This is a genomic window from Natrialba swarupiae (assembly GCF_008245225.1).
Lineage (GTDB): Archaea > Halobacteriota > Halobacteria > Halobacteriales > Natrialbaceae > Natrarchaeobius > Natrarchaeobius swarupiae.
In genome coordinates this window covers 167335-265484 of the sequence record NZ_VTAW01000003.1, presented here as the reverse complement: position 1 = coordinate 265484, position 98150 = coordinate 167335, and the positions used below count along the sequence as shown (strand labels likewise).

Here is a 98150-nt window from a genome sequence, read left to right as displayed (position 1 = left end):
TGTTTGCTGTTCACAACATCGAAAGCCTCAGTGAAACGCTCTAATTCCAGTGCCGTATGGCGTTTTCAATAGAGCAGATTGTTCTGCCATACTGAATTGTGGTTACCATCCCTCGAGTCAGTTCGTCCCTCGAGTGTCAGCGTCTCGGTACGTAAACGAGTCGAACGTGGCCGGTTTCGGGGCGGGTTCACCGTTTCCGGTAGCGTAGAGGCCGACGTAGGTACCCGTGAACCCGCCCGCGACCTCCGTCGAGAGATACTTCGTCGGCATCGTCGCGAGTACGTGTTCCGATCGCTCGACCGGGTCGACGGCGAATCGGTACTCGTCGGCGGTCGCATCGATCGAGAGCGTAACTGGTCCCTCCGGTACGGCGGTTTCGGCGAGAACGTCGCTGACGCCGCCAACGGTCGCTCGAACGATCGCACGCCGATCCTCGCCCCGGCGAACGACGCCGAGCTCGTAGTGGTGAGATTCGTCGTAGAGCGCCGTCAATCCGGCCTCCCCCTTACCTTTGGGGGAGAATTTCGTTTCGGTCTCCACGCGGCACTCAAGCTGGTGCTGGCGGCGACCGACGAACGTCGACTCCCGGTCGTCGAGCGTCGCCGGGCCGCCCGAAAGTGCGAGCGTACCGTCCTCGAGAACGATCCGATCGTCGCCGACGCTGAAGCGATAGTTCCACTTCGGCCCGAGGCGGTCGCCGTCGAACGGCTCCTGTGTCGTCCACTCGGCCCGGTCGTCGCGCTCGAGGTCGGTGTCGGTGACGGACATCGTTTCTTCGATGGGGTCGCCACCGTTGACGACCGGCCAACCGTCGATCCACTCGACCGGTGCGAGGAACGTCTCGCGCCCGAGATGGTGCCAGCCAGGGTGACCGCCGCGTTTTCGGATGCCGAGGAAGACGAGCCACCACGAGCCGTCGTGGGCCTCCACGAGGTCGCCGTGACCCGTCGCCTGGATCGGGTTGTACGCCCCGCTGACGGAGCGGTGGCTCAGTATCGGGTTGCCGGGACAGGGGTCGAACGGCCCGGTCGGATCGTCCGCCCTGGCTGCACAGACCATGTGGCGGGTGTGGGTACCGCCTTCCGCGACCAGGAGGTAATAGGTTCCGTCGACCTCGTACAGATGTGGCGCTTCCGTGTAGTCGGCTACCAGCCGCCGACAGAGGTGACGTGACTCGCCGATCTCGCCGGTCTCGAGGTCGATATCCGCCTGCTCGATCCCGTCTGGACCGCTCCGGTACGTAAAGTAGACTGTCCCGTCGTCCCAGAACAGGTCCGGATCGATCCCCGGCGCGTCGACCCACGTCGGCTCCGACCACTCGCCGCGCGGATCGTCCGCAGTGACGAAGAAGTGCCCGCCCGCGGAGACGTTCGTCGTCACCATGTAGAAGGTCCCGTCGTGATACCGCAGCGTCGGCGCGTAGATCCCATTAGAAGGGGCGACGTCTTCGAGATCGAGCTGGTCTTCGCGCGTGAGACAGTGACCGATCGGCTCCCAGTCGACGAGGTTTCGGCTGTGATACAGCGGGACGCCGGGCGCGTACTCGAACGAACTCGTCGCCAGGTAGTAGTCCTCGCCGACGCGACATACCGTCGGATCCGGATGAAACCCCGGAATGACAGGATTTTCGTACTCCATGATCGAGCGTAACTCAACCGAACGATATAGTTCTACGGTCTCGCGAACGTCGAACGCGACAGTAGTCCCCCCAAACCTGACCGTCGCGTCCCGCTTGGGATGGAAGGCGGTCGTACGGTTCTCCCCAACCACGAGTTTTATGCGGATCTGTCTCACAGAAGTGGACGATGGTTCACGCGACTGCCTCGAGCGAAGCGATCGATCCGGACGACGTCACGGTCGCCTACGTCGGCGGCGGCAGCCGGCAGTGGGCACCGAACCTCATTCAGGATCTCGCCCAGTCGGGGCTTGACGGGCGGGTTCGACTCTACGACGAATACGAGGAGAGTGCGAAACGCAACGCCCGCTTTGGAAACTGGGTACAGTCCCGCGAGGGTGCCGTCGCCGACTGGACGTACGAGGCGGCGGAGTCACTCGCCGGGGCACTCGCCGGCGCAGATATCGTCGTCCTGTCGACACAGTACGATCCGGCGGAGACGTTCGTCCACGATTTGGACGTCCCCAGACGATACGGCATCTACGGCGCAGTCTCGGCGACGATCGGCCCCGGCGGCATCATGCGCGCGATGCGGACGGTGCCGCTGTACCGCGAGTTCGCGGCCGCAATCGCCGAACGCTGTCCCGACGCCTGGGTGTTCAACTACACCAACCCCGTCCACTTCGTGACGCGGGCACTCTACGACGAGTATCCCGATATCAACGCGCTCGGGCTCTGTCACGAGGTGCTTGGGACGCGCCACCGCCTCGCACGGTACGCCCGTGAACACCTCGGAATGGCCGACGCGACGCGTGAAGACGTCTCGGTCAACGTCAAGGGGATCAACCACTTCACCTGGGTCGACGAGGCTCGATGCAAGGGCGTCGACCTCTGGCCGACGCTCGAGGAACTTCGTGACGGCGAGGAGGGTCACCAGGAGTTTACCGCATCGGATCTCGCCGACGAGAGCGTCTTCGTCGACAACTGGCAGGTGACCTGGGAGCTGTTCCGCCAGTTCGGGATCCTCCCTGCGGCGGGCGATCGCCACCTCGTCGAGTACGCGACCTGGTTCATCCAGGACGGCAAGGAGGGGCTCAACCGGTGGGGCGTCAAGCGAACCGGAAGCGACTACCGCGCCAAACACTGGACGCCCGCGGAGTCAGAGCAGACGACCGACGTCGACGCCTGGATGGCGGGCGATCGGGAGTTCGAACTGACGGAGTCGAACGAGGTCTTCGTCGATATCGCCGAAACCCTCGCCGGTGACGGTTCCTACGTGACCAACCTCAACCTTCCGAACGTCGGGCAGGTTTCGGACCTCCAGGACGACGCCATCGTCGAGACGAACGCCGTCGTCCGTGCCGGCGAGGTGAAACCGGTCGCAGCCGGCGGCTTCCCGCGTCCGGTCCGGGCGCTCGTCCGGGGCCACGTCGAGACCATTGAAACGGTGATCGAGGCCTCGGCGGACGGGGACCTCGACGCCGCGTTCGAAGGCTTTCTCATCGATCAACAGGTGCGAACTCTCCAGACGGAGGCGGCTCGAGAGCTGTTCGCCGAACTCGTCGACATCCAACGGGAGTACCTCGAGTCGTGGGACCTCGAGGAGTCGACCGTGCTCGCGGGGTCGTCGGCGTGTTCGGTCGACTGATCGTCGGCCGCAGGTCGATTTCTGTCCGGATATATTCGGCGGGAATTCGGGATTGAAAGGCAAGTAGTGCGAATGAAGATCCTCCGACCGTGAGCGAGAATCACACCAGAGGGGCGGAGAACAGACGTGACCCGTGAGAAACGGCGTGAGTGAGAACCGGACTGTGCGATGGGTGTAACTCGTTTCAGCTGTGACGGTACGCCTGCCGATGACGTTGCTTCGACAGTTCGAGACAGATTGAGAGGAGAGAGGCCGGTGATCCGATTACCGCTAGACCGGTTCGTCGTTGTCGACGGATTTCGCGTGGCGGGCACGAATCCGCGGGTTGCTGATCCGGTCGAGCGACTGGGCTAAGAGGATGAGTCCCATCGAAAGCATGATGATGAACACCGTCGGCGCCATGATGTAGTGGACCTGACTCAGTGTGAACAACGCGTTCGCCTGCTCGGCGTTTCTGAGGACGACACCCCAGTTCCGGCTACTGACCGGCAGGAAGCCCAGGTAGTAGAGGGCGACCGAAGAGAAGATGATGTTTCTGGCGTGGTTCGCGAGGTTGATGAGGACGTACGGCCAGATGTTCGGGAGGATATCCTTCAGGATCGTCGAAACCGTTCCGACGCCCATCGCGCGGGCGGCTTCGACGTACTCCTGACTCCTGACCTTCAGCACTTCCGAACGGATCGACCGGCCGAGACCACCCCAGGCTGCAACCGAGAGCACGAGGCCGACCACCGCGGGGTGGCGGGGTTCGACGATCGCAGCGATGACGATGACCAAGGGGAGCCCCGGGATCGAGACGACGGTGTCACAGATCGTCATCAGGAATCGGTCGGTGCCGCCCCCGCGGAAACCGGCGACCGCTCCGACGCTGACGCCGAGAATGACCGTCGCCAGCGCGCCCGCGGTGATCATGATCAGGACAGGTGTCGTTCCAGTGACCATCAGCGAGAGAAGGTCGACACCCGTGTCCGTCGTTCCGAGCGGGTGTGCGAGGGTTCCGGGCGATTCCCAGCTCTCGAACGTCGCAGTCGAGCTGTGGACGAACCGCGGACCGATCGTCCCGAGGGCGACGAACGAGAGGATGATGATGATCCCCGCAGCACCGCGCCAGTCGTTCAACACGATCTTTGCCGGCGCGTAGATGGAGCGATCGAACTTTCGATACAACGCATCCTTCCGACTGACGTCGCTTGCGGCCTCCTCTCCGAAGAAGGCGTGAGTCGTCGACCCACCGTCGGCGCGTTTCTCGTTTCCGTTCGTGAACCGTTTGAAGGTGCGTTTGAGCTGCGTTCTGAGCGGGACGCCGGTCGAACTACCGTACACCTCCATCCCATCACCGCCCGTCTTCGCACGCGGGTCGACGCGGCTGTACGTGAGGTCCGCGATGAACATGGAGATAACGACAGTGATACAGATGACCGTAAACCCACCGACCATGAGCGGGTAGTCACGAGCCTCGACACCCTCGAACATGTACCACCCCATCCCACGGTACTGGAAAATCTCCTCTAAGATGATCGTCCCACCGAACATGAAGCCAACGGTGAGCAAGAGTCCGGTGTAAAGCGGGAGCAACGCGTTTCGCATGACGTACCGGAGTGCGATCCGCGTCGGCGGCAGCCCCCGGAGACGAGCGACGCGTATGTGATCCGCTCCGAGGACGCTTATCGAGTTTCCGCGCATCGCGAGCGACGCGGCCGCACCCGTGACGATCAACGAGATGATCGGTAACGCGGCGTGGTGTAACGCCCCCAGGACGAACTCCGGATTGAGGCCGATCTCCGCGGTGCCGGGATATCGCGAACTGGTCGGGAACCAGCCGAGCTGGTAGGAAAAGACGAACAGGAGTACCAGTGCAGCGACGTAGTACGGCGTCGAGCTTTCGATGACCGCAACGGCGGTCATGGCCGTATCGAACTTCGATCCTTCGTAGTAGGCCATAATCGCGCCGATACAGATACTCGTCACGAAGGTGATGGCCATCGCGATGGACATGTAAAAGATCGTCCACGGAATCGCTTCGGCGAGGATCTGATTGACCGTGTCGTTCTGTGAGAGCGAGTAGCCCAGATCGCCCTGTAATAACGCCGACATGTACTCGACGTACTGGACGTGCATCGGGGCCTCGGGGTTGATGTTTATCTGTAACTCGACGAGTCGCCGAGCAGCGTCCGGATTGTTCGGATTGTCCGCCAACATCTGGGCGTACATCGCCTCGAACGGATTTCCGGGCATGAGCCGGACCAGTACAAACGTCAGATGGAAGACCACGAGTACGGTCAACACGCTTTGGCCGACTCGCTTGATAAGCCAATTGGTCATCGATTAATACTGATGAACTGCGTCCCTGCCCTAATAAAATTACTGTTCCAACCTGTAGTCGAACTGGATAGTCGCGGATCGAACCGCCGCCCATCGAATGCAGCATGTGACCAACTCACGATGAATATTCTTACATAGCGAAAGAGATTCTGTATAATTGGAGTAGCGTTTCCACTCAGGATAAACATGCCCATCCCCGAAGAACTGCGTTTTCGCCAGGCGGCTTACGGATCAAATTACACCCGTATGGCTGTAATACGCTGGAGGAAGCTCTGGTACCAAGGTGGTCTCGAGGACTCAAATGGCGATTCCCACCGGAAAACATAATTCTGTATTAGAGAACTTAGTTCTCCCATAACATATTCTCGTTTTAATTGGCTTATACAGAATCACGTAACAACCCGGGCGGTCGTCGTGTCCGACCTCGCTCACTGTCAGAAATACTAAGACGGTCGGATACCTCGGTCCGACTGTGACGCCAGAACTGTCATCTCCCAACTATCTGGATGCATCGGAACCCGTCTCGGCTCGAGTCGAGGACCTCCTCGAGCGGATGACGCTCGAAGAGAAAGCCGCACAGCTCGGCTCGGTCAACGCGGACCGACTGCTCGAGGACGGCGAGATCGACGACGACGCCGTCGAGGAATGGCTCGGCGAGGGAATCGGCCACTTCACCAGACTGGGCGGCGAAGGCGGGCTCTCGCCGTCCGAGGCCGCACGGGTCACGGACGAACTCCAGTCGTACCTGCGCGAGGAGACGCGACTCGGCGTTCCAGCGATTCCACACGAGGAGTGTCTCAGCGGCTACATGGGGCCCGAAGCGACGACGTTTCCGCAGATGCTCGGGATGGCGAGTGCGTGGAATCCAGACCTGCTGGAGACGGTTACCGGGACGATCCGGGGAGAACTCGAGGGGATCGGCACGGTACACGCACTCTCGCCGGTACTCGACGTGGCTCGCGACCTTCGGTGGGGTCGCGTCGAAGAGACGTTCGGTGAGGACCCGTATATGGTCGCGAGAATGGCGTGTGCGTACGTCTCGGGGCTTCAGGGCGACGGTCGGGACGACGGAATCACGGCGACGCTGAAACACTTCGTCGGCCACGGCGCGACCGACGGCGGGAAGAACCGCTCGTCGCTGAACGTCGGGCCGCGGGAGCTTCGTGAAGTCCACCTCTTCCCGTACGAGGCGACGATCAGCGAGGCGAACGCCGAATCGGTGATGAACGCCTATCACGACATAGACGGCGTTCCGTGTGCGAGCTCGGAGTGGTTGCTCACCGACGTCCTCAGGGGCGAGTTCGGCTTCGACGGCACTGTCGTCTCCGACTACTACAGCGTCCGTCACCTGGTGACCGAACACAACACTGCGAACACCAAACTCGAGGCGGCCGTTCAGGCGCTCGAGGCGGGTATCGACGTCGAGTTGCCGTACACGGAGTACTACGGCGAACACCTGGTCGAGGCCGTCGAATCCGGCGAACTCGCCGAGGAGACACTCGACGAGTCCGTCCGACGCGTCCTCCGCGAGAAGTTCCGCAAGGGCGTCTTCGACGAGTGGTCCGTCGACGAAGACGCCGCTGCCGACGCCTTCCACACCGAGGGTGCGCGTTCGGTCGCACGGGACGCTGCCCGCGAGTCGATGACTCTGCTGAAAAACGACGACGACCTCCTGCCACTCGAGGCCGACTCCGTCGCCGTAATCGGCCCGAAAGCCGACGATCGAAAGGAACTGATGGGCGACTACGCCTACGCCGCCCACTACCCCGAAGAGGAGTACGAGTCGGACGCGATTACACCGCTCGCAGCGCTCGAATCCCGCGACGGCGTCTCGGTCAACTACGAGCAGGGATGTACGATCTCCGGCCCCTCGACCGACGGGCTCGATGCGGCGGCCGACGCCGCTGTGGAGTCCGACGTGGCGCTCGCGTTCGTCGGTGCCCGTTCTGCAGTCGACTTCTCCGACGTCGACGCCGACAAGGCGGAGAGACCGAGCGTCCCAACGAGCGGCGAGGGGTGTGACGTCACCGATCTCGGCCTGCCTGGCGTCCAGTCGGAACTCGTCGACCGACTGCTCGAGACCGACACCCCGGTCGTCGTCGTTCTCGTCAGCGGCAAGCCACACGCGATTCCGGAGATCGCCGAACAAGCGCCGGCGATCCTCGCCGCGTGGCTACCCGGCGACGAGGGCGGCTCCGCCATTGCCGACGTCCTCTTCGGCGAGTACAACCCCGGTGGGAAACTGCCCGTCTCCCTCCCGAAATCGGTCGGCCAGCTTCCGGTCTACTACAATCGCAAGGAAAACACCGCGAACAAGACCTACGTCTACACAGACAGCGACCCCGTCTATCCCTTCGGCCACGGGTTGAGTTACACCGAGTTCGAGTACGATGACCTCTCGCTCTCCGCGGAGAGTGTCACGCCGCTCGGAACCGTCACCGCGAGCGTCACCGTCACCAACGTCGGCGAGCGAGCGGGCGACGAGGTCGTCCAGCTCTACACCCGCGCGACGAACCCGAGTCAGGCCCGCCCCGTCACGGAGCTTCGGGGATTCGAGCGCGTCTCGCTCGAGCCCGGCGAGTCCAAACGCGTCAGCTTCGAGCTGTCGGCGACCCAGCTCGCCTACCACGACCTCGAGATGACCCTCACCGTCGAGGAAGGCCCCTACGAGGTCCAGATCGGTCGGTCGTCGACTGACGTCGTCGCAACGGCGGAACTCGAGGTGACGGGAACCAAACGCGTTCCGAAGACCGCCCGGACGTACTTCACCGAGACGGACGTCGAGCCCGAAGCGGAGTAATCGAGGCGGCTCGTCGACTTTCGATCAGATACTCGCCGGTATCCGGTCAGAAGCCGTACAGTTCCTTCGGCCGATCGTACGCGAGGTGGGAAACGACGTCGTGAGCGACGTCCATCGGCATCTGACCGCGCTCGACCTGTCGACCGACGACGTTCGCAAGCGAGCGTCGGAACATCTCGAAGCGCGAGCCGTACGACAGTAGCTTTCGCGAGTCGCTGACCATCCCGGCGTGTTCGTAGAGGAGTTCGACGGTTCCCGCGTACTCGAGTTGGCGTTCCATCCCGAACGGGCTGTCGTTGAACCACCAGGCGGGACCGATGGAGACGTTCGGAAACACCCGCGCCATCGTCGCCATCGTCGGGTAGTGGGTCGGATCGAGCGCGTAGAGGATGACCTCGGTCTCGCCGTCGAGCCGGTTGAGCAGGTACCCGAGCGAATCCGTGAGTTCGACCTCGCCCGTCGACACGTCGCCGCCCGCCGCTGGCCCTATCCGCTCGTACAGCGTCGAACGGTAGTTTCGAACCGGGCCGATATGAAGCTGGGTGACCCACCCTTTCTCGGCGTTTAGCTCGCCGACGTACTCGAGGAGAAACGCCTGGAAGTCCTCGATGTCGCGGTCAGTGACCGATCCGCCCGCGAGCGCTCTCTCGTAGACCGCACGGGCTCGTGATTCGTCGACCGGGCGGGAAACCGGTTGGCGGACGCTTACGTCGCTCGCTCGACAGCCCCGTTTCGCGAAGTAGTCGTGACTCGCCGACAGCGCCTCGAGAAAGCCGGCGAATCCGTCGGTTTCGATCCCGGTCGCATCCTCGAGGTCCGCGACGAAATCGCCGAACGCCGCGCAGTCGACTGTCAGCGCGCGGTCAGCCCGCCACGTCGGGACGACGTCGACGCCGGAGACCTCGTCGACGGCGCGCTCGTGGTACTCGAGGGAGGACGTGGGGTCGTCGGTGCTGGCGACGACCTCGACGCCCATCTCGCGAAGCAGGGGTTGTGGTCGCATCTCCGGATCCGACAGCTGTGCGCTCGTCTCGACCCATATCTCGTCGGCCGTCTCCGCCGAGATCGGCGTCTCGATCCCGAACCGCCGTTTCAGATCGAGGTGGACCCACTCGTAGGTCGGGTTGCCGGCGAACGTCGGGAACGCCTCGGCGAGTGCGTTCCACTTCTCCCGGTTCGACGCGTCGCCGGTGATCAACTCCTCGTCGATTCCGCGATTGCGCATCAGCGCCCAGACGTAGTGATCCGTCGACGCCTCGGCCTCCCAGATGTCACTCCACCCGTCGTTTTCGACGATCTCGGCGACGTCCGCGTGGGTGTGTGGATCGACGATCGGCCGATCCGCGATCGCCTCGTACAGCGTCCGTGCGGCGTCCGTCTCGAGCAGGTAGCCGTCGTCGAGAAATCCCATATACAGGTGTCTTCAGCGAGACGAGCATAAAACTACGGATACACCCGGGGGTGGACGCCACGAGTCGTTCGTCCTCGAGGCGGTCGCGAATCTCGGCCTCGAGACAGTCGCGGATCTCGACCACGCCTCGAGATCGATACGGGCCGCGTCGACCCGTTCTCCGGGGCCGTCTGGGGGTGTCGAAACGATCAACTATTTAGTTTGGTTTTCCTATATACGAACCGATGACCGAATCCGATTCGACCGACCTGACGTTCGGGTGTCAGGTGGTCACGTACGGCGACGTCGAGCGGACGATCGAACAGGCCGTCCAGGCGGAGACCGCCGGCTTCGATCTGCTCACCGTTCCCGACCACCTGTTTCACCCGACGGGATCCGAGGAGTTTCTCGTCGATCCACCCTGGGAGGGGTTTACCGTCCTGGGGGCGATCGCACAGCGAACCGAGAACGCGACGTTGATGCCCGGTGTCACCGACTCGGTTCGACGCCACCCTACCGAACTGGCCCACGCGATCGCGACGCTCGACCGAATGAGCGGCGGCCGTGCAGGACTGGGCATCGGCGCGGGCGAGGCGTTCAACTTCGTCCCGATCGAGGACATCGACTGGGACGATCCGTTCACCCGGTTCGTCGAGGCCGTCAAGATCGTCGACGGCCTCTGGACATCCGAGGCGGAGTCGCCGTTTTCCTTCGACGGCGATCACTTCAGTCTCGAGAACGCCCACATGGGACTGAAGCCGGCTCAAAAACCCCGCCCGCCGCTGTGGGTCGGCGGCTACGGTCGAAGCATGCGCGGGTTCGCCGGTGCGTTCGCCGACGGCTGGATCCCGTGGATCTACTCGCCGGATCAGTACGAGGCGGACCTCGAGCGGGTCCTCTCCGTCGCCGAGGATCGTGGTCGGGATCCGGACTCGCTCGATCGTGCGGTGATGGTTCCGACGACCGTCACCGAGGACGCGGACGAAGCCCGCGAACTCGCAATCGAACGCAATCGGACGAGTCTGGCCCTTCGCCCGCCGTTGCTCGCCGAGATGGGCTACGGGGAGATCGCCGAGGAGACGCCGATCATGTGGGAGATGGCATTCGACGACAAACAGGAACGACAGTTGCTCTCGGCGGCCGAACGCATTCCCGACGAGGCCGTCGACGAGGTATGCGTCTCCGGCGACCCCGAGCGGGCGATCGAACGGATCGAGGCGTTCACTGACGCCGGCGTCGACACCCTGATCCTCATCCCCGTCGGCGACTTCGAGGAAACCATCTCACACTACGAAGAAACCATTATTCCGCACTTTCAGGGGGAATAAACCGATCGGCCCGGCGAAGTCGGTTCACGATTCCCACACACTCGAGCACGAACGACCAGCCGCCGTCGAACCGGTTCAGAGACACCGGTCTGCAACCACCCGTCACTCGCCGCGCGTCTCGGCGCGACGGGCACGGAGCATTCCACGGAGGTAGCCGACGGTGTACGCCCGACCGCGGTGTTCCCAGTCGGTGTCGTCCTCGAGGTGAGGCGTGTGATCGGGGATCATCATGCCGTCGAAGCCGACCGAATCGAGTGTGGAGAGCAGTTCGTACTCGTCGTAGTTGCCCTCGTCGACGAACGTCTCGTGAAACGCCGGCACTGTCCCCTCGACGTCCCGGAAGTGGACGTAGCCGATCTCGTCGCGCTCGCCGAAGTACCGGATCACCTCGGGGAGGTCCTCGCCCATCTGGGACCAACAGCCCAGACAGAGGTCGAGTTTGTGATTGTCACTCGGGACGAGATCCATCGCCCGCTTGAAGTTCTCGAAGTTTCGAAACAGCTGTGGGACGCCACCGAGCCGCTCCATCGGCGGATCGCTGGGGTGAAGACAGAGGTCGACACCGGCCTCCTCGGCGACCGGGAGCACCGCCTCGAGGAAGTACTCGTAGTTCTCCCAGAGTTCCGCCTCGGTGTACTCGCGGTCGTGGGTGAGCGTCGAGTCGAGTTCGCCGGCGTCGAACGCGGAGACGAAGGCACCACCGCGAACCGACGTCGATCCGGTTCGCCAGACGCCGGCCGGTGCCCAGTGGTAACCGAAGATGGGAATCCCCGCCTCGCCGATGTTCCGGATCGTCCGTTTCAGTTTCTCGAGTTGTTCGTCGCGTTCTGGCCCGCCGAGCATGACGTCCTCGTAAAACGAGATGGGGACGTTCTCGATAGCGTTGAGCCGGATTCCGGCGTCCTCGACGCGTTCGCGTAACGCGATCAGGTTCTCCACCGACCACTCGTCGTCGCCCTCGAGGGGCATCCGCTCGTCGTCGGGCATGTGCTCGTAGTCGGGATCGTACTGGTACATGTTCAGCAGGATATCGTCGACCCCGAGCTGTTTGACGTATCGCAGCCGTTTCTCGGTCGGATCCATGAACTGTCCGAGGCCGACCCGCATCGGTAACTCCTCGAATCGACTCACCGATCCCTCCACGTCACTGTCCGAACTCATCGACCGTAGATACCGAGTCGGCCGGGTTAAGTGATGTGGTCGCCCGTACGTCGGTGTTCGACTCCCGAGGTACTCCGGCCGATCAGGACTCGAGATTCCCTTTCGAGTCCCAGATCGCCGTCACCAGATCGACGAACACGGACGTTCTGATCGGATTGCCGTCCTCGTCGGTCGCCTCGAGCGGGCTGTCCCTGACGCTGGCGACGAACTCCTCGGTGTAGGCCCACTCCAGGAGCGATTCGCGGACGTCGAACGTGACCGTGTCGTCCTCGTCGGTGTCGAGCCAGGCGACGGCGCTCTGTCGCGGTTCGTACTCGATCGTGTACGTCTCGCCGCCGAACAGGTCGACGATCGTCTCCATCGAGCCGACCTCGAGTCGCTCCTGCTCGCCGACGAGAACGAGGGTCCCGTCGTCCACGTCGGCCCCGTACCGGATCGGTTCTGTCATCGGACGAGAATTACGTGGTCCAGACGGATATAGTTGGCTTCACGAACGGTCCGCCCCAGGCATTCGCCCGCCCGCGGATCACCGTCGCCGTTCTCGCTCCTCGAACGGGTCTCTCGAGGGGTCCCCCTCCGCAACGTCCAGATCCCGGATTCGGCGTTTGTACTCCCAGTAGCCGCCACCTCCCAACAGCGCACCGAGGACGAGTCCCATGATCGGCTCCCCGCGAACGGCAAAGAACCAGAAGCCGAGGATTCCGAGCAGGACGGATGCCCACATCGCCCGGCGGGCAAACCGGCGTTGTCGTTCCGTCGAGGTCATGCAGCTACGTTGTGCAAGCTGGCATACAACCCTTGCGGCGCGGCCCCCTTGCCAACGGGAGATGGCACCTGGTTCCCCTGTGGCCGCGGGTCGTTCGGAGGTCGCCGTGGCCGTGGGATTTATTTGCTGGCGCTCGTCTAATCGGACGATGTCGAACGAGCTAACGCTACGAGACGTTGCCGACGAACGAGGGGTCTCTCTGGGTGCGGCGATCGACCCCGATACGCTTCGTCGCGACCCGAGCTACTGGAAGACCGCCTCGAGCGAGTTCAACGTCCTCACGCCCGAGAACGCGCTGAAAATGGGGCCGCTTCGCCCGTCACGATACGCGTACGACTTCCGGGACGCCGACGCGGTCGTCGAGTTCGGAGAGAACCACGACGCAACCGTCCGCGGACACACCCTCGTCTGGCACAACCAGAAACCCGACTGGTTCCAGGCCTGGGAGTACACCCCCGACCAGCTTCGAGCGTTCCTGCGCGATCACATTCACACCGTCGTCGGGCGCTATCACGGACGGATCGACGCCTGGGACGTCGTCAACGAGGCCGTCGCGGACGACGGCTCGATGCGCAAAACGGTGTGGTACGACGCGCTCGGCGAGGAGTACCTCGCGGACGCGTTCCGGTGGGCCCGTGAGGTCGACCCGAACGTCGACCTCTACTACAACGATTACGGCGCAGACGAGGTAAACGAGAAGTCGGACGCGATCTACGACCTCCTCGAGCGACTCCTCGAACGCGACGTGCCGGTAGACGGCGTCGGGCTCCAGTTACACGCGTTAGGCGACTGGCCCGACCCCGATTCGATCGCCGAAAACGTTCGGCGATTCAACGATCTCGGTCTCGAGGTTCAGATCACCGAGATGGATGTCGCCTTTCACCAGGGCGAGGAGCCGGAAGATCCCCTCGAGGCCCAGGCGGAGTACTACAGCGAGGTCGTCGAGGCCTGTCTCGAGGCGGGCTGTGAGACGATCGTCACGTGGGGCGTCGGCGACGGAACCAGCTGGCTTCGGGGTTTCAAGGACTTCGGCGAGCGATACACCGGTGATCCGCTCCTGTTCGACGACCGCTACGAGCCGAAGCCGGCGTATCACGCCGTCAAAGACGCTCTGCAGGATTAGTAACGCAAGTGCTGTGGGGCGACCGCGCTATTCGTTTTCGTCCGCCTCGAGTTCGAGGTCGACGGTGTCGCCGCCGTCGGAGAGCGTCGCGTCGGCCGTCGCCGTGGCCTCCCCGAGCGCCGCGGTGATCTCGTACATCCCTTTGAACCCGCGAGTCTCGTAGACGCCGTCGTCGGTTTCGCCACGCTCGTCGGTCCACCACTGCTCGAAGACGAGTTCGGTGTAGGCGTCGTAAGCGGGTTTGGGCTCCCAGTCGTCGTCGAACAGCGGTGCCTCGTCGTGCCAATGCCTGCCGTCCCAAAAGCCCCACATCAGAAAGTCCGTCGTCGCCGGATGGCTGAAGACGGTCTTCAGGAACGTATAGAGGTACTCGCCTTTCTCCTCGTCGTCCCAGGTGGCTCCGTCGGTGTCGTACTCCGTAATGCGAAGGTCGGCACCGTAGTCGGCGTACGAATCCAATCCCGCCATGATTTCGTCGGGCTCGAGCGTCTCCCCGCCGCTGAAGTGACACTGCATCCCGATACCGTCGATCTCGACGCCCTCCTCGAGGAGGAACTCGATTTGATCGCGATAGCGGCTCCTCGTGGCGTTGTGCGGGCCGGCGAGGACGTTGTAGTCGTTGACGTCGACGCCGACGCCGGTGTCGGCAGCCTCGTGGTACCACTCCGCCAGAACCGGCGCCTCGACCGGGTCGACGTCGTTGCCGTCGATCGTGGTGGCGAGTTCGGGTTCGTGAATCGCCTCGTTGACCACGTCCCACTCCGCCATCTCGTCGCCGTAGTGTTCGACGATCGTCTCGAGGTGGTCGAACGTCCGCTCGCGGACGTGTTCGGGATCCTCGTCGGGATCGGTCACACCGCCTTCTTCCCACTCGATTCCCATCGCCTCGACGACGTCCGGCGGGACCGCCCAGCCGTCGACGTTCGCCCACAGGCAGGCGTGTCCGCGCATCCGCAACCCCTGTTCTAAGAGCCACTCCGTCGCCCCGTCCGCGAGTTCTCGTTCGTCCTCCCAGAAGCGCCACTTGTGGCCGTTCTCGAGGACGGCCTTGTTGAACAACTCCGGGATATACTCGCGGTACTCGTCGCCCTCCTCGGTCTCCTCGAGAAGCGTCGTCGCGTTCACCGCGGTGCCGAAACCGAACTCGTGTTCGCGCATCTCGACTGCGACTTCCGCGCCGTCGACCGGGTCGCCGTCGCCGTCGACCACCCGCACCTCGAGTTGCGCGGTCCGGTGGTCTCGGATCCGTTCGTCGGCCGCGGGTTCCCAGTTCGCACCGTCTACGGACTCACTCGCGTCGTCGTCGCCCGCGTCGGTCTCGTCGCCGGAACTGTCGTTTTCCCCGCCCTCTCCCTCGAGGCCGGCACAGCCGGCGACGGCACCCATGGCACCGATCGAGTACAACAGCGGTCGTCGACGAACACGTCTCGAGCGCTCCGGGCGGTCACCGCTCCCGGGATCATCCTCCGACATGCGAACACGTCTCGAGCGAATCGGCTTAACGTTTTTCGGCGATTCGACGACCGGGAACGCTTTTACCCCTGCTCACACACGTCCCCGTACGAATGGTCGAGACGACATACGACGACTGTTGGCTCCGGTACGACCGGGTCGAGGAGACGTTGCGTGCGGCCTACCGGGAACGGCTCTCCCACGCCTACGTCTCCGAGGGCGCGCCCGAACTCGGCGCCGTTCGGGCCGAACTTCGCCGAGGGCTCGAGGGGATGCTCGGTCGCGAACCCCACCTCTGGCAACACCCCCCGCGGTCGGTCGACTCGTTTCTGGTGATCGGCCACCCCGAGGAGATGCGACCGATCAGCGAGACGATCGACCCCGAGGAGGCGTGGGATCTCGCCGACGGCGGCTTCCTGCTCCGGACCGTCGAGTGGGAAGGCCAGGAGTGTACGGTGCTTACGGCCTCGAGCGACCGCGGGCTGGTGTACGGGACCTTCCATCTACTCCGGCTCGTCGCGACGGGCGAACCGATCGACGACCTCGACGTGTGCGAAGAGCCCGCGAACGCGAATCGTATCGTGAACCACTGGGACAACCCGTTCCGTCGATCGGTCGAGCGCGGCTACGCGGGTCAGTCGATCTTCGACTGGGAGCGTCTACCCGACCTGCGGGAGCGCTATTTCGACTACGCCCGCCTGCTCGCCTCCGTCGGCATCGACGGCATCGTCCCGAACAACGTCAACACCGGCATCCCCCCGCGCTCGACCGCCAACGACGCCGTCGCCGAACGCGCCGGCTGGCAACTTCTGAAACGGGAGAACCTCGAGAAACTCGAGGCGCTCGCATCGGTCTTTCGCCGGTACGGCATTCGAACGTACCTCTCGATCAACTACGCCGCGCCGATCCGGCTGGGCGGCCTCGACACCGCCGACCCACACGACCCCGAGGTCCAGCAGTGGTGGCAGGACAAGGTCGACGAGATCTACGAGATCGTCCCCGACTTCGGCGGCTTTCTCGTCAAGGCCGACTCCGAGGGCCAGCCCGGCCCCTACGACTACGATCGCTCTCACGCCGAAGGCGCGAACGTCCTCGGCGAAGCCTTCGAGGGCCACGACGGCCGCGTCTGGTGGCGTGCGTTCGTCTACTCCGAGCACGACGATCGCGCCGTCCAGGCCTACGAAGCGTTCGCCCATCTCGACGGCGAGTTCCACGAGAAGGTCACCGTCCAGATCAAAAACGGCCCCATCGACTTTCAGCAGCGCGAGCCCGTCTCGACGCTGTTCGGCGCGATGCCCGAAACCGACCTCGGCTGTGAACTCCAGATCACCGGCGAGTACACCGGCCAGGGCGTCCACCCCACCTCCCACGTCCCGATGTGGAAAGAAGTACTGGGGTTCGACACCCACGCCGACGGTGAGGGGACGCCCGTCAAGGACGTACTGACCGAACGCGATGGCCAGGGGATCGCCGGCGTCGGCATCGTCGGCGAAGATCCCAACTGGACCGGCAACTACCTCCTCCAGTCGAACCTCTATGGCTTCGGCCGACTCTGCTGGAACCCCGACCTCAGTACTGAAGAAATCACCGACGAGTGGGTCCGCCAGACGTTCGGCCACGACGAGGCCGTCGTCGACGCGGTCAGCGAAATCCTGCTCGACTCCTGGCAGGCCTGTATCGACTACCACACCGGCGGCATCGGCCTGATGCACATGATGTACAACGGCGAGAAAACCCTCGAGAACCACTACGACCCCGCCCCCTGGGAGTGGCCGGAGTACCACGGAGCGACCGCCGACGGGATCGGCGTCGACCGAACCACCGACGGAAGCGGCTACGCCGCCCAGTATCGCGAGCCGTTGACCGACTTCTACGACGACCCCGAGACCTGTCCCGAGGAGTTGCTGCTGTTTTTCCATCATCTCCCCTGGGAGTACGAACTCGAGGACGGAACGACGGTGATCCAGCGACTCTACGACGACCTGTACGCGGGCGCCGCGGCCGTCGACGAGCTTCGCGAGCGCTGGCTCGCACTCGAGGGGCAGGTCGACGAGCGGCGTCACCGTCACGTCGCCGAACGCTTCGACGAACACGCGCTCCAGGCGAAACGCTGGCGGGATACGCTCTGTGAGTACTTCTACGAGAAATCGGAGATTCCCGACGAACACGGTCGGGTTCCGGCGGGGTAACGGGAAGTCCTTCTGGCGGACGTCTCGTCTCCGCGCCACCGGCGGCGATCGGGGCGGATCGGTGGAGTCGAAATCGGTGGTCGTCTCATACGGATTGCTGTCCCCGTATACGGCCGGAGACGGAGAACGGGTCCCGGGTGTGGCGGTGCTGACGTACAGCGATCCGTCTCAATCCAGTTCAGAGCGATCGATTCGCCACTGACGAAGCGCTTCGGTCGTAAACGAAATCGAGTACAGCGCGGCGTATCCGAGGGCACAAATAATCAGCGCGACGACCGCGTACAGCCCCAGAAAGCCCGCGACGAAGTCGGTGTAGCGTGGCCCGGCGACCCCGGTCAGGTCGACGATCACCCCGAGGACGAACAAGAGACCGGCGACGGGAACGAGCGTGAACAGGTACGGATGCTCGAGTCGGTCCATGTACGTATCGATCATATGCTGTCTGTGGATCGCTCGGCATATCAATCATGCGGTCTCCTCCCAAACGGCGATCGACGGTGGGCGCGTCGCCCGTACGTTTATCCGTACCGGAACGCTACCCACGCGTACCGATGCCGAACCGTCCGTCGTCTCGGCCGTCAAGTTTCAGTCACCAGATCTGGATCGGGCTGTTTACCATGTCGGTCGTCCTCCTGTTGTTGCTCGGCTGGTCGTTTCTTCACCTCGAGCAGGGGACGCCGTCGTACGTGATCGGCCAGGTGAGCCTGATCGTGCTCTCGATTACGCTGATCGGAACGCTTCTCGCGATGTTCTCCGGGTGGCAACCGTTCTGACGGACCGGCGTCCTCGCCGGGAGAACGGTGTGGCACTCGAGTTCAGAAGAGCGGCCGTGTGCTGACCGATCAGGAAGAGGCTTCGTCGGCGTTCGGCGGTTCTTCGGGGGATGTCCCCCCGTAGGTCTCTTCGTCCGTGACCTCCTCGCTGTGCCAGTACTCGTGGTCGTCGACCTCGCGGAAACACTTCGTGCGGTGGTACTCCTCGCCGTCGCTCTCGTAGAGGTCGGGCGACTGGGCCCGGCAGGCCTCTCGTGCCTCCGGACAGCGGGTGTGGAACCGACAGCCAGACGGCGGGTTGGTCGCATCGGGAATGTCGATCTTTCGCACCGGCGGCGACTCGCGCATCGCCTGGGCAGCCTGCTCGGGGTCGAGTTTCGGCGTCGCCCACTGTAACACCTTGGTGTAGGGATGTTGTGGGTCGTTGATGATCTCGTCTGCCGTGCCGATCTCGACGACCTCGCCGAGGTACATGACGGCGATCTTCCCGCCAGATTTTCCGGCCAGGTAGCGGGCGTTCGCGAGGTCGTGGCTGATGAACACGAAGGAGGTGTCGAACAGCTCCTGCATCTCGAGGAAGAGATCCATCACGCCGATTCGAAGCGAGACGTCGAGGGCACTGACCGCCTCGTCGGCGAGGATGACCTCGGGTTCGACGAGCAACGCGCGGATGAGCGCGACCCGCTGTTGTTCGCCCCCGGAGAGCTGGTGGACGTACCGCTGGGAGTAATCCTCCGGCGGGCTGATCCCCGTCCGCTTTAGCATCTTGAGGATGCGTGCTCGGCGCTGGGCGTAATCGAGGTGGGGATGCCACCGTTTCAGCGGCACTGCCAGGTTCTCGAGGACCGTCCGGTAGGGGTTGAGCGCGGAGCCGGGGTCCTGATGGATGATCTGGAGGGATCGGCGGATCTCCTCGAACGTGATGTCGTCGTCCTCTCCCTCGCGTACCTCCCAGATGTCGTGGCCGCGATATTCTACCGAGCCACCTGTCGGGCGGGTGAGGCCGACCATCGTCTTCCCGAGCGTGGTCTTCCCGCAGCCGCTCTCGCCGACCAGTGCGAGCACGTCGTTCTCGCCGAGGTCGAGGTCGACGTCGTCGACGGCCCGGACGGGCGGATCTTCGGTCAACCCGAGACGGTCGCCGAGCCACGACGGTGCCATCGAACTCGTCATCGAGTTGTCCTCGAAGTGCACCTCGAGGTCGCGAATCGAGATCACCGGCTCGTCACGGGACGTCATCGATCGTCACCTCCGAACGCGAGCGGGACCGCTTCGTCCGCCCGCTCCCAGTAGTGACAGCGGACTTCGTGGCTGGCACTGACCTCGCTGAACTCGGGGTCGTCCACCGTACAGCGATCGTCGCCGAGCGGACAGCGAGGGTGATACGAACACCCCCTCGGGTGGCTGACCGGGTCGGGACTCTCGCCCTCGATCGGCCGCATCTCCTCGAGTGAGATCTCGAGATTCGGGGTCGACTTCAACAGTGCACGCGTGTATGGGTGTGATGCGTCGCCGAGGATCTCGTTCGCTTCCCCGACTTCGACGAACTCGAAGGCGTAGAGAACCGCGAGGCGGTCGGCGAATCCGGAGACGATCGGCAGGTCGTGGCTGATGAACACGAGCGTGAGGTCGTACTTGTCCCGGATGTCGTACAGCAGGTTGAGGATCGACCGTTGCATCAACAGATCGAGCGCCGCGGTCGGCTCGTCCATCACGAGCACCTCCGGCTCGAGAATCAGGCTCAACGCGATCAGCGCGCGCTGTTTCTGTCCGCCGCTCAGTTCGTGGGGAAACGACGAGAGCATCCGCTCGGGGTCGAGGTGGAGATCGGAGAACAGCTGTTTGGCACGCTCGAGCCCCTCCACTTTGTCCCAGTTGTGTGCGTCGAGGGTCTCCTCGAAGTGTTCCCCGATCGTCATCGTCGGGTTGAACGCGCTCATTGCACCCTGGAACACCATCGAGATGTGCTCCCAGCGGACCTCGCGAAGCTCCCACGGCTCGAGGTCGAGGACGTTGATCGGGTCGCCCTCTTTGGGGTAGTACGTGATTTCGCCGGTCAGAATACCGGGATCGACGACGGCGTCGAGGAGAGCGTCGGCGAACATCGACTTTCCGCTGCCGCTCTCGCCGACGACGCCGAGCGTCTCGCCGCGCTCGATGTCGATCGTGACGTCGTTCAGGACCTTCGAGACGCCCTTATCCATTTCGAACCGGACGCTGGCGTTTCGGACCGTAAGGATCGGATCGTTCGCGGATCGGCTGGTCGACTCGCGTGTATTTACGACGTTATTTGCCATCTTCGTTCACCATCCCCCCAACTCGTTCGGTCCGCCGGAGCCGTTGGCGTTCGGATTCCACGCACCAAAGCCACATGACATTGCATATCACGTTTGCGCTTGCATCATATATATCATTCCATCGGTCGACCGTCGCGTTTGCCGGCTCGACTGGAGGCCGGCGTGTTCCCGACGACAGACTGTCAAAGCAAGACGTACCGGGACGATTTATTATACCTCGTTCGAAACGAATCGACATGGAATCGGATGACCTCCGAAACTACCTGGAATCGTTTACGCGCAGCGACTGGCAGGAATCGCCGACGGACGCCGGACCCGTCCGGTTCGCCCTGATCGGGCTCGGCTGGTGGACCGTCGACGAGGCGATGCCGGCGATCGAGGACTCGACGTTCTGTGAGACGACGGCTGTCGTCAGCGGCTCGAGCGGGAAGGCGGAGTCGGTCGCCGACGAGCACGAATCGGTCGAGGCCGGGCTCACCTACGAGGAGTTTCACGACGGCGTCGCGAGCGATACCTACGACGCCGTCTACGTCTGTACGCCCAACGCTCGCCACCTCGAGTTCGTCGAGACGGCGACGTCCCAGGGGAAGGCGATCCTCTGTGAGAAACCGATGGAGGCCACCCTCGAGCGGGCCGAAGCGGTCGCCGACGCCTGCGAGGACGCCGACGCACCGGCGATGATCGCCTATCGAATGCACACCGAACCGGCCGTCAGACGTGCGCGGGAGCTGGTCCGATCGGGTGCGATCGGCGACCCAGTTTCCGTCCACGGCACGATGTCCCAGTCGATCGTCGACTGGGGGCCGGACCAGTGGCGACTCGACAGCGACCTCGTCGGCTACGGTGCGAGCGTCTCCGATCTCGGAATTTATCCGATCAACACGAGCCGATTCGTTCTCGACCGCGATCCGGTCGCCGTCCAGTCGACGATGGACTCGACCCACGAGTACTTCGAGGACGTGCCGGACGAAGTCGCCGCGTTCACCGTCTCCTACGAAGGCGGTATTTACGCGGCGTGTACGGCCAGCCAACACTCCCAACTCGAGAGTTTCCTGCGGATCGTCGGAACCGAGGGGTCGATCACGATCGAGCCCGCCTTTCACATGGAGAGCAGCCTCAGCGTCAGTGTCGGGGAGGCGACGGTCGACATCGAGACCCCGCAGGTCAACCAGATGGAAGAGGAGTTCGACTACTTTGCCGATTGCGTCCTCTCCGGGCGAGAGCCGTACGCGGATCCACAACACGGTCTCGTCGATATGCGAACGCTCGAGGCGATCTACGACGCAGCCGAACGGGGCCGGACGGTTTCCGTCGATGCTGACCGCTGAGATCCCATCATCGGTGAGTACACCCGATTGGTTCCCGATCGGTATCTGATACGGATTGTTGTCCCTGTGTACCGCCGCGCCTGGAGAACGGGTCCCGAGCGCGGCGGTACCGACGGACAGTAAACTGTACGAGATGGGGACGACGGCCGGGAGCCGCTCGGTCACGAATGTACCGACGACCGGACTCTCGAGACGGGCGACACCATGAGGGGTGGTACCTCGAAACATTTATAATGGACTATTGTACATATTTAGCCGATGCCAGCAAGGAGATACCGCCATGACTACCTGTCGCGACGACGGGTACTGGCGCTGACCGGTGTGGCAGGTGCAACGGCACTCGCAGGTTGTTCCGGAGACGAAAACGGAGACGCAGACGATCTGCTCGGTGGGGACCACGACGAAGTCGAGGTCGACTACCCGGAGAACTACGACGACGAGATGAATCAGGTGGTTCCCTCCGGAGCCGTCAACCCGTTCGACGACGAGCACATCTTCAACCCGTACCACCACGCGTGGAACCCGGGAGACGCACAGGAAACCTTGTTCGAGTATCTCACGATCTTCCACACGGGAGAAGGTGAGTTTATCCCCCGCGTCGCGGAGAACTGGGAAATCGACGACGACCTCCACACGCGAGTCGAAATCAGCGACGAGTACGGCTGGTCCGACGGCACCCCGGTAACGGCTGCCGACTTCGTAACGGCGCTCAGACTGGAGGGATATATGCAGATGGGGATCCAAGAGTACGTCGATCCCGACACCGGCATTCGAACCGACGGCGACTACGCGTTCGAAATCGAGCCCCGTGACGAGTACACCGACCTCGAGGAAGAGCTGTGGCTCAACCAGTGGATCGAGGCACTGCTCGACGTTTCCGAGGCACAGTACGGCCGGTTCATCGAGGAGTTCGAGGATGCGGACTCGGAGGAAGAACGCGAAGCAATACAGGAGGACGTCATCGGGTTCGAACCCAGCTGGAACGAGGCCCTGTTCTCCGGACCGTTCGCCTTCGTCGAGGCGAACGAAGAGTTCGCGGATCAGATTCCGAATCCGCACCATCCGATCGCTCAGGACTGGAACTTTTACCTTCGCCACGGGGAGTACGAAGGCGAAGAGGGTCTCCACGCCGGGGAGGTCGACTGGGAACACAACGATCCGACCATCGAGGACCTCCCGGACAAATACGACGAACCGCCGGTGTCGTTCTCGGGACAGTCGTTGGCGATCATCTTCGGCAGGGACGACGAGTACATCCGCGACTATCCGGAGGTCCGTCAGGCCATCGCCTACGCCGTCGACATGCCGACCCTCGTCGACGTCGCCTCCCCGGGAACGCCGGTCGACACGTACTCCACCGGGATCGACTACGGGTACGCCGAACACTTCGTCCACGACGACGTCCTCGATGCGATGCCAAACTACGCGCCGGAGGACACCGACACCGCCCAGGTGCTGCTCGAAGACGTCGGCTTTACCCTCGAAGACGACGAGTGGCACACGCCGGACGGCGACCTGTGGACGCTCAACTTCCCGGTCGGCGACTGGTTCGACACGCAGTCGGAGATGATCTTCAACAATCTCGCCGAGTTCGGCATCGACGTCGATTACTTCCTCGACGAGATGCCGACCTGGCAGTCGGAAGTCGAACCCGATCTGGACTTCGACCTGACCGTCCACCTGGACTACGGGATGGCACGGCAGTACCACGCCCACGCCGACATCTACGAGGAGATGTACAACCCAGATCGAGGGGTTCTCACCGAGCGAACCCTCTTCGACGAGGTCGTCGAGGTCCCCGAAGTCGGCAACCCGGACGGTGATACGGTCGAGATCGATATCCCCGACGCGCTCGACGGGCTCGCAACGGCACAGAGCGACGAGGAGGCGATGGATCACGCGACCGACCTCGCCTGGATGCACAACCAGTTGCTCCCGGCCGCCGTGATCCATCCGTGGAGCGAACACTACTGGGTCAACGCCGGCGAGTGGAACTTCGACCTCGACTCCGACGCCTGGCTCACCTCGAACCGGATCACCCACTACCTCCTCGAGCACGGTCTCTCTCCGGAGTAGGTAACTACCGGAAATAATTTTCGCCACAGTCGTTTTGAATAGCTGCCACAAACTGGTAGTAGATGGGTCGTCTACGGAACAGTCAGTGAGAGTCTCCCCATTCGACGTTCCCACGATCGATGTCATGCCATTCGGGGCGACCCTGCGGGGGAGGCCGATCGTCGCTCAACGAGGTGTCGCGAACGGAGGTCACCTCACCTGTCGTCAACCAGTCGCCCGATCGGCCACGATCGATCGGGCCCGTTCGTCGTGACAGTGGTCACGTGGCCACCGATTACAGTACGTGACGGCTACTCCCCTGCAACCGCACGCGACGACAACTGTCGCAGTCCGTGTCGTTGTTCCACTGGTGTCAATTAGGTCGTCTGTAAAATCGCATCGACGACCGTTGACTGAACGACGAACAGCCCGTTCTTACCGACGTGTTACACTTCAACGACCGTGTTCGTAAGCGTTCCAATCCCCTCGAGACCGATCTCGATGACGTCTCCTTCCTCGAGGGTGAACCCCTCGTCGGGGACCAGCGACGTGCCGGTGAGCAGGACGGAGACGTCGGGGACGGCGTTGTGGGCGACGTAGCAGTCGACGAGTTCCTCGACGGATCGAACCATCTTGCCGGTGTTGGTCGCCTCGTCGTAGCGGATCTCGCCGTCGCGGCTGATGGTCATCCACATCTCGAGGTCGTGTGGGTCGTCGATCGAATCGGCGGATCGGATGCAGGGGCCGATCGAACAACACCGATCGTACACTTTCGCCTGGGGGAGATAGAGCGGGTTTTTCCCCTCGATCGATCGGCTACTCATGTCGTTGCCGATGGTGTAGCCGACGATTTCCTCGCCCGAGAGAACGACGCCGAGTTCGGGTTCGGGAACGTCCCACTCCGAATCGGCGCGGATGCCGACCCCCTCGCCGGGGCCGACGGTGCGATCCGGGGTCGCCTTGAAGAAGACTTCGGGTCGATCGTTCTCGTAGACGTCGAGATACATCTCCGGCATCGAACTCTCCGATTTCCGGGCCTCCTCGCTGATACGATACGTCACCCCTGCGGCCCAGACTTCTCCCAAGACGGGTGCTGATACCGAGCCGTTCTCGAGGGCGTCGCTCGGAAGCGTCGCTGCCTTCTCGAGAAGGTCGTTTGCAACCGTATCGGCTGAACTGTCGGTGATCGTAGCGGCACACAGGAGATCGTCGAACGTCCGCAATCGGGGGGTTGCCGCAGTGATATCGTATACGCCACCCGCCGCTTCGACTGCGAGACGAGGTGTTCCCTCCTCACGGAGCTGATAGTAACGCATGTGGGTATCTCCATCATTAGGCTCTTGCATTATAGCTCTACTGCTCGTTCGCTCACGTGAGCCACACCAGGTCGATGGTGTGAGTGTAAAATCACAAGAATCGTATACCTGCACACCGTCGATTCGATCGTGACTGAACGCTACCAGAACTACGTTAACGGAGAGTGGATCGACACCCGAACGAACGAGACGTTCGAGACGACGGATCCGGCGACACCGGCGGAGGTCGTCGCCGAGTACCAGCTGTCGGACGGATCGGATGCCGAAGCCGCCGTCGAGGCTGCGGCGACGGCCCAAGACGAGTGGGGTCAGACACCCGCACCCGAACGCGGCGCTCTCCTTCGTGAGGCGGGATCGATCCTGGCCGATCGGAAGGAGGAACTCACCGAGTTGCTCACCCGCGAGGAGGGGAAGACCCACGCCGAAGCAGGCGGCGAGGTACAGCGTGCGATCGACATCTTCTACTATTACGCGGAGAAGACCCGCGACCTCGGCGGCACCGTCAAGTCCGCCAGCGGTCCGCGGACGAACCTCTATACGGTCGACGAACCGGTCGGCGTCGCCGGACTGATCACGCCGTGGAACTACCCGATCGCGATCCCGGCGTGGAAGCTCGCACCCGCGCTTGCGACCGGTAACACGGTCGTCCTCAAGCCCGCGAAGGTGGCACCCGGCGTCGCCGTCGCGCTGTTCGAGGCGCTCGACGAGGCCGGCCTCCCCGACGGCGTCGCGAACGTCGTCACGGGCCCCGGTAGCACCGTCGGAAACACGCTCGTCACCCACGAGGACGTCGACGCCGTCTCCTTTACCGGCTCCGGCGAGGTCGGCCACATGGTGTACGATCAGGCCACCGACGACGGCAAACGCGTCCAGACCGAACTCGGCGGGAAGAACCCCACCGTGGTATCCGACAGCGCCGACGTCGAGGATGCCGCGGAGATAGTCGCCAACGGCGCCTTCGGCGTCACGGGCCAGGCCTGTACCGCTTGCTCACGCGCAATCGTCCACACGGACCTCTACGACGAGTTCGTCGATGCCGTCGTCGCGCAAGCCGAATCCATCGAGATCGGCCCCGGCGACGAGTACGACATGGGCCCACAGGTCACCGAAAGCGAACTCGAGGGAACCCTCGACTACATCGAGGTCGCCGAACGCGAGGGTGCGACCCTCGAGACCGGCGGCGGCCAACCCGAGGGCGACCGCTTCGGCGACGGCTACTACGTCGAGCCGACGGTGTTCTCGGGCGTCGACAACGACTTCCGAATCGCCCAGGAGGAGGTGTTCGGCCCCGTCCTCGCCGTGATCGAAGTCGAGGACTTCGAGGCCGGCCTCGCGGCCGCAAACGACGTCCAGTACGGTCTCTCTGCGAGTATCGTCACCGACGATCACACCGAGGCCGAGCGGTTCGTCCGTGAGGTCGAAGCCGGCGTCGCGAAGGTGAACGCGAAGACCACCGGTCTCGAACTCCACGTCCCCTTCGGCGGGTTCAAGCAGTCCTCGAGCGAGACCTGGCGCGAGCAGGGTGACGCAGGGATCGACTTCTACACGATCGAGAAGACGGTCTACGACGGCTTCTAACCGACCGACCCGCTCCGACGATTTCTCGTCACCCGAACCGAGCCTCCATTTCGGAACTGACCCCAAAGAATATTAGGGACTGATTTCGAATTGTGCGACCATGAGTTCGATCGAGTTCGATAGCGTGACGAAGGTGTACGACGGCGATATCGTCGCCGTCGAGGATTTCAACCTGACGATCGAGGGTGGCGAGTTTCTCACGCTGGTCGGCCCCAGCGGATCCGGCAAATCGACGCTGTTACGGATGGTCGCTGGCCTCGAGGAGATTACGGAGGGGACGATCTCTATCGGCGAGGAGCGCGTCAACAAACTGCCGCCGCGCCACCGCGACATCGCGATGGTGTTTCAGAGCTATGCGCTGTATCCACATCTCTCCGTTCGCGAAAACATGGCGTTCGGGCTCAAACGCTCGACGAACCTCCCCGACGAGGCGATCTACGACCGCGTCGAGGACGCCGCCGAGTTGATGGGTATACCGGAACTGCTCGACGACCTGCCCAAACAGCTCTCGGGTGGCCAACAACAGCGCGTCGCGACCGGCCGCGCGATCGTTCGCGAGCCCGCCGTCTTCCTGTTCGACGAACCGCTCTCGAATCTGGACGCCAAGCTTCGAAAACACATGCGGACCGAACTCCAGCGGATTCAACAGGAACTCGAGACGACGGCGATCTACGTCACCCACGACCAGGAGGAGGCGATGACGATGTCGGACCGCATCGCGATTTTGAACCACGGGAAGCTCCAGCAGGTCGGACCCCCCCGGGAGGTGTACAACGACCCGAAGAACCTGTTCGTCGCGCAGTTCATCGGCAGCCCGTCGATGAACCTCTTCGAGGTGAGCTACGAGTCGACCGGCGACGACGGCGGGCGACTCGTCGGCGACGTCGACATCGAGGTCGGTCCCGAACGGGCCAGACGGATCGAAGCCGCCGGCGCCGAGCGGTTGAAGTTGGGAATCCGACCGGAGCACGTCGGCGTCAGCCAGCGTCGCGACGACAGCCACGTCGCGGCGTCCGTCGACATCATCGAACCACTCGGCGCTCGTGACCTGCTGTACTTCGAACTGGGTGAGGAGGCCGACGATGGGAGTCTCGTCACCGGAGACGCCGCCGCCCTCGAGGACGAACAGACGGCACCCGAGGCCGAAGTCGACGAGCGAAAGGCGTTCATCGAACCCGAGTCGATCTCGGAAGACGCCACCGACGTGTTCCTGAGCCTCGACCTCGAGCAGGCGGATATTTTCGATGCAGAGACGGGAACCAACGTCGCGCATCTCACTCGTGAGGAGACGCCGCCGACTGCGTGAGATGGATGCTGTCCCGACCGCCCGGCGCATCCGACCCACGGTCGCGGGTGCGGCGGTACACGGGGACAGCAATCCGTATGAGGGGAACGCCAGCTTTTTTATTGGGTGGAGACAGGACCGAGTATGAGTCGTAGCGTCGATCCGGACCACCGAGCGTCGGGCTGGACGGTTCTCCGGCCGTGGCGGAAGCTGCTGGGGGCGAACGATATCGACGGCGTGATCGCCGTCGTTCGCCGGTACGGGTGGTTTCCGGCGCTGTGCGGACTCGCCGTTCACTCGCTCGCTCGAGGCGCGTTCGAGTACGTAAGCGAGCCGTTCGTCGTCGCAGAGGGGTACGTCTTCCCCGCCTGGCCGGCCGCACTCGTCGTCAATCTCCTGTTCGGGGCGTTCGTCGTCGTCTTCTCCTGGTTTCTGTACTTCGGCCTGATCGGTGTCGTCGCCGGAACGCTCTCGGACGACCACGTCATGGAGACGGACGTGTTCAAGATCGGCGGGTATCTGTTGACGTTGTTTGCCCCGGTCTTTTTTCTCGCCACGATCCTGATGGCGACGGTCGGTGCCCCTGACGGCCTGCACACGGAGGGAGTCTCCGGAAACGGAGCGGAGGCGGCCGAGTTCGCGATGACGTCGTACTCGTTCGTCTACGACACCCCACAGATGCACGCGGTTCGTACCCTCAAGGCGATCGCCTGGATCGTGGTCGGGTTCCTGATGTTGCCAGTCGTCGGGCGACTGTACGAGATCGACGAAAAACGAAGCGTTCTGAGCGTTCTGCCAGTAACGCTCGCAGGCGTGATCTCCGCGTTTCTCCTCTAGTACCGTTCCAAACGTCTCTCCGGTCCTGGAAATGCTTCGGGATCGACCGGGGGCGAGGTGTCGAATATCACGCTGTCGACGGTCAGAAGCGAGTTCGCGAACTCGACGCTCCGGGCGAGACTGCTGGTTCGAACGAGCTGTGCGTCGAGGGCGTCGCCAGTCGAGACCACGTCGTCTACGACTGCACCCGTGGCGTCGATTCCGGCACGGCGCTTCCCGTCGTCGTGGCGAGCTCGCAGATCCGTCACGGCGTCGATCGGGTCCTGGCCCGCGTTGCGCGCCAACGTCCGCGGAATCGACTCGAGTACGTCGGCGAACCGATCGACGGCGAGCTGTTCGCGGCCGTCGAACCGCGGGGAAAGCTCTCGGACGGCCCGTGCAGCGGCAACGTCGGCCGCCCCGCCGCCGGGAACGGCGACGGGTCGTTTGACCGCGGCGCGAACGGCGTTGAGTCCGACCTTGATACGTCGTCTCGCTTCGTCGGCCGCGCGTTCGGTCCCGCCGCGAACGACGAGTCCAACGCTCCGGGGGTCGACGCCGTCAGGGGCGGCAACCTCGAGCCACGTCCTGTTCTCGCCGGCCTCGCGGAGTCGGATCTTCCCCCGGCCGAACTCGGCCGGCGACGCGGGTGCAGTCGGCGTGACGGGGCCGCGAACGGAGGCACCGGTGATCCGCGAGAGGCGGTCGACGTCGGATCGCTTGACGTTTCGGAAACAGGCGACGTTCCGGTGTGCGAGTGCCGTTCCGATCGCATCGGTGACGTCGCCAGTGACGAACACTGCCGCGGCGTTCGAACGCGCGATGGCGTCGGCGATTCGCTCGCGCTCGGGTTCGCGCTCGTCGACGGCGGCGACGTCGTCGGCGTCGATCGTCACGGAACCGGCGCGGATCTCGCGAGGCTCGAGCGAGCCTTCGACGAGGAGGACACCGCCGTCAGAGGGGAGGACACGATCGGCGACCATCGGTTCGTACGGAAGGAACGCTCCCGGAAACAGTTCGGAGGAGGCGACGTCCCCGCCGGGAATCGTCTCGACGGAGACGTAGCCCAGGTGAACGGTCCCTCGCTGAGGCTCCCAGGCGTGGAAGACGGCGTCGACGACGGCGGCGGCGAGGTGCTCGAGCGACCAGGCTCCCGCCCGCCCGTTGGTCATGCCGCCGATAGCGATGCGTTCGAGCTTCGACACGTCGAACGCACCCCGGTGTTGTGGCCGATCGTCGTCGGCGACGGGTATTCCGATCTCGTTCCAGACCTCGAGTGTGCGTTGGGCACCGATCGAGAAGCCGTCGACGACGGCGGTCGGCGGGACGCCGGCGTCGATCAGATCGACGCCAGCGGAAAGCAGTTCACTCGCCAACAGGGTCGTCGTGGTCGTTCCGTCGCCGACGTCGTCTTCGTGTTCCTCGGCGAGCGTGATGAACTGGTTCGCGATCGGGTTCTCCGTCTCCCCCTCGAACTCCTCTAGGATCGCGACGCCGTCGTTGCTGACGAACGTCCGGACGCTATCGTCTTGCATTCGCCGGACGACCATCTTGTCGACACCCATCGGCCCGAGGGTACTCCGGACGAGATCCCCCATCTGTCGAGACGCACGTTGGATCCCGCGTCGCGTCTCCGTCGACGAGAGCCGTTCCACACTACCGACTGTGCTCGAGCGTGATTCTGGCATCTTCCTGTGAGATCAGCCGTGGCGGTAGTAAACTCTTTGGTGGTGACGGGTTCCGCGATCACCGAATGAGCAATCGATCGGCGACGATCGCGAACACGATCAACAGGACGATGACGTACGCGAGTTCGAAGACGAGTCCCCATGCCTGCGTGTAAATGTAGTAGATGCCGAGGGACGCGAGCGTTACGAAACCGATGCCGAGTGCACTGGAGATGCCGATCGTCCGGGACGAGACGGTGCCTACGACCATGTTCGTTCGGGAGATACGTCCGATCCCTAATAAGTGAATCCCCCGTCGGCTTACGTCCACGTGTCCGCCGGGTCTCGTCCGTTACGTTCGGCTAACTCGCGTTGTTTGATACCACTGTGTACTATACTGTTGAGGATCGTGCGCTTAATTCACAAAGATATAAATGGTATTATGCTCATTTATTGGTTGGTACAATGTCAGGGACGAATACGTCCGGTGCTACCAGTGCAAACAGTGTAGAGTCCGACTCGCCCACTGCGAGTTCCGAGTTCGATACCGACGAACGAACGGACGACGAGTACTCCCGGCGCGGCTTTCTCGAGACGGCAGGCGCGATGGGTGCCACAGGGGCGGCCGTCGGGGTATCGGGCTGTCTCGGCGAAGACGAGACCGAGACGACCAGCGAGCAGGACTTCGTCTGGTGGACGATGCGGGGGTACATCCCCGAGGAGACCGAAGCGATCGAGGAGACTGCGGCGGCGTTCGAAGAGTGGACCGACGAGGAGATCAACCTGACGACGAACGTTATCACCTGGGATCAGGTCTTCGAACAGTGGCAGGCCGCGATTCAGGGCCAGAATACGCCGAACGTCAGCGAGATGGCGAACGAGCACGCCGTCGACTACGGCTCATCCGGCGTCGTCCGGCCGAACACGGAACTGTTCGAGCAATACGACGACTGGTACGATACGCCCTCGTTCTGGGGGAACTACGAGGGCGACGTCTGGGGCTTCCCGTGGTTCGTCGAGGTTCGCAACTTCTACGCCAACATGGACCTCCTCGACGACGCCGGGCACAACGACGTTCCCGAGACGTGGGAGGAGATGATCGAGATGGCGATGGACGTCGAATCGGAGACCGACGAGACCGGGTTCACCTCCTCGGGTGCGCAGGCGACGGGAACCGGCCAGGTCGTGTACGGCGCGACCGCTCAGTCCGGTGGATCGTTCTACGATCACGACGGCGAGGAGTGGTCCGTCGAAATCGACTCCCCGACGTCGCTGTTCGCTCACCTCTGGATGGCGAGTTTCCAGGAGGAGTGGGATATCGCACCCGGCGGCTGGGCGGGTATGGACGGCACCGACGCCGAACAGCTTTACCGGGAGGGCAACGCCGCGTTCATGATCAACAGCGGCGACGCCGCAAACGAGATGATCGACGACGGTGACGACGTCGCCGACGTAACCGAACTCTCGACGATCCCGGAGGGGCCAATGGGGACCAACTCGGCGTTCATGGGCGGAAGCTGTCTCTCCGTGTTCGACTCCGACTACACCGAACACGACGCCGACGACGACCTCTCGCTGTCGTTCGTCGAGTACATGACCCTCCCCGACACGATGGAAGGCTACTTCCCACAGGCAACGCCGAACTTCCTCCCCGTTCGCGAAGCACAGGAGGAGATTCCGCCGTTTACCGAAAACACGACCGACATCCCCGACGAGTGGATCCAGACCCGCCTGGATCAGGCCGAACAGAGCGTCCGGTACGGCATCTCCGGCCCCGAGCGGAACGCGCCGTTCCTCGGCGATCTCGAGGGATCGACGGACGCCTACTCGGTCGCGATCTCCGGCATTCTGGGCGCGGACGACGATCCCAAGGAAGCGGTCGTCGATATGGCCAACCAGGTCAGAGAGAGCGTCGACGACGAAGTGGACTACGACGTCGAGGAGAACACCGACGAACCGGAACTCGAGGACGTCCCGGACGAACTGCAGGACTGGATCAGCGGCGACAACGGGACGCCCCAGATCTGGAACCCCTACGAGTAGGTGGCCGACCGATAGCTCTCACTATATTTAGCACGAATGTCAACACGAATACAATCGATACGTAACGCCGAACTCCCTCGGGAGTACTACCACTGGCTTTCGAAGGAGAGTTTCTGGGGGTGGCTCTTTCTCCTGCCCTCGCTGCTCGTACTCGGGCTGGTAAGCGTCTATCCGCTGTTCAGGGGAATCTACCTCAGCTTCTTCGAGTACGACGGTATCGCCGACCCGCAGTGGGTCGGCCTCGACCACTACGCCTACATTCTCGGCTGGACGGAGTTTTGGATCATCATGCGAAACACGCTCGTGTGGGCGTTCGCAGCGGTCGTGATCATGGCGCTGATCGGGCTCGGTTTTGCGATCTTGCTCAACCGCGAGTTCACCGGGCGATCGGTCGCGACGACGTTGCTCTTGCTCCCGTGGGCGATCCCGTTCATCTCGATCGCGTTGAACTGGCGACTGCTGTACAACTTCGAACTCGGGCCGCTCAACGGCTTCCTTCGGCTCGCCGGAATCAGCGAGGGGCTTCCCTGGATCGCAAGCTCCCGCTATGCGCTGTTCTCGGTGATGCTCGCGTGGGTCTGGCGGAACTTCCCGTTTTTCATGCTCACGTTCCTCGCCGGGATGAAGGGGATCCCCAATGACCTCTACGAAGCGGCACACGTCGACGGCTCGTCGAAACTGGATTCGTTCCGCCACATCACGCTGCCGTTCCTCCAGCCGGTCGCGATCGTGATGACGTTGCTGATGAGTCTCTGGTCACTCAACCACTTTACGCTCATCTACGTGATGACGAGTGGCGGACCTGGGAACTCGTCGATGGTGTTACCCGTCTACATCTATCGGCGTGCGTTCCATCTGGGTGAGATGGGCCTTGCAAGCGCCATCGCCGTCGTCATGCTGATGGTGATGCTTACGTACGGGCTGATCTATCTCAGACTGTATCGAGAGGAGGTCGGAGGGAAGTAACGATGGCTACCGATACACCACCCGTCACGGACGACGAACCGGGCGGCCGATTTTCGAGGTTCAGCGACCGACAGGTCGAACTCGGGAAAGCGGTCGGCTTTCACGCGATCCTGTGGTCGCTGATCGGGACCGTCCTGTTCCCGGTGCTCTGGATGGTCGTCGTCTCGGTCAACCAGACTGCCTTCGAACCGCTCGTCGCCGACCCACTCGGATGGGCGTCGAACGCGAACCTCTCCGGCTACCGCGACGTCTGGTACGAGTCTGACTTCCCCTACTGGCTTCGAAACAGCCTCATCGTCAGCGTCGGCGCGACGATTCTGAGCGTCGCCGTCTGTACGCTGGGTGCCTACAGTATCGGCCGACTTCGGTACCGCGGTCGAACTGCTGTGGCGACGTTCCTGCTGGTCACGCAGATGTTCCCAGCGATCCTGATCGCGATTCCGCTGTTTCTGGTCTTCCGGGACTTCGGGTTGTTCAACACACTTACCGGTCTCGTGATCGCGTACGTCGCGTTTACGCTCCCCTTCGCGATCTGGATGCTTCGCGGATTCTACGAGAACCTCCCCGAGTCGCTCGAGGAGGCGGCGATGATCGACGGGAGCACCAGATTCGGTGCCGTCGTGCGGGTAATTCTTCCGCTGTCGGCACCGGCGATCGCGACGACGGCGATCTTCAACTGGGTGCTCGCCTGGAACGAGTTCGTCTTCGCGCTCGTGTTGATCAACGACTCCGAGAAGCAGACGCTCCCACCGGGAATGGGGGAGTGGATCGGTCGGCAGACGCTCAACTGGGATATGATGATGGCCGGGGCGATCGGCGCGACGATACCGCTTCTGGTGGTCTTTATCTTCCTCCAGAAGTACATCGTCAAGGGACTGGCCGAAGGCGCGGTCAAGTCGTAATCGCCTCGAGAGGCTCTATCTTCGGGCCCATCGCTCGTTCGCGCGTTCGGTCGGGTCACCTCGAGTCACGTCGTCGGCTTCCGAACCGACGACCGTCGCGATACTCGTCGTGGGAGACGGCGACATGCCAAACGTGATATACCTGGCCGCGTATACGTCGGTCGTATGCCGAACTACCGGACGCTACGCGATCCGAACGCAGAGTATACCATGCGCGACCTCTCGTCAGAGACGATGAATCTGAACGCCGACCGCGGCCCGCGCGACGTCGAGATCACCGACGTCCAGACGACGATGGTCGACGGCAACTACCCGTGGATCCTCGTACGAGTCTACACCGACGCCGGACTGGTCGGAACGGGCGAATCCTACTGGGGTGGCGGTGACGACGCGATCATCGAGCGGATGGCACCGTTTCTCGTCGGCGAGAATCCGCTGGACATCGACCGACTCTACGAACATCTCGTCCAGAAGATGTCCGGCGAGGGCTCGGTCTCCGGAAAAGTCATCTCGGCGATCTCCGGGATCGAGATCGCACTCCACGACGTCGCCGGCAAGATCCTCGACGTTCCGGCCTACCAGCTGGTCGGCGGCAAGTACCGCGACGAGGTTCGCATCTACTGTGACTTACACACCGAAGACGAGGCCAATCCGATCGCGTGCGCCGACGAAGGCGAACGGGTCGTCTCCGAACTCGGCTACGACGCCATCAAGTTCGACCTCGACGTCCCCTCGGGCCACGAGAAAGATCGGGCGAATCGCCACCTTCGCGGCCCGGAGATCGATCACAAAGTCGAGATCGTCCGCGAGGTCACCGAACGCGTCGGCGACCGCGCCGACGTCGCCTTCGACTGTCACTGGTCGTTTTCGGCCGGCTCCGCGAAACGTCTCGCACGCGAACTCGAGCCCTACGACGTCTGGTGGCTCGAAGACCCCGTGCCGCCGGAGAACCACGACGTCCAGCGAGAGGTCACCCAGTCGACGACGACGCCGATCACGGTCGGCGAGAACGTCTACCGGACTCACGGTCAGCGGCGTCTGCTCGAAGAGCAGGCCGTCGACATCATCGCGCCGGACCTGCCCCGCGTCGGCGGCATGCGCGAGACGCGAAAGGTCGCCGACCTCGCGGATCTGTACTACGTTCCGGTGGCGATGCACAACGTTTCCTCACCAATCGGGACGATGGCGAGCGCCCAGGTCGCCGCGGCGATCCCGAACTCCCTGGCCGTCGAGTATCACTCCTACCAGCTCGGCTGGTGGGAGGATCTGGTCGAAGAGGACGGACTCATCGAGGACGGCTACATGGAGATTCCCGAACGACCTGGCCTCGGACTCACACTCGATCTCGACGCGGTCGCCGAGTACATGGTCGAGGGCGAGGAACTCTTCGACGAAGCGTAATCCGACGCCGTCGACCCCGTCTCGAGTTCGAGCCCGAATTTTCGAGATCGTCTCCTCTGAGTTTCGACTATCGACCCCGATCGAGGGCGACGATCGCAAGGCGGGACACCAGTACTCGAGTGGCTACACCGTCTCTCGGCTGACTTCGAATCATCAAGGAGCATGATCTATTCTACCCAAGAGAACCCTATTCTCTTGTAGAAAACTCCCATGGCAAAGGATGTCATTCGTCGTTCTCCCACTGGCCTCGAGATGCTGGTAAAACCGATGAGAGGGCCGGCTGGAGATTGAATTACGGTAGTACTTCTGTAAAATTCGACATGGCCGTTTACTGACTATCCTTCTTTCATAGGTGGACAATTGTTCTACTTTACAGAAATAGATTCCTCTCTGGTGAATCGGCCGTAACAGCCACACGGACCGACGAGTTGACAACGACCGATCGAAGCGGGCAGGGGAACCAACAGAACGATACGTTCACTGGCACCTGATACGGACGACTTTGCCGGCTAGGGAACATCCTTTGAGGGTGCCCCGAAACGACGGCATGTCTTCCGGTGTCTCGGTTTCCGAACCCCCTCAAGGCAGTCGTCCTGGTAATCGGTCTCGGCCTCGCGCGCCTCGGCGTGATCGACCGTGAGCGTGCCGTTCGCACGACCGAACTCGCGTGGCCTCGCATCGTCACCGGTCTCGCTCGGATGTCCAAAAGCGTCGTCGACGTCGCGATGGTCGGTGTGGCCGTGGGAACGTCGGCTATCGCGGGCGTCGGTTTCGCCGGTCCGTTCTGGGGACTCGCGTTCGCACTCGGCGGTGGCGTCGCTGGCGGGACGCTTGCACTCGTCTCCCAGCGCTACGGTGCGGACGCGTTCGACCAGCTGGGAGTCGCGGTTCGGGCGAGCACCGTGTTGGTCGTCGTGATCAGCGTTCCGGTGACGGTCGCGTTCTGGCTGTATCCCGCCGAACTCGTTTCGCTGTTGAGTGACAATCGACGAGCGGTCGAACACGGGGCTACCTACCTTCAGATTGTCGGACTCGGCATTCCGCTGGCCGGGTTGAATCTCGTTGGAAGCCGAACGCTCGTCGGCGTCGACGACGCCTACACTGCGATGCAGGTTCGCGCCGGCGGCGCAGTCGCCAACATCGGCCTGAACGCCGTATTCATCTTCGGCCTCGAGTGGGGCGTCGCCGGCGCGGCGGTTGGAACTGTCCTCGCGAACGTCGCCGTCACCGCCGTCTTCGTCGTCGGACTCGTCTCCGGATCCGTGCCGGGTATCGGCCGATTTCCGGTCCAGATCTCGCCGGTCGGAACCTACGTCGATGGCGAGACGATCCGCGACCTCTGTCGTATCGGCCTCCCGATCGGTGCGCGAAACCTCGTCTGGACCGTCGCCGAGTTCCCCATGTTCGCCATCCTCGACGTCTTCGGCGAGAGCACCGTCGCTGCGTTCGTCATCGCCCGTCGTATCTGGGCGCTCATGAACGCACCCGGCTGGGGGTTCGGCCTCGCATCCTCGAGTCTCGTCGGTCAAGCGCTCGGTCGAGACGACGAGCGGACCGCGACGCTCTACGGGCGAGATATTATTCGGTTTTCAGTCGCGACGTACGTCGTTTCGGCGGTGCTCGTGGCGATCTTCGCCGAACAGGTCGTCGTCCTGTTCGCCGAGGACCCAACCAGCCCGGCGATCCCGATTGCCGTCGACCTGGTCTACGCCGCCTGCGTCGCCGTCGTCTTTCAGGGCGTCGGTGGCGCCGCAGCGGGTCCACTCGACGCAAGCGGTGATACTCGAGTGCCGTTCGTGAGCCAGTTTCTCGGCGTCTTTTTCGGAGCGATCCCGCTAGCGTATCTCGGAGCGACGACGGCACTCGGCTACTGGGGGCTGTACCTCGCGTTTTTCGCGGAAGCGGGCGTTCCGGCGGCGGTCAACTACTGGCGGTTTCGACTCGGAAAGTGGAAGACGATTAGCGAAGCGTATCGTCCGGATTCAGCGATCGCAGACGATTGATACGGATGTCCGCTCGGCATCTTGAATCCTCGCCTGGGTACAGGCCCGTCGCCGGGCAGCTGTTCGGATCGGCCGGCAATCAGTCATCACAGATCGTATGAAAGAGTGAGGCGGTGGAGTTCACAGTCACAATGCCCGAATTCAACGGTTTCGATCCACCCCTCGCCAACGTCCGAATGTATTGGTAACGAGCAAACATCACGCGAGCTAATAGCGATAACTCTATTACCGTTCTAATATGTCTATTTTATATACTGTTTATTCTGTGGAGTTTTTGGTAGTATCCACGCTCGAGATACCACCCACAGCGGAGTTTAAAACGCGAAGTTACAGTTCGGAGGCGACAACTCATCGGGTCTCGTTCCGGTTAACGAAACTCACATTCAGCGTAATGACGGCCGACACTGGCTGTTTACGGCAGTTACTTTCAAAGCGGACGCTGTATGCCCGAGTGTTTCCGGCCAAAAATACGGACCTCACGGAATCTCCCGCGATGAACCAACCGAGAAACACGATATGGACGACGTCGTGTTTCCTGGTGGTGGTATCGATTGGTTGAGCGTCGCGCCCTACTGTCGGGGCCCGAGTTCCAGTACAAATCTACCGATCGGCACACAAGCGTGGAAAACATCACTCAAGAATTAACTCCCACAATATACCAAATTAGAAACTGTTATAGAAACGCTGGTCTACAAACGGCCAAAAATTGATTACAACCGTTTCGTGACCGAGGTTACGACGATTGTCGTAGTAATATTTTAGTGTTTGACGATAGTAGCGAGCGTATGGAGTTTGACTGTCCGTACTGTCCTGCCCGGATTCAGCTGTACAACCGGTCTGTTCGGTGTCGTCGCTGTGGATACACCCCAAAGCACGGTGCTGATTAATTCGATTGCGGGACGAACGATATTTGTGGGATCTCATGTGATAGACCATCTGTATCAGTCGACAGACACTCTGGAAATAGAGGAGCGGTATAAATATGGGCGTGAAATGATTCTCCAACACACCCGTAATATATAATATCATCTGAACTGATAGTATTGGGAAACACCGACCCTGGCCCAGCCTCGAGCGAACGGATAAACACGTATGGTTCGGGAGTGTATCGCCCTACGTATGTTCGAGAAATCGAAGTGGATACGACTGCCGCGAAACGTCGTCGTCGGCCACGGCGTTCGGTCGGCGGTCGTCGACACGGTCGACGATCTCCACCTGCAGGGGCGACCGTTGTTCGTGACGAGTCCGACGCCGCGAAACGTGGTGACGGATTCGGTCGCCAGCGACTTCGAAGCGGCGGGAATGGATCCGGTGACCGTGACGGTCGAGTCGGCGACGTTCGACTCCGTCGAAACCGTCATCGAGACCGCAGAGCGCGAGGATGTTTCCTACCTCGTCGGCGTCGGCGGCGGAAAGGCGATCGACATCGCGAAGATGGCGAGTGAACACCTCGGAATAGGGTTTCTCTCGGTGCCGACCGCAGCGAGCCACGACGGCATCGTCAGCAATCGCGGCTCCGTCCCCGACGGTAACACCCGCCACAGCGTCGCGGCGGAGCCTCCACTGGGCGTCGTCGCCGATACCGAAATCCTAGCCGACGCACCGTGGGAGTTGACGACCGCGGGCTGTGCCGACATTATTTCGAACTACACCGCCGTGATGGACTGGCGACTGGCCAGACGGCTCAAAGACGTCGAGTACTCCGAGTACGCCGCCGCGCTCTCGGAGATGACCGCCGAGATTCTCGTCGACAACGCCGACCTCGTCCGTCCCGGTCTCGAGGAGTCGGCCTGGATCGTCACCAAAGCGCTCGTCTCCTCGGGCGTCGCGATGAGCATCGCCGGCTCCTCCCGACCCGCAAGCGGGGCGGAACACCTCTTTTCCCACCAGCTCGATCGGCTCGCACCCGACGCCGCGTTACACGGTCACCAGGTCGGCGTCGGCTCGATCATGACTGCGTACCTCCACGGCGGCGAACGCGGTTTCTGGCGGGATATCCGGGATGCGCTCTCGAGTATCGACGCGCCGACGACCGCCGCCGAACTCGGGATCGACGACGACACGGTGATCGAGGCGTTGACCTCGTGTCACGAGATCCGCGATCGGTACACGATCCTCGGCGACGGGATGAACGAACACGCGGCTCGAGAGGTCGCGACGAAAACTGGCGTCATCGGCTGAGACAGACCGCGTTTCAGATGGTCGAGCGAGACCCCTTTCGGAACGGACTGACGGCAGGTCAGGCTCACACGCGCTGGGTCCCCGCGACGGACGCAACGGCGGCCCCACAGCCGGCGATCGCGAGGTGTGTCCAGTACGTCGTCAGTCGGTAGAGGATCGCCGCTGCGGTTGCGACGCCACCCGAGACGCCCGCAGTCGCGACGAGCAGGCTCGCGAGGACGACTTCGATGCCGCCGCTTCCACCCGGGAAGGGGAACAACCCCGCCGAAGGATGCAAGCGGCGCACAGACGAGCACCAGCGCGAACGGGACGTCGACGCCGAGCGCGAGCAGACTGAAGTAAAGCGGCAACGCGTTGAACACCCAGCCGACCGTCGTAATCCCGAACGCGACCGCCAGCGTCCGATGGGACGCCTGAATCGTCTCGAGCGTGGCGAAAAAGCCCTCGATCCGACCGGTGAGCGTTCCGCGTACGTCCCCGAGTTTGGGAACGCGGCCGATCGCCGCCTCGAGGGTCCGCGCGGTGTGAAGGGAAACGGTTCGTGCGACACCCTGATGGAAGACGACGACGATCACGCCAGCGACGACAAGTCCACCACCGCCCGCGATTGCGACGCTCTGGGTGACTGGGTTCGCCGTCGTGCCGGTCATCGCCGCGTACGCGACGAATCCGAACACGGCGACGATCAAGCTTCCGAGGACGTTGAACCCTTCCGTGGCCGCGACGGCCGCGAGGTTGTCCTCGAACTCCGAGTCGGAGTTCGCCGAGAGCAGATACGCCGTGATCGGCGTTCCCGTCGACCGACCCCACGGGAGGGCGCTCCTGGCGAAGTATCCCGAGAGGAACGACGATCCGAACGCGATGCCGCGGGCGCTCCCCGAAACCGGCTCGAGCAACTGCCTGAGCAACAACCCGCGAAGCGCGAGCATCACGAGCCCGGCGACGACCGCGAGCGTGAGCGCGATCGGATGGGCCGTACGGACGTTCGCGACGACCTCGTTCCAGCCGACGCTGTAGACAAAGAGTGCGACGACGACCACCGCGATTGCCAGTCCTCCGACCGCTCGCCGCCAACGCATACTGACTGGTAAGACAGTCCTCGAGTTAAACGTGTCCGTCCCTCCCGCACGATCGATAGCCGCGGGCCGGGTCGGCCGGAGATCGAAAACCGATAGCAGTGACGGGACGTCCCGTCGATTCATACGGTCTGCGATGACTGATTGTCGGTCGATCGCTCGCCGGTCTGCGACCGGCCGGAACCGACGCATCGCGGCCCGTATCAGACGTGTTCGTCGAGGAAGTCGGCGATCGCCGAGTAGGCTTCGATGCGGTTTTCGAGTTTCGAGAAGCCGTGGCCCTCGTCGTCGAAGATCAGCTTCCGGACGGGCACGCCCTGCTCGTTCGCCTGTTCGGCGATCTGTTCGGCCTCGCCGACCGGCACTCGGGGGTCGTTCTCGCCGTGGAGGACGAACAGCGGCGCTTCGATGTGCTCGATGTTGTTCGTCGGCGAGATTTCTTCGAGGAATTCGCGGTCGTCCTCGAGCGAGCCGTACTCCGCCTCGCGGAGTTCGCGCCGCCAGTCGCCGGTGTTCTCGAGGAACGTGACGAAGTTCGCGATGCCGACGACGTCGATGCCCGCAGCCCAGAGGTCGGGGTACTCGGTCAGCGCGGCCAGCACCATGAACCCGCCGTAAGAGCCGCCCTTGGCAGCGATGCGGTCGGGATCGATCGCGGGGTGGTCCTGGAGCCACTCGACGCAGGCCTCGATATCGGCGACGGAGTCCATTCGCTTCTCGACGTCGTCCAAGGCGGCGTAGTCGGCGCCGTATCCTGCGGAGCCGCGGACGTTCGGCTCGAAGTAGGCGTAGCCCCGATCGAGGAAGTACTGCTTGACACTCGAGAACGACGGTCGGCGCTGGCTCTCGGGGCCACCGTGGATGTCGACGACGACGGGTGTTTCGCCCGTTTCAGCGTCGTCTGGGAGGGAGAAAAATCCGGGCACCTCGAGGCCGTCGAAGCTCTCGACGTGGACGAGTTCGGACTCGTCGAACGTCTCGCGCGGAATACCCGCCGTCGGCGCGTCGGTCCACCGCTCGGCCTCGGCGGTCTCGACGTCGTGTGACTCTGTCTCACCGTCCGAACCACGTCGTTGCCCGATGTCGACGACGAAGACGTTCGTGTTCACCGTATCGCCGCTCGTCGACAGCGCGAAGCGTTCGGCGTCGGGTCCGAAGCTCACGCCGCCGGCGACGCCGCCCGGGAGGTCGGGTTGGGCGAACGTCTCGAACTCGGTCGGATCCGCGTCGTCGAACTCGCCGACGGTCAACTCGGTGTATCCCTCGACGTTCTGGGAGTAGACGAACCGACCGGTTTCGTCGTCCAGCGCGATGCCGTCGACGTTCCACCCTTCTCCCTCGGTAACCGTCTCGAGGTCGCGGGTCTCGACGTCGAGATAAGCCAGATAGAGGGTATCCGCGTCCCCGTGGTCGGTGACGAGGTAGATCCCCTCGCCGTCTGGCGCCCAGTTCGCGCTCTGGTAGCGGACGTCGCCCTCGTGGGGGGTGAGGTGGTCGAGTTCCTCCGTTTCGAGGTCGAGCACGTACAGGTCCTGGTCGAAGTTCGAGTACGCCTGTGAGACGAGCAGCCGGGTGTCGTCCGGGCACCACCCCGAGACCGAGAGCCAGCCGTCGCCTTCGTGGACGAGCCGGGCGTCCTCGGTCTCGTCGCGGCCCTGGACGTAGACGTCGAAGACGGACTCCTCGCGTCGGTTCGACGCGAACGCGAACCGTTCGCCGTCGTGGCTGAAGCCGCCCCACCGGTGTTTAGCGTCGGGCATCGCCGTCAGATTCTCGATCGCGCCGGTTTCGGCCTCGAGTCGGAACAGCTGTGCTCGTTCGTTCCCTCCCTCGTCCATCCCGAAGATCAGTTCGGGACGTTCGGGCGACCACGTCGCGAACGTCACCCGCTCGTCGGAGAACGTTCGCTGCTCGGGCCACTCCTGTGGACCCTCGAGGGTCCAGACCTGGGACGTTCCGGTCGTATCCATCAGAAACGAGAGTCGTTCGCCGTCGGGGCCGAACGACGCACCGTACGCGCTTCGAATGTTGAGATAGCGTTCGATGTCGTACGTAACCATACCGAGAACACGCGGGCGGAATCAGTAGTCGTTTGGATTTCGTCCCATCGATTCACACTAGATACCGCGGATTCCCGTAGTAACGATCCATATCACGGTCTCGTGAATATCGTGTGCAGTCAGTTTATCGGTGAATCGTTCGTTGATCCGTGTTACCAGGTGATTTCGGCCTTCGTTCGCCTCTGGAAACGGTCTCCGTCGATCGGAGGTACCGTTACACGGCCGCCAATAGAAGCTTAGACACCACTTCCGTTCGTCTCTCGGGGCTGGAAATTTTCACCACGAAATCGGCCCGTCGTCGTCGGGAATACATCAACTGTCTGATGTCCATAACAAAGAGCCGAAGTCGCGTTGAGGGTTCGCGTGGCTATGAGAGAGAAAGAGACACAGGGTACAAAATGGGGAACAGCCCGCCCAGGATGGGCGAGATCGTGGCTGACCGTCGTCATCGTCGCCGCAGTCGTCGTTGGACTGACCGTCGCCTCCGCTGGCGCTATCGCCGGTTCGGGAGAGGCGAAACAGGGCCAGTACGACGAACTACTCGTTACTGACCACTGTGACGAGGAGACGAACCATCTCTCGGTCGAGAATCCGAACGGCGAACCGGTCGAACTGATGCTGAGCTGGTCTACGGACCAGCAGTCGATCCAGCTCCAGAGCTCTGAGTCGCTCGATACGGAGATCCAGTCCGAAACGACGGCTACGGCCTCGGACGACTCCGATTCGCAAACGACAGCCTACAGCCTCAGTACGACGGTCCCCCCAGCAGAGAACGTAACGTTCGTCGGACTCGCCGACGGAACGTACGAACTCTCTGCGACCGCAGATGGCGAGGACGTCCCACTCGAGCACACCGAAATCACTCTCGAGTGTGGCTCCGACGGCGACGAAACCATCTCCGTCTTGACGAGCGATCAACTCGAAGAACACGTCGCGGGCGAGACGGTCGGAGACACCGTTTCGGTGACCGAGACAACCGACGAAGACCACGAAGACGACGATCACGACGTTAAGGTCGGAGAAGACGAGAAACCCGACGACGAAGTCACAGACGACAGAGACCACGACGAGGAGGACGACTACCACGACAAGGAAGACCGCGACGAAGAGCCTGCGCCCGACAAACACGTCGACGAGACGGACGACAAAGGAATTATCGACAAAATCACCGACCCGATGGTCAACGTCCCGATGGACGATAAGGACGACAGAGAGATCGTCGACAAAATCACCGATCCGATGGTCAACGTCCCGGCGGACGACAAACCCGCCGACGAGAAGGACGACCGCGATGATCAGAACGACGATAAAGACAGCTAACGAAGACGACGACGAAAAATCGCCATCACCGGCGAACAAACCCGGTTGCCCTGTTGGATCGAGCGACGAGACCGGCTCACTCGTGGCGAACTCCTCGAGTGAACCGACGGAAAGAAGTGACTTTTTATCCCATCGTTGCGTCCCGCTTGCATATGCGCGTGGCGTTCGTCTCGTTCGAAACCGTTCACCACCGGGATTCCGAGACGAACCGACGACTCCACTCGGTTCTCGAGTTGCTTGACGAACGAGGTCACGATGTCCACGTGTTCTGTGCGCGGTTCTGGGGTGGCGACGTTCCAGCGTTCGAACGTGACGGCGTGACGTATCACGGCGTATCGTCGGGGCTCGAGGCGAAATCGTCGTTTCTCGCGCGTCTCCCCGGGACGATTTCGGCGTTCGATCCCGACGTCGTTCACGCGGGTGCGAATCCACCGGAGCAGGTGGTGTCGGCTAGCCTCGGCGGAACGCTTGCAGGAGCACCGACGATTCTCGAGTGGCACGGTGACGGCGGCATCGAGAACACCTGGTGGAATCGCCGAGCGGGCCGGTGGGCCGATCGGATCGTAGCGCCGTCGGAGATGGTCGCGACCTGGATTCGGGAACTGGGGATCGCCAGCAACGGTATCGACGTCGTCCCCGCCCCGGTCGATCTCGATCGGATACGAGAGATCGACCCGGACGACTCCGTCGATGTGGTCTACGCCCGCCGACTCGACGAAGCGGCCAACCTCGAGAGCCTGTTTCTCGGACTCGCCGAACTCCGGGGCCGAGACTGGCGGGTAACCGTCATCGGCGACGGACCCGAGCGGCCGGTGTACGAACGACTCGCGAGCGACCTCCGGATCGACGACCGAATCACCTTCACGGGGGATCTCTCGCTCGAAGAGCGGATCGCGATCTACCGCGGCGCACACGTCTTCGCTCAGACCGCCGAACACTGCGTGTTTCCGACGGAGATGCTGTGGGCGCTGGCGTCGGGATGTATCGGCCTCGTCGAGTACCACACCGCCTCGAGCGCCCACGAACTCGTCGAAGGCTGGGATCGGGGCTTTCGGACGACCAGCGAGGAGGAACTCGCCGACGCCATCCTTGCGGCGGGTGACCTCGAGCGCCGCGACTACGACGAGACGTTCGCGGAGTACGACAGGGACGTCGTCCGCGATCGGTATCTCACCTCGTATCGCGCGTTGCAGGACACCTCCGGCTTCCTCTGATCGACCACTCGTCGGTCGAGACGGGCCGTTCTCCGACCACACCGTTCTACCAAAGTACTTATAATTCGATCCCGAACATATCTCGGTATGGACGACGACTGTACGTTCTGTCGAATCGTCGCCGGCGACGGCTCGGTCCGCGTCGTCTACGAGGACGAGCGGACGGTGGCGTTTCTCGACCGCCGACCGGCCACCACAGGACACACGCTGGTCGCCCCTCGCGTCCACGAGGAGGAACTCCTGACGACTGACGCATCGGCGACCCACGCCGTGTTCAGGACGGTCGAAACCGTCTCGACGGCGCTCGAGGAGACGCTCGACCCCGACGGCTTCAGCCTCTTTCACACCAGCGGGCCGCTGGTCGGTACCGTCGAGCACGCCCACGTCCATCTCGTTCCCCGGTTCGAGGACGACGACGTCTCGCTATCGTTACCGCGGGACCGGCTGACGGCCGACGATGGAGCGGAGTTGGCAGCTCGCGTTCGAGAACGATTGTGATACGGTTCTCTGTCGGAGCACACCGGACCACGATGAACGACCGAAACGAGGATCGACGGCACGAGCGTGGCACCGACGGAACACGCCACGAGCGCGACGGAGACTGACGCGGAGTTGGGCACCCACCGACTCGCCGCCGCACTCGAGCCCGCGACGTCGAACGTTTTTGATCGTTCCGTGCCGAGTACCGGTATGGGAACGAACGTCGACACGTACGACCTCGTGATCGGCGTCGGCCATCCGGCGACGTCGCTCGAGGACGTGGTTATCTATCCCGACGCCGACCGCGAGTGTGAACTCGAGCAACCGACGGACGGATCGCGGTCGTACCGGCACTGACGGACGACGATCGTCAGTCGTCGCTTGCGGCGAACCCTGCGGACTCGGCCTCGAGTTCCGCTTTCGCCGAGCCGGGAAGTTCGCCCCGAACGTCGTCGGATCCCTGTTCGGTGATCGCTTCGTGGTAGGCGTCGGGCATGACCTTGACGAAGCACTCGAGTGCGCGCTCCCAGTTCTCGAGAAGCTGACTCCCGCGGTCGGAGCCGGTGTAAGCGACGTGATTCTCGACGAGGCGACGAAGCATCTGCTCGTCTTTCTCCTCCAGTTCGTCGTGCAGCGAGACCATCTCGGTGTTGGCGCGCGATTCGAACTCGTCGTCGGGGTCGTAGACGTAGGCGACGCCACCGGACATGCCGGCAGCGAAGTTCTTCCCCGTCTCCCCGAGGACGGCGACGACGCCACCGGTCATGTACTCACAGCCGTGGTCGCCGACGCCCTCGACGACGGCTTTCGCGCCGGAGTTGCGGACGGCGAACCGCTCGCCGGCGACGCCGTTGACGTACAGCTGGCCATCGGTCGCGCCGTAGAGTGCGACGTTCCCGATGGAGATGTTCTCGGTTGGGTCGTAGGCCGCTGCTTCGGGCGTGCGGATCGTAAGCTTCCCGCCCGACAGTCCCTTTCCGACGTAGTCGTTGGCGCTGCCGTTCAGGTGCATCGAGACGCCGCTGGCCAGGAACGCACCGAAGCTCTGGCCGGCCGTCCCCTCGAGGTCGACCGCGATCGTATCCTCCGGGAGACCGGGTTCGCCGTAGCGGCTCGTGATCCGATTCGAGAGCATCGCGCCGACGGTGCGGTCGACGTTCGTGACCTCGGCCGAGAGCGTGACTGGTACCTGCTCTTCGATGGCGTTGGCCGCAGCTTCGATGAGATCACGGTCGAGCTGAGCCTCGAGTTCGTGGTCCTGTTCGCGGAGCTTTCGGCGGACCTCGCTGCCGGGGTCGGCGAGAACCTCCGAGAGGTCGACGGTTCGGGCTTTCGGGTGGTCGACGTCGTCACGCTGGGAGAGGGCGTCGACGCGGCCGACCATCTCGTCGACGGTCTCGAAGCCGAGTTCGGCCATGATCTCGCGCAGCTCCTGTGCGATGAACGTCATGTAGTTGATGACGTGTTCGGGTTCGCCGGGGAAGCGCTTGCGCAGGTCCTCACGCTGGGTGGCGACGCCAACCGGGCAGGTGTTCTTGTGACACTGCCGGGCCATCACACAGCCCTCGGCGACGAGGCTCGCCGTGCCGAAGATGTACTCCTCGGCGCCGAGCAGGGCGGCGATGGCGACGTCTCGGCCGGTCTTCATCCCGCCGTCGGTCGAGACACGGATCCGGTCGCGGAGACCGGTCTGACAGAGCATCTGGTTGGCTTCGGCGAGACCAAGTTCCCAGGGGAGCCCTGCGCTTTTGATCGACGTCCGCGGTGAAGCGCCCGTGCCGCCGGAGTGTCCCGAGATGTGGACGACGTCGGCGTTTGCCTTCGCGACGCCGGCGGCGATCGTACCGATGCCGGCCTCTGAGACGAGCTTGACGTTGATGTCGGCGTCCTCGTTTGCGGCTTTGAGGTCGAAGATCAGCTGTTTCAGATCCTCGATCGAGTAGATGTCGTGAAGCGGCGGTGGGGAGATGAGACCGACGCCGGGCGTCGACTTGCGGACGTGGGCGATCATCTCGTTGACCTTCTCGCCGGGGAGGTGACCACCCTCGCCGGGCTTGCTTCCCTGGGCCATCTTGATCTGGAGTTCGTCCGCCGAGGAGAGATACGTCGAGGTGACGCCGAAACGACCCGAGGCGACCTGTTTGACGTTACACTCCTTTTCCGTGCCGAAGCGCTCGGGCGGCTCGCCACCTTCACCCGAGTTCGACTTGCCGCCGATCCGGTTCATCGCGATCGAGTTGTTCTCGTGGGCTTCGGGCGAGAGCGAGCCCAGCGACATCGCCGCCGTCGAGAACCGCGTGACGATCTCCTCGATCGGCTCGACGTCCTCGACCGGAACGGAGTCGCGGTCGGAGTCGAACTCGAGCAGTCCCCGAAGCGTCTGGAGGTTCTGTTGTTGTTCGTTGATCTGCTCGGCGAACTCGCCGTAGCGCTCGTAGTCGTTCGATCGGACCGCCTGCTGGAGCGCACCGACCGTCGCCGGATTCCACTGGTGGTGGATGCCGTCCGAGCGGTGTTCGAACTCGCCGTATCGCTCGAGATCGGGTTCGTCCTCGCCGAAGGCACTCTCGTGGCGCTCGCGGACGTCCGCTTCGATCTCGGCGAGGCCGATCCCCTCGGTTCGGTTCTCGGTGCCCTCGAAGTACTCCGAGACGAACCCCGAATCGAGCCCGACCGCTTCGAAGATCTGGGCACCCTGGTAGCTCTCGACTGTCGAGATTCCCATCTTCGCCATGATCTTGAGCAGCCCGTCCTCGAGGGCCCCGACGTAGGCGTCGATCGCGACCTCGGTGTCGGCTCCGTCGGGGCCGGCGGTGATGTCCTCGATCGTCTGGTAGGCGAGGTACGGGTTGACCGCGCCGGCGCCGTAGCCGACCAGCGTCGCGAAATGGTGGACGGTACGCGGGTCGGCCGACTCGACGACCAGGCCGACGTGGTTGCGCAGCCCGTTTCGAACGAGATGGTGGTGAACGCCGCCGGTCGCGAGCAGACTGGGAATCGCGACTCGATTCTCGCCGACGCGACGGTCCGAGAGGATGATGACGTCGTGACCATCGTCTTCGATCGCGGAAACGACGTCGTCGCGGACCCGATCGATCGCGGTCTCGAGGTCCGGCCCCGGCTCGTCGCTCGTCGGCTCGTAGGTGATGTCGACCGTCGCCGCCGTGATGTCGTTTGCCGAACAGTCGCGGACCGCCTCGAGTTCGGCGTCCGTCAGGATCGGCGAGTCGAGCACGAGTTGGCGGGCGTGTTCGGGCGATTCGTCGAGGAGGTTGCGCTGGTGGCCCAGCCGCGACTCCATCGATGTGACGAGTTCCTCGCGAATGTAATCCAGCGGCGGGTTGGTGACCTGGGCGAACAGCTGTTTGAAGTACGAAAACAGCGGACGGTTGAACTCGGTGAGTACCGACAGCGGCGTGTCGTCACCCATCGAGCCCACCGGATCCTTCCCCTTCTGGGTCATCGGCTCGATCAGGTTCTCGAGTTCGTCGTGGGTGTAGCCAAACGACGTCTGGTGGTCACGAAGCCCGGAGACCGGCCGACGTGGGCTGTCGTCTCCGGACGTCACCAGGTCCTCGAGTCGAACCTGTTCCTGCTCGACCCACTCGCCGTACCGATCGTCGGTGAGGTCGTCGAAGACCTCGTCGTCCGGAATGACGCGTCCCTCGTTCGGATCGGCGAGAAACAGCTGGCCGGGCTGAAGACGGCCACGTTCCTCGATCTCCTCGGGTGGAGTCTCGAGGGCACCGGCTTCGCTGGCCATGACGAGGCGGTTGTCGGTCGTGATGTCGTATCGGCAGGGTCGCAGGCCGTTGCGATCGAGGACGGCACCGATGCGTTCGCCGTCCGTGGCCGCGACGAGGGCGGGGCCATCCCACGGCTCGACGAGGGAGGCGTGAAAGTCGTACCAGTCCTTTCGCTTCGGATCCATCGCGTCGTCGCCGCGCCACGCCTCGGGGACGAGCATCCGCAGTGCGTGTTCTAAGTCGCGCCCGTCTTGCATCAGGAGTTCGAGCGCGTTGTCGACGCTCGCGGTGTCGGACTGTTCGGGATCGTTGATCACCGGTTTGACGGCGTCGACGTCTTCCAAAACGTCGCTCTCGAGGTCCGTCTCGCGGGCGCGCATCCAGTTGATGTTGCCCTGGATGGTGTTGAACTCGCCGTTGTGAATGATGTTGCGGTAGGGGTGGGCGAGGTGCCACGCACCGAGGGTGTTCGTCGAGAACCGCTCGTGGACCATCACGAAGTTCGAGGTGATTCGGTCGTCGGTCAGATCCGGATAGTAGCTGGGTACCTGGACGCCCTTGAGCAGTCCCTTGTAGACGACGGTCTTCGAATCGAGCGAGACGACGTAGAAGCGATCCGCGCCATCGACGTCAGCATCGTCGATCGCATTTTCGAGGGCACGACGAGCGACGTAGAGTCGTCGGTCGAACTCCTCCTCGGTGACGCTCTCGTCGTCCGGAGCGACGACGACCTGCCGGACGTCGGGTTCGGAATCGACGGCCGTCTCGCCGAGATCGTCGTTGTTCGTCGGAACGTCACGCCACTCGAGTACCTCGAGGTCGTAGCGCTCGAGGGTCTCGTCGACGAGAGAGACGAGTTCCGTGCGCGCGTCGTCGTTCTGTGGAAAGAAGATCGAACCAACCGCGTACGTCTCGGGGAGATCCGTCTCGAGAACGTCTTGGAAGAACCCATCCGGAATCTGAAGCAAAATCCCCGCGCCGTCACCGGTGTCTTTCTCCGCGCCGGTCGTTCCGCGGTGCTCGAGGTTCTCGAGTAACTCGAGTCCGTCGGTGACGACGTCGTGACCCGTCTCTCCGTCGAGATCCATGACGACGCCGACACCGCAGTTCGAACGTGATTCCGTTGGATCCGCAAGTCCCTGCTGGCGCTCGGTGGATAGCGAGCAGTGTGGCTGTGACATACACACCCGTAGCGAGAACACCTATAAGAGGGTACTCCATAATCACTAAATGTATTATAGACACATACAATCGTATATAAGGTGTATTGTCCTCCTCGAATGTGCCGGAACGACCGTGACGAACCGATCCCGTTGTCGAACGTCGTCTCGGTGGACTGAGACGGTTCCCTGTCGGTCAGTGTCGGCACACCTGCGACCCCTCGGGCAGGTCCACCGATCTATCTGGATAGCAATCCGTCTGATCGTCGGCTTTTCGAACTATCCTAACGGTATTCGTCAGCGTCCTGTTCGTACAGCCCCCCACGGGCCGAAATGGCCCATCGAGGGTCAGAAGTGTCAGAGGCACGTAGTGTCCACGGCGAGGTGAACACCACACGTTCTATTCGGAGCCGACCGGTAAGGAATCTTTGGTTAAAGGGTTAGGTTTGAGTGTCGACGACACGCATGCACGACCGTCGACGAGGGTGACGGCTCGTAGCGTCAATCGCCTCGGGGCATTCTCCGATACCCCTTGACAATTCCAACCGAGATCGGTTAGTAACTCTTCGCGAAGTAAGCGAGCTGGTCCGCAGGTTCCCCACAGACCGCACACGTTGCATCCTCGTCGTCGGGTGCTTTCGGGGCTCCTGCGGTGGTTCCACCCTGATCTTCGAGCGGTTGCATCACGATTTCGGCGGAAACCTTCTCCTTGATCGCCTCCTCGCAGGCGGGATCGCCACACCACGGCACCTTCACGTAGCCGCCGTGTTTGCCGATCGTTCCCATGATCTCCTCGGGGCTGTCGGCCTCACGGATGTTGTTCTCGAGGTTCTCGGCCGCCGTGTCGTAGAGCTTTTCGTAGATCGTCTCGAGGTGGTCGTCGACGGTGTCGACGATCTCCTCGCGGTCTTCGACCGATTCCTCGTTGTCGGGTCGGTGGACGAGCGTGACCTCCGCGTCGTCGACCTCGTAGGGGCCGATCTCCAGACGAAGCGGGACGCCGTTGAGCTCGTGTTCGTTGAACTTGAAGCCGGGATTGCGCTCGTCTCGGTCGTCGAGTTCGACGCGGAAGCCGGCCGCCTCGAGGTCGTCGGCGATGGATTCGGAGTACTCGAGGACGTCCTCCTTCGTATCCTCTTGCCAGATGGGGACGATGACGACCTGCGTGGGCGCGATGGTTGGCGGGAGAACGAGGCCCTGGTCGTCGGAGTGGGTCATGACCAGCGCTCCGAGTGCACGCCAGGAGAGGCCCCACGACGTGGTGTAGGCGGTTCGTTCTTCCTCGTCTTCGTCGACGTACGTGATGTCGAACGCCTCGGCGAAGCTCTGGCCGAGATGGTGGCTGGTTCCTCCCTGGACGGACTTGCCGTCGGGCATCAGCGCCTCCACAGTGGTCGTCGTGTCCGCACCGGGGAACTTGTCGTGTTCGGGCTTCTTGCCACGAAGCACCGGAATCGCGAGCACGTCCTCGTAGACACGTTCGTACTGCCCGAGTCGGGTCCAGACCTCTTCCCATGCCTCCTCGTTGGTGGCGTGGGCGGTGTGGCCCTCCTGCCACATGAACTCCTTCGTCCGGAAGAACGGCTTCGTCTCGGTGGCCTCCCACCGGACGACCGAACACCACTGATTCAGTCGGAGGGGGAGGTCACGGTGACTCCGCGTCCAGTCGGCCATGAAGGGCGCGATGATCGACTCGCTGGTCGGGCGCACCGCGAGGCGCTCCTCGAGTTCGTCGTGGCCGCCCTGGGTGACCCACGCGACCTCTGGGTCGAACCCCTCGACGATGTCTTTCTCACGCTCGAGGAAGGATTCCGGGATGAACATGGGAAAGTAGACGTTGTCGACGCCGGTCTCTTTGAACCAGCCGTCGAGTGCGTCCTGAATCTGCTCCCAGAGGGCGTAGCCGCGGGGCTTCGTGACGATGAAGCCGCCCATCGGTGCGTAGTCCGCGAGGCCCGCTTTTTGGACGACTTCGGCGTACCACTCGCCGGGTTTGTGCGATTTCGACTCGGTGATCCCGAGTTCCTGACTCTCGTCGCTCATTGTGTCGACAGTCAGTCAGCGCGGTCTTAAACCATGCGAACGACGGGCGACGACGCGCTCCTGCGGTAACGATCGACACCCATCTTCGCGTCCACCACAGCACTGTTCCTCGCGACAACTGTCGTCACCGGCCGACGGCCGACTTTTATGCCGATCGGTAACGCCCATCGTCGTATGCGAGCCATCGAGGTCAACTCCTACGGCGACAGCGATCGACTCGAGGCCATCGACGCGCCGATTCCGGAACCGGGGCCGGGTGAGGTTCGGATCGACGTCGAGGCGGCCGGCATCAACTTCGCGGACGTCATGCAACGGCGCGGGCAGTATCCGGGCGGTCCCGAACCGCCGTACGTTCCGGGGATGGAGGTCGCGGGAACGGTCGACGCGGTCGGGGGGCGAGCGGAGCCACCCTCTGCGGACGGCGCGAGTGGCGGTGAACCCCGAGCGGGCACCGACCTCGAGGAGGGCGACCGCGTCGTCGCGATGGTCGGCCGCGGCGGCTACGCGGCGTACGCAACCGCGCCCGTCCAATCGCTGTTCCCGATCCCCGAGGGGATGGCGGTTACGGAAGCCGCCGGCTTCCCGGTTCAGTTTCTCACCGCTCACGCCTGTCTGTTCGAGTGGGGCGACCTCGAGGCCGACGAATCGGTGTTGATCCAGGCCGCCGCGGGCGGCGTCGGGACGGCCGCCGTCCAGCTCGCGTCGAACGCCGGCGCGGAGGTGTTTGGCACCGCGAGCAGTACGGAGAAACTCGAGCTCGCCGCCGAACTCGGCTGTGATCACCCGATCAACTACGAGGAGACCGACTTTCGCGAGGTCGTCGACGAAGAGACGGGCGGCGAGGGCGTCGACCTCGTCCTCGAGAGCGTCGGCGGTGACGTCTTCGAGCGGAGCCTCGACGCGATGGCCCACTTCGGACGGATGGTCACCTACGGCGTCGCGAGCGGCGAGCCGGCTTCGGCCGAGAACCGACGGTTACTGTTCGAAAACAAGTCCGTCAGGGGCTTTCACCTCGGCCAGACGGCTGCTCGCGACCCCGAGCGCATCGTGGAGGCCGTCCCCGAACTGACGGCGGAGCTGACGAACGGGGACCTCGAGGTCGTCGTCGGCGAGACGTTCGCACTCGAGGACGCCGCCGACGCCCATCGGTACCTCGAGTCACGGAAGAGTTCGGGGAAACTCGTGTTGGTGGTGTAGCGGTCGCTCGCCGGGTTCGGCCCACCGGGCACGGGATCGTCGAACGGCCGGCAATCGGTCATCGCAAACCGTCCGAATTGTTATCCGTCGTCCGCGCCCTCTTCGAGCGTCACGTCCCACTCGAGGTCGTGTTCGACGAAGTCGGCTTCGTCGAGTGGCTCACCCCCCTCGAACGCGAACTCGCCGACGACTGTCCGTCCCTCGAGGACGCCAGGAAGCCAGAGCCGGTCGTCCTCCCACATCCGGTCGTAGGGAACGTCCTCGACTGGGACCCACTCGGGGCGGGCCTCCTCGGAGGGCCGCGCCTCGCCGGCGAACGACTCGGTGCGGTAGACGTGACAGAACGTGTGAATTTCGCTGTCGAGCGTGAACGTCAACTCGGCGGCTTTCTCGAGGTCCGCCGGATCGATCTCGAGGCCGACTTCCTCGCGGGTCTCCCGGATGGCACACTCACGTGGCGTCTCGCCTGCCTCGAGTTTGCCGCCGGGCCCGTTGTACCACCCCTCGCCGAGTCCGCGTCGTTTCTCGATCAGGAGCACCTCGCGCTCTGTTCTCTGGTTGTCGTCGACTGATTCACCGGTGGCGTCCACCCTAAGAGCGAAACACAGCGTCGCCTCGATCATACGATCCGGTTTGGCCGGCCGCTGATAAAACGTCCTCTCGAGTCGGAAGCGGCGACGCCAGCAGCTCAGACGGTTTACTGTAGATCAGTTTCGGTGAGACCACGACCCCGACGGCGGTCTCACCGGTACATCGCGACAGTAATCCGTATCAGTCGTCGTCTGCGACCGCGGGCGTGAACTCCTCGGGGGCACAGCCGAGCGATCGGTGCGGACAGTATCGGCAGTGCTCACCGGGGGACGTCTCCGCGTACGACGGATCGTCGACCGACTCGAGAGTCTCGCGGACGGCAGACCACGACGGCAACGCCGCCGGCTCGTAGAGGTCGACGGCGGGCCCCGAATCACCGACGTAGACGTAGCCGACCCCCGCGATCGGCTCGTCGAACCGCTGTCGACAGGCTCGAGCGTACAGCGTCAGCTGGGTCGCGTCCGCGAGATCGATCCGCCCGGCGGTGGCCTTGTAATCGAGGACGACGAGGTCTCCGGAATCGCCGTCGATCGGCGCTTCGTCGGCCTCGACTGGCGGGAGCCGTCGGATCGAGTCGACGTAGCCGACCACGTCGCCCGCCACGCCGGAGACGTTCGCGAGCGAAAACGGGCGCTCGGCGGCGAGTTGGTCCCAGTCGGCGACCGGCAGATCGAATCCGGGCACGGTCGCCGCGAAGTAGCGATCGACGCAGTCGAGTACCGGCTCGCGGTAGGCACCGAGGTCGCGGGCGGTGAGCTGGCGGATCGCCGCCTCGCGCCACTCTTCGCTGGTTCGATACCCCCGGTAGAACGCCTCCTCCGCGACGTCGTGGAAGACCGTTCCGACGACGCGTGAACGCGCGACCGACGGACTGATCCGATCCGATGCCGTCGGGGTCGTCCCTGCCAGCGGATCGTCGATCGCACGGACGACGTGGTCGAGGTAGTGTTTCCGGGGGCAGGTGTCGTGGGTCTCCATCGCGGTGTAGCTGTGGCGTATGGCGACCGACAACTCCGAGGCCGTCGAGAGCGACTGGATCGGGAACCGCGTGGTCTCGGGGGTCAGCGCCGAGAGCTGTCGGCCACTCGGTACTCGAACGGGGCGGTCGACGGTGTCTCCCCGTCGGAGAGCGTCCGCGGCGTCGGCCGCCGGCAACAGCGTCCCGTCGCGAAGCAACCGGCCCAGTCGGTGGACCGTCCCGATCGCCTCGTCCGTCTCGAGGGGTTCGACGCTTCGGTCGTCGTAGCCGGCGTAGTAGGTGATCGTGCCCGGACTCGAGTCCGCCGAGCGCGCGATCGCATCGGTTCGATCCGCGACGGTGTCGGGATAGCTCTCGCGAACCCGCTCGAAGCTCTCGGAAAGCGACGACCACAGCGCCATGCGCTCGCCGGCGACCGACCACTCGATCTCGGCGTGTAGACAGCCCTGTGCGGTCGAGACGCCGAGTTCGTCCTCACCACCGTCGTACTCGTAGGGGGAGCCGAAGACGAACAGGTGATTCTCGGCACGGGTGAGCGCGACGTGGAGCACCCGCCACTCCTCGGCGACGGTCTCGGCCGCGAGATCTGCGAGCAACGGCGAGTCGACGTCGTCGTCGAGCGTCGCCGCGAGCAGTCGATACCGGGCGCGCTCGGCGTAATCGTTCTCGACACACCACTCCTCGTCGGAGAGGTAGGGGACGAGTACGGTATCGAACTCGAGGCCCTTCGCCTGGTGGACCGTCATGACGTCGATCCGGTCGTCAGATCGCGTGCCGCGAGTGCGCTCGCGTTCGCTCCCGCGGAGGGTCCGCTCGAGTCCGTCGACGAACGCCGTCGAGAGCGAGCGGATCGCCGCGTCGGACTCGTAGGCCGCGACGAAGCGCTCGAGTCGCTCGAGGTCGGCCCGTTCGTCGGCCGTCAGGAACCACTCGAGGCGGGTCAGTTCGCGGAACCGACGGACGAACCCCGGCAACGGGTAGACGTCACGCATCCGCTCCAGTTCGGCGAGATGCTCGCGCGCCCGCTCGAGGCGTTCCGAACGCTCGAGAGTCCCTAAATCGACGTCAAAGACGGCGTCGTACAGCGATCCGTCCCGACGCTGGAGCGTCTCGAGGTCGCTCCCCGAGAGGCGATAGCGGTACAGCAGCACACGCCGGAGGTGGGCGTCTAAGTCGGGATCGACGAGCACCCGAAAGTACGACAGCACCGTCTGTATCCCGGGTTCGATCTCTCCGCGTGGCGATCCAGAGATCTCGTGGGGAATCCGGCGTTCCTGGAGCGCGTCGGCGACGGCCTGGGCGTGGCGGTTCGTCCGGACGATGACGGCGATATCGCCGAGCGACCGGCGGGGCACGTTCTCGGAGTCGCCGTTCAACAGCCTCGAGACCGTCGTCGACACCTGCTCGGGCGTCGACAGGCCGAGCTCGTCGCTTTCGACTTTGACGACGCGATCCGGGCGTGCGTTCGGATCACCGTCGGTCTCCGAGCCGGCGTCGCCGTCCGTCCACTCGCTTCCCCCCGCCGTCGGCCCGCCGCCCGTCCCGGACTCGCGGTCGACCTCTCGCAACGTCTTCGAGGACTGTGGGCCGTACTCGCAGTGATTCGCGAGGTCCAGTATCTCCTGGCGCGACCGGAAGTTGAGCCCGAGTTCGATCGATTCGTGGTCGTCGTAGCTCTCGGCGAGCCTGTCGAGCCCTTCGCGGTCGGTACCGCGCCAGCCGTAGATCGCTTGGTCCTTGTCGCCGATCGCGAGCAGATCTGGCCGGTCGGGGCCGCTGGTGAGCGCCGTAATCAGGCCGAACTGCGTCTCGTCGGTGTCCTGGAACTCGTCGCAGTAGACCTGTTCCCACCGGGTCGCGATCTCGTCGGCGATCGATTCTCCGGTGGGCGATCCGTTCGCTCCGCCGCCAGCGATCCGTCCCATCACGTCGTCTCCGCGGACCAGCCCCGTCGCCGTCCGCACCAGTTCGTCGAAGTCGAGCGCGCGCTCGTTCGACAGGTGCTCGTGGTAATCCGCGTAGACGTCCACGTAGTGGCGGGCAAGCCGGAGGAACTCGACGTAGTGTTTCAGTCGTCCAAACGGGCTCTGCTCGAGTCGATCGGTTCGCCGCCCCCAGATTTCGTTGCCGAACAGCGCGCGCGGAAGCTGTTTCGTCGTCGGTTCGTCGAGCGAGAGCGTCTCGATCGTGTTCGTCACGCACCGCTGGAGTACCCGGAGGTACCGATCGACGTCGCGAACCACCTCGTCGTCGCGAAACGCCGCCGGTGCCTCGGCGATTTTCTCCCGGCAGAACGAGATGAGCGTGCCGTACTCGACCAGCGACTCGCGACCCGCCTCGAGGTGTTCGTCCCGGTTGAAGAACCGAAACGCCTCGTTGTCGAACGAGAGCTCTTCGCTCGCCTGCCTCTCGAGCCAGAGGACGAACTCGGTCAACAACTCGAGCGTCCGGACATCGGGAAGGGTCGCCCGTAGCGTCTCCGGCGTGACGTCCTCGCGGCTCATCGTCCGGACGAACCGTTCGACGGCGTCGACGAGGTCGGTCGTCGAGCCGTCGCCGCCCGACGCGGCCGCGAACTCGTACTCGTTTTCGGCGAGCAGGCGACCGACGATCCGGCGGCGCTTGCGTTCGGTGACCACCTCGAACTCGGGGGAGTAGCCCACCGCGTAGGCGTACTCCCGGACCAGCCGATAACAGAACGAGTGGTAGGTGTGGACGTCGATCGCCGCCGCAGTCTCCGGACCGAGGCGGTCGGCGACCGCGTCACGGATGCTCCCCGCCGCCTCGTTGGCGAACGTCAACACGAGCGCGCCGTCGGGGTCGATCTCGCCGCGTTCGATCGCACGCTCGAGGCGAGCGATCATCGTCGTCGTCTTTCCAGTGCCAGCGCCGGCGTCGACGGAGAGACAGGCCGCCCGGCTTTCGATGACCGTCCGCTGGTTCCCCCTCGGCTCGAGCCCGTCGTCTTCACCCATCGAACTGCACCTCCGAGGCGATGTGGTCCTGACAGCAGACCGCGTACCCACAGTCGGGGCAGGCCGTCCGCCTGACGTGGTCCCACCGATCGGTGGGATCGAACTCCCCGGCACCGATCCGTTCGACGATCGCGGCGAGGCGGCCGTCGACCGTCTCGTTTCGGTGTTCGTGGGTCAGTCCGTACGTGTGCTGGTCGACGTAGACGTCCGTCAGATCGGCGATCTCGAGACTCGTCTCGACTGATTCGCGAACCCAGTTGACCGACGTCCGCGAGCGATCCGCGAGCGGAATCTGAACGTAGCGACACGTCTTCCCGCCGAGGTCGAGACGATCCCGGAGACGCCGGAGACCGTCGAGGACGACCGCCGTCTCGAGCAACGCGGCGACGGCGGCGGGGTCGTAGACGTCGCTCTCGCGGTCGAAGTGATCGACGAACTGGCCGGCGACGTCGCCCTCCCACCGGGATCGATACCGGAGGAGGCCGAGCGGGGCGAGCGTCGGCACGAACCGAGCCGCGACGAGCGACGAGCCGTCGCGGAAGACGTAGTCGACCTCGGCCTCGATCTCGATCGGGTGGGGATCACCGTCGGACCCCGGGTTGGCGGACTCCTCGGCTGCCGTCGGGGACACCGTCCGCGAGAGTGTGAGGCCGGGGCCGACGACGTCGGCCATCGTCACGTTACCGCCGACACACCGCTCGAGGCCGCCAGCGTGGTCGACTCCGACCTCTTCGACGTACGCCCGGAGCGTCGCCTCGAGCACCGTCCGCTCGTGTCGGCGCTGGGTTCGGGAGTGAAATCGCTCGTCGTGATCTGCCCACTGCTCCGACAGCGTCGTCCGACTGGCCTCGAGGAGTGCGTCGTCTGTGGTCTTCCCGGTTTGGAACGCCCCACAGATTGCTCGTCGGAGCAGATCGACCCGATCCGCGCCACCGTTCTCGCCGGCGGACTCGAGGTCGTGGACGTGGGCAAACTCGTACCGGCGCGGACACCGGAGGTAGGTCTCGACGCCGTCGACCGAGAGGCGTTCGACTGGCTGTGGGGGACCGTCCAGGCCGCCCTCACTCATCACGAATCACCTCGCCCGCCGCGAACTCGAACTGCGAGCGGATCGCCGCCGCGAGATCGGGATCGACGTCGCCCTCGAGAACCAGGGCGATCTCACAGAACAGCGCTTCCGTCTCGCCGAGATCCGCCTCGCCCCCGGTGCTCGCCTCGCGGAGCACCCGCTCGAGTTCGCCGTGGGGCTGTTCGAGAATCGTCTCCACGGCGCTGGTCGCGCCGCGGACCGACGAGGTGGCGTCGGTGGTGACGTCCTCGAGTTCGAGGCCTGGGGTCGAGTCGATCAGCGTGAGGTAGCGCGACTCGTCGTGCGTTCGACGGAGGCCGCCGGATCCCCGTTCGTACGAACAACAATAGAGGGCGCTCCGTGCGGCCCGCGATCCGAGCGCGAGCCGCCGTCGGGACCGTTGTGCGTGGTATCGTTCGAAGGCGGTACCGACGCCGTCGTCGCCCGAGGGCGGCGCGAACGTCGAGTCGACGGCGGCCGGCGAGAGGTCGGTGACGGCGGGGTAAGTCGACAGTTCACGGAGCCAGGCCGTCGGGAACAGCTGGGTGAGAAACTGCTCGCCGGGGTAGATCTCGTCGATCAGGTCGAGGACGAAGACGACCTCCCGCGAGTCGTACTTCAGGTTCTCGATCGGTCGAACCGCCACGCCGCCGGTCGGCGCTCGCGCGTCGACCGTGTGGACGTACGGTGCGTCGTACCGGATCGTTCGCCGGAGCATCCGCCGAAGCCCCCGCCAGTCCGGTCCGACGAGATCCGTCTCCTCGACGAAGCGGGCGATCTCGAGTAGCCGTCTGACACCCTCGTACTGCTCGCGGGCGTCGACCCACTCCTCGGTCGCGGCGATCCGTCCTTTCAGATCGGTCTCGAGTATCCACCGTGCGAGCGACCGCGAGACGCCCGTGCCCGAACAGGCCTCGAGTAAGGCGGGCGAAAAGTCGTCCACCCGCGCTCGCAGGCGCTCGAGTGCGGCGTCGTGATCGTCGTCCCGTCGGCGGTCCTGGCGGTCGGTTTCGACGCCGCCGCGGGCGCGTTCACACTGGACCGTCACGAACGCATACAGTTCGTTGACCGCCGGATCTTCGGCCAGCGACGGCGTGCCGATCGTCGCCGTCGGCACGCCCGCCTCGCGCAGCGATCGCCGCGTCTCGGGAACCCGTTCGATCCGCGGGACGGCGACCGCGAACTCGTCGTATCGCCAGTCGTGGCGTTCACGCAACGACCGGATCTCGCTCGCAACGGCCCGGATCTGGTCGCGTTCGGTCCGCGTCCGGATTCGCTTCGCTCGACCCGACCGTCCCGCGGGCGATTCGCCGGTCGCGAGAAATCGCGTCAGTTCCTCGTGCGCTGTCCGGTCAGGGGATCCGTCTTTCCTGCCCGTCCCCGAGGAACCATCGTCCGCGGTCGTCTCCTCGAGCGTCTCGATCTCGAGACCGTCGCCGACGGCGTCTTCGATCCGCCCCGTTTCGACTCGCGTTCGTTCGACGCTGGCGTGGCGTTCGCCGAGACAGACGAGATCCGCGTCCTCGGAAAGCGCCGCGAGATACCGACGGTCGAGTCGGCGATACTCCTCGAACTCGACGGCGAGAACGGCGTCGACGGAGTCGGTCACGCGAGTTCGGAGCCCGTCGACGTCGGCCTGGAGGACCTCGACTGCACGGGGGATCACGTCTGCCCGCTCGACGTAGCCTCGGCTCGCGATCTCCTCGTGGAATCGGTCGTTGATCGCGTAGAGAAACGCGAGACAGTCGTGTGGCGACTCACTCCCGCTCTCGAGGGCGTCGAGGCGGATGCCCTGGCGTGTCGCCTCGAGCAACAGTTGGCCGACGTCGCGGACGAAACTCTCGTGTGTCGACGCCCGCTCTATGTACGCCGGGACGTCCCGACTCGTGCCGTCGATCACGAGCGAGATGAGTTCGATCCGCTCTTCGTACTCGAGGCGGTCGAGCGTCGGGTCGAACTCCTCGACGACCTTGGAGGCGTGTTCGGGCACCGATTCGACCCGTGGCGAGCGGGGTGAGCCGGTCGTCGCCGCAACGTCGGAGAGTTCCGTCGTGATGCGCTCGAGGCCGGCCGGGTGACGTTTCAATACGAGCACGTTTCGCGGCCCGTACTCGTCTGCGAGGGCGGTGTACTCGGCGGCGACCGAGTCGACGGGATCGCCGATCGGTCCGGGACGGAGTTTACACGTCCCCTCGAGGGGAGGGTCGGTTGACATCTCTGACACGTCACCGTGTATGTTCGAATTTGTATTTAAAGATGTGTAGAACGTCCGGTGAGGTGACCGATAGCACAACTCACCGGTTCGACAACCCTTATACTATGCAAGGGAAATAATGCAGTATGCAAGATATTTTCGTCGCACGAGTCATGTCCACGTCGCTTCGGACGGTAACGCCGGATACGCTCGTCGAAGACGCGGGTCAGGTAATGCTCGAGAACGATATCGGCTCGGTGCTCGTCGTCGACGACGACGGCCACCTCGAGGGAATCCTGACGACGACGGACTTCGTCGACATCGTCGCACAGAGCTATCCGAAAGCCGAGACGACCGTCTCGCGGTATATGAGTACGGACGTCGTGACGGCCTCCGCCCAGGACAGTATCCGAGATGTCGCGGATCTGATGGTCGAAGAGGGGTTCAAACACGTCCCCGTCGTCGACGAGGAAGAAGGGGCAATCGGAATCATCACGACGACGGATCTCGCTTCCTACCTCTCACGGGTCCACTCGCCCAGCCCCAAAGAGTAGTCGGCGACGGTCGGTCGAGCCACCGTTCGATCGACGCGGATAGCGGTTCGTCCGGGCGACGCTCCGTCAGTTCGAGGACAATCGCGACCGGGCTGGCACACATCGAACCGCCTCGTCGAGGAGATCCCGAAGCGTGCGACTCTCCTCGAGCGTCAGCGCTACGTCCGCGTGACCGGTTCCGTAATCGCCGGCCATCGCGTCGGTGCTCAGCAGTACCAGTCCGTCGCCGCCTGCATCCGGCCGCACGGAGACGTCGCCTCGAGCCGGATACTCCCGGGGCGGGCCGATCCCGAGGTCGTACTCCCCACGCGTGACGCCAACCCTGATTCGGTCGAAGTACTCGAGGTCGAACGAATCCGTCGGATCGTCCTGACCGTCACGGCTGTCGTCCACGATAGGAGAACAGTCCATATCAATTCTGTCGTGGTACACGCCAACCGTGATGGACGTTCCGCCACGAGTCCCACCTCGAGTATGTCCAACAGGCCGCCATCACCCTCCATTACGTCCCCATCACCGATCGAACGCGACGGCGACGACCGCGTCCTCGCGACCACTCCAGAACTCGTCGCGAGTATCGAATCGTCGACCGGCCACCAACTCGAGGAAGCGGCTCTCGAGGAACTGTTGATCGTACTGGATCGAGCCGACTGTCTCGAGTGGGTATCGGTCACGCGAACGGGCGACTACGTCTGGGATCTGACCGATACCCCGGACCAGATCGCCGCCGTCGTCGCCGACGTCGTCGTCGAACAACTGTGTTCGTGGCTCTCGACGTCAGGACGCGCAACGTCCGAGGCGGGGATCACCGACGAGTGAGAAAACGTCTCTCGCCCGGTATCGAACTAACTCTCGGTGAGCTCGTGTGACGCACCGTCCTTGACATCCTCCCCGCGCTAAACCAGTCGACGCCGACGTCCGTATCGATATCCCGCTGAAAGTTATCGGCGGTTGCGTTCCACCACTCTTCGACGTCTTTCGTCATACCACAGGAATCGCGCTCACTCGAGTCCGTCGACTAGCTCGCTCGCGACGCCGGTGTAGCCGGTCGGCGTCAGCGCGTGCAGTTCCTCGCGGACGTCCTCGTCGACCTCGAGGTCGTCGAACATCGCTCGGAAGTCCTCGAGGGTGACGTCCTTCCCGCGGGTGACGGCTTTGACCTGCTCGTAGGCGTCCGCCTGGCCTTCGCGTCGGAGGATCGTCTGGACGGCCTCGCCGATAATTTCTGGCGTCGACTCGAGGTCCTCGCGCATGACGGCCTCGGTGGGGACGACCTTCTCGAGGCCGGCGGCGGTCTTCGAGTAGCCGATCAGGCAGTGGGCGAACGCGGCGCCGATGTTGCGTTTGACCGTCGAATCCGAGAGGTCACGCTGGAGCCGAGAGGTGGTGACGTAGTCGGCGAGGAAGGTGAGATCGGAGTTGGCCTTCGAGAGGTTACCCTCGCTGTTCTCGAAATCGATGGGGTTGACCTTGTGGGGCATCGTCGAGGAGCCGGTCTCGCCGGAGACGGTCTCCTGGCCGAGGTAGCGATCGGAGACGTAGAGCCAGACGTCGAGGTCGAGATCGAGCAAGACGTCGTTGGCGCCGCGGAACGCGTCGAACAGTGTTGCGAGGTCGTCACAGGGATTGACCTGTGTGGTGAGCGACTGAAACTCGAGGCCCAGTCCGTCCGTGACGAACTCCGCTGCGAACGACTGCCAGTCGACCTCGGGATAGGCGGCGTGGTGGGCAGCGTACGTTCCGGACGCGCCGCCGAGTTTCCCCCGCAGGTCGTCGGTCGCCTCGCGGATGCGGCCGGTCGCACGGCCGAGGCGAGCCGCGTAGACGGCCATTTCCTTGCCGAAGGTCGTCGGCGTCGCGGGCTGGCCGTGAGTTCGGGCGAGCATCGGGAGGTCGCGGTACTCCCGTGCCATCTCGGCCAGCGAGTCCTGGACCTCGTACAGCGCCGGAAGCAGGACCTCGTCGACGGCGTCGCGGACGAGCAGCCGGTGGGCGAGGTTGTTCACGTCTTCGCTGGTCAGTCCGAAGTGGATCCACGGTGAGGCATCGCTGTCCTCGGGAAGCCGGTGGCGAACGAAGTACTCGACGGCCTTGACGTCGTGGTTCGTCGCCTCGAAGCCGGCGTGACCCTCCGTCTCGAGTTTCTTGATCAGCTGGGCGTCTTCCTCGGCGAACGTGGTGTAGAGGCCGCGCAAGTGTTCTCGCTCGTCGATATCGATCTCGAGCGGCGTGGCCTCGAGGTCGGCGAGTGCGATCAGGTACTCGACTTCGACTCGGACGCGGGCGCGCATGAGCGCGGCCTCACTCGCGTACGGCGACAGCGGTGCGGTCCGTCCACTGTACCGTCCGTCGAGCGGCGAGACGGCGTACAAGGCGTCGGTGTCGGTCATCGTCCGACTCTTTCCAGCGCGGTCCAAAAGCGTATCGAAACCCGAGCCGGAAAGGGCCACGTGTATGCATACCCAGTGGATGTAGGGTCGAAATAGCACAGGAATGATGCAGGAACGTGAATATCATCGGCGTCGAGACCGCAATCACTTTGTCGCTCGCGGGTGGCGATGAAACTATGACGCGAATCGCCGGGATGGCCGGCAACCGGGGGCGCAACCTGTTGAACATCGCCGACAGAGAACCGGGCGGAGCCGAACTCGAGGTGATTCTGACGAACAGCGAGGACGCACCAGTCCTCGAGTCCGCGGCCGAGCGCGGGATTTCGACCGAGGTCGTCCCACTCGCCGACGATATGGACCGCCGTGAACACGAGGAGGCGGTGCTCGAGGCCTTGAGCGAGTACGAGTTCGACCTCGTCTGTCTCGACGGCTACATGCGCATCCTCTCGGATACGTTCCTCTCGGAGGCGACGACGACGCTGAACGTCCACCCCTCCTTATTGCCGTCGTTTCCCGGCATGGACGCCTGGGGCGACGCCCTCGAGGCAGACGTCTCGGTGACGGGCTGTACGGTCCACGTCGTGACGGACGCGACCGACGACGACGGCGACGTGCTCGAGAGCGAGGTCGACGCCGGCCCGATCGTCACCCAGGAGCCGATTCCGGTCTACGAGGGCGACGACGCCGAGAGTCTGAAAGAACGCGTCCTCTACGAGGGCGAGTTCCGTGCGTATCCGCGTGCGGTGAAGTGGTTCGCCGAGGGTGCGGTAGATGTCGACGAAACCGCCGGTGAGGTCACGGTCGAGGCCGACGTGGCGACCGTCGACGACGCGGACCACGGTGGTCTTCCCGGCCGCCGCATCGTCTCGAGCGACCGTCTCGATACCCTCCGATACGGGGAGAACCCCCACCAGGACGCCGCGGTGTACGCCGACTACACCTGCGAGGAGGCGAGCGTGGTCCACGCCGACCAACTCAACGAGGGCGCGAAGGCGCTGTCGTACAACAACTACAACGACGCCGACGGCGCGTTGAACCTCATCAAGGAGTTCGACGAGCCTGCGGCGGCGGTGATCAAACACACGAACCCCGCGGGCTGTGCCACCGCGGACTCCCTGTCGGAAGCGTACGAGAAGGCGCTCTCGACGGACCCGATGAGCGCGTTCGGCGGCATCGTCGCGCTGAATCGCGAGTGTGACGCCGACACCGCCGAAGGGATCGTCGACTCGTTCAAGGAGGTCGTCGTCGCCCCCGGCTACAGCGAGGGGGCGCTCGAGATCCTCTTCGAGAAGGACAATCTGCGCGTCCTCGATGTCGGCGAGCTGGGTGAGCGGACCGACCGCTTTACCGAGAAACCGATCGTCGGCGGCCGCCTCGTCCAGGAACGGGACCTCCAGTCGATCTCCGTTGATGACCTCGAGATCGTCACCGAGCGCGAACCGACCGACGAGGAACTCGAGTCGATGGTGTTCGCGTGGCAGACCCTGAAACACGTGAAATCGAACGGAATTCTGTTCGCCGACGGCACCGAGACGGTCGGTATCGGGATGGGGCAGGTCTCCCGCGTCGACGCGGTTCGGCTCGCGGCGATGAAAGCCGACGAACACGCGGAAGGAAAGGACGCCGAGGGCGCAGTCATGGCCTCGGACGCCTTCTTCCCGTTCCCGGACGGCATCGAGGAGGCCGCAAAGGCGGGCATCGAGGCGGTCGTCCAGCCCGGCGGCTCGGTCAACGACGACGACGTCATCGAGGCGGCGGACGAACACGGCATGGCGATGGCGTTTACGGGCCAGCGGTCGTTCCGGCACGACTGAGCGAGCGCGGTTCCCACCCACTTCACTCGCTCCGAACCGCTACACGGCGAGCGGGAACACAGTGACCGCGAGCGCCCGAATTTACGGCGATTTTCGATCCAGAAAGTCAGCCAATCACGCCTCGAGTCGTCCACAGTAACCGACCGGCTGTAGCGACTGTTCCATGCCGACGACAGTACGGATAATCGCCGACAGCATTTACGGTCGGGGCAGGTGTGCGAGTTCGTGGCATGAACGGCGAACACGATCGTTCGGCGGTTCGGCGGCGGGCACTGCTCTCGGCGGTCGGATCGGCGGTGGGCGTCTCCGCGGTGGGGACGGCGACGGCTCGAGGCGCGGAGCCGGGGGGAAGCCGGAGATGTCCGGACGCGACGATTCGGACCGACATGGACCACTGCGAGGACGCAAGTATGGAGGGCTGTGCGGACGACCATCCGGAGACGATCGAACTCAGGGAGCAGGCCAGTGAGACGATCGACACCCGATACCCGACAGTCGGGAGTCTACTCGAGGCGGATTTTCTCCCCTACTTCGACGTCAAACGCCCCGGAGCGACGGCGGGCTGGTCACACTGGCTGAGTCCCGAGTACATCGGCGACGACACCCTGGTCGATCCCGACCGACCCGAGTCCATCCTCGTCGACAACGAGTCCTGGCGACCGATCGGCATCATGTTCATCGCGACCGTCGACGGCGATCCGGTCGACCCGCCCACACTCTACGCGGGGCCGGGATCGGACAGCGGGGACTCGAGCGACGAGGGAACGAACGGCGACTCGAGTGACGAGGGGGCGGACGACGGCTCGAGCCACGGTGAAACAGATCACGACGTGGCGGGCGACGAGAAGCGGTGTTCGCCGTGGCACTACCACCGCGGATTGCCCGGACGGCTGGCGTGGGCGTACTACCGACAGGTGCACGAACGCGATTACGAGGAGGGGGAACTCTCGATTCCGTGCCGGACGCCGTGTATGATGCACGTCTGGACCGTCCCACATCCCGAGGGCGTGTTCGCCCACGACGCGCCGTCACCGGAGTATCGCGGCGGCACCCCGGTCGCGGATCCCGGGTTCGAGACCGACGCCGATCCAGAAGAACAACAGCTGGGCTGGGACGCACTCCCTGAGCACGCGGTTCCGGACCGGAGACCTCGAGATCTGCTGACCTCGTGGTGAAGTGGGCGAAGTCAGACGCTGACGGCGGGGATCGACACCGCTCGAGGCTGGGGAGGCCGTCGTCCTCGAGCGGGGATGTGGGATCTCCATGCCACCCGTTGTCAGACTCCCTTTCGATTCACCGACTGGACTGGTCGACATCCCTCCGGCGACAAAGTGCGGATCTCGCTCCCGTCCACCCGTAACCGATCGAAACCACCTCGTTAGGGGTGGCCGTTAATCCGTTCGCCGCCGTAGGACGGGTTAATGACGACGGTTCTCGTGATCGGCGGAGGAATCGGCGGCCTCACGACGGCCCACGAACTCGCCGAGTGCGGCGTCGACGTGACCGTCCTCGAGGCCAACGACCGTTTCGGCGGGAAAGCGCGATCGATGCCGATCGACGACGGTCCCGCCGCGCTCCACGGCGAGCACGGATTCCGGTTCTTCCCCGCGTTTTACCGCCACGTCGTCGAGACGATGGCGCGCATTCCGGACGGGAACGGTACCGTGGCGGACAACCTCGTCGAGACCGAGGCGACACTGCTCGCGAGCACCACCGGCCCCGATCGGGTCGCGGAGACGGGGACACCCGACTCGGTTCGCGGCTGGCTCGAGGCGCTCCGGCCGGCGTTTGCCGACGAGTTACCGGCCCGCGACGTACACTTCTTACTCGAGCGGCTGGCGTACCTCCTGACCGCCTGTGAGAAACGGCGGGCGGAGGAACTGGACGACATCTCCTGGTGGGAGTTCACCGACGCCGAGAACCGCTCGCCGGCGTTTCGGGATCGGCTCGCGTCGACGACGCAGTCGCTGGTCGCGCTCAGACCCAGGGCCGCCAGTGCGCGCACGATGGGGACGATCTACCTCCAGTTGCTGTTCGGCCAACTCGATCCCACCAGACCGACCGAGCAGATCCTGAACGCGCCGACGAACGAAGCCTGGATCGATCCCTGGATCGATCACCTCGAGAACCTCGGCGTGGACCTCCGTCCGAACACCGCCGCCCGATCGATCTCGTTCGATGGCCGGCGCATCGACGGCGTCGAACTCGCCGACGGCACGACGATTTCGGCCGACGAATACGTCCTCGCGGTTCCGGTCGACGTCGCACCGACGTTCGTCACGCCCGAACTGGCCCGCGTCGCGCCCGAACTCGGCCGGATCGAGCGCCTCGAGACCGCCTGGATGAACGGCATCCAGTTCTACCTCTCGGTCGACCTCGAGTTGAGCCCCGGCCACCAGGTGTACACCGACTCGCCGTGGGCGCTGACGTCGATCTCTCAGCGGCAGTTCTGGACCGACTACGACGTCGACGAGCGGGGCCCGGACGACGTCGCCGGCGTCCTCTCGGTGATCGCGTCCGACTGGACGACGCCGGGGATTTTATACGACAGACCGGCCCGGGAGTGCACCCGCGAGGAGATCGCTGCGGAGATCTGGGCGCAGCTACGAGCCCACCTCCACGCCGCGGAACCGCAACTCACCGACGACGTGCTCGTCGACTGGTTTCTCGATCCCGCGATCGTCGAAACCGACGGCGGCGTCGAGAACCGCTCGCCGCTTTTGATCAACACCGTCGGCTCGCTTCGCAACCGCCCCCCGGCCGACGTCGGCGTCGAGAACCTCGTGCTCGCGGGCGACTACGTCCGGACGAACTCCGATCTGGCGTCGATGGAGTCGGCGAACGAGGCCGGCCGTCGGGCGGCGAACGCGATCCGTCGCCGGCACGGAATTCCCCAGCGAGCGACGATCTGGGAGCTCGAGGAACCCGTCGTCTTCGAGCCGTTCAAGCGCGAGGATCGGTTCCGCTACCGCCTCGGACTACCGCACCCGGCGGAAGTGACGCAGTCGCTGCGGTCGGTGACGGCACGGCTCGGCGGACGGTCGTGACCGTTCGGTCTTCCGTTCGATCGCGTCCGAGCCCCCGTTCGACCGCGATTCGAACGGCGGTTTTCGGGAGTGGCGGACGGTATCCCGCCTGAATCGTTTCGAGGGTTCTCCTACCGGAACAGCGAGCCAACGCGATCACGAGCCCGTCGCCGGAGCGCACTCGAGACGGGTTCGTGCCGTTTTGCCATGAGGACCGTCCCGTCGGCCTCGCGTCCGATCGTCTCGGGGACGTCGCCGACGAGGACGCGCCGGAAGAGACCGCCCTCGGCGGCCCCGACGACGGTGACGTCGTGGCGCTCGCTTCGCTCGACGATCGTCTCGACGACCGGCCCCTCGAGGACGGTCTCCTCGACGGAACTGACGGCACCGAGTTCCGGAGACGTCCGCGTGAGCAGGTCTCGAGCGTCGCCAACGACCGTCTCGGTCCGGTCGGGAACGACGGTGAGCAGTTCGGCGCGAGCGTCGTGCGTGCGGGCGAGCGAGCCGGCGATCGACGCAGCAAGCCTCGTGTTCGGTCCTCCCGCGACGGGAACGAGCACGGAGGAGACGGATTCGCGATCTCGATCGATGCGCTCGACCAGGACGTCAGACGGTGCCTCCTCGAGAACGGCGTCGATGTGGCTGCCGAGAACGACGTCCCGCCGTCTCGGTTGGCCGCGCCACCCGAGCAGTACCGCCTCGGCGTCGGCGTCCGTTGCGACGCCACAGATGCCACTCGCAACGCTCCGTGCGAAGCGGATTCGGCCCGATGCGTCGACGCCGTATCCGCGGACGCGGTCAACCGCGTCGTCGACGAGTTGCTCGCGGTCGTCGGTCTCGAGGGAGGTTCGCGCTTGCGAGAGCGAGAGCTGCATCGGAACGGTAACCACCGAGAGGACGAGAAGCTCGAGGTCGCGGTCGGCCGCGAGATCCACGGCGGTGTCGAGCAACCGGTCTGCAGTCTCCGGATTCGCGACGGGGACGAGGAGGCGGTCAGCTGACATTGTGTGCGAGTATCACACGAGTAGATATAAGCACGCCGCCGGGCTGTACTCGGTGAAAGAGGGGTTTTAGCTTGCGGAGGTGGTTTGATACGTCAGCCCGTTATCGAGCGTATGGACCGACGACAGTTTCTCGCGATGTCGGCGGCGGGCGTCACCGCCGCGACGGCAGGGTGTCTGGAGACCACACTGGGAAGCGATTCGAACGACGGGCCGGCCACCGAAGGATCGATAACTGGCTCGGCGACCGGTGACTCGGCGGGTCGAACGATCGAAGTGAGCGCGAGCGGAGAGGTGGAGACCGAACCCGACGAGGCGAGACTCCAGGTCGGCGTCGAAGCGTCCGGGGAAAGCGCCGACGAGGTCGAAACCGAACTCGCTGAACGGGCCGACAACCTGCGGGAGGCGTTCGACGAACTCGGGATCCCCGACGACGACATCGAGTCGGGTCGGTACACCATTCGACCGGAGCGCGATGGGAACGGATACCAGGGTGCACACAGCTTCCAGGTTCGCCTCGAGGACGTCGATCGAACGGGAGAGGTCATCGACGCGGTCACCGCGGCCGGTGCCGACGACGTCGGACGCGTCAGCTTCGGGTTGAGCGACGAGAAACGCGCCGAGTTGCGAGGCGACGCGCTGGATCACGCTCTCGAGAACGCCGACGAGGAAGCTCAACACATCGCGGCCAACCGCGGTGTTTCGATCACCGGGACGAAATCGGTGTCGACCAGAAACGTCGACGTCGTTCCCGTCCGCGCCGACGAGTATGCGGTCGTCGAAGCGGACGACTCCGCCGCCGGTACGACGCCGCGGACCGAGATCGACACTGGACACGTCACCGTAAGCGGGTCGGTCGAGGTCGTCTACGGCTTCGAAGACGCCGGCTGATCGGTCCTGAACTCGAGCGACTACGAAAATCGAAACAAGGGTCGATCAGTCGTCAGCGGGAACGGCCGTCGTCGCGTGCGTCTCGGCCATCGCGAGGACGTCGTCGAAGAAGTCGAGGGTGTCCTCCGGGCCGGGGTTGGCCTCGGGGTGGTACTGACGGGTGATGATGTCGTGTTGGATTCCGTCGAGTCCCTCGGGCGTGTCGTCGTTGACGTTTACCTGGGTGATCTCGAGGTGGTCGCCCGGATCGTCGACCGTGTAGCCGTGGTTCTGGGTCGTCATCACGACCTGACCCGACTCGAGGTCGAGGACGGGCTGGTTGACGCCGCGGTGACCGAACGTCATCTTCGTAGTCGTCCCGCCGAGCGCTTCGGCGACGATCTGCTGGCCGAGGCAGATGCCGGCAACGGGCGTCTCCTCGACGAACGCCTGAACGAGCGAGATCGCGTCCTCGTAGTTCGCCGGGTCGCCGGGGCCGTTCGAGATGAACAGGACATCGGGATCGAGCGCGTCGACGTCGGCAGCGGCGACGTCGTAGGGCAGGACGTGAACCGTCGCATCGCGGTCGAGCAGCGAGTCGACGATCGATCCCTTCGCGCCGCAGTCGACGAGCGCGACGTCCGGTCCGTCGTTGTCCGCGCCGTGGACGATCGGTTCGTCGACGCTAACCTGTGTGCCGATATCTGTGTGTTCGCTCATCGACTTGCAGGCCGCGAGTTCGTCGAGTGCATCCTCCTGGGTGACGTCCTCGCCGACGGCGATGCCACACTTCATCGCGCCGCCGTCGCGGATGTCGGTGACGACCTCGCGCGTGTCGAGATGGTCGATAGCGGGAACGCCCTCGCTGTCGAGCCAGTCGACGACATCTGCAGTGAGTTCCTTCGCGAGCACCGCACGCGGGTGGACGCGGTCGTCCTCGAATCGTTCTTCTCGAACGCCGTAGTTGCCGATCAGTGGGTACGAGAACGTCAGGACCTGCTCCTCGTAGGAGGGGTCCGTCAGGCTCTCCTCGTATCCCGTATACGCCGTCGTGAAAACCAGTTCGCCGTGTGCTGTTCCCGGAGCACGACCACGCCCCTCGAGTACGTGGCCGCCTTCCAACGCAACGTAGGCCGCTGTCATTACGATCTACGTATCGGATACACCGGCATAAGTGTTGTCTTCGAAGCTGAGTTACGAAATTCGTAATGGGTAAGTGAGCGCCGATCGTACGATCGGATCTCTATGGACGACCTGGACCGACAGATCCTCGATAGCCTTCGACGGGACGCCCGGACGCCCTACACCGAGATCGCGGACGAGGTCGGGACGAGCGAGGGAACCGTCCGCAACCGCGTCGAACGAATGATGGACGACGAGATCATCGAGCGCTTTACGATCTCGACTCGGACAGGCAACGTCAAAGCGATGGTCGAGATCAGCGTCGCAGTCGATGTCGACACCAAAGCCGTCTCCGAACGGATGGCAACCTGGGAAGAGGTCGATTTCGTCTGGATGGTCTCCGGCGAACAGGATATCGTCCTCGTCGTCGACGCCACCGACACCCGCGGCGTAAACGATCTCATCACGCAGGCACGCGACCAGGAGGAAGTCGTAAGCACAAAGACACGTCTCATCCTCGACGAGGAACTCGGCTGAGTATCGTCGACGCCCGCCCCGCCACCGTCAGGTACCGGAAGGCGATACTGGTTTCAGGCGGCTCTCCGATTGGGAGAGTATGACCACACCACAGGAAGAACTCGGTCACGAAAACGCCGCACAGGACGTTATCGCCGTCGACGAAAACGACACCGAACTCGAACTCGTCAACCGACTCGAGGCACACACCGGAGACGGGATCCGTCACCGGGCGTTCACCTCGCTGGTCTTCGACGAGGACGACAACGTCTTACTCGCACAGCGTGCACCCGACAAGCGCCTCTGGGGAACCCACTGGGACGGGACCGTCGCCTCCCACCCCGTCGAGGGCCAGAGTCAGGAGGAAGCGACCCGGGAGCGACTCGAGGAGGAACTCGGCATCACGCCCGACCAGTACGACGAGGTTCGTCTGACCGACCGCTTCGAGTACAAACGCTACTTCGAGAACGCGGGGGTCGAACACGAGGTCTGTGCAGTCCTGAAGCTGACGCTGACCGATCGCTCTCTCGAGCCGAACGAAGAGGAGGTCGCGGGGCTGATGTGGGTGCCGTACGAGCGCCTGTCCGCGAACCCGGAGTGGTACCGACAGCTCCGGCTCTGTCCCTGGTTCGAGATCGCAATGCGACGAGACGTTCGCTAACGCCTCGAAGCAGATTCGGGCCCGACCGGGTAAACCTGGATGTCCCCTCGTGGAGTGGTATATGTTACCATGCAACAAGACTTATTACGGTACTGTTCGTATCCTCCCGTGAGGACCGACAGAATCGGTCCGTGTGACGAAATGAGTTCCCCACCACCGGAAACCGAGACGCACGAAGTTGTGCTCTCCCGAGAAGAACGATGGGTCGTCCACCACGTCGTGGCAATCCGCGTCGACGACGCGCTCGACGCCGAGGAAACGCCGCCAGCGTGGGCAATCGACGTATTCGAAACGATCGAATCCGACGACGAACCGGAGACGTTCACCCACCGACAGATCCGCCGACTCGCGGATCTGCTCGCGGACTATCTCGACTCCGAGGAGACACCTCAACAGGACCTCGTCCACGGATCCGCCGTCCTCGAGCGGCTCGAGGACGTCACTGGCGCTCGAGCGTAAGAGCGCCAGACAGCTCGCGTTTTACGGTCTCGTCGTCGCCCAGACGGCCGTCACGGCGAGTAACACAGCCGGAACGAGCGGCAGGATCAACAGCGCGAACAGGTAGCTCACGTCGGGCGGCCACAGGACGATCGCGAGCGGGGAGACGACGAACGCGAAGACGATGACGGCGACGAGTATCCATCCCCGCCGGTCGAACTCGCGGTCGGCATCTGCGGGATGTACCGGCCGGTCGGTCCAGTCGTCGTCCGCCGGCCCGTCCGCCTCCTCCCGGCGCTCGCCGTCGTCGTCGAACGCCGAAGGATCGTGGACGTAACCGCCGTCGTCGCTCGAGGTCACGAGTCTGCGTTGTCGCCACGGGAGCAAAGTCCTCACGGTTTGCTCGGTGCGTGTCGACCCGTTACAGTTCGCTGTCCGGACGAACCACGACCTTGCCGAACCCCTCGCGACCCTCGATGATCTCGTGAGCGCGAGCCATCTCGCTCATCGGGAGCACGTCGCGGATCGCGGGCTCGAACGTGCCGTCCCAGACGAGATCCATCACGTCGTCGACCTGTCCCGGTGTTCCCATCGTCGAACCGACAATCCGCAACTGGTTCCAGAAGATCCGTGGAATGTCGGTCTCCGGATTGCCGCCGGCCGTCCCACCGCAGGTGACGAGTCGACCGTTCTTCGCGAGGCTCTTGATCGAGTCTCGCCAGGTCCCCGCACCGATGTAGTCGACGACGACGTCGACGCCGCGTTTGCCCGTCTCCTCACGGATCCAGTCCGCGAAGTTCTGCTCTTCGTAGTTGACAACGTGATCCGCACCGTGATCGCGCGCGTACTCGAGTTTCTCCACCGTGCTTCCGGTGGCGTACACCTCCGCGCCCGCATAGTCGGCGATCTGGACGGCCGCATGTCCGACCCCACCGCTGGCACCCAGCACCAGCACGGACTCGCCGGCCTCGAGATCCGCCCGATCGATCAACATCCGCCACGCAGTCTGAAACACCAGCGTCGACGCACCCGCGGTGGTCCAGTCGACGCCGTCGGGAACCGCGATCAGGTTGTCCGCGGGGACGGCCGCGTACTCCGAGTGGACGCCGGTAACGTGCTCGCCGAGGAGGTGGAAGTTGACACAGAGCGTCGGGTCTCCGTCGCGACAGAACTCGCAGTCACCACAGCTCACCCCGGCACTCACGGCGACTCGATCTCCTGGTTCGAACCGCGTGACGTCCTCACCGACCGCCTCGACGACGCCAGCGGCGTCGCTCCCCGGGACGTGGGGCATCTCGAGGGAGAGCGTCGGCAGCCCACGGCGAACCCACACGTCGAGGTGGTTGAGCGCGCCCGCTTTCACGTCGACGAGCACCTCATCCTGGCGGACTTCGGGATCTGGATACTCGCCGTACTCGATGACGTCCGTGTCGCCGTGTTCCGTGATCTTGACTGCCTGCATGCGTCACGACGGACGGAAACGTCACCCATAATGGTTCGGTTGATCAGCGTTTTCCCGGTGGATACCGAAGCCGTCCCATGAACGAGACAAACGTGGAGACAGGTGTGGACGCGGCCGACAGCGACGTCACCGAATCCGACCCGCCACTCGGCGTCGGCGTCGTCACCGTCGCCTCGAACCGGACGCTCGAGTCCGACGCAGCCGGCGAAGCGATCGGTTCGGCGCTCGAGGAGGCTGGCCACGAAATCGCGACGAGAGAGCACGTCGGACCCAACCACGATCGCGTCCAGTCGATCGTCCTGCGCGTGATCGAACGCGGCGACGTCGACCTCGTCGTCACCGCGGGCGCCACGAGCGTCGAACCGGACGACGTCGCCATCGAGGCGATCGAGCCGCTTCTGGACAGAGAGCTTCCGGCGTTCGGCGACCTGTTTACGATGCTCGCCTACGAGTCCGTCGGAACCCGCGTCGTCGCGGCGCGAACCCTCGCGGGCGTCGCCGAATCGACCCCGGTTTTCAGCCTGCCGGGGAACGCCGAGGCCGCCCGACTCGGCGTCGAGGAGATACTCCTCCACGAAGCGCGCCACCTCGTCGAACTCGCGCGTGGCAACGGCGGCGCGGACGACGATGGGACCGATGACGACGATGAACCGCAAAACGACGAGGCGACTCCGATCGACGCCGAATCGCGAAACGACGACGGAACCGACGACGCCGAACCGCGAAGCCGATGACGAGCGAAACGGACGACGACGCCGAGAAGGAAGCCATTCGAGAGCGGGTCTGGGACGACCTCGAGGAGAGCGCAACGGCCCGGTTTCCGTTCCCGCCTCACGGCCGAATTCCGAATTTCGCCGGCGCGAAGGAAGCGGTCGAACGGCTCGCAGACCAGCCCGAGTGGGAGGAGGCGACGACGATCAAGACGAACCCCGACGCGCCGCAACTCCCCGTGCGACGACGGGCGCTCCGGGACGGAAAGACCGTCTACATGGCCGTGCCGCGGCTGCGCGACGAGCGGTGTTTTCTCGAACTCGACCCCGACGTGCTCGAGGACTACGACGAGGCCACCACCGTCTCCGGCTCCGCGAAACACGGCGTCCAGGTCGGGCCGGACGCCCTCGCGCCGATCGACTTGATCGTCGCCGGAAGCGTCGCCGTCGCCGACGGCGGCCGTATCGGAAAGGGGGAAGGATACAGCGACCTCGAGTACGCTATCTGTCGAGAACTCGATCTCGTCGACGAGACCACGCCGGTCGCGACGACCGTCCACGAGCGACAACTCGTCGACGACGACCTCGAGTTCGACGCACACGACGTCCCGATGGATCTGGTCATCACGCCCGAACGGACGATCCGTCCGGACGGCGACGCGCCGCCGGGTGGGATCGACTGGCGTCTCCTGGACGAGAGACGTCTAACGGAGATCCCCATTCTCAGTCGACTTCGAAAACGGCAGTCGTAACTCGCGGATTGAACGTCCAACCTGGGACGCAACGCACGTCCCAGGGGTGCCAGAACCGCAGGGTGTGACGCAGGCCGGTGCAGTAGCCCGCGTCGGGAACGGTATGGCAATGGTGGGGGAAGGGTGCTGTGGTGGGATTGCTGGAAGTCACGGGAACAGGCGTGGGGTGCCTTGGTGGGGTCTACCCGTCGACCTCCATCACATGCTACCGGGGAGAACTACTTGAACGGGGATGACGGTATACCGTTCTTACACCGAATTCCCTCGCAGTTAACCCGGATTCAAACCTCCGATATCGGGAGGTAAACAGTTCATACCTCGGAATAAGGTATTTCTTAATAGTTTTTCATCCTTGGTAGTCGGCGTCGAATGGAACGAGGTATCGAATACGGTTCGAGTCGTGGTGGTCGGATCCCGCCGGTTTGTGGGCCAGTCACAGCACTCTCCGTCAGTTCCGGTCAACCCGCTGTCCGGTCGCGGTTGCGCCGGGGGATCGGGACAGAAACCGTTCATACGGATCGCGATGGGTCTCCCGGTCGATCGCAGACCGGCAAGCAGTCATCCCAAACCGTATCAGTCAGTTACCTCTTCGGCGAGGACGATCGGATCGATCAGCTGCGGATCGAGAGCGAGGTCCAGTTGTCCCCTGACGAACTCCGGAACCGTATCCCGCGCGTAGACGACGGTCCGGATATCGTCGTTCAAATCGCAGACGATCGGGATCGTCGTCGCCTGGCCGACGTCCGTCAGCACGTACAGCTCCGCATCGACGATTCCAGCGGTTTCGAGTTCTGGACGCGAGACGACGCCCTCGAGACGACTCACGGTCGCGCCTTCGGCCTCGAGCGCCGGCGCAATCTCGTCCTCGTCGGGTCCGGCGACGATAACCTCCATCGTCACTCGTACTCGATGGTCGCCGGCGGTTTGTGGGTCACGTCGTAGACGACGCGGGCGACATTCTCGTTCGTCCCGGTGATCCGCGACTGGATCCGCTGGAGGGTCTCCCAGTCGATTTCCTGGGCGCGGGCGGTCATCCCGTCACGAGAGTCGACGGAGCGAACGGAGACGACCCAGCCGTGAACCCGGTTGTCTCCCTTGACTCCCGTCGCCTTGCCGATCACCGCGGCGAGCGCCTGCCAGGGCTCGTACTCCTCGAGTTCGTCCTCGACGACGTGGCAGGCGTGGCGGGCGACCTCGAGTTTCTCCTCGGTCACTTCGCCGATGACGCGTACGGCAAGACCAGGACCGGGGAACGGCATTCGTTCTGCGACGATCTCCTCGAGTCCGAGGTGACGGGCGACCTCGCGAACCTCGTCCTTGTAGAGGTCGCGGACCGGTTCGACGATGCCCTCGAAGTCGACGACTTCGGGGAGGCCGCCGACGTTGTGGTGGGACTTGATCCCGCCCTCGCTCTCGATCCGGTCGGGGTAGATCGTCCCCTGGACGAGGTAGTCGGCGTCGGCGTCTTTGGCCTCGCGTTCGAACTCGCGAATGAACTGCTCGCCGATGATCTTTCGCTTCTCCTCGGGGTCGGTGACGCCGGAAAGCGCCTCGAGGAATCGATCCCTGGCCTCGATAACGCGAAGCGACTCCATGTAGGAGAACGTCTCGCGGATCTGGGCGGTCTCGCCTTTGCGCATCAGGCCGGTGTCGACGTAGACGGGGGTGAGCCGGTCGCCGATCGCTTCGTATGCGAGTGCGGCCGCGACCGACGAGTCGACGCCGCCCGAGAGGGCGATGACGGCGTTTTCGTCGCCAATTTCGTCTTCGATCTCTGCTACTGCGTCGGGTACGAACGTCTCAGTGTCGACCATCAGTGGGTTACCTCAGTTTCGGTGTCTGCTCCGGTGTCTGCGTCGTGCTCGTCGTTCGTCGCACGCTCGAGGACGGCCTCGACCAACCCGAGGAAGGGTGGACTCGGCTGGCCGGGACGGGACGTGTACTCGGGGTGGAACTGCGTTCCGAGGAAGTACGGGTGGTCCTCGAGTTCGAGGATCTCCATCCGATTTCCGGCGGTGCCCGAGAAGACGAGCGGTTCGTCCTCGAACTGTTCGAAGTACTCGGGGTTGACCTCGTAGCGGTGACGGTGGCGCTCCGAACAGGACGTATCCTCGTAGAGGTCGTACGCGAGCGTCTCGGGCTCGATCACCGTTGTGTGTCCGCCGAGTCGCATCGTCCCCCCCATGTCCTCGACCTCGTACTGTTCGGGCAGAATGTCGATGACCGGGTGGGGCGTCTCTTCGTCCATCTCCGCGGAGTGTGCCCCCTCGAGATCGAGGACGTTCCTCGCGTACTCGACGACGGCCATCTGGAAGCCCAGACAGAGCCCGAGGAAGGGAACGTCGTTTTCGCGGGCGTACTGGACCGCGCGAATCTTCCCCTCCGCACCGCGCATTCCGAACCCGCCGGGGACGATGACTCCGTCGACATCCTCGAGTTGGTCGTCGTAGTTCTCGGCCATCCCGTCGGCGTGGACCCAGTGGACGTTCACGTCGACGCCGAGTTCGAAGCCAGCGTGTTTCAGCGACTCGTGGATCGACATGTAGGCGTCTTCGAGGTCGTACTTGCCGACGAGTGCGACGTCGACCTCGCCGTCTTTCTCCGTCGTCACGATTTCGCGCCACTCGTTGGCTCGTTCCCCTTCGGGGAGCGCTTCCTCGGCCAGGCCGAACCGTTCCAGAACGTACTGGTCGAGGCCCTCGTCTTCGACCATCAGCGGGACGTGGTAGACGTCTTCGACGTCCGGATTCGAGAACACCGCTTCGGTGGGAATGTCACAGAACAGCGCGATCTTCTCTTTCGTCTCGGGCTCGAGGCGATTCTCACAGCGGCCGACGATCACGTCGGGCTGGAGACCGATCGAGCGCACCTCCTTGACCGAGTGTTGGGTCGGCTTCGTCTTCTGTTCGCCGTTTTTCGAGTACGGGACCAGGGTGACGTGGGCGAAGAGGATATCCTCCTCGTCTTCCTCGTGGGCGAACTGGCGCAACGCCTCGAGATAGGGCATCCCCTCGATGTCGCCGACGGTGCCGCCGACCTCGACGAGACAGACGTCGCTTCCCTCGGCGGCCTCGCGAATCCGGCGTTTAATGTCGTCCGTAACGTGGGGGATGATCTGGACCGTCTTCCCGAGGTAATCGCCCGCACGTTCTTTCTCGATGACGTGCTGGTAGGTCTTCCCGGTGGTGACGTTGTGATCCGAGGTCATGTCGACGTCGAGGAATCGCTCGTAGTTCCCCAGATCGAGGTCGACCTCGCCGCCGTCCTCTAAGACGTAGACCTCCCCGTGCTGGTAGGGGTTCATCGTCCCCGCATCGACGTTCAGGTACGGATCGATCTTGACCGCGGTGACGTCGAAGCCGGCGTTTTTGAGGAGCCGCCCGGTGCTCGCGGCCGTGATCCCCTTGCCGAGACCCGACATCACCCCGCCGGTGACGAAGATGAACTTGTTCCCCAGAGAGGGGTCATAATGAGTGTCCGATTCCGTCGGCATACCGAGTGTCCGCGCGAGCAGTTGAAAACGATTTCGGGACCGGATCGACTCCGATAGGCGTTGTCATTCCAGCGAGGAAGCAGTCGTTCGACGCTTCGGCGTCGCGGTTCGACGGTCACTTCGTTCGTCTGCCCGGTCAGATCCGGATCGTTTCACGCCGCCGAGTCGGTTTCTGTCGGAACACTATTTATTATATCGACGAGCGTCGAACGATCCACCGTGGCAACTCGCGATCGTGTAGACGCGGCCGATTTCGGCTCCCCCGACGTCGGCTTCAAGACGGCGATCGGATTCTACACCGGGATACTCCTCGCCGGCGTTCTCGCTGGTGGCGGCGTCCTCGCAGGTGTGGCGACGCCGACGCTCCTGTCGATGTTCCCGACCGCCGTCACGGTCACGACCATCGTCGGCTTCGTCCTCGCGGGCCGAGCAACCGGGCTGGCCGAACGCATCGGCGAACGTCGGTGGCGTCGACTCGCCTGTTACGCGCCGGCGGCAGCCTTCGGAGCAGTAGTGCCGATTTCGGCCGCCACGTCGATCGATCTCCCCAGCCGGTTTCTCGTCCTCGCCGCCACGTTGTTCGTTCTCACGGGCGTCCTCGGGTTCGACGTCGCCCACATGGCACGAAGCCGCTACGTTGCGTTTCTAACGCGCGACGAGCCCACCGCCACCTGGTCGTACCGGAAGCTCTCCGCTCTTTCGAATAGATACGCCCTCATGGCGGTCTGGCTCGCGGTGATCGCAGGCGGTCTCGCCAGCGCCGCAGTGGGGGGCAGGTTCGGCCTGTTCTGGGCGTTCTGGGGCGCTGTAATGCTCGCGACACTCTGGATGGACGACGGGATCTGGGGCCAGTTCGAACCGTCCGATCGGTGGGGTACCGCCGAGATGGCGGCACACGACGCGGGCATTCTCATCGAGACGGGACTCAGTAGCTCACTCGTTCCCTGGGAACGGATCGACGACGTTCGGCTGACCGACGACGAGCTCGTCCTCGAGCAACGCCTGTGGCCGAGTCTGCGGTGCGATCGCTCGGTGATCGACGATCCCGAGGCCGTTCTCGAGGGGATCGACCGCGCCCGCGAGCAATCGCGGACGACTTCGCCCGCGGATCCGGCCACGGAACCCGACCGTCGGCGTTGAAGTAACTCGAGTTCGTCAGCCACGCTATGGCCGATCTTCGCGTCACCGTCGACGACCGCGAACTCGGGGCGACCTGGACCGACGACGCCCCGGCAACGCGTCGAGCGCTCGAGGACGCACTCCCGCTTTCCGGGGACGCCGTCCGGTGGGGCGACGAACTCTACTTCGACGTCCCGGTGGACGTCCCCGCGGAAAACGGCTGCGAAGTGGTTCCCGTCGGGGCAGTCGCTTACTGGCCGCCCGGGAGCAAGCTCTGTCTGTTCTGGGGCGAGACGCCCGCGAGTGTCGACGACGAACCCCGTGCGGCTTCGCCGGTCAACGTCGTCGCCCGACTCTCCGATACGTCGGCACTCGAGGGGGTCGACGGCGGGGCGCGAGTTCGGGTCGAGCGACTCGAATAGTCAGGAGCGGTTCAGCGGTCGGTAGAACGCTTTCGGTTCGATGCCGGTCCCGGTCGATCGGCCGGCGTGCCCCGCTGTCGAGCGGACGATCGCTGTAGGACGACGAGCGCGTACCCCTAATGCGTGGACAATTGCATCCTGACGGATTTACTCCGCCGTAACGGTGTCTTACCCGATGAATCGGCGGAAGTTTTTGGCCGTATCCGGTGCCGGATTGCTTACGGCCGGCGGGGTCGCCCACGCCGCGTCACCGTCGTCGGTTCGAACGACGACGGCGCGTCTCTCCTACGAGCAGTTGAACGACTACGTACCACAATCGCTCGCCGTCTGTACGCCGTCGGAGGCGGGATATATCGGCGTGCTCGAGATGTCCCCGGCGGACGCGATCGCGGCGTTCAAACGGCGCGGGTTCTCCGAATACTACCTGTCGTACCTTCACGCGTACGAGCGAGACGACGGGATCATCTACGAACGCGGCAACCTCGTTCGGCTATCCGACGACGGCGACTGGCAGTTACACGCGCGACTGTTTCCACGCGACGGGCGGACGGAAGTCCGCGGTCACTGGGAACCAAGCGTCCGAAACCGACCGCGAGCACACGTCGCGGGCGACGATGTCGATCACGAGAAAGGGAAAACGATGATCCGGGCGGAGTTCGACGTGATCGACGAACCGTTTTCCGGCGATCTGTCGATGGACGATAGATGCGGATGAACTCCACGAGCGTAGTTCTATACCCCCACTTGCAGCGTTCGCTTACTTGCCCCAGAACGGGTCCCGCTTGCGCTGTTTCTCGAGGTACATGTTCAGCGCCTCGAGTTCGTCACCGGGGATCTCGTCGGTGAGTTCCTGCTCGAGAATTTTCGCGTGTTTCTCGGGGAGACCGGTCCAGAGTTCGTCGTCTTCCTCGATGCCGCGGCCGACCGTCGGGCCGTCGATCGCGACCGAGACTCGATTGCCGGCGCGTGCTTCGTCGACGTCCTCTCCCTGTTCCTGGATGCCTTTGACCTGGCCGACGCGTTCCGGATCGTTTCCGTCGAATTTGACGACGTTGGTGTTGTTCTGGAGCGTTCCCGAGTTCACCTCGACGCCGACGACGGCCGGATCGTTCTGTCGGAACGTGTGATCGGGCAGGATCCTGAATCGGGCCGGTCGGACGATGTTCTCGAGGATCGTATCCTGCTGGGCGCGCTCGAGTTCGTCGACGAACTCCTCGTACTCCTCGATGAGCTGGTAGATGACCTCGTCGGCGAAGATCCGGACGTCGTCTATCTCGGCACGGTCGTGAGCATCGTCGAGAACGTCGACGTTGAAGCCGAGGATAACCTGCTGTTTCTGGTCTTCGGCCGTCGAGGCGACCGAGACGTCCCGCGGGGCGACGTCGCCGACCTCCGCGCGGACGATCGGTAACTCGGCTTCGTCCAGCGCATCGGCCATCGCCTCTAAGCTGCCGAGCGTGTCGGCTTTGACGACGACGCCCTGTTCGGCGGTGTCGACGGCGATGTCCGCGAGTTCGGCCTCGACTTCGGTGACGACCTCCGCGAGGTCCCGGTTGCGGACGACCCGGACCGGCGCGCCGGCCATCGCGTCCGCGAGGTCGGGTGCGGCGACTTTGATCCCGGCCGCCGCGGAGACCTCGTCGACTTTCTCGAATCGGCTCTCGGTTCGGATCTCCGCGAGCGGTCGGGGCTGCAAGAGCGCCCGAACGTCGGTGACGATCGGGTCGTTCTGGCCACCGACGACGAGCTGGTCGTCCGCGCGAACGGTTCCGTCGTAGAGGACAGTATCGATCGTCGTCCCGAAGCCTTTCTCCTCTTTGACCTCGAGGACGGTGCCGACGCCGGGGCCGGCGACGTCGATCTCCATCTCTTCTTTCATGTAGCGCTGGGAGAGTCCCATCATCACCGCAAGCAGGTCCGGGACGCCCTCACCGGTCATCGCCGAGACGGGAACGACACCGACGTTTCGCTGGAAGTTTTGGACTCGCCAGTAGAGGTCCGCGGAGAAGCCCTCGTCGGAGAGGTTGCCGATAATCTCGTAGAGGCTCTCGTCGAGACGCGAACTGACGCGGTCCGACTGGGCTTCGTAGGTCGCGTTGATCGGCGAGTCCTCGTTTACGTTCCAGCCGGGAACGGTGTCGATCTTGTTCGCCGCGACGATAAACGGCGTCTCCGACCGCTTGAGAATGTCCAGCGCCTCGAGGGTCTGTGGCTGGAAGCCGTCGTTGACGTCGACGACGAGGATCGCGATGTCGGCGAGCGCACCGCCGCGGGACCGAAGCGTCGTAAACGAGTGGTGTCCGGGCGTATCGATAAAGAGGAGCCCAGGGAGGTCGAAGTCGTCCGGGTTGACGAGATCACCGGCGATCGTCGAGACGATATCGAGTGGGACTGCGGTGGCTCCGATATGCTGGGTGATCGCGCCTGCTTCGCCCTCGATGACCGCGGAGCCGCGGATCTTGTCGAGGAGACTGGTCTTGCCGTGATCGACGTGCCCGAGGACGGCGACGATCGGCGTTCTGAGGGATGTGGGATCGAGAGTGTCTGCGTCGGGTTCCGACATGGTAAACCACCAGAGAAGGTCTTGTCTAGTTCCTCCGCAGGGCGATAGTTAAACCCATCGTCACGGCGGCGGGAGAAACTCACCGCTCGACGCCGACGGGCGATTCGCCAGGCGGTGTCGATGTCGAGTGCGCTGGCGAACCGGCGATCCGGTTCGGCCGGCGCGACGTCAGACGATCGTCGGACGATCCCCGCCTCGAGTCGGAGGAGGCGTCGACCGAGGCGAAAACGACCTGTGTGCTGTATGCTGATTGATGCGACGCTCCCCCTGTTTTTAATACCGATTAGTAAATACGAGTATGCATGAGCGATATACTCGCTGAAAACCTCTCGGGCAAGTCCGTCATGGGATCCGACGGCACCGAGCTCGGACTGCTATACAACATCACGATGGACCTCAAGACCGGCGGGCTTCACGACCTCATCGTCGAACCCGACGAGGACGTTCCAGCCCAACGGATCGACTTCGACGTCGACGACGCCGGCCGATTCCTGGTCCCTGTCAGCCGCGTTCAGGCGGTAAAAGACTACATCGTCGTCAAGCGCTAACGGTATGTACGTTCTCGACTCTTCGGCTTTTATTCACGATTTTCACACGACAGAACAGACTGCGACGATTCCGCTCGTCCGCGAGGAACTCGAGGACGAGAGCGCCTATCGCTACGATGCGATGGAAGGCTCCGGGATGCACATTCACATCCCGAACGAGGATACCACGGAGAAGGTCAGACGGGCGGCCAAAGAGTCCGGCGACCTTGAGGTGCTCTCCGATACTGACGTTCGTCTCGTCGCCGCGAGTTTCGAACTCGACGGCACGCTCGTCACCGACGACTACGCGATGCAAAACGTCGCGGAGAAGCTAAACGTCGACGTCGAGGTGATCGCCCGCGAGGGGATCGACGAACAGCGCCACTGGCACTTCCAGTGTCAGGGGTGTGGCCGGGAGTACGACGAGGAGAAAGACCGGTGCCCGATCTGTGGCTCGGCGCTCGCACGGAAGAATCCGAACTAATCGAACTAACAGTGAACTAACGTAACTGGCAACGAAGTAATCGAACTGCGTACGCTCGCGTCGAGCCAACGTCTCACGCGTAGCCAAGATAGAGGTTCGTAAAGAGGATGGCGTTGTAGACGCCGTGGATGAGCGCTGGAACGACCAGGTTTTCGGTGCGCTCGTAGATCACGCCGAGGACGATCGAGAGTCCGAACACGACGGCGAGGCTCGCGACGAGTTCGCCGGTTCCGGCGGTCCAGTACGCCTGGGTGTGGACGATCGCGAAGATGACGCTTCCGACGACGACCGCACCAAAGCGGGAAAACGGTGCGTACAACGCCTTCTGAATCACGTTTCGGTAGAGCAGTTCCTCGAAAGGGCCGATGACGAGCAGCGATGCAGGAATCAAGATGAGGAGGATTTCGGGATTCTCCTGGGCCTGCTGGGCCGTGCCGTGATCGGAGCTTTCGACCCCGGTCGTGTAGAACACTGCCGAGATCGCAAACAGCGCGCCGAAAATGACGAGAACGCCGCCGACGGTCCAGAGGACGTCACGCTTGGTTGGCAACCGAACGTCGATGTACGACAGGTCGTAGCCCCGAAACACGAGGTAGGCGACGGCGACGGTTCCGGTTCCGACGGCCATTCCGAGCTGGCTGAGTGCGACGGCCTGCGCGAGCGAAAGCGACCCGAAGAGGAGTATGATCGGGATCACCAACAGGACCAGTACCACCTCGATACTGAACAGGCCGACGACACCGACGCCCATCATTCCCGCCGTGTATCCACTCCGGACGAGGAGACCAACGGGATCGACGTCGGCGTAGGAGGCCGCACCGAGACCGATACCCAGACCCGCGGTGACGAACGCGCCGAAGAGCAACGGAAACGAAACCGGGAGCGGATCGAGCGGGACCGGGACGGCGTGTCCCTGGTTCATCGCGTACCCGACGAGGAGGAGAACGCCCACGCTCGAGGAGAGGGCGATCCCGCCGCCGATTCGGTGATCGACGTCGTCGTGGACGCCGACGAGAAACGCGAGCGTGGCGACGCCTGTGAGGGTGAGGGCGGCCCAGATTGCCGGATCCTCGAGACCGCGTTGGACCGGGACGAGCAGGGCGATCAGCGTCACGAGCGAGAGCGCGGCCCCGATTCCCGGGACGACTGCCGACGGAACGGACGTCCCATCGGGTCGTGCAGTCTCGGTCATACGTTTGGGTTCGAGCGAAAGAACATAGGACCTCCGCAACCGGACGCGAACGACGACTCGTACCGAGCGCGCCCTCGAGCCGATCACCGTTTCAGGCCGATCACCGTTTCAGGCCTATCACCGCCTCGAGCCGATCACTGTCTCCAACCGACGCCGCCTCGCGACCGCCCGATTACCGTTCGACGCGAAGCTCCGTCTTCTCGGCGACCGCCTCGGCCTCCGCGAACTCACCGCCGCCGAGTAGTCCACGCGTCGCCTTTTTGGCCCACTCGACAGCGGGCTGGTTGAAGGCGTTTACCTCGTACAGTTCGCCGGCGAGCACACAGGCGGCTTCCATTCCGTACAACAGGCCGCCGAGTTCGTACTCGTCGACGCGCTCGAGTTCGAGACGGATGTTCGGGCGTCCCGCGGCGGCGAGACTCGCTTCCGTCGCCGCGAACTCGGCCTCGAGTAACTCGCCGAGGGTCGCGTCGCCGAGATACGAGAGATCGTCGACGTCCGTCTCGGGGATCGGCCGGTCTTCGGTCTCTCGCGATCGGACGAACGTGACGAGCGTCTCCCGCGGTCCCGCCCGGTAGAGCTGGAGCTGTGAGTGCTGGTCGGTGACGCCGAGTGCGCGAACCGGCGTCTGTCCGAGCTCGTCTTTCCCGAGGCTCTCGGCCCACAGCTGGGCGAACCACTCGGCGTACGTCTCTAAGGACTCGGCGTAGGGCATCATCGCGTTCGTGCCGACGCCGCGTTGATCCAGCGCATACGCCGTCGCGCCGTAGGCGTAGGCCGGACACTCGAACAGCGAGCCCGAAAGCGAGTCGGCCTCTGCTTGAGCGCCCGCGAGCAGCGCCTCGAGGTCGTGGCCACAGACTGCTGCGGCGACCAGTCCGACCGCCGACAGCGCAGAAAAGCGACCGGGAACGCCGTCGGGAACCCGAAGCGAGGGGAGGTCGTGGCGATCGGCGAGGTCGCGCAGGGGGCCGGCCTCGCCGGTCGTGACGATCGTCCGCTCGGTCCAGTCGACGCCGGCCGACTCGAACGCCTCCCGGACGACGAGGAAGTTCGCGAGCGTCTCCGCAGTCGTTCCCGACCGCGAGACGACGTTGATCGCCGTCTCTGCGAGAGGAAGTCCCTCGAGTCGGCGCGAGACCCACTCGGGGTCGACGTTGTCGAGGAAGACGGTCTCCGTGCCGTCACCCTCGTTCTCGAGGGCGTCGACGATCGTCGCAGCACCCAGCGCACTTCCGCCGATGCCGATCGTGATCAGCGCTTCGGCGTCCGCGACGGGGTCGACGGCCGACCGGATCTCGTCGGGATCCGCCCGCTCGGGGAGGTTCAACGCGGCGTAGCCGTGTTCGTCGTCGGCCCGCCCGGCCTCGATCCGTTCGTGTGCGTTCGCCACCCGTTCGTCCAGTCGCTCGAGGGAGTCCCTCGAGACGCCCGGCGAGGCGACCGACGCGAGCGCGTTACCGATGTCGACGTGCATGGACGGAACACCACTGGCCTGGATTAAAGTCGTTCCGTCACGCGGTCCGTCCGGCCTGGTATCGACGTATCAGGGCGGTCCGAACTCGACCGCACCGCGTTCGAGGCGTCCGCCGTCTGAGACGGATGCTGTCCCGACGTTCCGGTGGGCCCGTCCCACGGAGGTGCACCGGGAGAGCGAGACATCAGCCTCCGAACGAACCGGATTCGCGGGCCGATGGGAACGCCTTTGGCAGCGAATCGACAACGGGTTTTCATGACCGAACTCGAGGAACTCGGACTCTCGAGCTACGAGGAGAGCGCCTATCGGGCGCTGCTCGCCAGCGGCGCGGCGACCGCGCGAACGGTGTCGGAGACGAGCGGCGTGCCGACGGGGCGGATCTACGACGTGTTGAACGGGCTCGAGGCCCGCGGGATCGTCGACGCCCACCCCGGCGATCCGCGGCGATACGTCGCGGTCGATCCCGAGGTCGCCGTCGATCGGCTGCTGGCCGAGCGGACGCGTACGCTCGAGCGTGAGGAGAAACGGTATCGGGAACTCGCCGACTCGATCCGGTCTGGCCTCGCGCCGACGCCGCCGACCGACGGAAACTTCTGGCCGGCACCGCTGGGCAGCGAGGACGCGATCACCACGCTTCGAGAGCAGGTCAGGACCGCCGAGGAACGCATCTTCGCCGTCGTCGGTTCGCCGTACGAAAACGCGCCGTGGGAGCGCTACCGGGCGGAACTCGAGGCGTTTTTCGACGGGATGAACGGGGATCTCGAGGTCCAGTTTCTGGTAAGCGACACGTTGGCCGAGACGCTTCCAGCGGCCGCGTTCGAACTGGCGACGAATCAGGACGCCACCGTCGAGGTCAGACGGACGAGCGAGGGATACGTCTCGCTCGATATCGTCGACGGGACCAGCGTCGCCATCGACATCCCACATCCCAGTTTCGACGACGAGCGCATCGGCGTCGTCGACATTCGTGACGAAGAGTTCGCCGCGCGACTCGAGTGTCAGTTCGAGTCGGTGTGGGCCGACGCCGATCCTGTGCTTTCCCAGTAGCACGCTCTTTTCCTCGTTCTCCCGCAGCTCTTTCCCAACCCGCGAAGAGAGCCAGGTCGATGCGACGGGCTCGAGTCGGGATGTCGAACCGACGGTGACGAGACGAAACCTCGAAAACCGTCCTCCGCCTACGGGAGGGCATGAGCGAGAAGACCGGGACGTTCGTCGTCACCCACGCCGAGGCGGAGTCAGCCGTCGTCCGCGACGTCGAGACTGCACAGGTACACACGCTGGCTTCGAATCCAGGACTCGAGGTCCACGACGTCCTCAAGGCGACGGTCGCACCCGATCCGCCCCTCGAGGTGACCTGGCAGGTGATCGAGGTCGACGGCCGTCGATCGATCGAACTGGTCGACAGCGACCTCGAGCCGACCAGGCACGAAACGGAGATCGCAACAGAGGCGGCCGTCGGGGACGTCGTCCGGGAGGAGCGGGCCGGAACCGGAGAGATCCACGTTCTCCGTGTCCCGGAAGACGAGGTCGAATCCGCCGCACAGGACGTCATCGACGACGAGGAGACGATCGCGCGAGCGGCACGGTTCGAGGCGGTTCGCGTCGAAGTCCGACGGTCGGCCGACGACGGCGTGGTGAGCGTTCGGTATCTGCCGGACTGAACGGCGCCGCCTCTCGGCGAACCGTCGTCAGGAGTGACTCGGCCCCTCCTTGCTCTGGACGCTCCAGGATCCCTCGACGCCGCAGGCGTCGCGAACCTCGTACTCGATCGCCGTCTCCGCGTCGATTCGACTGCCGCCGTCGGTTCGTTCGACCCGAAGCGGGACGTCGAGGGTGTTCCCACAGCAGCCGACGCCGACAAACTCCTCCCAGACATCGCCTTCGCGCGCCCGATCTCTCGTCTTCCGGAGGAACGCACGGAACGAGGATTTCTCGACCTGAAACTGGCCCCAGTCGGAGAGGTCCGCCGGATACGAAACCACGACCCGGTCGGCCGACTCCGATTCTTCGGCTGACGCTGGGTCGTCGGGTCGGTCGCGCTGAGACTCGCGAGTGTCGGCCATACGCCAGTATACGGGCTCGAGCGGCTTCAGTGTGCGGAAAGTTTCGACCTCGACCGTCCAGAAACATGCCACAGAAATTGAGAAGGCTTACTTCGGCTGACTTCCAGTGGTCCGATACATGGGGTATTTCGACGTACCGGAGATAGAGTACTCCCGGTACAGCAACCGCCAGCTCGCGGCGGTGCCGCTCGCGCTTCTCGCGGTTGCACTGCTCGTCCTCAGCGGTTCGTTTCTCGTGACCGGAGCACCGGTCCAGCTGGGGATGGACTTCGCCGGCGGCGCGGAACTGACGGTCCAGACGACCTCCTCGGAGGCGGAGATCGAATCGGCGTTCGATCGTGAACCCGACTCGATCACGACCATCCAGGCGCCGGGGGTCGACAACCAGTACACCGTCCAGTTCGCCGGCGTCGAGGACCAGGCGACGATCCAGGGACTGTCCGATCAGGCCGAGGCGAACCTCGAGGCCGACGGCGACGCGTCGATCGTCCAGTCCGAGACGACGGCGTCTGCGAGTTTCGCCCAGCAGGCCCAACAGACCGCCCTGCTCGGAATTGCCGTCGCGTTCCTCGGGATGAGCGTGCTCGCGTTCTTGCTCTTTCGGACGTTCGTGCCGTCGATCGCGATCGTCCTCTCGGCGTTTTCGGACATCGTGATTCCGCTCGCGTTCATGTCGCTTGCGGGCATTCAGCTCTCGCTCGGGACGGTCGCCGCATTGCTGATGTTGATCGGATACTCGGTCGACTCAGACATCCTGTTGAACAATCACATTCTTCGGCGGAGCGGTGACTTCTACGAGAGCACCCACCGCGCATCCCGGACCGGGATCACGATGACCGTGACGTCGATGATGGCGATGCTCGTGATGGGAATCGCCGCGTCGCTGTTCGGCGTCGAGTTGCTCGCGTCGATCGGTATCATCCTCTTCGTCGGCCTCGCAGCCGACCTGATGAACACCTACATGTTGAACGTCAGCCTGCTTCGGTGGTACAAGTTCCACGGGGTGAGATCGTAATGGGGCCGAAAGCGTTCGTCATGGAGTACTGGCGACTGATCCTCATCGTCGCCTTCGTCGGCGGCGCGCTCGTCGCGCTGTTCATCCCCGGCGGCATCGTCGCGGACGACTCGCTGGCCGGCGAGGAAGCCGAGGTCGAAGACCGGGCGACGAACATCGAGTACGGACTCGGTCTCGACGGCGGAACGCGGGTGAGCGCACCGCCCGTCGGAATGACCGCCGACAACCTCGAGATCGAACACGACGAGCAACGCCAGCTCACGGAGGCCTTACTGGCGTACGAGTACGACGACGCCGATCTCGAGTCGGCCGACGTCCGGGTCAGATTCCACGAGAACGACAATCGGTACACGGCGGAGATTTTCTCCGACGAGGTGAGTCACGCCGAGTTCGCCGACGCGCTGAATTCGGCCGACATCGGTCTCGAGGTCACCGAAGACGGCGTCGAGGACGGCGTCACTCAGCAAACCCGTGACTCGATCATCCAGACGATCGAGCTACGGATCAACGAGGCTGGACTCTCCGGCGGGAACGCCTACGAGGAGGCGACGCTCGGTGGCCAGTACTACATCGTAACCGAGGTACCGGGCATGGAACCGGACGAGCTTCGTGAGCTTCTGAGCGACCGAGGTGACGTTCGTATCGTCGCATTCCATCCCGACGGCGACGGCGGCCAGGCGAACCAGACGGTCCTCGAGGGTCAGGAGATCGCCGAACCCGGCGTCGCCTCCTACGACGATCAGCGCGACCAACACTACGTCCCGGTGACCGTCGACGGTACCGAAGACGAGGACGGCAACAGTCCCGCCTCGGAGTACCAGAACTCGATGAACGAACTCGGGTTTACGGGCGAAGGGCAAGGCCGCTGTCACATTCAGGATCGCCAGGCCGGCGAGTTCGACTTCGACCCCGACGATCCCCAGTGGTGTCTGCTCACCGTCGTCGACGGCGACGTGGTCGACGCTCACAGCATGGGCGGCGACCTCGGCGACAACATGGCGGCGGGAACCTGGGTGAACGATCCGACGTTCCGAATGATCGTGCCGACCCAGCAGGACGCCCACCACCTCGCAGTGAACCTCCAGTCGGGTGCACTCGAGGCGCCGCTGGATTTCAGTCAGGAGCAGACGTTCACGGTCCAGCCCTCCCAGGCCGAGCAGTTCCAGCTCTACTCGCTGCTCATCGGCGGGCTCGCGGTGTTGACCGTCTGTGGCATGATCTTCCTGCGCTACCGGAACCCGAAGGTCGCAGCGCCGATGTTCCTCACGGCGATGGCCGAGGTGGTGATCCTGCTCGGGTTCGCCGCGGCGATACGGATGCCACTCGACCTCTCGCACGTCGCCGGGTTCATCGCCGTCGTCGGGACGGGGGTGGACGACCTCGTCATCATCGCCGACGAGGTGATGGACGACGGCGACGTCAGCTCGAGCCGGGTGTTCGAGTCCCGGTTCCGGAAGGCGTTCTGGATCATCGGGGCCGCGGCGGCGACGACGATCATCGCGCTCTCGCCGCTTGCCGTGCTCAGCCTCGGCGACCTGCGCGGGTTCGCCATCATCACGATCCTGGGCGTGCTCATCGGGGTGCTAATCACCCGTCCCGCCTACGGTGACATCCTCCAGCGCCTGCTGACGGACAAGTAACGCCGCCCCGACGAGCCGTTTTTTCCCGCTGAATCACGCTCCGCGAGCGACGACGAGCATCGAGTGACGGCGCTTCGATCGAGGTTGGCGAGAGCCGACCGACCTCAGCTCGGGACGACGTTCGTCGTACCGACGCTCTCGAGGATCAGCCAGCCGACGAAAACGCCGTAGAGGACGAGCAACGTCCAGGCCTCGCGTCTCGTGAGGAGCATGTCGGTTCGCACGATCGCGAAGAAGACGACCGTCGCGAGGATCAGAAACCCCATCATCGGGACGACGTGTGGGAACGCGATCTCGAGCGAGCCCGCGACGAGAACGCCTGCGGGGATCGCCACCAGGAGATCGAACACGTTGCTCCCGAGGACGTTCGCGAGGCTCACACTCGCCCGCCCCTCGCGGGCGGCGACGACGCTGACGAACGCGTCCGGAACGCTCGAGCCGGCGGCGACGACGATCATCCCCCAGAGGAACGCCGGCGTGGCGAACGCGTCGCCGAGTCCGATCGCAGCCAGAACTAGCCCCTCGACGCCGACGACGATGACGACCAGTCCGACGGCGAACCACCCCCAGGTTCCCGCGCCGACGTCCTTGCGGACGGCGTCGTGATCGGCGACGTCGAGAAACTGGACGAACAGGTACAGAACGTACAGTCCGAGCGGGAGTAACGCGAGTGGCCGCGTCATCGTCCCCGCGAGGGCGTTCTCGGAACCGGGGTAGTAGATGACCGCGAGCGAGAACGTCAACAGAAGGACTGCGACCGCGAGCATGTAGAACAGCGCTTCCTTGTAGACGAGATCGCGGTTCGTATCCATCCGACCGCCGACCAGTACCGACACACCGGGAATCACGAGCAGATTGAACACCGCAGAGCCGACGATCGCGCCGACGCCGAGTTCGAACTCACCGTGGCGGAGCGTCGCCAGGAGAACGCTCGCCAGTTCCGGCATACTCGAGCCGACGGCGGCGATCACTGCGCCCTGGACGACGCCCGGGACCCCGTAGCCAGCCGCGAGGTCGTTGGCCGCGCGCTCGAGCCACTCGCTTCCCTTCCAGACGACAGCGGTCGCGGCGGCGGCGAGCGCCAAAAGCGACAGAACCTCGAGCACGGTCGTTCCTGCACCGACTGACCGCTTAAACCTTCGACGCGTGTTTCACGCGAAAGCCTCGGGGCTTGACCCCGAGGCAATTTACGAGTCGTCTCTGCTCACCACTATCCGAACTGCTCGCTACCCGAACCGATCGAGTCCGGTCTGCTGGGCGGCCGCGAGGACGTCCTCGCAGGTCGACCACGACGCGCGAGCGAACGGCGGCAGTTCGCCGCGGTCGTCTACGTACGACTCGAGGAACTCGCGGGTCGTCGGGTCGCTCGGATAGCCGCTGCCGACCTCGCCGTACTCCTCGGCGATGGCAGCGACGTGGGCGTCGCGTTCGACTTTCGCGATCACGCTCGCCGCCCCCACGACCGCCGAATCGTCGTCGGCACCGTGACGGGCGTCGATCTCGAGCGGGCGGTCGATCTCGGCCGAACACGCCTCGGCCACCCGTCGGGCGAACCGGTCGGCGTCGGTGTCGCAGGCGTCACACAGCCCCTCGATCGGATCCGTCGGCGCGGCCGCGTCGTCCGGCTCGCGATCGTCGAGCTCCCCGAGCGCGTCCGCGATCGCCGTCGCGTGCGCGCTGACCGCGAGGGCGTTCATGTTCGTCTCCGGGTCGTCGATCGTCGCCGGCGTGATCTCGGCGACGCCGACGCGGATCCGGTCGTCCGCTCGAAGCGTCGCCGCCAGTTCTTCGCGGCGCGCGGGTGCGAGTCGCTTCGAGTCCGCGATTCCGTCGGGGAGATGGTTGGGATCCTTGAGGGAGACCGCCGCAGCGAACATCGACCCCAGTGCGGGACCTTTTCCGGCTTCGTCGACGCCGAATTGCACGTCTCGAGGTGATCGATTGCAGACGGTTAAGTCGTTCGCTGTCGAGTACACAACGCCTATAGCAGCAGGCGTACAATGTACACATCATGAGTTCCGAGAAGAAACGAGTACAGTTTCGTGCCCCCCATCGGCTCATCGACCGGGCGGACGCGCTCGCGACGGTACTCGGCTCGGATCGAACTGACGTCCTCGTGACGGCACTTCGCGAGTACCTCCGCGAAGCAACACACGACGACGAACTCAAACAGGAGATCGCCGACGCCTACTACGACGACGAGATCACGTTCGATGAACTCGCCGATCTCGTCGGTCGGGAGGAAGCGGCGAATTTCCGCGTACTCAAGCGGCAACTCGACGACGAGTACGTCGACGAAATCGCCGATCTATAGATGGCGGAGGTAGTTGCGGATACGTCCGCCCTCGTCAGTCTCGGAATCGTCGACGAGGCGGACCGTTCCCCGTTTCGGCTACTGGAGGCAGAATACGCGCTACTCGTTCCGAACGCCGTCTATCGAGAACTCGAGGAAGTCGCATCGTTCGACGACGAACACGGCCGAGCAGCGACGAGCGTCCTCGATCGGCTCACGGAGGACCAACTGCGTGAGGCGGGGCTCGACGAGGCGTTTCCGCTCGACGAGGGAGAAAACGCGGCCGTGAGTTTGGCGAACGAACGGGCGAGCGACCTCCTCCTGTGCGACGAGTTCAACAGCCTCGGATTGATCCACGCCTCGTTGGCGGACACGCGTCTCGTAACGACCCCGACGCTCCTCTCGTCGTTTATCCGACGAGGAACGTGTTCTGCCGACGAAGCGGTCGCCTTCCTCGATTCGATCGCAGCGGTACGAAGCTGGGACGGGAACACCTACGTCAAGCGGGCTCGGTCCCGCCTCGAGACGGAGTGATCCGGGACGGCCGTAGCTCGAGCGTCGGAATCGACGGCGTCTCCGCTCGAGCTACGAGCGCGGTTCGTCCCGGAAGTACGCTTCGCGTTCGAACGGTTCGTCCTCGCCTTCGACGCCGGTCACGTCGAGGGCCGTCACCTCGGCGTCTGTCTCGAGCAACCCGGCGAGACTCGGCTCCGTCCGGCCGTCGTCGCTGCTGATGAGTTCCTTGACGTAGAGGCCGCCCGCGCCGTGAAGACGGACCTCGGCCCGCGTCGGCTCGAGTAGTTCGCCGCCGATCTCGTAGACCGTCCGCTCGCGGGTGAGATTCGCCCGTCGATGATCGACGCGCTGGGGGGTGTACTGCTCGACCGTCGCCCCCGTGAGTTCGGCGAGCGCCGCCTCGAAGTCGCCTGCCTCGACGGAGTCGGCGAACACGACGTCGGCCCGGTAGCGCTTGCTCGCGTCGTGTTCTTTGACCCGCTCGACCATCTCGTACGTTGCGAGCCGGAGCCCGTCGACCTCGACTGCGCCCTCGGCGGCCTCGTTGATCTCGGCTTCGAGTTCCGAAGGGTCGGGATCGCGCGTCTTCGGGCGCTTCACCTCGAGGACGAACGGTCGTCCCCCCTCGAGCATCCGGGCGTCGACGTCCTCGCGGCCGGCTCCGTGGAAGGTGCCCTCGTCGCCGTCCATCGCACAGACGACGTGGGGGCGGACGACCTGCTCGACGCTCGTGTCGTACATGTAGCCCGAACCGCCGCAGTGCTCGCAGGGTTCCTCGCCGTCGTCGCCGAGTTGGACGCCGCTGCCGCCACACTCTCGGCAGGGCCACTCGGTCTGTGGAATGTCCCGCTCGAGTTTGCGGTAGCGGCCGTAGACGAACGCCGGATTCACCTGGACGTCGACTGCGTGACTCGTCACCTCGCCGGACTCGATGGCCTCGAGCGGATCGAATCCGGCGAGGTCGATCACGGCGAGGACGTCGGGGCGATCGAAGTCGACGTCGGTTCCCGTCTTCGCGCCGACGCGGCGGCCGACCTCTCGATTGACTTCGCGTTTCATCGACTCGCCGACGTCCGGCTCGAGACCGGCGTCCTCGCGGAGGAGCCGCTCGTTTTCTTCGACGAGCGGCGGCACTTGCGTTCCAACCTGGTAGGTCTCGAACTCGACGCCTGAGAGGGCGTCGACGACCGTCTCGGCGATCGCGTCGAACGTGCCACAGTACCCCTCACAGACCCAGCAGGTGTCGGGGTCGGTCGGTTCGAAGTCCTCGTCGTCGGCGAGTGCGACCGTCGTTCGCAGCGCCCGACCGCGTTCGGCGTTGGTCAGCCCGAAGCTCCTCTCGGCGAACGGGCGGCCGAGACAGGAGTCACAGACCGCTCCCGTCGCCAACAGCGCGCGGGCGTCGTCGATGATCATGTCCCGAGCGTGGGGGGCCGTGCGTAACACGTTTTCTGTTCCCCGATACTCGGGCCATCCCCGAGGTCCGGTCGGAGCCAGGGGTTTCCAGTACTCGAGGGGGTG

General features: G+C 64.0%; 81 protein-coding genes. 44 read left to right on the top strand and 37 right to left on the bottom strand.

Features of this window, described 5'->3' with window-relative positions:
- Positions 1-117 precede the first annotated feature (117 nt).
- On the bottom strand, positions 118-1638 hold the full coding sequence (locus tag FYC77_RS04705; protein ID WP_149080350.1) for a glycoside hydrolase family 43 protein: 1521 nt from the start codon (positions 1636-1638) through the stop codon (positions 118-120).
- A 167-nt stretch (positions 1639-1805) separates the two neighbouring features.
- Here FYC77_RS04705 and FYC77_RS04700 point away from each other — a divergent pair, with 167 nt between their 5' ends.
- Complete coding sequence (locus FYC77_RS04700) at positions 1806-3263, top strand: family 4 glycosyl hydrolase (protein WP_149080349.1); 1458 nt, start codon at positions 1806-1808, stop codon at positions 3261-3263.
- 270 nt (positions 3264-3533) lie between these two features.
- Here the strand turns inward: FYC77_RS04700 and FYC77_RS20110 are convergent, their stop codons facing one another.
- Entirely contained in the window at positions 3534-5585 is a 2052-nt protein-coding gene (locus FYC77_RS20110) for an ABC transporter permease subunit (protein ID WP_162354472.1), read from the bottom strand.
- 553 nt (positions 5586-6138) lie between these two features.
- Between FYC77_RS20110 and FYC77_RS04690 the strand changes: the two genes are divergently transcribed.
- Positions 6139-8385 carry a glycoside hydrolase family 3 N-terminal domain-containing protein gene (locus tag FYC77_RS04690; RefSeq protein ID WP_149080356.1) on the top strand — a complete coding sequence of 749 codons (2247 nt, stop codon included), beginning with the start codon at positions 6139-6141 and terminating at the stop codon, positions 8383-8385.
- A 46-nt stretch (positions 8386-8431) separates the two neighbouring features.
- On the opposite strand, the gene uxaC is transcribed toward FYC77_RS04690, so the two are convergent.
- Positions 8432-9796 (bottom strand): glucuronate isomerase, encoded by a 1365-nt coding sequence (gene uxaC, locus FYC77_RS04685; protein ID WP_149080348.1) that lies wholly within the window; start codon positions 9794-9796, stop codon positions 8432-8434.
- Between the two features lie 224 nt (positions 9797-10020).
- Here uxaC and FYC77_RS04680 point away from each other — a divergent pair, with 224 nt between their 5' ends.
- A complete protein-coding gene (locus FYC77_RS04680) occupies positions 10021-11103 on the top strand; it encodes an LLM class flavin-dependent oxidoreductase (protein ID WP_149080347.1) in 1083 nt (360 codons plus the stop codon).
- Positions 11104-11205: 102 nt separating this feature from the next.
- Here the strand turns inward: FYC77_RS04680 and FYC77_RS04675 are convergent, their stop codons facing one another.
- The 3 genes from FYC77_RS04675 to FYC77_RS04665 form a co-directional block, all read right to left on the bottom strand.
- Complete coding sequence (locus FYC77_RS04675) at positions 11206-12264, bottom strand: mannonate dehydratase (RefSeq protein WP_149080346.1); 1059 nt, start codon at positions 12262-12264, stop codon at positions 11206-11208.
- Positions 12265-12346: 82 nt separating this feature from the next.
- A complete protein-coding gene (locus FYC77_RS04670) occupies positions 12347-12712 on the bottom strand; it encodes a hypothetical protein (protein WP_149080345.1) in 366 nt (121 codons plus the stop codon).
- A 78-nt stretch (positions 12713-12790) separates the two neighbouring features.
- Complete coding sequence (locus FYC77_RS04665) at positions 12791-13030, bottom strand: hypothetical protein (RefSeq protein ID WP_149080344.1); 240 nt, start codon at positions 13028-13030, stop codon at positions 12791-12793.
- Positions 13031-13178: 148 nt separating this feature from the next.
- On the opposite strand from FYC77_RS04665, the gene FYC77_RS04660 reads away from it, so the two are divergent.
- Positions 13179-14153 carry an endo-1,4-beta-xylanase gene (locus FYC77_RS04660; protein WP_149080343.1) on the top strand — a complete coding sequence of 325 codons (975 nt, stop codon included), beginning with the start codon at positions 13179-13181 and terminating at the stop codon, positions 14151-14153.
- A 27-nt stretch (positions 14154-14180) separates the two neighbouring features.
- On the opposite strand, the gene FYC77_RS04655 is transcribed toward FYC77_RS04660, so the two are convergent.
- Positions 14181-15626, bottom strand: a complete 1446-nt coding sequence (locus FYC77_RS04655; protein ID WP_149080342.1) for an endo-1,4-beta-xylanase — start codon at positions 15624-15626, stop codon at positions 14181-14183.
- 92 nt (positions 15627-15718) lie between these two features.
- Here FYC77_RS04655 and FYC77_RS04650 point away from each other — a divergent pair, with 92 nt between their 5' ends.
- On the top strand, positions 15719-17794 hold the full coding sequence (locus tag FYC77_RS04650; RefSeq protein ID WP_149080341.1) for an alpha-glucuronidase family glycosyl hydrolase: 2076 nt from the start codon (positions 15719-15721) through the stop codon (positions 17792-17794).
- Positions 17795-17962: 168 nt separating this feature from the next.
- On the opposite strand, the gene FYC77_RS04645 is transcribed toward FYC77_RS04650, so the two are convergent.
- Positions 17963-18229: a hypothetical protein gene (locus FYC77_RS04645; protein WP_149080340.1), complete on the bottom strand. Its 267-nt coding sequence runs from the start codon at positions 18227-18229 to the stop codon at positions 17963-17965.
- A 116-nt stretch (positions 18230-18345) separates the two neighbouring features.
- On the opposite strand from FYC77_RS04645, the gene FYC77_RS04640 reads away from it, so the two are divergent.
- Positions 18346-18567, top strand: coding sequence for a hypothetical protein (locus FYC77_RS04640; RefSeq protein ID WP_149080339.1), 222 nt, complete (start codon positions 18346-18348; stop codon positions 18565-18567).
- Between the two features lie 69 nt (positions 18568-18636).
- On the opposite strand, the gene FYC77_RS04635 is transcribed toward FYC77_RS04640, so the two are convergent.
- Both FYC77_RS04635 and FYC77_RS04630 read right to left on the bottom strand, forming a co-directional pair.
- Positions 18637-19806, bottom strand: a complete 1170-nt coding sequence (locus FYC77_RS04635; protein WP_149080338.1) for an ABC transporter ATP-binding protein — start codon at positions 19804-19806, stop codon at positions 18637-18639.
- Positions 19803-20864 carry an ABC transporter ATP-binding protein gene (locus FYC77_RS04630; protein WP_149080337.1) on the bottom strand — a complete coding sequence of 354 codons (1062 nt, stop codon included), beginning with the start codon at positions 20862-20864 and terminating at the stop codon, positions 19803-19805. The genes FYC77_RS04635 and FYC77_RS04630 overlap by 4 nt, the downstream gene beginning before the upstream one ends.
- 236 nt (positions 20865-21100) lie before the next feature.
- On the opposite strand from FYC77_RS04630, the gene gfo6 reads away from it, so the two are divergent.
- Entirely contained in the window at positions 21101-22192 is a 1092-nt protein-coding gene (gene gfo6 / locus FYC77_RS04625; RefSeq protein WP_149080336.1) for a D-xylose 1-dehydrogenase Gfo6, read from the top strand.
- Positions 22193-22450: 258 nt separating this feature from the next.
- Positions 22451-24268 (top strand): ABC transporter substrate-binding protein, encoded by a 1818-nt coding sequence (locus FYC77_RS04620; protein ID WP_149080335.1) that lies wholly within the window; start codon positions 22451-22453, stop codon positions 24266-24268.
- 425 nt (positions 24269-24693) lie between these two features.
- Here FYC77_RS04620 and FYC77_RS04615 read toward each other — a convergent pair whose 3' ends face one another.
- Positions 24694-25563 (bottom strand): fumarylacetoacetate hydrolase family protein, encoded by an 870-nt coding sequence (locus FYC77_RS04615; protein WP_149080334.1) that lies wholly within the window; start codon positions 25561-25563, stop codon positions 24694-24696.
- Positions 25564-25692: 129 nt separating this feature from the next.
- On the opposite strand from FYC77_RS04615, the gene xacF reads away from it, so the two are divergent.
- From xacF to FYC77_RS04600, 3 genes are all read left to right on the top strand, one after another.
- Complete coding sequence (gene xacF / locus FYC77_RS04610) at positions 25693-27141, top strand: 2,5-dioxovalerate dehydrogenase (protein WP_149080333.1); 1449 nt, start codon at positions 25693-25695, stop codon at positions 27139-27141.
- A 100-nt stretch (positions 27142-27241) separates the two neighbouring features.
- Positions 27242-28447 carry an ABC transporter ATP-binding protein gene (locus FYC77_RS04605; protein WP_149080332.1) on the top strand — a complete coding sequence of 402 codons (1206 nt, stop codon included), beginning with the start codon at positions 27242-27244 and terminating at the stop codon, positions 28445-28447.
- Positions 28448-28570: 123 nt separating this feature from the next.
- Complete coding sequence (locus FYC77_RS04600) at positions 28571-29263, top strand: hypothetical protein (protein WP_149080331.1); 693 nt, start codon at positions 28571-28573, stop codon at positions 29261-29263.
- On the opposite strand, the gene FYC77_RS04595 is transcribed toward FYC77_RS04600, so the two are convergent.
- Both FYC77_RS04595 and FYC77_RS04590 read right to left on the bottom strand, forming a co-directional pair.
- Positions 29260-30930 (bottom strand): TCP-1/cpn60 chaperonin family protein, encoded by a 1671-nt coding sequence (locus FYC77_RS04595; protein ID WP_149080330.1) that lies wholly within the window; start codon positions 30928-30930, stop codon positions 29260-29262. The two genes, FYC77_RS04600 and FYC77_RS04595, sit on opposite strands and share 4 nt — an antisense overlap.
- 58 nt (positions 30931-30988) lie before the next feature.
- Positions 30989-31180 carry a hypothetical protein gene (locus FYC77_RS04590; protein WP_149080329.1) on the bottom strand — a complete coding sequence of 64 codons (192 nt, stop codon included), beginning with the start codon at positions 31178-31180 and terminating at the stop codon, positions 30989-30991.
- 194 nt (positions 31181-31374) lie between these two features.
- On the opposite strand from FYC77_RS04590, the gene FYC77_RS04585 reads away from it, so the two are divergent.
- From FYC77_RS04585 to FYC77_RS04560, 6 genes are all read left to right on the top strand, one after another.
- On the top strand, positions 31375-32952 hold the full coding sequence (locus FYC77_RS04585; protein WP_149080328.1) for a sugar ABC transporter substrate-binding protein: 1578 nt from the start codon (positions 31375-31377) through the stop codon (positions 32950-32952).
- Positions 32953-32988: 36 nt separating this feature from the next.
- Positions 32989-33918 (top strand): carbohydrate ABC transporter permease, encoded by a 930-nt coding sequence (locus FYC77_RS04580; RefSeq protein WP_149080327.1) that lies wholly within the window; start codon positions 32989-32991, stop codon positions 33916-33918.
- Between the two features lie 2 nt (positions 33919-33920).
- Positions 33921-34820 (top strand): carbohydrate ABC transporter permease, encoded by a 900-nt coding sequence (locus FYC77_RS04575; protein WP_149080326.1) that lies wholly within the window; start codon positions 33921-33923, stop codon positions 34818-34820.
- Positions 34821-34985: 165 nt separating this feature from the next.
- Complete coding sequence (locus FYC77_RS04570; RefSeq protein ID WP_149080325.1) at positions 34986-36221, top strand: mandelate racemase/muconate lactonizing enzyme family protein; 1236 nt, start codon at positions 34986-34988, stop codon at positions 36219-36221.
- A 557-nt stretch (positions 36222-36778) separates the two neighbouring features.
- Positions 36779-38224, top strand: a complete 1446-nt coding sequence (locus FYC77_RS04565; RefSeq protein ID WP_149080324.1) for an MATE family efflux transporter — start codon at positions 36779-36781, stop codon at positions 38222-38224.
- Positions 38225-39343: 1119 nt separating this feature from the next.
- Entirely contained in the window at positions 39344-40405 is a 1062-nt protein-coding gene (locus FYC77_RS04560; protein ID WP_149080323.1) for an NAD(P)-dependent glycerol-1-phosphate dehydrogenase, read from the top strand.
- On the opposite strand, the gene FYC77_RS04555 is transcribed toward FYC77_RS04560, so the two are convergent.
- Both FYC77_RS04555 and FYC77_RS04550 read right to left on the bottom strand, forming a co-directional pair.
- Complete coding sequence (locus tag FYC77_RS04555) at positions 40312-41484, bottom strand: lysylphosphatidylglycerol synthase transmembrane domain-containing protein (protein WP_238386785.1); 1173 nt, start codon at positions 41482-41484, stop codon at positions 40312-40314. The genes FYC77_RS04560 and FYC77_RS04555 overlap by 94 nt on opposite strands.
- 200 nt (positions 41485-41684) lie before the next feature.
- Positions 41685-43541, bottom strand: a complete 1857-nt coding sequence (locus FYC77_RS04550; RefSeq protein ID WP_149080322.1) for a S9 family peptidase — start codon at positions 43539-43541, stop codon at positions 41685-41687.
- 369 nt (positions 43542-43910) lie between these two features.
- Between FYC77_RS04550 and FYC77_RS04545 the strand changes: the two genes are divergently transcribed.
- The 4 genes from FYC77_RS04545 to FYC77_RS20105 all read left to right on the top strand — a co-directional run bounded on the left by FYC77_RS04545 (position 43911) and on the right by FYC77_RS20105 (position 46912).
- The gene (locus FYC77_RS04545; RefSeq protein WP_149080321.1) at positions 43911-44861 is read left to right on the top strand and encodes a hypothetical protein; all 951 of its coding nucleotides are present in this window, start codon (positions 43911-43913) and stop codon (positions 44859-44861) included.
- Positions 44862-45013: 152 nt separating this feature from the next.
- A complete protein-coding gene (locus FYC77_RS04540; protein WP_149080320.1) occupies positions 45014-46075 on the top strand; it encodes a glycosyltransferase family 4 protein in 1062 nt (353 codons plus the stop codon).
- Positions 46076-46162: 87 nt separating this feature from the next.
- Positions 46163-46573, top strand: coding sequence for an HIT family protein (locus FYC77_RS04535; RefSeq protein WP_149080319.1), 411 nt, complete (start codon positions 46163-46165; stop codon positions 46571-46573).
- Positions 46574-46765: 192 nt separating this feature from the next.
- Entirely contained in the window at positions 46766-46912 is a 147-nt protein-coding gene (locus FYC77_RS20105; RefSeq protein ID WP_162354471.1) for a hypothetical protein, read from the top strand.
- Positions 46913-46925: 13 nt separating this feature from the next.
- Here the strand turns inward: FYC77_RS20105 and gltB are convergent, their stop codons facing one another.
- Positions 46926-51482, bottom strand: a complete 4557-nt coding sequence (gene gltB / locus FYC77_RS04530; RefSeq protein WP_149080318.1) for a glutamate synthase large subunit — start codon at positions 51480-51482, stop codon at positions 46926-46928.
- Between the two features lie 534 nt (positions 51483-52016).
- Positions 52017-53504: a proline--tRNA ligase gene (gene proS, locus FYC77_RS04525; RefSeq protein ID WP_149080317.1), complete on the bottom strand. Its 1488-nt coding sequence runs from the start codon at positions 53502-53504 to the stop codon at positions 52017-52019.
- Between the two features lie 174 nt (positions 53505-53678).
- Here proS and FYC77_RS04520 point away from each other — a divergent pair, with 174 nt between their 5' ends.
- On the top strand, positions 53679-54701 hold the full coding sequence (locus FYC77_RS04520; protein WP_149080316.1) for a quinone oxidoreductase family protein: 1023 nt from the start codon (positions 53679-53681) through the stop codon (positions 54699-54701).
- 80 nt (positions 54702-54781) lie between these two features.
- Here the strand turns inward: FYC77_RS04520 and FYC77_RS04515 are convergent, their stop codons facing one another.
- The 4 genes from FYC77_RS04515 to FYC77_RS04500 all read right to left on the bottom strand — a co-directional run bounded on the left by FYC77_RS04515 (position 54782) and on the right by FYC77_RS04500 (position 62530).
- Positions 54782-55324, bottom strand: a complete 543-nt coding sequence (locus FYC77_RS04515) for an 8-oxo-dGTP diphosphatase (protein WP_149080315.1) — start codon at positions 55322-55324, stop codon at positions 54782-54784.
- A gap of 148 nt (positions 55325-55472) precedes the next feature.
- Positions 55473-59246: an ATP-dependent DNA helicase gene (locus FYC77_RS04510; protein WP_149080314.1), complete on the bottom strand. Its 3774-nt coding sequence runs from the start codon at positions 59244-59246 to the stop codon at positions 55473-55475.
- Positions 59239-60315 carry a PD-(D/E)XK nuclease family protein gene (locus FYC77_RS04505; RefSeq protein WP_149080313.1) on the bottom strand — a complete coding sequence of 359 codons (1077 nt, stop codon included), beginning with the start codon at positions 60313-60315 and terminating at the stop codon, positions 59239-59241. Before FYC77_RS04505 ends, FYC77_RS04510 begins: the two co-directional genes overlap by 8 nt.
- Positions 60308-62530: a PD-(D/E)XK nuclease family protein gene (locus tag FYC77_RS04500; protein WP_149080312.1), complete on the bottom strand. Its 2223-nt coding sequence runs from the start codon at positions 62528-62530 to the stop codon at positions 60308-60310. The genes FYC77_RS04505 and FYC77_RS04500 overlap by 8 nt, the downstream gene beginning before the upstream one ends.
- Before the next feature lie 125 nt (positions 62531-62655).
- Here FYC77_RS04500 and FYC77_RS04495 point away from each other — a divergent pair, with 125 nt between their 5' ends.
- Positions 62656-63063, top strand: coding sequence for a CBS domain-containing protein (locus FYC77_RS04495; RefSeq protein WP_149080311.1), 408 nt, complete (start codon positions 62656-62658; stop codon positions 63061-63063).
- A 66-nt stretch (positions 63064-63129) separates the two neighbouring features.
- Here FYC77_RS04495 and FYC77_RS04490 read toward each other — a convergent pair whose 3' ends face one another.
- Entirely contained in the window at positions 63130-63474 is a 345-nt protein-coding gene (locus FYC77_RS04490) for a hypothetical protein (RefSeq protein WP_149080310.1), read from the bottom strand.
- Positions 63475-63537: 63 nt separating this feature from the next.
- Here FYC77_RS04490 and FYC77_RS04485 point away from each other — a divergent pair, with 63 nt between their 5' ends.
- Complete coding sequence (locus FYC77_RS04485; RefSeq protein ID WP_149080309.1) at positions 63538-63882, top strand: hypothetical protein; 345 nt, start codon at positions 63538-63540, stop codon at positions 63880-63882.
- Positions 63883-64064: 182 nt separating this feature from the next.
- On the opposite strand, the gene purB is transcribed toward FYC77_RS04485, so the two are convergent.
- Entirely contained in the window at positions 64065-65453 is a 1389-nt protein-coding gene (gene purB, locus FYC77_RS04480; protein WP_149080308.1) for an adenylosuccinate lyase, read from the bottom strand.
- A 176-nt stretch (positions 65454-65629) separates the two neighbouring features.
- Here purB and purH point away from each other — a divergent pair, with 176 nt between their 5' ends.
- The 3 genes from purH (at position 65630) to FYC77_RS04465 (ending at position 70314) form a co-directional block, all read left to right on the top strand.
- Positions 65630-67267, top strand: a complete 1638-nt coding sequence (purH, locus tag FYC77_RS04475; RefSeq protein WP_149080307.1) for a bifunctional phosphoribosylaminoimidazolecarboxamide formyltransferase/IMP cyclohydrolase — start codon at positions 65630-65632, stop codon at positions 67265-67267.
- A gap of 230 nt (positions 67268-67497) precedes the next feature.
- On the top strand, positions 67498-68442 hold the full coding sequence (locus FYC77_RS04470; protein ID WP_149080306.1) for a hypothetical protein: 945 nt from the start codon (positions 67498-67500) through the stop codon (positions 68440-68442).
- A gap of 246 nt (positions 68443-68688) precedes the next feature.
- The gene (locus tag FYC77_RS04465; protein ID WP_149080305.1) at positions 68689-70314 is read left to right on the top strand and encodes a hydroxysqualene dehydroxylase; all 1626 of its coding nucleotides are present in this window, start codon (positions 68689-68691) and stop codon (positions 70312-70314) included.
- 110 nt (positions 70315-70424) lie between these two features.
- Here the strand turns inward: FYC77_RS04465 and FYC77_RS04460 are convergent, their stop codons facing one another.
- Positions 70425-71297 carry a universal stress protein gene (locus FYC77_RS04460; protein ID WP_149080304.1) on the bottom strand — a complete coding sequence of 291 codons (873 nt, stop codon included), beginning with the start codon at positions 71295-71297 and terminating at the stop codon, positions 70425-70427.
- A 111-nt stretch (positions 71298-71408) separates the two neighbouring features.
- Here FYC77_RS04460 and FYC77_RS04455 point away from each other — a divergent pair, with 111 nt between their 5' ends.
- Positions 71409-72185 carry an SIMPL domain-containing protein gene (locus FYC77_RS04455; protein WP_149080303.1) on the top strand — a complete coding sequence of 259 codons (777 nt, stop codon included), beginning with the start codon at positions 71409-71411 and terminating at the stop codon, positions 72183-72185.
- A 45-nt stretch (positions 72186-72230) separates the two neighbouring features.
- Here FYC77_RS04455 and carA read toward each other — a convergent pair whose 3' ends face one another.
- On the bottom strand, positions 72231-73307 hold the full coding sequence (gene carA, locus FYC77_RS04450; protein ID WP_149080302.1) for a glutamine-hydrolyzing carbamoyl-phosphate synthase small subunit: 1077 nt from the start codon (positions 73305-73307) through the stop codon (positions 72231-72233).
- A 102-nt stretch (positions 73308-73409) separates the two neighbouring features.
- On the opposite strand from carA, the gene FYC77_RS04445 reads away from it, so the two are divergent.
- The 3 genes from FYC77_RS04445 (at position 73410) to FYC77_RS04435 (ending at position 74922) form a co-directional block, all read left to right on the top strand.
- Positions 73410-73823: an Lrp/AsnC family transcriptional regulator gene (locus FYC77_RS04445; RefSeq protein ID WP_149080301.1), complete on the top strand. Its 414-nt coding sequence runs from the start codon at positions 73410-73412 to the stop codon at positions 73821-73823.
- Positions 73824-73902: 79 nt separating this feature from the next.
- Positions 73903-74463 (top strand): NUDIX hydrolase, encoded by a 561-nt coding sequence (locus tag FYC77_RS04440; RefSeq protein WP_149080300.1) that lies wholly within the window; start codon positions 73903-73905, stop codon positions 74461-74463.
- A gap of 141 nt (positions 74464-74604) precedes the next feature.
- On the top strand, positions 74605-74922 hold the full coding sequence (locus FYC77_RS04435) for a DUF7853 family protein (protein ID WP_149080299.1): 318 nt from the start codon (positions 74605-74607) through the stop codon (positions 74920-74922).
- Between the two features lie 21 nt (positions 74923-74943).
- Here the strand turns inward: FYC77_RS04435 and FYC77_RS04430 are convergent, their stop codons facing one another.
- Both FYC77_RS04430 and FYC77_RS04425 read right to left on the bottom strand, forming a co-directional pair.
- Entirely contained in the window at positions 74944-75261 is a 318-nt protein-coding gene (locus tag FYC77_RS04430) for a hypothetical protein (RefSeq protein WP_149080298.1), read from the bottom strand.
- Between the two features lie 61 nt (positions 75262-75322).
- Complete coding sequence (locus tag FYC77_RS04425) at positions 75323-76363, bottom strand: zinc-binding dehydrogenase (RefSeq protein WP_149080297.1); 1041 nt, start codon at positions 76361-76363, stop codon at positions 75323-75325.
- Positions 76364-76440: 77 nt separating this feature from the next.
- Between FYC77_RS04425 and FYC77_RS04420 the strand changes: the two genes are divergently transcribed.
- Together FYC77_RS04420 and FYC77_RS04415 are read left to right on the top strand one after the other, a co-directional pair.
- Positions 76441-77097 carry a MogA/MoaB family molybdenum cofactor biosynthesis protein gene (locus FYC77_RS04420; protein WP_149080296.1) on the top strand — a complete coding sequence of 219 codons (657 nt, stop codon included), beginning with the start codon at positions 76441-76443 and terminating at the stop codon, positions 77095-77097.
- Entirely contained in the window at positions 77094-77825 is a 732-nt protein-coding gene (locus FYC77_RS04415; RefSeq protein ID WP_149080295.1) for a 5-formyltetrahydrofolate cyclo-ligase, read from the top strand. The genes FYC77_RS04420 and FYC77_RS04415 overlap by 4 nt, the downstream gene beginning before the upstream one ends.
- Before the next feature lie 573 nt (positions 77826-78398).
- Here the strand turns inward: FYC77_RS04415 and FYC77_RS04410 are convergent.
- Genes FYC77_RS04410 through pyrG form a run of 3 tightly spaced genes read right to left on the bottom strand, consistent with a single transcriptional unit; the run spans position 78399 to position 81318 of the window.
- Entirely contained in the window at positions 78399-78719 is a 321-nt protein-coding gene (locus tag FYC77_RS04410; RefSeq protein WP_149080294.1) for a DUF7126 family protein, read from the bottom strand.
- 2 nt (positions 78720-78721) lie between these two features.
- On the bottom strand, positions 78722-79639 hold the full coding sequence (gene guaA, locus FYC77_RS04405; protein WP_149080293.1) for a glutamine-hydrolyzing GMP synthase: 918 nt from the start codon (positions 79637-79639) through the stop codon (positions 78722-78724).
- On the bottom strand, positions 79639-81318 hold the full coding sequence (gene pyrG / locus FYC77_RS04400; protein WP_149080292.1) for a glutamine hydrolyzing CTP synthase: 1680 nt from the start codon (positions 81316-81318) through the stop codon (positions 79639-79641). Before pyrG ends, guaA begins: the two co-directional genes overlap by 1 nt.
- A 219-nt stretch (positions 81319-81537) precedes the next feature.
- Between pyrG and FYC77_RS04395 the strand changes: the two genes are divergently transcribed.
- The 3 genes from FYC77_RS04395 to FYC77_RS04385 all read left to right on the top strand — a co-directional run bounded on the left by FYC77_RS04395 (position 81538) and on the right by FYC77_RS04385 (position 83574).
- Positions 81538-82458, top strand: a complete 921-nt coding sequence (locus FYC77_RS04395; RefSeq protein WP_149080291.1) for a PH domain-containing protein — start codon at positions 81538-81540, stop codon at positions 82456-82458.
- Positions 82459-82484: 26 nt separating this feature from the next.
- A complete protein-coding gene (locus FYC77_RS04390) occupies positions 82485-82859 on the top strand; it encodes a cyclophilin-like family protein (protein WP_149080290.1) in 375 nt (124 codons plus the stop codon).
- 175 nt (positions 82860-83034) lie between these two features.
- The gene (locus tag FYC77_RS04385) at positions 83035-83574 is read left to right on the top strand and encodes a hypothetical protein (RefSeq protein ID WP_149080289.1); all 540 of its coding nucleotides are present in this window, start codon (positions 83035-83037) and stop codon (positions 83572-83574) included.
- A 42-nt stretch (positions 83575-83616) separates the two neighbouring features.
- Here FYC77_RS04385 and infB read toward each other — a convergent pair whose 3' ends face one another.
- Entirely contained in the window at positions 83617-85422 is a 1806-nt protein-coding gene (gene infB, locus FYC77_RS04380; protein WP_149080288.1) for a translation initiation factor IF-2, read from the bottom strand.
- Positions 85423-85724: 302 nt separating this feature from the next.
- Here infB and FYC77_RS04375 point away from each other — a divergent pair, with 302 nt between their 5' ends.
- Positions 85725-85970 (top strand): PRC-barrel domain-containing protein, encoded by a 246-nt coding sequence (locus FYC77_RS04375; protein ID WP_149080287.1) that lies wholly within the window; start codon positions 85725-85727, stop codon positions 85968-85970.
- Between the two features lie 4 nt (positions 85971-85974).
- Positions 85975-86433, top strand: coding sequence for an NOB1 family endonuclease (locus FYC77_RS04370; protein ID WP_149080286.1), 459 nt, complete (start codon positions 85975-85977; stop codon positions 86431-86433).
- A gap of 73 nt (positions 86434-86506) precedes the next feature.
- Here the strand turns inward: FYC77_RS04370 and FYC77_RS04365 are convergent, their stop codons facing one another.
- Both FYC77_RS04365 and FYC77_RS04360 read right to left on the bottom strand, forming a co-directional pair.
- Entirely contained in the window at positions 86507-87625 is a 1119-nt protein-coding gene (locus FYC77_RS04365) for a CPBP family intramembrane glutamic endopeptidase (RefSeq protein WP_149080285.1), read from the bottom strand.
- Positions 87626-87797: 172 nt separating this feature from the next.
- Entirely contained in the window at positions 87798-89102 is a 1305-nt protein-coding gene (locus FYC77_RS04360; RefSeq protein ID WP_149080284.1) for a glucose-6-phosphate isomerase, read from the bottom strand.
- A 255-nt stretch (positions 89103-89357) separates the two neighbouring features.
- On the opposite strand from FYC77_RS04360, the gene FYC77_RS04355 reads away from it, so the two are divergent.
- Both FYC77_RS04355 and FYC77_RS04350 read left to right on the top strand, forming a co-directional pair.
- Positions 89358-90149: a TrmB family transcriptional regulator gene (locus FYC77_RS04355; protein WP_149080283.1), complete on the top strand. Its 792-nt coding sequence runs from the start codon at positions 89358-89360 to the stop codon at positions 90147-90149.
- A 140-nt stretch (positions 90150-90289) separates the two neighbouring features.
- On the top strand, positions 90290-90763 hold the full coding sequence (locus FYC77_RS04350) for a DUF5812 family protein (RefSeq protein WP_149080282.1): 474 nt from the start codon (positions 90290-90292) through the stop codon (positions 90761-90763).
- Between the two features lie 27 nt (positions 90764-90790).
- Here the strand turns inward: FYC77_RS04350 and FYC77_RS04345 are convergent, their stop codons facing one another.
- Positions 90791-91165, bottom strand: coding sequence for a hypothetical protein (locus tag FYC77_RS04345; RefSeq protein ID WP_238386784.1), 375 nt, complete (start codon positions 91163-91165; stop codon positions 90791-90793).
- Between the two features lie 118 nt (positions 91166-91283).
- On the opposite strand from FYC77_RS04345, the gene secF reads away from it, so the two are divergent.
- A complete protein-coding gene (gene secF / locus FYC77_RS04340; protein ID WP_149080281.1) occupies positions 91284-92180 on the top strand; it encodes a protein translocase subunit SecF in 897 nt (298 codons plus the stop codon).
- Positions 92180-93820 (top strand): preprotein translocase subunit SecD, encoded by a 1641-nt coding sequence (locus FYC77_RS04335; protein WP_149080280.1) that lies wholly within the window; start codon positions 92180-92182, stop codon positions 93818-93820. Before secF ends, FYC77_RS04335 begins: the two co-directional genes overlap by 1 nt.
- 104 nt (positions 93821-93924) lie before the next feature.
- Here FYC77_RS04335 and FYC77_RS04330 read toward each other — a convergent pair whose 3' ends face one another.
- Both FYC77_RS04330 and rnhB read right to left on the bottom strand, forming a co-directional pair.
- Positions 93925-94926, bottom strand: coding sequence for a sodium:calcium antiporter (locus tag FYC77_RS04330; protein WP_149080279.1), 1002 nt, complete (start codon positions 94924-94926; stop codon positions 93925-93927).
- A 120-nt stretch (positions 94927-95046) separates the two neighbouring features.
- Positions 95047-95745: a ribonuclease HII gene (rnhB, locus tag FYC77_RS04325; protein WP_149080278.1), complete on the bottom strand. Its 699-nt coding sequence runs from the start codon at positions 95743-95745 to the stop codon at positions 95047-95049.
- 86 nt (positions 95746-95831) lie between these two features.
- On the opposite strand from rnhB, the gene FYC77_RS04320 reads away from it, so the two are divergent.
- Together FYC77_RS04320 and FYC77_RS04315 are read left to right on the top strand one after the other, a co-directional pair.
- Positions 95832-96134, top strand: a complete 303-nt coding sequence (locus FYC77_RS04320; protein WP_149080277.1) for a hypothetical protein — start codon at positions 95832-95834, stop codon at positions 96132-96134.
- Positions 96135-96647, top strand: coding sequence for a hypothetical protein (locus tag FYC77_RS04315; RefSeq protein ID WP_149080276.1), 513 nt, complete (start codon positions 96135-96137; stop codon positions 96645-96647).
- Positions 96648-96698: 51 nt separating this feature from the next.
- Here FYC77_RS04315 and FYC77_RS04310 read toward each other — a convergent pair whose 3' ends face one another.
- Positions 96699-98045, bottom strand: a complete 1347-nt coding sequence (locus tag FYC77_RS04310) for a tRNA pseudouridine(54/55) synthase Pus10 (RefSeq protein ID WP_149080275.1) — start codon at positions 98043-98045, stop codon at positions 96699-96701.
- Between the last annotated feature and the right edge of the window lie 105 nt (positions 98046-98150).

Excerpts from the sequence above, each read along its gene's own strand:
- FYC77_RS04705 (WP_149080350.1), bottom strand. The coding sequence starts at position 1,638 with ATGGAGTACGAAAATCCTGTCATTCCGGGGTTTCATCCGGATCCGACG.
- FYC77_RS04700 (WP_149080349.1), top strand. The coding sequence starts at position 1,806 with ATGGTTCACGCGACTGCCTCGAGCGAAGCGATCGATCCGGACGACGTC.
- FYC77_RS20110 (WP_162354472.1), bottom strand. The coding sequence starts at position 5,585 with ATGACCAATTGGCTTATCAAGCGAGTCGGCCAAAGCGTGTTGACCGTA.
- FYC77_RS04690 (WP_149080356.1), top strand. The coding sequence starts at position 6,139 with ATGACGCTCGAAGAGAAAGCCGCACAGCTCGGCTCGGTCAACGCGGAC.
- uxaC (WP_149080348.1), bottom strand. The coding sequence starts at position 9,796 with ATGGGATTTCTCGACGACGGCTACCTGCTCGAGACGGACGCCGCACGG.
- FYC77_RS04680 (WP_149080347.1), top strand. The coding sequence starts at position 10,021 with ATGACCGAATCCGATTCGACCGACCTGACGTTCGGGTGTCAGGTGGTC.
- FYC77_RS04675 (WP_149080346.1), bottom strand. The coding sequence starts at position 12,264 with ATGAGTTCGGACAGTGACGTGGAGGGATCGGTGAGTCGATTCGAGGAG.
- FYC77_RS04670 (WP_149080345.1), bottom strand. The coding sequence starts at position 12,712 with ATGACAGAACCGATCCGGTACGGGGCCGACGTGGACGACGGGACCCTC.
- FYC77_RS04665 (WP_149080344.1), bottom strand. The coding sequence starts at position 13,030 with ATGACCTCGACGGAACGACAACGCCGGTTTGCCCGCCGGGCGATGTGG.
- FYC77_RS04660 (WP_149080343.1), top strand. The coding sequence starts at position 13,179 with ATGTCGAACGAGCTAACGCTACGAGACGTTGCCGACGAACGAGGGGTC.
- FYC77_RS04655 (WP_149080342.1), bottom strand. The coding sequence starts at position 15,626 with ATGTCGGAGGATGATCCCGGGAGCGGTGACCGCCCGGAGCGCTCGAGA.
- FYC77_RS04650 (WP_149080341.1), top strand. The coding sequence starts at position 15,719 with ATGGTCGAGACGACATACGACGACTGTTGGCTCCGGTACGACCGGGTC.
- FYC77_RS04645 (WP_149080340.1), bottom strand. The coding sequence starts at position 18,229 with ATGATCGATACGTACATGGACCGACTCGAGCATCCGTACCTGTTCACG.
- FYC77_RS04640 (WP_149080339.1), top strand. The coding sequence starts at position 18,346 with ATGCCGAACCGTCCGTCGTCTCGGCCGTCAAGTTTCAGTCACCAGATC.
- FYC77_RS04635 (WP_149080338.1), bottom strand. The coding sequence starts at position 19,806 with ATGACGTCCCGTGACGAGCCGGTGATCTCGATTCGCGACCTCGAGGTG.
- FYC77_RS04630 (WP_149080337.1), bottom strand. The coding sequence starts at position 20,864 with ATGGCAAATAACGTCGTAAATACACGCGAGTCGACCAGCCGATCCGCG.
- gfo6 (WP_149080336.1), top strand. The coding sequence starts at position 21,101 with ATGGAATCGGATGACCTCCGAAACTACCTGGAATCGTTTACGCGCAGC.
- FYC77_RS04620 (WP_149080335.1), top strand. The coding sequence starts at position 22,451 with ATGCCAGCAAGGAGATACCGCCATGACTACCTGTCGCGACGACGGGTA.
- FYC77_RS04615 (WP_149080334.1), bottom strand. The coding sequence starts at position 25,563 with ATGCGTTACTATCAGCTCCGTGAGGAGGGAACACCTCGTCTCGCAGTC.
- FYC77_RS04605 (WP_149080332.1), top strand. The coding sequence starts at position 27,242 with ATGAGTTCGATCGAGTTCGATAGCGTGACGAAGGTGTACGACGGCGAT.
- FYC77_RS04600 (WP_149080331.1), top strand. The coding sequence starts at position 28,571 with ATGAGTCGTAGCGTCGATCCGGACCACCGAGCGTCGGGCTGGACGGTT.
- FYC77_RS04595 (WP_149080330.1), bottom strand. The coding sequence starts at position 30,930 with ATGCCAGAATCACGCTCGAGCACAGTCGGTAGTGTGGAACGGCTCTCG.
- FYC77_RS04590 (WP_149080329.1), bottom strand. The coding sequence starts at position 31,180 with ATGGTCGTAGGCACCGTCTCGTCCCGGACGATCGGCATCTCCAGTGCA.
- FYC77_RS04585 (WP_149080328.1), top strand. The coding sequence starts at position 31,375 with ATGTCAGGGACGAATACGTCCGGTGCTACCAGTGCAAACAGTGTAGAG.
- FYC77_RS04580 (WP_149080327.1), top strand. The coding sequence starts at position 32,989 with ATGTCAACACGAATACAATCGATACGTAACGCCGAACTCCCTCGGGAG.
- FYC77_RS04575 (WP_149080326.1), top strand. The coding sequence starts at position 33,921 with ATGGCTACCGATACACCACCCGTCACGGACGACGAACCGGGCGGCCGA.
- FYC77_RS04570 (WP_149080325.1), top strand. The coding sequence starts at position 34,986 with ATGCCGAACTACCGGACGCTACGCGATCCGAACGCAGAGTATACCATG.
- FYC77_RS04560 (WP_149080323.1), top strand. The coding sequence starts at position 39,344 with ATGTTCGAGAAATCGAAGTGGATACGACTGCCGCGAAACGTCGTCGTC.
- FYC77_RS04555 (WP_238386785.1), bottom strand. The coding sequence starts at position 41,484 with ATGCGTTGGCGGCGAGCGGTCGGAGGACTGGCAATCGCGGTGGTCGTC.
- FYC77_RS04550 (WP_149080322.1), bottom strand. The coding sequence starts at position 43,541 with ATGGTTACGTACGACATCGAACGCTATCTCAACATTCGAAGCGCGTAC.
- FYC77_RS04545 (WP_149080321.1), top strand. The coding sequence starts at position 43,911 with ATGAGAGAGAAAGAGACACAGGGTACAAAATGGGGAACAGCCCGCCCA.
- FYC77_RS04540 (WP_149080320.1), top strand. The coding sequence starts at position 45,014 with ATGCGCGTGGCGTTCGTCTCGTTCGAAACCGTTCACCACCGGGATTCC.
- FYC77_RS04535 (WP_149080319.1), top strand. The coding sequence starts at position 46,163 with ATGGACGACGACTGTACGTTCTGTCGAATCGTCGCCGGCGACGGCTCG.
- FYC77_RS20105 (WP_162354471.1), top strand. The coding sequence starts at position 46,766 with ATGGGAACGAACGTCGACACGTACGACCTCGTGATCGGCGTCGGCCAT.
- gltB (WP_149080318.1), bottom strand. The coding sequence starts at position 51,482 with ATGTCACAGCCACACTGCTCGCTATCCACCGAGCGCCAGCAGGGACTT.
- proS (WP_149080317.1), bottom strand. The coding sequence starts at position 53,504 with ATGAGCGACGAGAGTCAGGAACTCGGGATCACCGAGTCGAAATCGCAC.
- FYC77_RS04520 (WP_149080316.1), top strand. The coding sequence starts at position 53,679 with ATGCGAGCCATCGAGGTCAACTCCTACGGCGACAGCGATCGACTCGAG.
- FYC77_RS04515 (WP_149080315.1), bottom strand. The coding sequence starts at position 55,324 with ATGATCGAGGCGACGCTGTGTTTCGCTCTTAGGGTGGACGCCACCGGT.
- FYC77_RS04510 (WP_149080314.1), bottom strand. The coding sequence starts at position 59,246 with ATGGGTGAAGACGACGGGCTCGAGCCGAGGGGGAACCAGCGGACGGTC.
- FYC77_RS04505 (WP_149080313.1), bottom strand. The coding sequence starts at position 60,315 with ATGAGTGAGGGCGGCCTGGACGGTCCCCCACAGCCAGTCGAACGCCTC.
- FYC77_RS04500 (WP_149080312.1), bottom strand. The coding sequence starts at position 62,530 with ATGTCAACCGACCCTCCCCTCGAGGGGACGTGTAAACTCCGTCCCGGA.
- FYC77_RS04495 (WP_149080311.1), top strand. The coding sequence starts at position 62,656 with ATGCAAGATATTTTCGTCGCACGAGTCATGTCCACGTCGCTTCGGACG.
- FYC77_RS04490 (WP_149080310.1), bottom strand. The coding sequence starts at position 63,474 with ATGGACTGTTCTCCTATCGTGGACGACAGCCGTGACGGTCAGGACGAT.
- FYC77_RS04485 (WP_149080309.1), top strand. The coding sequence starts at position 63,538 with ATGTCCAACAGGCCGCCATCACCCTCCATTACGTCCCCATCACCGATC.
- purB (WP_149080308.1), bottom strand. The coding sequence starts at position 65,453 with ATGACCGACACCGACGCCTTGTACGCCGTCTCGCCGCTCGACGGACGG.
- purH (WP_149080307.1), top strand. The coding sequence starts at position 65,630 with ATGACGCGAATCGCCGGGATGGCCGGCAACCGGGGGCGCAACCTGTTG.
- FYC77_RS04470 (WP_149080306.1), top strand. The coding sequence starts at position 67,498 with ATGAACGGCGAACACGATCGTTCGGCGGTTCGGCGGCGGGCACTGCTC.
- FYC77_RS04465 (WP_149080305.1), top strand. The coding sequence starts at position 68,689 with ATGACGACGGTTCTCGTGATCGGCGGAGGAATCGGCGGCCTCACGACG.
- FYC77_RS04460 (WP_149080304.1), bottom strand. The coding sequence starts at position 71,297 with ATGTCAGCTGACCGCCTCCTCGTCCCCGTCGCGAATCCGGAGACTGCA.
- FYC77_RS04455 (WP_149080303.1), top strand. The coding sequence starts at position 71,409 with ATGGACCGACGACAGTTTCTCGCGATGTCGGCGGCGGGCGTCACCGCC.
- carA (WP_149080302.1), bottom strand. The coding sequence starts at position 73,307 with ATGACAGCGGCCTACGTTGCGTTGGAAGGCGGCCACGTACTCGAGGGG.
- FYC77_RS04445 (WP_149080301.1), top strand. The coding sequence starts at position 73,410 with ATGGACGACCTGGACCGACAGATCCTCGATAGCCTTCGACGGGACGCC.
- FYC77_RS04440 (WP_149080300.1), top strand. The coding sequence starts at position 73,903 with ATGACCACACCACAGGAAGAACTCGGTCACGAAAACGCCGCACAGGAC.
- FYC77_RS04435 (WP_149080299.1), top strand. The coding sequence starts at position 74,605 with ATGAGTTCCCCACCACCGGAAACCGAGACGCACGAAGTTGTGCTCTCC.
- FYC77_RS04425 (WP_149080297.1), bottom strand. The coding sequence starts at position 76,363 with ATGCAGGCAGTCAAGATCACGGAACACGGCGACACGGACGTCATCGAG.
- FYC77_RS04420 (WP_149080296.1), top strand. The coding sequence starts at position 76,441 with ATGAACGAGACAAACGTGGAGACAGGTGTGGACGCGGCCGACAGCGAC.
- FYC77_RS04415 (WP_149080295.1), top strand. The coding sequence starts at position 77,094 with ATGACGAGCGAAACGGACGACGACGCCGAGAAGGAAGCCATTCGAGAG.
- FYC77_RS04410 (WP_149080294.1), bottom strand. The coding sequence starts at position 78,719 with ATGGAGGTTATCGTCGCCGGACCCGACGAGGACGAGATTGCGCCGGCG.
- guaA (WP_149080293.1), bottom strand. The coding sequence starts at position 79,639 with ATGGTCGACACTGAGACGTTCGTACCCGACGCAGTAGCAGAGATCGAA.
- pyrG (WP_149080292.1), bottom strand. The coding sequence starts at position 81,318 with ATGCCGACGGAATCGGACACTCATTATGACCCCTCTCTGGGGAACAAG.
- FYC77_RS04390 (WP_149080290.1), top strand. The coding sequence starts at position 82,485 with ATGGCCGATCTTCGCGTCACCGTCGACGACCGCGAACTCGGGGCGACC.
- FYC77_RS04385 (WP_149080289.1), top strand. The coding sequence starts at position 83,035 with ATGAATCGGCGGAAGTTTTTGGCCGTATCCGGTGCCGGATTGCTTACG.
- infB (WP_149080288.1), bottom strand. The coding sequence starts at position 85,422 with ATGTCGGAACCCGACGCAGACACTCTCGATCCCACATCCCTCAGAACG.
- FYC77_RS04375 (WP_149080287.1), top strand. The coding sequence starts at position 85,725 with ATGAGCGATATACTCGCTGAAAACCTCTCGGGCAAGTCCGTCATGGGA.
- FYC77_RS04370 (WP_149080286.1), top strand. The coding sequence starts at position 85,975 with ATGTACGTTCTCGACTCTTCGGCTTTTATTCACGATTTTCACACGACA.
- FYC77_RS04365 (WP_149080285.1), bottom strand. The coding sequence starts at position 87,625 with ATGACCGAGACTGCACGACCCGATGGGACGTCCGTTCCGTCGGCAGTC.
- FYC77_RS04360 (WP_149080284.1), bottom strand. The coding sequence starts at position 89,102 with ATGCACGTCGACATCGGTAACGCGCTCGCGTCGGTCGCCTCGCCGGGC.
- FYC77_RS04355 (WP_149080283.1), top strand. The coding sequence starts at position 89,358 with ATGACCGAACTCGAGGAACTCGGACTCTCGAGCTACGAGGAGAGCGCC.
- FYC77_RS04350 (WP_149080282.1), top strand. The coding sequence starts at position 90,290 with ATGAGCGAGAAGACCGGGACGTTCGTCGTCACCCACGCCGAGGCGGAG.
- FYC77_RS04345 (WP_238386784.1), bottom strand. The coding sequence starts at position 91,165 with ATGGCCGACACTCGCGAGTCTCAGCGCGACCGACCCGACGACCCAGCG.
- secF (WP_149080281.1), top strand. The coding sequence starts at position 91,284 with ATGGGGTATTTCGACGTACCGGAGATAGAGTACTCCCGGTACAGCAAC.
- FYC77_RS04335 (WP_149080280.1), top strand. The coding sequence starts at position 92,180 with ATGGGGCCGAAAGCGTTCGTCATGGAGTACTGGCGACTGATCCTCATC.
- FYC77_RS04320 (WP_149080277.1), top strand. The coding sequence starts at position 95,832 with ATGAGTTCCGAGAAGAAACGAGTACAGTTTCGTGCCCCCCATCGGCTC.
- FYC77_RS04315 (WP_149080276.1), top strand. The coding sequence starts at position 96,135 with ATGGCGGAGGTAGTTGCGGATACGTCCGCCCTCGTCAGTCTCGGAATC.
- FYC77_RS04310 (WP_149080275.1), bottom strand. The coding sequence starts at position 98,045 with ATGATCATCGACGACGCCCGCGCGCTGTTGGCGACGGGAGCGGTCTGT.